Source organism: Myxococcales bacterium (assembly GCA_016706225.1).
Taxonomy (GTDB): Bacteria; Myxococcota_A; Polyangia; order Polyangiales; family Polyangiaceae; genus JADJKB01.
On the sequence record JADJKB010000010.1, the window covers coordinates 230,687 to 344,584 of the forward strand.

Genomic DNA, 113,898 nt, shown 5'->3' on the forward strand with positions numbered 1-113,898 from the left:
GGGTCGCGGGCTACAACGACCTTGGCTACGGCACGTCGGTCGAGAACGGCGCTGCTCAGTATCCCTTCGGCGATCTCGTCGTCGGCAAGTGGAACGGCACCAAGGTGGAATGGCAGAGCGTGGACGGCCTGCCGGCGGTGGATCCCGACCTCGAGCCGGGAACCGCGGGCGGACCGCCGGACCCGTCGTACAACGACGCCGACGGTTTTCGCGGCGGTCTGACCGAGCCGGGGGACGACGTCGGTCTTTGGACCAGCATCGCGCTGGTCAAAGATCAGCCGCGGGTCGCGTACTACGACGCCAAGAACCGCGCCCTGAAGTTCGCCAGCTTCGACGGCAAGCAGTGGGCGATGCACGCGGTGCAGCAGAAGCCGAACAGTGATCTTGGACGTTACGCCAAGCTGATGATGGTCGGTGGCAAGCCCGTGATCGCGTATCTGTTCATCGAACCGGGCAGCAACGGCGGCGGCAAGAGCGGCGTGCGCGTCGCTACCGCGGCCAGCGACACGCCGGCGGGCCCCACGGACTGGACCTTCAGCGACGTGTACACGGACGACAAGACCCCGTGCCGCGCGTTCTTGTGCGCAACCGGGGATTGTCGCGCGGACACACTGACCTGCGCGAAGTCGACGACGGGCTGCGACGCCAAGTGCGGAACGGACCAGAAGTGCTTCGACGACGCGGGGCAGAAGAGCTGTCAGAAGGTGTTCACGAAGAACTACCCGGACGCTTTCCCCGAGGCCGCCGGCCTCTACGTCTCACTGGCCGAGACCAAGGGCGGCCTCGGTCTGGTGTTCTACGATCGCGTGCACGGGAACCTGATGGCCGCCAGACAAGAGGGCGGCAAGTGGCAAGCGGCAACGCTGCTCGACGGACAGGGCACCGGCGCGAATGGTCCGGTCGACACCGGCGACGTCGGCATCGGCGCGAGCCTCTTCGTGGATCCAGCCGGGGACTGGCACGTGTCGTACTTGAACGGCTTCGACGAGACCGTGACCTACCTGAAGGTCACCGGCGGAACGACGGTCGGGACCCCCGAGGTCGTCGACGACGGCGTCGTACCCGGTGGGCAGGCCGTGGTCGGTGTGGACTCGTCCATCAGCGTCACGAGCGGCGGCGACGTGCTGATCGCTTATCAAGATTCGACGCGGGGCAAGGCACGCTGGGCCACGGGCAAGGCCGCAGGAGCGACCCACACCTGGACCAAGAAGGATCTGAACGTCAGCGATTTCGCCGGCGGCTTCAACCAGGTGTTGAGCGTCGACGGCAAGGTCTCGGTGTTGACCTGGTGGCGTCGCGCCAAGCCGCGCACCGAGGGCGACATCAGCATCGTCGCGCCGTGAGCCCGCTCGGGCAGGTAGTCGGCCGTCCGAGTCAGGAGTGCTCGGGGGTCGGCACGAGGCGCGCGAGCGCACCGATCAAGAACACGAGGAACGCGAACATGCCTGCTCAGGCGGCGACGGTCGCCGCACTGGTGATGTCGACCGTTGCGGGTCCGTCCACGCGCGCACGCTCTTCGGCGACCAACGCGAGCAGCTCGGACTTGTCACACGCATTCGACTCGAGCAGCGCCCGCATGTAGCCGTCGACATAACCGTGCGCCCGCGACAGCCGAGCGTAGGCAACGCCTTCATTTCGCAGGCGGAACACGTCTCGCAGCATCGTCCTCAAGGTATCGAGCATCTCGGCTTTGGCACTCATCGTCGTCTCCCGGAGTTTTCGCCGCCGGCCCTCGGCGAGGGCACGACTTTCTCGCGTGCCCAATGCCGTATCGGGAGCGGCGCACACGGGCCAAGTTCCGGCGCCGCGCCGCGGGGCGGTTGCGGACCGGCGCCGACCGTCGAGCAGCGCCCGAATTGGGGGCCGGCCGGCCGCCACCCCCTCGCGAGCGCTCGGGACCGGCCCGCCGTGGCCCGCGCCCACGAGCGGCAACCGCGGGTAAATCCGACCCGGCGCCCTGGCCTCGCGAATGGCTGGCGGTTTTCCGAGCGTTCGGATACGGAAACAGCACCGCATGCCCGCCACCCCCGCAGATCCCCGCACCGTGGCCAGCGAGCTTCGCAGCCATCCGACGCTCGACGCGCTGGTCGAAGCCGTGCGGGGAGCGCGAGCCGCCGCCGTGGCGTCGGCCGACCGGGCGTTTCCGCGGGCCGAGATCGCCCTGGAGCGCGCGCCGTCGGACACACCCTTCGGCAACCTCGCCGAGGTGTTCGAACGCGGACCGCGCACCGAAGCGGAAGCGGCTCTGGTGGCCGTGTTGCTCGTGCTCGGCGTGGTCGCCGATTTCCCGAGTGCGCCCGAGACGGAGCGGGCGCGAGCCCAGGAGCTTGCGTGGCTCGCGGCCAACACCCGCGTGAACCCGCTGCTCGCCGTCGACGCCGTGCTCGACGACGAGCGGTCACTCGTGCTCTGGCGCGCTCTCGCTAGCCTCGCTGAGCCGTCCGTGGCGGACGATCCGGGCGTCGCCCTGGCTGCGCTCGCGGCGCTCGCCGCCTCGAACAGCGACCGCGCGCGCGTAGCTCGCCTCGAGCTCTCTGAACGCAGCCGCGACCCGCTGGTGCGGGCGCTTCTGTCCAGCGGCGCCGCCGCCGACGGCGCACGACTGGAAGGGGAGCTCTCACCGGCCCCCCGCGGCATTTTCGGCACCGTGGTCCTGGCGCTCACCGGCCTGTTGCTCGTTTCTCGGGGCGCCCGTCTGCTGGGCCGACTCGCGCTGGCCTTCCGGCAACCCGCCGACGTGCGCGTGAGCGAGCGCGGCCTCGAGTTGAGCCATCGCACCGAGCTCTTGGGCAGGGTGCTGCGCAAACGCGAGATCTTGATCCCGATGGCAAATCTCGCGCGGGTCACCCGCGAAATTCGCTTCCCCCGCCTCGGCCTGTACTTGGGCCTCGGTGCCCTGGCGTTCGGCAGCTACGTCGGCATGGGGCTGTTCGTCGATGGCGCCCGCGTTCCCGGCGGTTCCGCTCCCCTGCTCGGCATGGGGCTCCTGATCATCGTGCTCGGTCTGGCGGTCGACTACGGGCTCTCCATGCTCTTCGACAACGTGCGCGGACGCTGCCGGTTGCTCGTCGAGCCGAAAAAGGGGCGACGGATCTGCATCGGAGCCCTGGATCCCGAGCGAGCCGACGCGATGTTGTCGCAGCTGGCCGCGCACCTGAAACGCTGAACCGGCGCCGTCCACTCCAGCGCGCAGGGCGAGGACACGCGCGGGCGAACTAGCGAGAGCCCGCGTCCGCGGCCGGCGGGGTCGGGATTTCCGGCCTCTGCGCGCCACCCGAGGCATCCGTCTCGGGTGAGGTCGGCGAGCGCGCATCAGGGGCACCCGCGTCGCCGCTCGGCTTCGGCGCAGTCGGCTGAGCCCCGCCCTCCGCTGCGCCTGCGTCCGCCGCGGCCCGCGCGGCCCGCTTGCGCTCCGCTTCCTCGGCGACCTGCTGAGCGTAGGCCGCGACCGCCTCGAGCAGGCGCCCGAGCTGTTTGGGTGTCGCGACCACCGTGCCGTGGATCTCCTTGCCCACGGCCTTGAACGTCACGGGCTCGACCAGGCTGACGCCGCCGCCGAGCGACAGCCCGCCGATGCTGAAGCTCGGTAGCTTCAGCTGCGTGACCTTGTTCAAGGACTCAGTCAGCTCTTGGGCGTGAGTCACCGCACTTTCAGGAGATTCATCCTCTGCCACCAGCTCTGCCGTCGCTCCGCCATCCGAGGTGGTGACGACCTTCATCCGTGCCCACTTCAGGCTCTTCGGCAGCTCGAACGGCAGCCCGACGAAGGCCCGCCAAGGAGTCACCACGAAGGTCGTCAGGGCTTCGTTCCCCTTCGGGTTCGGAAACTTCAAGCCGGCTCCCAACGACAGCGCGTGTTTCTCGGCGCTCGGCGGCGCCACGACCACGATCTGCGGTGCGGGCAGCACGATCAGGCGCTCGGCGCGGTCGGCACGGGCGCGGGCGGCCGGCACACCGCCATCGAGCCATCCGCCCTGCGCGTCCCGCTGCACCAAGGCGTCGATGGCCTGACGCACTCGGTCCGCCGGAACGTTGACCTTCAAGACCGCCACCACGTCTGCCGAGTTCTTGAGCTGCGGGCCTGCGATCAGGATTCGATCGACGTCCTTCACCGGATCCAGGCCCGTGGGGCCGAAGAAGTCCTGCCACTGCGCCGCGGCCCCGAGCAGCTTGCCGACCCGGATGCCGAGCGGGTGACCGCGCATGCGATCGGCGAAGATCAGGATGCGAACGTTGGCGTTGGCGTCGACTACTTTGCCCGCGGCGCCGGACATGGTCACGGGATCCCCGATGCTCGGCGCCGCATCGCGCTCACCCGCGTCCCGGGCCGGTGCGCCTGCGTCCCGCTCTCGTGGCGCGCGGGGCTCGGCCTCGTCCTTGTCGAGGTCCTTGAACGGATCGTCGATGGGTTTTTGGGCCCCGGGCTCCGGCGGTTTGTCGGGCTCCGTTGCGGCCGTCGCTGCGGGGCGCTCGTCCGACACCAGGTCGACTGGGATCGCAGTGATGGGATCGACCGGAGGCCCCTCGGGCTCCGGATTGTGCGTGAGCAGACTGACCAGACCCGCCAGCGCCATCAACGGGGTGAAGGGCGCGTGGAGCAGCACCGAGACCGCCAGCAGGCGCCACAAACGGCTGCGGGTTGTGTCCCGCTGCCCACGCCATTCAGTCTGACTCACCACCAAGCGCAAGATAGCCTTCAGGGGTTCGACGAGCGAATGTCGGATTTCACGCCTGGCACGGGTCTCGCATTCCAGGTACGCCCGAGCGGACCACCCCCGCCGCCCAGAAAGTGGCTCGGGTTGCCCGAAGCAGCTACTAAGCCCGAAGGCCCGAAGACTCCATGCGCCTCGAACGTCCACTCTCCACGGCACTGGTCGCCAGCGCGACGGCGGTGATTGCCCTCGCCGGCTGTCAGCGCGAGGCGCCCCCCGGGGCCTCGTCGACCGCCCCGGGCGAACCCGCGGCCCCCGGACTCGTCGGCTCGCCGAAGCTCCCTGACGAGCTCACGCCGAAGCCGGTTGCTTCGACCCGAGCGAGCGCAGGGTCCCCTGTGGGGGACGGCGGCGCGGCATCCGCCGCCGCGCCAGCGGAGCACACCGGACCCTGGTTGGTCGTCACCGCCCCCGCGGCGGCCGTCTACCCGACGCGCGAGTTCGATCAGAAAGCGAAGCTCGGTTACGTGCGCAACGGCGGGCGGGTCGGCGTGAAGGACAAACCCGTAGCGGGCAAGAACTGCAGCGCCGGCTGGTACGAGGTCGTGAGCGGCGGTTTCGTGTGCGCGAACCTGGGCACCACCGAGCTCAGCCATCCCCAGGTGAAGTTTGCGATCAAACAGCCAGACTGGTCGGAGGTATTGCCCTACCCCTACGCCCGCAACGCCAAGAACGGCACACCGCTCTACCGCTCGGTGCCGTCGCGCGACCAGATGCTGAAGTACGAGCCCTACCTCGCCGCAGCCAAGGCCAAGGCCAAGAAAGAGAAAGAGGCCAAAGAGCGCGACGCCAACGATGCGGCGGTGGCGGACGACGAGAAGGACGCGAAGGACGCGAAGGACGCGAAGGACGCGAAGGACGCGAAGGACGACGCGACCGATACCCGAGCCGCGTCCCTCGACGCAGATCCCTCACTCTCCGACCAGGACGGCGGCGCCCCCGCGAGCGCCGACGCCGGCGAAGAGCCACCGCCCTGGTGGCAGCGGGACGACGCCAAAGACAAACTGCACGAGCTCACCCTCGACAAACTGAAGGAGGGCTCCGACGAAATCATGGCCCAGCGCATGGTCGCGGGCTTCTACATCGCAGTGGACAAGACCTTCAGCTGGAACGGGCGCACCTGGTACAAGTCGACCAAGGGTCTGATTGCACCGGCGGACCGCTTCTGGCTCACCTCCGCCTCGAAGTTCAAAGGGGTCGAGCTCGACGGAAACACCTGGAAGCTCCCGATTGCCTGGGTCTACGGCGGGCGCAAGACGGCGCCCAGCTACGAGATCGATCTCGACACCAAGAAGACAAAACCGGCCAAGGCCATCGAGGTCTTCACCGCGATTCAGCTCACGGGGCGCGAGGAAGAGGTCGGCGGCACGCGCTACAGTGAGACCCGCGACGGAGCGTGGGTGAAAAACGTTCACGTGCGCGTCACGCGCCCCGGACCGCCGCCAAAGGAGCTCGGGCCATCTGAGCGCTGGGTGGACGTGAATCTCACTGAGCAGACGCTGGTCGTGTACCAGGGCGATCGACCGGTCTACGCGACGCTGATCTCGAGCGGCAAGAAGAACACCGTGAAGGAGAAGGACCACTCGACCCCGACGGGTCAGTGGCGCATGCGAGAGAAACACGTCACGACGACGATGGACGGCGACGGCTCTGCGGCGGGCGATTTGCCCTACAGCATTGAAGACGTTCCGTACGTGCTCTACTTCCACAACTCGTACGCGCTGCATGGCCCCTTCTGGCACCGGAACTTCGGCATCCAGATGAGCCACGGCTGCGTGAACCTCGCGCCGCTCGACGCCAAGTGGGTGTTTCAGCACACCGACCCCCCGCTTCCGACCGGCTGGCACGGGGCCTGGTCCTCCGCGGACCGCCCTGGTAGCTGGGTCAGCATCCACGGCTGACAAAAGCCCCGAAGCTGCGTGCTCGACGGCAAGTCGAGGCTTGACTTGGACCACTCCCGGGGCCATCAAGGCCCTCGGTGATGGATCAGTTTTCGGCACACCTCGACCGCGGCTGGGACCTCGTCCAGCGCGGTGACGCCCGGGGCGCGGAGCAGAGTGCGCGCAGGGCCCTCGAGATCGACGCTCAGTCGCCCGAGGCCTTCAATCTGCTCGGCTACGTCGCGGCGCTCCAGGGTGAGTTCGACGATGCGATCGAACACTACCGGACCGCACTCTCGCTCGACGACACCTACCTGGAAGCCATGCTGAACGCGGCGGAGGTGTACATCCACCCGCTCGGTGATCTCGACAGCGCCATCGACATGTGTGAGCAGGCGCTCGAGCTGGCTGAGACCGACGACGAGCTGGTGGACGCGCTCTTGCTCTGGTTCGACGCGCTGCTCGGAAGGGGCGATTTCGAGGCCGCCAAGGCCGTATCCCAGCGTTTCCCCGAGGGGCCGTTCGAGAATCCGAACCACACCTTCCTGGTGGGTCGCGCGCTGTACGAAGTGGGCGAGGTCGACCGCGCGACACCGCTGATTGAGTCGGTGTTGAAGGAACAACCGAAGAACCCGGAGGCCTGGTACTACCTCGGGCTGATCCGTGACGAGGGTGGCGACACGGCCGCCGCCACCGCCGCCTTCCTCCGCTCACGGGACATCGACCTCGAGCTGCCGGCGCCGCCATGGTCCGTGTCGCGCGAGACGTTCGAGGTCGCCGCCCAGGCAGCGGTCGCGGGTCTGGATGAAAAACTCAAGGCATTCTTGCGCGACGGCGAGCTGTTCATCGCCGACGTCCCGGGTGTGGAGGTCGTGGTGGACGGCGTCGACCCCCGCGCACTGCTGCTGCTGGACGGAGTGCTCGGCGACGGGCCGACGCCACTGGCCCGTGTGTTCGTTTATCAGCGCAACGTCGAGCGCCTGGCGGGCACCATCGAGCTGGTCCAGTTCGAGATTGCGTCGGCGCTGGAGCGCGAGATCAGCGCCTCGTTCGTCGAGCCCACTCCGAGCGAAGCGCCTGCCCCGGACGCCGAAACCCCCGCCCCGACCAGTGAAGACGACAAGGGTTTGAATTGAGCGACACGAAACCACGCGAGCCGCGCGCGGAGCGCCTGGGGCGCCGCATCGCACTCGTGATCTTCGGCGTCATCGTGTGCGGCATCACGCTCAACTTGACCTCTCAGATCATCTACCAGACGTTCTTTCCCGTCGGCACCGCTCAGAGCGGCAGCTGTCATGCCGGCGTGCTCGGCCTGATCGCCGGCATCCGCCGGGCACGTACGGCGGCCGACGAAGAGACCGGCGGCGAGCGCGCCGCGGTCAATCGCTTCCGCGCCGCGCTGCGCCCCGAGTGGGACACACGCGAGGCCCTGGGCAACGCCTGCCGCGGGGACGCCCGGGGCGAGCGAGCGCTGCGCGAAGTGGACCGGCTTCGCTACGCCGAGGAGCACGCCACCCGCTACGAGGCGGTGGATCTGGCCCACCGTCGCCGAACGGTCGTTGCACTGGCCCGCGAGCTCGGCGGGCCCTGAAATTTGGCCGGAATTGTCCTCCCTCACCGACGAAGGCCGGGGTAAGCTCGCGCCCGACCGGGAAAGCCCTACCATCAACATGTCCCCCGAAGCGACCAGCGAACCCGAAGCCACCGAGCCCCCGCCCACATTCGATGTTCTGCCGCTCTCGAGCGAGCTGCGGCGGGCCGTGGACGACCTTGGATACACCCATCCGACCCCTGTGCAGCGGGAGGTGTTCGACCTGGCGTCGCGGGGCCGTGACCTCGTCGTTCAGGCCCGCACCGGCACCGGCAAGACGGCTGCCTTTGGCATGCCAATCGTGGACGCGCTGGTCAGGCGCGGAACCCCCGCCGCGCAGGTGCTGGTGCTGTGTCCGACCCGCGAGCTCGCGCTCCAGGTCACCCGCGAGCTCGAGGCGCTGGCGAAGTATCGCGGCGTCGCCATCGTGGCCGTGTACGGCGGTGCGCCGATGCCGCGACAGGTCGAGCAGATCCGCGCAGGCGCTCAGGTCGTGGTGGGAACCCCAGGCCGCGTGCTCGACCACCTGCGGCGCGGGACGTTCTCCGCCGCATCCATCCGCGCCCTCGTGCTCGACGAGTCCGACGAGATGCTCAGCATGGGGTTCTTGCCTCAGATCAACGAGATCCTGTCGTACCTCCCGGACACCCGCCAGACACTGCTGTTCAGCGCGACCCTGCCGCCGGACATCCAGCGCATGGCGACCGACCGGCTGAAGAACCCGGAGTTCTTGACCCTCAGCGGCGATCACATCGGCGCGCTCGAGATCGACCACTACGTGTACCTGAGCTTCGGTGACAAACTCGCGGAGCTGGTCCAGATCATCGAGATCGAAAACCCCGAGAGCGCGATCGTCTTCTGCAACACCAAAGACGAGACCAAACGCGTCGCCGGGGCTCTCGAACAGCAGGGGTACTCGGCAGACTGGCTGAACGCCGATCTGGCGCAAAACGACCGCGAAAAGGTGATGGCGGCCACCCGGGGCGGAACGCTCCGTTTCCTGGTCGCAACGGACGTGGCGGCGCGCGGCATCGACATTTCGCACCTGACCCACGTCATCAACTACGACTTTCCCGAGTCCGCCGAGCAGTACGTGCACCGCACGGGGCGCACGGGCCGCGCCGGAAAGATCGGCACGGCCATCGCGCTGGTCGAGCCGAGTGACGTTGGGCACCTGTACCTGCTGCGGCTGACCTACAAGCTACGCCCGATCGAGAAGTCGCTGCCCAGCGCGCGGGAGCTCAAGACCCGCGCGGAGGCCGACCTGGTCACCGTGTTCGTCAGTGCCTTCGCGGGCAAGACACCACACCCCGAAGATCTCGCCCTCGCCCGCAGGCTGCTGACTCATGAGAGTGCGGAGGTGGTGGTCGCTGGCCTCCTGCGTGACCACCTGGGCGCTCGACCCGATGCTCAGGAAGACGCCGCTGCCGCGCGTCGGGCTCGCCCGCCGCGACCGGCACGCCGCGAGCCGGAGACCCGCCCGCGAGCACCCGATGCAGCGCAGGCGAAGGCCCCAGAAAAAAGCCGCGCTGCGGAGCCGCCGCGTCCGCCGCCTCCCGAGGTGCCGATCCCCGCGCAGACTCGGGCGGCGGTCGTTTCGCCGCTGCCGTCGGCCGACAACCCGCGACCCGCCCTCGCAGCGCCCCAGCGGCCCGACGCGAAGCCCGATGGCGACCGCGCGCCACGCCGCAATGGCGACCGCCCGCCGAGCCGCGACAACGCCGGCGCGCCCCGCCGCGATCGCGAGCGACCGCGGCAACAGCACGACGAGCACGAAGAGTTCCGATACACCGTCGAGAGCGATGAGCCAGCGGCCGTCACTCCGGCGACAGGGCGGAGCGACGACAACAAGGGTGACACCGATCCCGGTGACACGAGCGACACCCGCGCCCGAGACGACGGTTCGCCTCGCGAGGACTCGCTGTCGGAGATCTTCGTCAATGTTGGACGGCGCGACGGCGCGACGCCAGCAGATTTTCACGCGGTACTCGACGCCGGTGGCCTGCCACCCGAGGCGACGGACTACGTGCGTGTGCGGCACCGCCACGCATTCGTGGGCACCCGCAAAGATTTGCTGGAACGAGTCCTGCAGGCGCTGAATGGCGCGACCATTGCAGGTCGCACAGCCGCTGCCGAAATCGCGCGACCGCGCACGTGACGCCAAGCGGCGTGTGCTAGCCTGCAGCGTTGAACCGCGCATGCAGCGAGACCGTCGAGCCAGCGCAGATCGCCTCCTCCACGACGTGGGATGGGCGCTTCACCACGGATATCCTGCGCGTGAGTTGATCCCGATGCTCGAGAAGCTGGTACTGCACGCCGAGCCCGGCTCGGACGCCGCGCTGATCGGCATGCGCGAGCTCGCCAAGCTGCTGGTTGCCGTCGAGCCCTGGCGGGCGGCGCAGCTGGCGCGCGCGGTGCTCGCGGAGGTCGATGACGCGGAGGCGCGGCGCACGCTGGGCGTCGCCCTCAGCATGCTCGGGCACCACCGCGCAGCCGTCCGCGCTTATCGACAGGCGCTCGCCCTGAGCCCCCGCTGCCCCATCTCCGCACACAACCTCGGGCACCTGCTCGACGTCGCGCTCGGCCGCCCCGAGCAGGGCCTGCCGTACCTGGAAATCGCTCTCAGCACGGCTCCGGACGACCCGGAGCTCGTGGCCTCCTACGCCCACGCGCTGTGCCGTCTGGGGCGCACGGCGGAGGCGCTCTCGCGGTTGACCGCGGCGCTGCCCGGGGGTCAGGCCGAGGCCGAAGAGCTCATGGCCTCGTGGCCCTGCACGCCCTAGAACACCGATCAGCTTGCGCTGCTCGTGTTCTAGGACCTTTACGTTGGGGCTGCGCCCCAAACCCCCGGCCTTCGGCCGTGCGCGCTCCGCGCGCGAGCGCCGAACACCTTGCAAGTCCCGGAAAACAAAGACGTTCAACCTGTTCGGCCCTAGAACACCGATCAGCTTGCGCGGCTCGTGTTCTAGGACCTTTACGTTGGGGCTGCGCCCCAAACCCCCGGCCTTCGGCCGTGCGCGCTCCGCGCGCGAGCGCCGAACACCTTGCAAGTCCCGGAAAACAAAGACGTTCAACCTGTTCGGCGCCCTGGCATCACGCCGGGACGCAGAGACATGCGAGAGAGCGACGACGTCGCGCCGAAGTGCGCGGTTTCGGTGCCGCCTTCGGACAAGGGCCTTTGCGCCAAGCCAAATGGTCATTATTCGGTGGCCATGGCTTTTCGCCCAGCGCTCGTGCCCTTCGTCCTCCCGCTCCTGATCGCCGCTGCCGCTTCGGCCCAGCCCGCGGCGGATGTGCCCCCCAAGCCCGCTGACGCCCCGGCCGCCGAAGCGCCCGCGGAGGCACCCCTCGAGCCGAAGCTGCCAGACATCGATGATCCGATGCTGGCTCCGCTGCCGCGCGCCAAGAGTGTGCTCAAGAGCTGGCAGGAGGCGCTGCGCCTGTCGCGTAGCCAGAGCTCACAGCTCGCGATCTCCGGCAGCCAGATCGATCTGGCCGAAGGCCAGCAGCGCCTGGCCCTCGCGCGTTCGCTCCCGACGTTGACCGGAACCGGGAGTGTGACCCGACACCTGCTGTTCGGCGAGGGCACGACCGGCTTCGGTTTTGGCCCGACCGGACTCGTGACCCAGACCGGGAGCATCCCCGATCCCGCCACGACCTGGAACGCATCGCTGGGCCTGCGCGTGCCGGTGTTCGCACCGCAAGCTTGGTACGATCACGGCACCGCCAAACGCAACCGAAACGCGGCCAAGCTCAGCCACAGCGACACCCAACGCCTGGTGCTCGCCAACACCGCCAACGCCATCGTCGGCGTCGTGACCGCGGAGCGCGTCGCGGAGATCAGCCGGGTCGCGCTCAAGGGTTCGCTGTCCACTCTGGACCTGAATCAGCGCCGCGCGAGACTGGGTGCCGCCAGCTCGTTCGACGTGTTGCGGGCAGAACAAGAGGTGACCCAGACCCGCTCGCAGGTGGTGCAGGCCGACGAGGGCGTGCGCCGCGCGCGCGAGTCGCTCGGACTCGCACTGGGCTCGAGTGATCCCTACGGTGTGTTGCCGGGGATCCGTGTCGACAATCTGGCCGCGGATGCCGCGTCAGTCTGCCGCCCGGTCACCGATCCCGACACCCGCGCGGATGTGCGAGCGGCCCGAGCCCGGCTCGAGGTGGCCGAGCGAAACGTACAAAGCACCGACTACGCCTTCGCGCCGACCGTCGATTTCGTGTCGACCCTCGCCTGGACCTCCAATGAACGCTTTTCGGCCAATCAGGAGCACGTGACCTGGACCATCGGCGGCGTGCTCACCTGGCAGCTCTACGACGGCGGGGTCCGTTACGGCACGCGGACCGCGAATCACGCACAACGCCGCATCGCCGAAGAGCAGGTGACCCAGGCCAAACGCGCGGCGCGCGTCGAGGGGCAGCAGGCCCAGCGTGCGGTCGACGTGGCCAAGGCCAACCTGGCCGTGTCCGGCAAGTCCCGGCAGCTCGCGACGGAGGGTGCCCGCCTGGCGCGCATTGCGTTCGTCTCGGGCCATGGCAACAGCTTCGATCTGATCGACGCCGACCGGCGCCTGCGCAGCGCCGACCTGGATTTGGCGGTCAAGGAGTTCGAGCTCGTCCGCGCCCAGATCGCCGCGCTCCTGGCGCTCTCGACCTGCGAGGTTTGAGCCCCCTGGGCCCCGTGGCAAGCCATGAAAAGACCGGACCCTCCGCCTGCCCGGGCCCCGAGCGATCGACACCGGCGCGTCGAGATCCGTCTCGCTCGCACTTTGCGCGCCCCCGAGTATAGACTGCCGCGCAATGCCTGATCCCGCCAAGAAACCCAGCCTCGGCGTGTTCCCCGTGCTGGTCGCCGCCACCGCGGTGGTGTTCTTCTGGTTGATCAGCTTCGTGTTCTTCAAGACACCGATTGCCCAGCCGGAAGCCGGCGGGCTCGCGCAGAAGATCTTCTACTTCCACGTGCCCAGCGCGTACGCGATGTACCTATCCGGCGTGGTGTGTCTGGTCGCCAGCGGCGGTTACCTGCTCAAGCTCAGCGACCGTTGGAACGCCTGGGCACAGGCCGGCGCCGAGTGCGCGGTCGTGTTCGGAGTGATCGTGCTGACCAGCGGACCGCTGTGGGCCAAGAAGGCCTGGGGTGTGTACTGGGTCTGGGATCCGCGGCTGACGACCTCGCTCTTGAGCGTGCTGATCTACGTCGCGGTCGTCGTCTTGCGCGCCTTCGCCGGCGATGGCGAGGCGGAGCGCAAGTTCGCCGCCGCGCTCGGCGTGCTCGGCACCGTCAATCTGCCGATCATCCACTACTCGGTGCGCAAGTGGGGCGGCAATCACCCGACCGTGATCACCAAGGGCGGCGGCGGTCTGCGTCATCCAGACATGCAGCTGGCGCTCGGCGTCGGTTTTCTGGCCATGACCTTGCTGGCTGTCTTGCTGCTCGCCCAGCGCGCGCGCCAGCTCACGCTGGCCGCGCGCCTCGCCCGCGCCGAAGAGCGCGCCGTCTCTCTGGGACTCACCGAAGGATCCTGACATGCAGCAAAATGCCCCCGCCCTCCCCTTCACCCCGAGCCGCCTGCCGGGCCACTTCACGCTGGCTGCGGCGACCCAGGCGGCACCGCTGTCGACCTCGACCAACCCCGACGATCGCTCGACCGAGTTCGTCGCAGTGCAAGGCGGCAGGGAGTCCACCAGCGCCGGCACCCTGCTGGTCGCGGCCTACCTGGTGATCTGGGCGCTGCTGTTCGGCTTCTTGTACATGGGCTGGCGGCGCAGCCAGGTCATCCAGGCGCGGCTCGAAGGGCTCGAAAAGGCCCTCGAAGCGCATGAGGCAGAGCAACCCTGAACCGATCCGCCGCGGCCTCAGCGACCATGCCTCTCGAACACATGCTCTACATCCCTGCCGTGCTCCTGGTCGGGACCGTCTTCGGTTACATGCTGGGGGCACGCGCCGTTCGCAGCGAGTACGAAAAGCAAAAAAAACGCGCCAAACAGTGACGCGAGACCGCCGTTCTTTCACCCACCGATGGAGAGGAGTGACCCATGCTGGACTTCAGCCCGTCCGATGAGCACAAGGCGTTGATCGATACCGCCAAGCGATTCGCGAAAGAGCGCATCGCGCCCGTCGCGGCCGCCTGCGACCACGAGAGTCGCTTTCCTACGGAGGTGATGGAGGCCGCGCACGAGCTCGGCCTGGTGAACATGACCGTGCCACCCGAGTACGGCGGCGCCGGCATGGGTGAGCTGGAGAACGCCATGGTCACGGAGCAGCTGGCCTGGGGCTGCACGGGCATCACCACCAGCATGCTGGCCAACACACTGGCGCTGACGCCCGTGAAGCTGGCCGGCAACGAGGAGCAAAAAAAGAAGTACCTCGGCATGCTCACGCGAGAGCCGGTGTTCGCGGCCTACGCCACCACTGAACCCGGCGCTGGCAGCGACGTCGCGGGCCTGACCACCCGCTTCACCGTGCACGGCGACGACATGGTCCTGAATGGCCAGAAGGCCTGGATCACCAACGCCGGGTTCGCCAGCTTCTTCGTGATCTTCGCCACCAGCGATCCGGCCAAGCGCCACAAGGGCATCGCTGCCTTCATCGTCGACCGCGACACTCCCGGGCTCAAGGTCGACAAACACGAGGACAAACTCGGGCAGCGCGCCAGCAACACCTGCGTAGTGCACCTCGAGGACGTCAAGGTTCCTCGCCGCAACCTGCTCGCTCCCGAAGGCGAAGGGTTCAAGCTCGCGATGGAGACCTTCAACCAGACCCGGCCCGACATCGGCGCCCTGGCCACCGGCTTGATGCAGCGTTGCCTTGACGAGTCCGTCGCCTACGCCAAGGACCGGAAGACCTTCGGGGTTCCGATCTGCGAGCACCAGATGGTGCAGGCGATGCTGGCCGACATGGCCGTCGGCATCGAGGCAACTCGCCTGCTCTACCAGAAGGCCGCCTGGAACCTGGACAACGGAGTGCGAGACCCGATCGTTTCGAGCTACGCCAAGGTCTTCGGGGCCGATCGCGCGATGCAGACGGCCATCGACGCCGTGCAGGTGTTCGGCGGCAACGGCTACGTGCGCGACTACCCGGTAGAGAAGCTGATGCGCGACGCCAAGCTCTTGCAGATCTACGAGGGCACGAGCCAGGTTCAACGGCTGGTCATTGCCCGACAAATCTGCCGCTGACTGGGGCGGCCCCTGGAACACCGAGGCGCTCGCGCGGCGCTCTGGTTGCGCGAGCTGGTGGGCGGGCGGGCGCGGCGTCTCGCCCGCCGGCTCAGCGTTTGCCGATGAAGACGCCTTGGTTGTTGGCGGCCTGAATCGTACTGCGCAGGTCGCTCTCGCGCCGATCCAGCGAAGGTCCACCTTCACCGCGGCGTCGGCGATGTTTCAAGAAAGCTAGCTCCGACAGCGCGAGCTGCTTCTTGCGCGCGGCCATGTATCCCTGCGGGCTGCCCATCAGCGTGGACAGGTTCCAGAGCGGGACCAGCTGCGCGAAGCTGGTCGATGTCTTGAACTCCTTCGGGTGCAGCATGACCCCGACCTCGTCCACCAGGTTGCGGATCACGATCGCTCGGTCCCGCATGGCCAGGATGTAGAGCAGCACGAAGAACAGGATGTCGAAGACGAAAAAGACGGCGAGCTTCATCAGCACGCCCGCGCCGCCGAAGAAGCTGACCAGGAAGTTGTGCAAGAAGTGCAGCCCCATCGCCGCCATCCAGCCGCCGATGGGGGCCACGACCTTGACCAATACGTTGCGCGACTCCGCGGCCAGGCCGACCCCCACCCCTGTCATCGCGGTGAACGTGGCGTGCCCGAGTCCGCCCAAGATCGTGCGCAGGAAGAAGATCACGGTGAACGCGGCCAGCCCGCCCTGAGCCGTGCCGCGCATGATGTAGAGCACGTCCTCCGTCAGCGTGAAGCCGAGCCCGATCACGCCGCCGTAGATGGCGCCGTCGAGGGCACCGTCCAGCTCCTTGAGCCAGAGCGCCGACGCACCCCACACGACCAGCAAGAACACGCCCTTGAACGACTCTTCCACCGGCGGGGCGATGAACGACGCCATCAGGCCCTGGGCGGCTTGTCCGGAGCCGACCGCCGAGTAGACCACCGAGCCACCGATGGTGTTGAAGATGATCGAGCCGAAGGTCGCCCCGAGCGCACCCCAGAAGAAACACACCATCAACAGCCACCACGGCTCCGGCTCGTAGCGATCGACTCCTTTTATGGCGAGGCCATAAACGAACACCGCTACCGAGACCAAGAGCAGGGCGAAGAAGAACGCGAAGACCACGGGCGGCAGCTTATCTTGGATTCGCGAGACCTGAACGCGAATCTTGTCGGACCAAGGCCGCCGACAAAGTCCCGGGATATCGTGCAAGTCTCGGCGGACCGAGCGCGCCGGCCGGGAGCGCTACTCTACCGGGATCCGGAGCGTGGCGGGGGCGATGCCTGCGGCGATTGCTGGCCACTCGTCCGTCACGCCGGAGCGCTCGGTGACGAACAACAAACTCAGATCCGCGTACGACACGACGGCAGGCGCCCGCGGTAGTCGAGTGCTCGCGAAGGCTGGGGCCGCGGCGCGAGTGAGCGGTCCGTCGTCTCCAAAGCGCGCCGCAAGACCGATGGCGCTCGTCCCATCGGCGCCGAGGCCCGTGTAGTAGACGCGCGTCGTCACGCGACCCTCGGCGCTCTTCGCCCGAACGACCTCGGGATCCCCGACCCCCGACCCATCGAACGCCGGCTCGCCCGCTGCGTCCGGCCCCTTCGCCAGCACCGGCTCCTCACCCAGGCGCTCCCAGCTCGTGCCGTCACTCGAGCGCGCCTCACCGATCTGACCGTCGACCTCGTAGAACAGCCGATAGTCTCCGGCGCCCAGGGACAGGAAGGAAGGAGCGCGCGGGACCCCACCGGCCTCCCACGCCGCGCCGCCTGGACCCAGCACCAGCCCGAGCTTCTCGAACACGATGCCGTCGCTGGAGCGCGCCGCTCCGATGCCGCCCGCCGCCGAATAAAAGAGCCACAGCTCGTCCCCGAGCTCGGCGCTCTCCGGAGTGTCCACCTGCCCGCCCTCCCAGCCGGCAGCGTCCGCGGTGAGCACGCCAGCGGCGGGCGCCGGGACCTTGTCGAAGCTGCGCCCATCCGGCGCTACGAAGCGGAAGATCGCGTCGGTGCCCGCGTCCGTCGCCACCGCGTACATCACGGCCTCTCCGAGGCGCACCGCGCTATCGCTCACGTGCACGCTCGGCTCGCGGAAGTCCCAGAACTTCTTCTTCAGCACGTAGGGTGCGTCCAAGCCATCGATCTCATCGCTGCCGAGCAGGCGAAAGGGGCCTGCCTGTGCGTTCGGGCGCGGGGCGTCGCTGTCGCCGGCCTCGGTGGCCAGAGTCCCGCAACCGAACGACGCGAGCGCCAGCATCGAGAGGATCTTTCGAGTCATTCGAACCCCACTGAGACCGTAGCTCCGACGTTCAAGATGCTGCCCCGTGCGCGGTAGTCCCCGACGTAGTCCGCCGGGTTGTCCTTGAGTGTCACGCGCGTGGGCAAGACCGACAGCTGCGCGTGGGTGTCGAAGCGCACGTTGCCTGGCAACACCGCGCCGAGATCCCGGAGCACCACCCCTGCGCCCAGGGAAAATACGTGGCGGTCCGCGTCCACGTAGTTGGTGACCCCGGTCTGGGGCGGAATCGGCGAACGCTCGTAGATGTAGCCCGCGCGGATCGGGACCACGAGATCTGGCGTGACGTCCAGTCGGTACTCGATGCCGAGCTGCGGCACGATGCGCCCGGCGAAATTCGGATCCTCGATCTTGCTCGGTTTGGGGTTGGGAGGCAGCTCGATGATGCCGGCGGGGACGTTGACGTCGAGCGTCGTGCTCGAGCGGCTGACCGGGCTCTTGAAGCTCGACCAATCGACCCATTTCAGATCCAGGTTCACCGACAGCGCGTCGATCGGGCGGTAGCTCTCGCCGAGCACGACCTGACGCGGAATGAACGCATTCACGGTGTACGAATCCAGCTGGTAGCGCGCAGGAACCTTGAGCAGCGTCGCGTCCACGGTCCCCACCAGCTCGGCATCGACGTCGAGCTCGATCGTCGCCTGGTGGCGGTACACCAGCGCCAGATCGAGGCGCGAGTGCGGCCGCACCGTCACGCCAAACTCCGGGTAACGCTCGGTCGTGAGGTCGGCGTCGACCTCGTGGCGGAGCTGGGAGTCGTATTCGGTCCTGTTGCCCGCCGGCAGCACCGCCGTTCCGGTGATGCCGAACGAGCCGCGCGTGGCCGCCAGGTAGGTCAGCCCGCCTCCGATGGCGAGCCAGGGCACCGGACGAATTGCGATGTTGGCCGAGATGAAAATCAGCTGGGTGCGATTGTCGTAGAGCACCCAGCGCGGATCTTCTTGCCGGCTCGCGCGAGCGCGGGACAGGCGATCGTCCGGCAAAAAGGTGGCGATGCCGAAGGCAAAGGGCAGAAAGCCGATGCTGCCCGGGGCCACCAGCCCGCCGACGACCCCCCGCACCGGATCGACGCGTGAGTCCTGGCCGTTCATCTCGAGGGAGTGAGCCGCGTAGAAGTAGCCGGCGGAGACGTCGAGCCCGCGGGCCAGCGCGAGCCCCGACGGGTTGTAGTAGTTCGCGGAGAAGTCCCGCACGTCGGCCGAGACCGCGCTGCCCATGGCCGTCGAGCGCGACCCGAGACCAAAGGTGTCCGAAGGGCTCGCCGCTGCCGGCGCAGCCAGCGCGAGCGCCGCCAGGCACGAGGGCAACACCCGCCGCATCAGAACTTCACCCCCACGCTGACACCCGCTGTCATCAGCTGACCGCCCGTGTCGACGCTCGGCGCGCCAGGGTTGTCGGCGGGCACGCTGGAAGATTTCGAGTGACTGCGCGGCATCAGCAGCTGGTGCTGATACACGACGTCGACCCGGATGGGCGGCAGCGGCTCCGCCAGCTCGACCCCGTAGCCGATACCGAGCAGATGGCGATGATTGTCGAAGTAGTTGGACTCCGCAGTCTGCTCGCCGAGCGGAGTCGGTTCGAAGGCGTAGCCGGCACGGAGCTCCGCCTTGGCGTCGGGACTCAGCTCGAACGCGTAGGCCGCCGCAACGCGCGGCACGATGGTGTCGTGGAACTCGACCGGCACCGGTCGCAGTGCGGCGCAGGCCGGCTGGCTCGCGGGGCACTTCACCGTCGGCCGCTGCCAGCCGTCGAAGGCACTCCAGCGTTTGTAGGTCGCGGCGAGGGCGAGGGTCCAGGGCGGCGTCTGGTAGCCGATCTCGGCCTGAAGCTGCATCGGATCGTACTGCGCTACGCCCGTGATGTTCAGATCCGGGACGGTCAGGCTGCCCAGATCGAAGACCTTCACCACCACGTCGAAGTCACCCTCGAGCACCCCGCGGTACACGAGCCCCGCGCTGAGACCCGGCGCAAAATCATAGCTCGCCCCCAGCACCGGCGCGTAGGTGGCGACCAGTTGGTCGTCGACCGCCGTCCCCACTCGGCCCGTCGAATCGGTGCGCACCACGACCGTGCCCACCAGCTCCGCCAGCGCCAGCGCGCCAGCGCCCACGCGCAGGCCATACCCGAGATCGACGCCCGCCCCAGCGTTGAAGTTGAGCGTCTGCGCGCGGTCCGTGATCAGTGGGAACTGCGCGCGCTCGGGGTAGAGCAGGCGCGCTCGTGCGATGAGAGTGCTGGGGGTGAAGACACCGAGCCCGAGGCTCACTCGATCTTCCAGGAAACCACCGAAGGGCACCGGCAACACGACCCCGATGGTCGTGCCCGAGACACTCTCCTCGCTCAGCTCGCCGGGCGCGTTGGGTCCGTCGGCGTGCAATACGAAGCGGGTGGTCTGCCAGCCGAAGCTGAACTCGCTACGGTGCACGGCGCTGAGCAGCGCGGGGTTCGTGTACGTCGTGTCGACGCCACGGCCGACCGCCGTCCCGACCCCGACCATGGCCTGACTGCGGGGTCCGAAGCCGAACTGCTCGGCCGGCGAGGCTTCGGCGCGTAGCGCGAGCGTCGTGCATCCGATCCCCAGCAGAACGACGAGAAAGTCCGCGCGTCGCAAGGCGCAACCATAGAGCGGATCACCGAGTGCGGTCACCCCCGCACTCGGCGTTGCCCGGCCGAAGGTCACGGGGTAGCGTTTGCGCGAGTGTTCGGCATCTCACTGTCCGAGGTCGCGCTGATCGCCATGGTCGCGCTGGTCGTCGTGGGGCCCAAAAAGCTCCCGGGGATGCTGCGAACCTTGGGCGAGTGGGTGCGAAAGATCCGCCTGATGACCACCCAGGTCCGGGCCCAGACCGGCATCGACGACATCCTGCGGCAGGAGGGGATCGACGGGGGCATCGCCGAGCTCCGCGGTTTGATCCGCGGCGACCTCGCGCTTTTGTCCCGAGCCCGGACCGGGTCCGGCGACGCGGCTCCCGTGGACGACCCGTACGAGAGCGCGGTGGAGCTCGACCGATACCGTGAGTATCCCCCCGAAGGCCCGGATGCGTGCGGGGCGCTGCCCGACGACCTCTGGGACGAACCGGAGCCTCCGGCGCCAACGGACGCGTCCGCCCCCAAGCCGGAGCCGGAAGAGGCTGAACGGGCCGAATGAGCGACGACCCCGACGCCCACACGATGACGTTCTGGGAGCACCTCGAGGAGCTCCGAACGCGACTGGTGCGCGCCATCATGGCGTTCCTCGTGGGCGTGGTGGTCTGCTGGATCTACCGCGAGAAGCTCCTGATCTGGCTGACCAAGCCCTTCATCGAAGCGTGGAACGCGGGCAAGCTCGGCGGGCACGCGGCGCTGCACTTCCCCGCCCCGGCGTCGCTGTTCGTGGCCTACGTCACGCTCGCGGTGGTCGGCGGGCTGGTCATCGCGCTGCCGGTGATCCTGTACCAGCTCTGGTCCTTCGTTGCGCCGGGGCTCTACTCCCGCGAGAAGAAGCTGGCGCTGCCGTTCGTCGCGAGCTCGTGTTTGCTGTTCGCCGGCGGTGGCTACTTCGGCTGGAAAGTCGCGTTTCCCATCGCGTTTCAGTACCTGCTCGGTTTCAGCGGGCCCGTGGGCGCCGAGGGCTTCGAGGTCACCCCCACGGTGATGATCGGCGACTACATCGAGTTCGTGTCACGCATGCTGCTCGCCTTCGGGGCCGTGTTCGAGCTGCCGGTCTTGATCTTCTTTCTGAGCATCGCAGGCGTGGTTACCCACCAGCAGCTGATCAAGTTCTTCCGTTACTTCATCGTCGTGGCGTTCATCGTCGCAGCCGTCATCACCCCGCCGGACGTCACGAGCCAGTTCTTGCTCGCGGTGCCGCTGGTGTTGCTGTACGTGATCAGCATCGGCATCGCCTGGGCCGTAGACCGCAGCCGCGCGCGAACCCAAGCCTCCTGACCTCATGCCAAAGCTCGCGCGAACTGCGCCGCCGAGCGAGCATTGAGGGCGCTTCCGACAAACGTATATACTGGGCGTTCTCGGAGGAGCTGCCCCATGATGTTTCGTCGTGTCTTCACTTCAGTGCTCGCGGGTCTGATCGTTGCGGCTTGTGGCGGTGACGACGAGGGGGGCGGCTCGGGAACCGGAGGCAAGGGTGGCACCGGTGGCGCGGGCGGCAGCACGAGCGGCGGCGGTGGCACGCCGGCGGGGGGAGCAGGCGGCACGACAGGCGGCGCGGGAGGCGCGGCCGGCTCGGGCGCGGCGGCCGGCTCCGGCGGCGTTGCGGGGGCCGGAGGTGCGAGCGGGGGCTCCGGTGGCGCTGCGGGAAGCGGCGGCGCGAGCGGAGGCACCGGCGGCGCGACGGGCGGCACCGGCGGCGCGACGGGCGGCACCGGCGGCGCGACGGGCGGCACCGGCGGCGCGACGGGCGGCACCGGCGGCGCGGCGCGGCGGAGGCACTGGCGGCGCGACGGGCGGCACTGGCGGCGCGACGGGCGGCACCGGCGGCACCGGCGGCACCACGTGTGGAGCAACGGCACCGGCGCTCAAGCTGACCAATGTCGGCACGAGTGTCGGCGGCACGGCCGTGTTTCTGACGTCACCCCCCGGTGACAAGGCCCGGCTCTTCGTGGTGCGGCAGTCGGGACAGATCCGGATCATCAAGAACGGCACCAACGTCACGACACCGTTCCTCGACATCACCAGCACCGTCACCAGCGGCGGCGAGCGCGGTCTCCTCGGCCTGGCGTTTCACCCGCAGTACGCCAGCAACGGGCGCTTCTTCGTCTATTACACCCAGTCCGCGAGCCCAACCGGTGACATCGTGATCGCCGAATACAAGGTCTCGGGCGGAAGCCCCGACATCGCGACGGCCACGCAGGTCGCGAAGCTCGTGCAAATTCCCCACAGCATCAACGGCAACCACAACGGCGGCATGCTGGCTTTCGGCCCGGACGGCTACCTCTATGCGGGCATCGGGGACGGCGGCGGTGGCGGTGATCCGTTCAAGGCAGGGCAAGATCTGACGACCAACCTGGGCAAGATCCTGCGCCTGAACCCGGACGCACCGTCGACCTCGGTGGCCGGCAACGTGCAGGGCCTGATCTGGGACTACGGCCTGCGCAACCCCTGGCGCTTCAGCTTCGACAAGACCCTCGGCGATCTGTACATCGGCGACGTCGGTCAGAACGCCTGGGAAGAGATCGACTTCGAGCCCAAGGGCGCGGGCAAGAAGAACTACGGCTGGAGCGTGATGGAGGGCACACACTGCTACAACGCTACGACCTGCAATCAGTCCGGGCTGACCTTGCCGATCCAGGAGTACCCCCACAGCGCGGGCTGTTCGGTGACCGGTGGTTACGTGTACCGCGGCAACGCCATCCCGTGTCTGAAGGGTTGGTACCTCTACGGCGACTACTGCACGGGCACCATCTGGGCACTCCGGGTCGTCGGGGGTGTGGCCCAGGGCAATGCCGCCCTCAACATCAAACAGACCAGCCTGACCTCGTTCGGTGAGGACGACTCCGGTGAGCTGTACGCGCTCGCGGGCAATCAGGTGCGACGCATCGACGCCAACTGACGGCGCGCGCTCACTTGGGCGTCGGGATCACGACCACGGTGTTGATCGGCCTCAGGTTTTCTCCGGCTGGATAGGCGTAGCTGACGTCACAGGTGTTGTCGGGTTTGGTGTTGTCACACGGCGCCGAGTTACCCGGCCGTGTTTCGGGAGTGCCCCAGCCCCACACGTAGAGCCCAAACGTCTCGCTCGAGGTCATCTCGCGCCGCCCGTTGTTGCAGTTGCCCTGCGCCTCGAAGTTGTGGCGCGAGAGATCGACCCGCGTGAACTCGTACTGTCCGCTCGCGCCAATCGGCTGGAAACCATCGAGTTTTCCGGCGCAATCCAGGGTCACGTCAGCGAACCCGCCGTCGCCACGCCGGCGAATCACGACCAGGTTGGTCTCGGGATAGGTCGGATCGGTGAAGAACACATAACGCTTCATGTATTGCTGGCCGGCGACCATGCGCAGAAAATCCGGATCGCCATAGCCGGCCGGCGCGCCGAGATCCGCGAGCATGCCCGAGCTCGACATGTACGTGAACACCATGAACGGGTGCGCGGCGTCCTGACTCTTGACCACGAACGGCGTGTCACTCTCGACCTCCGCCACGCTGCCGAGCTCCAGCTTGCCCGGAGCACCGGGGATCGGGGGATCGAAGCTGAGCTCCGTGCCGTCGACCGCGCCAACGAAACGGTGTTTGCGCTTCTCGCTGATCCCCGGCACACGGTCCCGATAGCTGGCCACGGCGTACTCGTGTCCCAGCGCACGCACCGGCGGGATCTGTTGCTCGGAGTGGTCGCTGTAGTCCGTCTCCGCCGGCAGCCTCAGGCCGAGGTGTCCCGCAAACAGGCCGATGGGTTTGTCGGCTTGAATGGGGCTGCCGGTGAGCTCGTCGCTCTGGATGAACTCGACGGTCTCACCGGCGTTCAGCGACAATTTGCCGAGAGTATTGGCCGGAATTTCCGCGACGTTGATGCCCGCCTTGATGGTCGTCTTGGGCAAAATGGTGACCGTCGTGCCGTCCTCCTTTGCGATCAGCGTCATGCTCGGTGGAATGCTCATGCCCTGCCAGAACGCCTGGGCGTAGGCGTTCACCGCGACGTAGTTGGTGTCCCACGCGCTCGTGGGCAAGAGCAGGGTTGCGCCCGTCGTGGCGGAGTACGCCGCGTTGAACGGCAGCATCTGGTAGGCGACGACGGGGCGATCCGTCTCGATGTGGAAGCCCTTGGCGCGCCCCGTCGAGATGTTCATGCCCCAGTGTACGTGTGCGTCGAGACCCACAGCAGCCGGGACGGGACAAGCCGCGGGCGACGCCCAGTTGCCGTGAGCGACGGGGTCGTTGGCCAGGAACAAGATCGCAACCTCCCCCGGCGGCAGACCCTGGGCAGTGTCGTAGGGCTGGTACTTGAGGTTCGTCCCGGTACCCACGGGGCGCGCCGCATGTTTCCCGAGATCGATCGGCGCGCCACCAAAGCTGGCCTGAAGGTGCACGGGGGTACTCCAGGTATTGGCAACGAATGCCACGAAACATCCGCCGAACCCCCCGCCCATCGCGTCGAGGGCGACCGCGTAGTAGTCGCAGCCCACGGTGGTCTTGTTGGCCGCGGCGGCCTGGCACGGATCCATGCACTTGCCCAGCCCACAGGCGAGCCCCGCGGCGCAGGTCTCCTTGACGCTGCCGTCGCAGTTCAACACCTGCGTGTAGTCGTCGGAGCACGGCAAACACGCCGTGCCCCCACTGTCGGCCTGACCCCCGTCGAGGTTCAAGAGCCCGCCCGCGCCGCCTGCAGCGCCGGCCCCAGCCCCGCTGCCTCCGGCGCCGCCGCCAACCCCGGCTTGACCCCCGAGCCCGGCGCCGTCGCCGCTCCCACCCGAGGCGGCCGAACAGGCAGCGCCGAGCGCAGCCACCACGATTCCGAGCCCCAGTCCCAATGCGAGTCGTGCCATTGCCGTCCTCTTCCGTCGGGGCGCAAGACGACGCCCACACCGTCATGTGTCGACGGGCAGGCGGGACGGGCGGGATTTTCTTTCGGGAGTTGGGCCGAGACGCGCGGGTTACATCGACGCGAGCCACCAGCACAGCGCGGCACCGATAGAAAAACCACCAACCAGGTAGACGACTGCGCCCAGCCACGGGCCGCGCTTCGGCACGACCACTGCCAGCTCTTCCGCCGCCTCGTCGTTCACGGCGCACGACGCCAGCTCGGAGCTCGGCGGCCCGTCGATCACGGCAACCCGCGGCGCCGGTGGAACCGGCGGCGGTTCGGGCTTCGCAGTCACCCTCGGAACCAAACCAATCCGGTCGCTCGGGCGCGGCGGCAAGCACCGCACACCGGAGCTTCGGGTCGGCTCAGCCGGCTCGCCGATGATCCGACTGAGCGCCATGGCGTTGGCCGGGCGGCGCCCGCGATACGCCGATAGCCCGCCATCGATGGCGTCGGCGAGCGCTCGGGGCAAATCCGGAATTCGCTCCCCGAGCGGAGTGAACTTCCCCCACAGAGACGCCTGCAAGATCTCCGGCGCAGTCAGGCCGCCGAACGGGGGTTGCCCGGTGAGCATCTCGTAGAAGACCGCGCACGCGGAGTAGAGATCGGCTCTTTCGTCGAGCTCGAGCCCGAGCGCCTGCTCCGGCGGCATGTACAGCGGCGTGCCTGAGGTGCCGAGGTTCCCGTGGTCCCCCTCGACCAACCCTTCGGAGATCCCGAAGTCGAGCACCTTCACCTCGGGCCGGTCCGGCGCCAGGTGAGTGACCATCACGTTCGCCGGCTTGAGATCCCGGTGAATGATGCCCTCGCGATGCGCCGCCGCGAGCGCGCCCAGCACCTGCAACATCAGCTCGCACGCATAGGGCAGCGGCAGCGGGCCGCGAGCCGCGAGGATCTCCGCCAAGGTCTCCCCTTCGAGCAGCTCCATGACGATGAACGGCACGCCGGCGGAGTCCAGGCCGATGTCGCGGATGTCGACGACGTTCGGGTGGTCGATGCGCGCGGCGATCCTCGCCTCGCTGATCACGGCGGCTCTCAGATCGGCCCGCGCTGCAAAGCTCGGCGACAGGAGCTTCACCGCGACCCGGCGCCCGATCAGCAGGTTCTCCGCCTCGTACACCGAGCCCGAGGTGCCGGATCCCAGCTTGCGCATGAGAGCGTACTTCCCGGCCAGGACCGGGGGGCGGAGGGAGCAAGCATTGGACATGAGCTACCCCCCCGAAACGGTCCGGCGCTGGACCGCTTAAGCGAATTCGAGGTCGCAGTTCCGGCGGCTCAGCGCGCGCCGTCGGGACGGGCCGCCCGCGGCGGAGCCTGAGCCCTACTCGCGGGCGTAAGGCTCGCCCCGCAAGATGCTGAAACCCCGGTAAATCTGCTCGAACAGGACGACCCGAGCCAGGCGGTGGGGCAGCGTCAAGCTCGACAGGCTGAGACGCGCGTCGGCAGCTCGGGAGACCGCCTCGGGGATGCCCTCTGCCCCGCCGATCAGAAAAGCCACGTTGCCCTTGCCCCGCCCGGTCCAGGTCTCGAGCCGCCGCGCAAAGGCCTCGCTGTTCAGGCGCTCGCCGTCGACCTCGAGCGCGACGACCCAGGTGTCGGCGGGGACCGCCCGGGCCAGGGCCGCGTCGTCCTTGACCTCGATCTCGTCGAGCCGGGTGTAACGCCGGATGCGGCCCAGGTAGTCGTCGCAAAGCTCGCGGAACGCCGGCTCCTTGAGCTTTCCGACGGCGACGACGCTGAGCCTCACTCGCGTCCGCCGCCACCTGGCATGGGGACACGCCGGGCGTCGAGCCAGAGGCCATCGAGGTCGTAGAGCGTGCGCGCGCTCTCCTCGAAGACGTGCACGACGACGTCCACGAAATCGATCAGCACCCAGCGCGCCGCGGGCAGGCCCTCGACGCTGATGGCGGGAGAGCCGCTCTTCCCCAGGGTGTAGTCGACCGCATCGGCGATCGCGGCGACGTGCCGATCACTGTGGCCGGTCATCAGCACGAGGTAGTCCGCATAGTCGACCTTGCCCGTGACATCGACGATCTCGACCGCCGCGGCCTTCTTGTCGAGGCCCGCCTGCGCGGCCAGGAGCGCCAGCTTCTGCGCCCCCGCCGAGGGAGCGGGAGGCGGCACGCTGGGCGCTCGCGGCGGTCGACTCGGCCGCGGTCCGCTCGCGCGGCGATCGGGCTTGGGCAGCGGCGGTCTTAGCGCGCTCTCCGGACGACGCGGCTTCGTGGTCTTCTTCTTGGCTGGCGTTTTCTTGGCGCTCAAATCCGAACCTGTCCTTCACCCAACACGATCCACTTTTCTGCGGTGAGACTCTCGAGGCCCATCGGTCCGTAGGCGTGGAGCTTGGAGGTCGAGATGCCCATTTCGGCACCGAGTCCGAGCTCTCCCCCGTCGTTGAAGCGGGTCGAAGCGTTCACGAGCACGCAGCTCGCGTCCACCTCGGCCAGCCAGCGATCAGCGTGATCCAGCTGGTTGGTGCAGATGGCTTCACTGTGATTGGAGCCAAAGAGCTCGACGTGTGCCAGGGCGGAGTCGAGATCGTCGACCACCCGCACCGCGATGATCTTCGCCAAGAACTCCGTCCCCCAGTCGGCGTCCGTCGCGAGCGTGACGCCCGGCGCGATGGCCCGGGTGCGCTCGCAACCGCGCACCTCGACAGCGTGGGCAACGAGCGCCTCGACCGCGCGGGGCAGCAGGCGTTGGGCCACGTCCGTGTGCACCAGCAGGCACTCCAGGGCATTGCACACCCCGGGACGTTGGGCCTTGCCGTTGACCGCCAACGCAATCGCCATATCGAGATCCGCGCTCGCATCCACGAACAGATGACACACACCCTTGTAGTGTTTGATCACCGGCACCCGCGCCACGTCCGCGACGAAACGGATCAACCCCTCGCCGCCCCGTGGGATGGCCAGATCGATCACGTCCCGCAGGGACAAGAGGTCACGGATCTCCTCGCGGTCGCCGGGCGGCAAGAAACACACGGAGTCGATCGGCAGATCGGCGTCCGTGAGCGCGCGCCGCATGAGCTCCACCAACACCGCGTTGGTGCTGGCTGCTTCCTTGCCGCCTCGCAAGATGACCGCGTTGCCGCTCTTGAGCGTGAGCGCAGCGGCCTCCACGGTGACGTTGGGGCGCGACTCGTAGATGATCGCGATCAGCCCGAGCGGCAGGCGTTGTCTGGCGACCCGGAGCCCACTTCCCGTCGACCGCATCTCGCTGCGCTGGCCGATGGGATCCGGCAGCGCAGCGACCTCGGCGACCGCGGCCGCGAGCGCGTCGATCCGTCCGGACGACAAGACCAAGCGATCGACGAGCGCGCTCGCCAGGCCCGACGCCTTGGCGCGCCGAACGTCGTCCTCGTTCGCCGCTTCGATGGCCGGCCGCTCGCTGGCGAGCAGCTCGACCATTCGGCGGAGCGCGGCGTCTTTTCGCCCTCGGCTCTGGCGCGCGAGAATGCGAGACGCCGCCTTCGCGCTCCGTGCGATTTCTCCAACGTCCAACGCGCGGCAGCCTAGATCAGGGGCGCCGCCCGTGCCAACCGCCCCGGGCCTCAGGGCTCGGCCGGCGGCGCGAGGGGAGCCGCGTCCCCGGCCTCGGATTGCCCAGCGTCCACGGGCTCGTCGTCCGTCACTTCCTCACCCTCGACCTGGTTGAAGGGGTCGATGGGCTTGCCCGCGTCCCACTCCATCACCTGGGGACGCTCGTACTCCGGCGGCGGGCCCGGAGGCCGCTCGCGGCGCGCCGAGCACGCCGAAAACCCCATGCCCACGAGCAAACACCAGAACGCGGGGTGCCTCATAACGCCACCCCCGAGTCCACCGGATCCGAGGCGGGCGGTGGCGGGAGCGGAGGCGCGGGCTCCTCGTCGTCGTCGGGGTTCACGGGAGCCGCGAGGCCCGGGACCGGTGCGCTGCCCGCGGCCATGGTGCCCCGGGCGTTCGGCGCCGCCGCGGGCACCAGCGCGCTCGATGCCGGAGGCGGAGGATCCGACTTCCTGCCGGAGCAAGCTCCGATCCCGAGCAGCATCACGACATACAACCATCGCGTCATACCCAGCGTTCCTCGTCGACTGCTTCCAGGGTCGTTTGAAGGTCGAACTTGGGAGCGTACCCGAGCACCTGCCGCGCTCGCGCGTCCTCGACCATACAGACGTAGCGGATGAAATCCAGCTCGGGCGCCGGAAAACTCGTCATGTGCAGGCGCCAGAGCCGGGTCGACCCCCGTTCGCGCCAGGGCGTGGGGCACCGGCAGGGTGGTTCGCCCGAGCAGCTTGAGCGCTCGGGAGAGCGCGACCGGAGGCGGGCCGGCAATGTTGAAGATCCCGCGGGCGCCCGGCCGGAGCGCCAGGCGGATTGCCCGCACGACGTCGTCTTGGTGCACGACCTGCATCATGGGATCGAAGCCGAGCAGCGTGGGGACCACCTTCAAGCGCAGGTAGTTGCTGGGTGCGTTCTGGACGGTGCCCAGGATGTGCGCCGGGCGCAGGATCACGATCTCGGTGTGGGGGCTCCGCCAGAAGAACGACTGAGCCAGCATGTCCAGCTCGATCAGATCTCGGATCTCGCTGAAGCGATTGGCCCCGAGCAGTGGTGCGTCTTCGGCAATGAACTGCGGATTGTCCGGGCGGGGCCCATACACGTTTGCGCTGGAGAGCAGGACCAGCTTCGGAATGTCGTAGGTCTCGACGTACTCGAGCAGCTTCTGGAAGGCGATGACGTTCCAGGTGTGATGGTCATCGGCGCCGAGCCTCGGGTCGTGCATCACACCCAGGTGCACGAGCGCACTGATCTCGGGTCTGCGGAAGATCTCCCGAGCCTTCTTTCGACGCAGGTCGATGGTGTGGTGCTCGATGTCCTTGGGACGACCGGGAAACTCCCGTCGATCGAGGCCGATCACCGGCCGCTCGCGGTGCAACTGTCGCGCGAGGCGACGACCGAGGCGCCCACAGATCCCCGTCACGATCACCGCGCCCTGCTCGATGCGGTCCGCCGATTTGCCGTCCGACTCGCGGCGCCCCTTTGCGCGTCGGTCGACCTGCCGCCGCTCGGGCGCCGGTTTCTTGCTGGGGGATCGCTTGACCATGGCCGCTCAGAAGAACAGGTTCTTGCGCTCCTTCAGGCCGCGATTGAGCATGCTCTGAATGCAGTGACGCACGACCGCGACCTTCTCCTCGATCACTGCGTCATCCTCGTCGGCGTCACCCTGAAAGCGCAGCGGCTCACCGAAGGTGACGTGGTACTTCGTCGGCAGCGGCATCTGCCCACCGGGCACGAAGACCTGGGGAATGATCGGGAAGATGGGCATGCCCAGCATGCGCGCCAGCCAGCGCACGTTGCCGATGTTGACGTATTGCTCTTCGGCCCCGACCACGGCGACCGGGACGATGGGGGTGTCGGTCTCGATCGCAAGGCGCATGAACCCGACACCGAACTCTTGAAGCTGGTAACGCTCGGTGAAGGGTTTGCTGATGCCCCGAGTGCCTTCGGGAAACACCAACAGCAGCTCGCCCATCATCAGCAGCCGGCGTGCGTTCTCGGGCACGCCCACCACCTGGCCAACCCGGCTGAAGAAGGTCGAGACGAACGGCAGCGTCTGGGACCACTTCTCGACCATCGCGCGGATCATGCGCGGCGGATCGTGGTCGAGGAACAGGGCTGAGCCGATCATCGCGCCGTCGATGGGGATTTGCCCCGAGTGATTGGCAATCAGCAGGGCCCGCCCTTCGGGCACGTTGTCGAGCCCGCGGACCTCGGTGCGAAACCAGAGCCGATGAAAGAAGGCGCAGGTCATCAGCGCGTACTTCGCCGTCTGCACGTCGAAACCAAACGGGTCACCCCCGGCATCGGCGTAACGAGCCTGGAGCGAGCGCGCACGGGCCTCGAAGTCGGGGCCCACGGTCTTGACCGCGAGGGCGTCGAACGAACGGCGCGCCCCTCCCCAGACCCTTCCAACCATGGGCAGGAAATCTTCGGCGGCGACGTCGCCGATGCGAGCGAGCGCGGTCCGCACGGGCATCGGCGCCGACTCTACTACACGGAAGAAGCCGGGGCGCGCCGCCGGTGTGCCCGGAATGGCGCGGAGCCCGGCGCCATGCGGGGTCGGGCCCCCCTCACGGTTCGCGCGGATCTCGACCGACCCGGGGCTTCGAGGGCACGATGCACACCGGTGCGCCTTCCCCCCGCTCTCCGTCCCGGTGATGCCGTCCGCATCATCGCCCCGTCCGGCCCGTTCGATCGCACGCTGGCGCTGTGTGGCGCCGGGTTCCTGCGCCACCGCTACCGGGTCGACTTCGACTGGGGAATGTTCGAGCGGCGGGGATTTCTGGCTGGGCCCGACGAGCGGCGCCGCAGAGAGCTCGACCAGGCCCTCAGCGCCAGCCACGTTCGCGCCGTGGTTGCCGCCCGCGGTGGCTACGGTCTGACCCGGATCCTGCACCGCTCAGCGCTGGCGCAGCTCGCCCGCGACCCGAAGTGGATCGTCGGTTTCTCCGACGTGACGGCGCTGCACGTCGAGTGCGCGCGGCTCGGGATCGCGTCGCTCCACGCCCACAACTGCGCCGGGCTGGGACGTGGCGACGCGCACGGGCGCCAGGCCTTCATCGATGCGCTGGAGAACCCAGCGGCGGAGCGGCATTTCTCCGGGCTCGCGTCCTGGCGCGGCGGCTCCGCCGAGGGCACGCTGTTCGGCGGCAATCTCACCGTGCTCTTCACGCTGGCTGCGGCCGGACGTCTGTTCGTTCCCGATGGCGCGGTGCTGTTCATCGAGGACGTCACCGAGAGCGCCTACCGCCTCGACCGCATGTTGACCGCGCTGATGTGCGGCGGTGCGCTGGATCGAGTCTCCGCGGTTGCGGTCGGCGAGCTCACCGACTGCCCGACGGGGCCTCACGGCGTGCCCGCTGAAGACGCGGTGCGCGAGCGGCTGGAAGAGCTCGGAGTGCCCGTGGTCGCCGGAGTGCCCGCCGGCCACGGCAAACACAACACACCGCTCGTGCTCGGCGCGCCCGCCCGTGTCGCCGACGGCTGCCTCAGCCTGTTTCCTGCTCGATGACCCGTCTCGGGACGCTCGAGTTCGACGCTCAGATCGGCTCGTCGTCGACGATCTCGTCGTCGTCGACCATCAGCTCTTCGTCGTCGACCTCTTCACCTTCGGCGCGGTCGAGCGGGCTCACGTCGTGGTGGGTGACCTCGTCGGAGTCGTCGAAGGCGAAGTCGGGCGGCGACGGCGGATTGGATCGCGAAGGGGGCGGCGGCGGCGCGGTGGGCGCGGGCGGCGGCGGTGGCGGTGCCGCATCCTCGCCCGCGGCCAGCTCGGCATCGGCTTCCGGCGCCTGGGTGCGATCCGTCGTGTCTTCCACCAGTCCCGAGATGGACCCGCTCATGGTGATCTCGTCGTCACCCGGGAAGCTGAGATCGGGCCGCGCAGGTTTGGTCGGCGTCGGCGCGAAGTGAGGCGCGACCGGTGGGATGGTCGGACTCTGATCGTCCGCTTCCTCTTCCTCGTCCCCCTCCACGTCCGGCTCCGTCGACATCGCGGCATCGAACGCCTCGGCGGCGTTGGGCTGGGTGACCAGCTGCAGCTCCGGGGAGCTCTTCAGGGGGAAGGCCGGCAGAAGATCGGCCTCCGCCTTCGGGGTCACCTTGGCGGGCGCTGGGGTGGGCATGGCGACCGGCGGGGGTCGGCTCGGCTTGTTCAGCATGCCCGCCTTGGCGCGCTCGAGCCCCTCCGTCGCCTCGGGATCACCGCTCTTCATGCGCAGGACGCGCCGCCAAGCATCGGCGGCTTCGCGGTAATCGACGAGCTTCTCTTCCCACAGCCGCGCGACCTTGCGCGCGAGCTCGGCGCGCGACGCGGGATCCTTCCCGCGCAGGATCATGTCCTCGTACAGCTGCACCATGCCCTTGAAGTCTTCGAGCTCGGTGTAGAGCGCGAGCAGCTGATCGGTCACGGCGGTGTCGGAGGGTGACAGATCGTGCAGGCGTTTGAGATCCGTGGCCGCACCCGCGCGATCGTCCAGCGCTCCACTGCGCAGCTCCGCGCGGCGCGCGAGCAGCTTGCGGACGAGCGGGCCGTCGAAGACCTCTTCGAGTGCGCGCGACAGCACGACCTCCGACCGCCGCATGTCACCCACCTCTTTGGACAGCTCGTCCAGAGCGTCGAGTCCGGGATCGTCGACGTGCGTGACGATGGCGTCGCCCACCCACTTGAACGCCTTGTCGATGTCACCCAGATCCCGATAGGCGAGCTGGGCCGCGCGCCGGAGCAGCGCGCTGCGGGTCCGCCCGCCGTCGCGCGAGCCTTGCCCGCCTGCTGCCAGCGCGTCCGCCAGGATGCCCGTGAGTTTGCTGTCCCCTCGCCGATGGTCGCTGGTGCGCGCCACATCTTCCAGCGCCTCGAGCGTGTCTTCCTGGACGCCCGCCCCGAGCGTGAGGTCGAAGAAACCCCGCGCGCGGTCGAGTGCGTCGTGATCGGCTGCCACCTCGGCGGCCCGCGCGAGGGCGTTCAAGCGATCACCGGGGGCCTTGCAGCGCACGATCTGTCGCTCGTAGAGATCGATCACGTGACCGGCCGCAAACGCCAGGCGCCCGAGCCGCTCGAGCAGTGGCTCGACGTCGCCGGGGCCCACGCTCGAGAGCGCTTGTTCCCCATGCTGGAGCGCTTCCTGGGGATCGACCCCGGCAGCGACCAACAACTCCGCCTGTCGCACCATTTCTTCGGCGCGGCTCGGGCCGGTCAGCTCTTGGACCAGGAGGTCATGGGCCGCACCCAAGGACTCGAGGTCTCGAAGCTTGACCGCGATCTCTTCCAGGTTCTTCGCGATGCTCGCATCAGCGCCACGGGTCCGGATCAACTCTTGCCCGACCTGAGCCGCGTCGGCCTCGCGCCCGACCTCGACGAAACGCTGAAACGCTCCGCGCAGCGCCTCGTGCCGCTTCGGCCCGACAGGCGCCTCCGCGTACCACTCCACTAGCTTGGTCGCGACGATGCCCTTCCAGCCCAGGCGGTCCCCCAGCTCGACGTACCCGTCGCGACAGGCTTCGTCCCCCTGATCCGCCACGCCCATCAGCGCCGCCAGAGCCTCGTCGCCGCGGCCGACCTTGTCCTCGAGCACCTCGGCCAGGCGCCGGGTCATCGTGCTGACCTCGGCTTCGTCGCCCTCGACCTCGACCAGGACTCGCATCAGCTCGGCGACCCGCGGCCAGTCCTCGACCCGCTCGCACAGTGTCGCCAGGCGCTGAACCGCGTCGTAGTCCTCTTCGTCCAGCGCACGAATGATGTCGAGCACCCGAATGGCCGACTGCGGGTCGTCGATCTCACCCTCGTAGAGGCCGGCCAGCTTCTGCGCAATCTCGAGCCGGTGCTGCGCATCCGCGACGGCGACCAGCAAACGCTCGCAGGCGTCGGCCGTGCCCTTGGGATCGCCTCGCTTTTCGTGGAGGGCCGCGACTGCCTCGAGGGCTTCGGTGTTCTTCGGATCGTGGTCTTTGAGCACGCGCTCGTAGCGTTCGATCGCGCCTTCTTTGTCGTCCAGGCCATCCGCCACGATGCGCGCCTCGCGCAACATCACGCTGGCTCGGGTCGCGTCGTCGCCGGACGTGCGGGCCAGCCGGTGGAGGTACTCTGTGGCGTCGGCCCACTCACCGCGTGCTTCGGAGTCGTCGGCGAGCCACGACAAGGCATCGGCGTCGTCGGCATCACTGAGCAAGAGCACCAGGCTTGCGCGCGCTCCATCCAGATCCGAGAGCTGTTCCTGCTGGATCTGCGAGGCGCGCTTGCGCAAGCTGACCCGCAGCTCCTTGTCCGTCAGCTTCTCGGCACGTCGCAGCAAGAACGCCGTGAGATCCAGCGAGCGCTCGGATGCGGCGTAGCGCTCCTCGAGCAAGAGCGCGAGGGCGTCGTTGGTCGGGTCGAGATCCGTGGCCTGCTCCAACCGCGTCACCGCCGTGCCTTCGTCCCCACCCTGGGTGAGGTACTCGGCCGATTTCGCGAACAGCGCCGCCTGATCTTTCGGTTTCTGGGCGTACTCGGCGCGCCGCTCCGCCGCCCCCGCCGCCTGCTCCCACGCGCTGGCCTGGGCAAAACAGCGCTCCGCCGCCTCCCACAAACCAGCGTCCCCGCCCTTCGACGCGGCCTCGGAAAACGCGTCACCCGCTGCCAGGTGCTCCCCGGCCGCTTCGCGCAGCTCGCCGAGCTTCTTGAACAGCTGTGCGCGTTCGGCCTCGTCGCTCACCGTGCCGACGTTGTCGGAGATCACCTGCGCGGCCAGATCGAGACGCTGGCTGCGCTCGAACATCTTGATCGCGGTGTGAATGGCGCTGTCGTCCTCCGGCGCCAGTCCCGCGATGCGCGCCCAGGCCTCGCCGGCCGCCACCAGATCCTTGCGCTTCTGCTCGTGCAGCTTCGCAAGGGCCTTCTCCATCGAGATCCGCGTCTCGAGATCGGAGGTCTGTTCGGCCTCTTGCTCGAGCAACGTCGCCAGGTCGTCCCAGCGGCTGGTGCGCTCGAGCAAGCGCTTCAGCTGCGCTTTCGGCCCTTCGTCGCCGCGGTCCAGGCTGACCAGCTGCTTGAGGGCGGAGATCGCCGTATCCAGATCTCGCAACTGCGTCTCGCACAGCCCGGCGATTTCTCGCAGCCAGCCCTTGCGTGAGTCGATGTCGACGCCCGGGGTCTTGGCCGCAGACAAAAGCACGTCGCGCAGGTCCGCGTATTTCCGCGACTGCCGCAGGTGCGCTTCCATGAAGGTCAGCGCGTCGGGGTTGGCCGGGTCGAGCTCCAGCACCTCGGAGTATTTGCCGGCGGCCTCGGTCTTTTTGTTCTTGCGCGTCAGGGCGTCCGCAACGTCGAGCAGGCCGCGCACTCGCTCTGGGTTCGGTGCGTCGGCCGCGGGCGCGAGCGCATCGAGCATCGAGTCGTCGGCGCCCTCGTCGGACTGCATCGCGCGCGATACCAGCGCGCGAGCATCGGCCACCATGGCGCCCTGCGGGTTCGCCTTGAGGTAGCTCGCGACCTTCGTGGCAATCGAGGCCTCACGACCGCTCTGCCCGGCGTAATACATGGCGAGCTGGACCGCGCGGTCATCCGTCGGATCGAGGTCGAGCGCGCAGCTCGAGTACGACAGGCCGTGGTCGCCGGAGTATTCCTCGGCCAGCTCGACGAACAGCCGTGCGGCCTCCCCTGCCTCGCTGGGGTGCAGCTGATCGCCGCCCTGTTTGCGCTCCAGTACCAGGGCCGCAAACTGCTGCTTGAGCCCGGCATCTTGACCGCCGTCGACGGTGCGAGCGTGGCGCAGCGCGTCCGTCGCGCCGCCGAGATCGCCGGCGAGCTTTCGCACGTCGGCCTCGTCACGATACAGCGCGACCTGGCGCTCGGGATCGTCGGTCAGCGCGATTTCCATCGAGAAGTACGGGATCGCGTCGGCGTACTGCTGCGCGGTCTTCAGGGCCTCGCGGACCGAGTAGATCGCGTACTGACTCTGGGGGTCGTAGTCGAGCGCGCGGCGAAAGTTCTCGATGGCCTTCTTGGGCTGCGAGAGCGGCGGGTCCGCCCACAGCCGACCGAGCTCTTCGTGGATGCCGGCCACGTGCGCGCGCATCTCCGGATCTTGCTGCGCCGTGGGGGCCAGAGCCTTGGCCCGCCGCTCGAGCAGCGCGGCCAGCGCCTTCTGATCGCCCTTCTCGCGGTAGAGCGTGGCGAGGCGGTCGGCTGGTGCGGGCTGGGTCGGGTCGCGGTCGATGGCGATCATCAACGCCCGCGCTGCGCGGTGCGCGTCGCCCAGCGTCTCGGACCAGACCTGTGCGGCTTCGGTCAGCCAGTGGCACGCGAAGGTTGGATCTTGGGTCGCCGTCCCGACCTTCTCCAAAAGCATCGCATACGACCGAGGGTCGCTCTGCCCCGCATGGTGCGCATATCGGACTGCCTCCTGATCGTGCGGGTTGTGGACCAGGCGCTGAACCAGCGCCTTCATCTCGCGGGGGTCCATGCCGGCGGCACCCTAACACGCGGCATCTTGCAGCCGCAACGCGGGTTTACATCGACATTTGCCCGCTACTTTCGCGGGGCCGTCACTCGAAGCGGCCGTAGCCCTCGGGCTTGGCGGGCGCGGGAGGCAGAGCGGGAGTCGTGGGCGGCGGCAGTCGAGGGAGCTTTCGTGCCCGCGGGCGACGTCCGGCGTCCGGCTGCGGGTCGACCTCCGGCTCGGCCGAGGCAATCGGGGTCGGGGCGAGCGCGGCAGCCGGCTCCGAGCCAACCGGCGGAGCCAGGCCGCCCTGATTCGGCTCCGGCGGACCCGCTTGCAGCGCGGGCGGCGCGGCCAGCTTTTTGACCAGCAGGAAACCTCCGGTGCCCAGCGCCGCCATCGCTGCGAGGCCAGCCACCAGCACGCGCGTGCGGGACCCCGCCAGCTTGCGCTCCGGCGGTGTGACCCAGCTCGTCGCGTGCAAGCCTGTCCCCTGCGCTCCGCTCTGCGCAAGCGCAACGTCGAGATCGACGATGAAGGCTTCCGCCGACTGGTGGCGCGCGTCGGGATTTTTTTGCAAGGCTCGGCGCACGACGGCCTCGAGCGCCAAGGGAACGTACGCCTCCGGCGCCACTTCGGCAAACGCCGGCGGCGGCTCCTTGATGTGGCAGGCCATGACCACCACCGCGTCGTCGTCCACGAACGGCGGACGGCCGGCGAGCATTTGGTACAAGATGACGCCAAGCGAATACAGATCGGTGCGCGCGTCGAGCGGAGCACCCTGAGCTTGCTCCGGCGACATGTAGCGCGGCGTACCGAAGACCGTTCCGGCCTGCGTTTCCAGCTGATCCATGCGCCGTTCGTCGCCATGCACCAGCTTCGCGATGCCGAAATCGAGCACCTTCACGACCTCGTCGAGGGCCCCGCCTTGTACGGGCACCTTGGCCAGGAAGAGGTTGTCGGGTTTGAGATCGCGGTGGACGATGCCCTTGGCGTGCGCCTCGCTCAAGGACACGGCGGCCTGGCGTGCAATGCGCACCGCGTCCGCTGCGCTGAAGCGCGGCACACGCCGCAGTTGCTCGCCAAGGGTGGCCCCCTCGAGCAGTTCCATTGCCAGAAACCAGGAGCCGTCCGCGGCCTCACCAAAATCGAACACGGTCACGGTGTGCGGGCTGACGAGCGCGCTCGTCGCGCGGGCCTCGCGTTCGAAGCGCACTTTCGTCTCGGCGTCGTAGGCCCGTTCGCCGTGTACGATCTTCAGGGCGACGTCACGCCCGACCGCGTCCTGGCGTGCGCGGTACACGGCCCCCATCGAGCCGGCGCCCACGCGAGCCAGAATCGTGAAGCGCCCCGCTACCGAGCTACCGAGCAGCGCGTCGCCGCCGCTCTCGACGACCTCGCGTGCGTCAACGTAAGGCAGCCCGTGTTTGGGACAGCGCGGCAGCTCTCCCGGTTCGAGGGCGTCGCCGAGGCTGAGCTTGGCGTAACAGCGCGGACAAACCGGTCCCGACCTCGGATCCAAGGGGGGCAAAGTCGGCGCTTCGTCGTCGTAGTCGTCCTCGGCCATCACCCGGCGTCAGGCCTGACTCATTGACCTACAACTTGAGGCAGAGCAAGTAGTTCGTGCTGCCGAGCGTCGCGGGGCGGCAGCCGAAGCCGGCCCCGCAGTCGAAGTCGCTGCAGCAGGTATCGGAGCAATAATAAGGGCCTCCGGTCGGCCCCAGACAGTGTCCCGACTTGCATTCCGTGCTGTCGGTGCAGGTCGCGCCGAGGAGCTTGGTCCCCCCCGAGTAGTTTCCGCAAAATCGGATGCCGCTGTTCTGAACACACGCCAAGCTCACGGACCCCGCGCAGTCTTTGGATGTGCAACAGGTCTTCGAGCACACGGCGGGGATCGTGTTGAGACAGAGTCCACTTTGACAGGCGGACGACCCGGAGCTGCAGAAGGCGAGGAAGCCGCCGTTGCCGATGTTCGTGCCACACGCCATCACCAGCCGACTGGTGCCCGGCAGCGTTCGCCGCACGCAGTACTGCGAGCCCGAACAGCCGGAATCGCCGCAGCAAGTGTCGAAGCACTGCTTGGCGTCGCACAGGCCGGAGCGACACTCCGAGTTGGCTCCGCAGGCCGCGCCAGCTGCCTTGGTTCCGAGCGGCCCGCGCCCGACGGACGCCGCCGGCACACAGGCACTGCCGCCGCCGACCGCCGGAAAACAAACGTTCGCTTCGTTGCCGCAGTCTTCGCTCTTGCAACAGCCACTCATACAAACCGTGGGGCCGGTCGCTGCGCCGAACACCGCCGGATTTTCACAAAAGAGCCCGGTGTTGCAGTTGCTCGTTGCCGCGCACGGCGAGCCGAGCTCACCGGCAACGCTCCCGCCGCTACCCCCGGTTCCGCCGGCGCCACCGGTTCCGCCGCCACCGCTCCCCGCGGCGCCTGCCACACCACCAGTGCCGGACAGCCCGCCACCACCACCCGTCGCGACACTACCCGCAACCCCGCCCGCCCCGCCGGAAGTCCCACCGCTGGCCGCGCTGCCACCCGAACCGCCGGTCGCGCCATCGCCACCCACTCCCGCATCGTCGCAGCCGTCGTCGACCAGCCCGTCACAGTCGTTGTCCTGACCGTCACCGCAGATGTCCGTGGACGCGCACGGCGCGCAGACCCCGGACCGGCACATTTGCCCCCCGGGGCAGGCGGGAGGACCAATCGCGCCCTCCCAAGAACAATTCACACGTGTGAGCTCCGCCTCGATCATGGCCGAGCAGCTGAGCGCGAGCCCGACCGATAGCGTGGCAAGCGCGAGCGCCGTCAGCCGCGCTCGCATCAAAACGCTCCCTCGAGCGCAACGAACCCAGAGCCGGGTGTGACCACCGCACCGACGCTGGTTGCCCGGGGTTTGGCGTCCCGCGTGAAGTAAAAGAGCGCCGCGGCTCCAGCCGATGCCGCGCTGACCGTGAACGCGATGTCGGCCACCAATGCCTGGTCGTGCGCAGTCTTCGCGCGATCTTGTAGCCCGTACACGCTGAGGTTCTTACCTGTCGCGTCCTCGGTGCTCTGACGAGTCGAGAGCGCCTGCACGCCGTAGTAGATGCCGACACCGAGCGCGGCGATCGCAACCCCACCCGTCGTGTACACCCAAGCGTCGAGCCGCCCCTTCTTGGGTTTGTCCGCGGGTGTTTGGGTGTCTGCTCGGGGAGCGGCGGCCAGGGGCGGCGGCTTGTCCTCGTTCGCCTCGAGGGCGCGCGCCTCCTCATCCCGTTTCTTCGCCAGCTCGTCCCGGGCACCCTCGAGCCGGCGCACGGTCTGGATCGCCTTCTCGAGCTCGTCGGTGTCCGTCTCCAGCTCCGAGTATCGCTTGAAGGCCACGATGGCCTCGTCGACCTCTCCCAGCTTCTCGTGGACGAGGCCCAGGTTGTAAAAGAGGTCCTTGCCGTTGGGATCGAGCGCGATGGCCTGGTTCAACTCCGAGATCGCCTCGCGATACGCCCCCGCTTTGTAGGACTTCTTGGCGTTCACGAAGTGTTTCTTCGCGGCCGCGGCGCCGTGCTCGGGCGCCTGCGCCTGGGCCGCGCCGGCGGAAATCACACCCGCCGACACGACGCCGAGCCAGAGCACCGTCAGCGCAACTCGCATTCCGACCGAACCATAGCGTAAGCGACGGGCCCGTTCCCGCGTTCCTTTCGGCGAACCCGCTTGGAGGACCCGATGAGGCACCTGGTAACCGCCGCGCTTGCGCTCCTTTTCACCGCCCCCGGCCTGGCCGCGGGGGAACCCTTCGCCCAACCACCGGACCAGCCGGGTCCGGTGGTCGCGGGCTCGAGGCCCTATGACGGCTACGATCACCCGTACGATCGGCCGTACGACCGCCCCTACGACCGCCCGTACGAGGACTCGTACTACCGGCCGAGCTCGACGGTGAGGATCCACACCGGGCCCGTGCTCAGGATCTCCGAGAACAGCCCCGATGGCGGCCTGTACGCAGCGGTCGACGTGGGCGAAAAGGCCGCCGGGATCCGCCTGAGCGGCGCTTGGGTTCGCGTCGGAGGTGAACGCGGCCTGTCCCAGTATGGCGGGGAGCTCTGGCTCGACTTCAACCACACCGGCCCCCTGCACCCGATCCTCGGTGCCGGGGCCGCCGCGGCCCGCATTCAGCTGGCCGCTCCCGCAGGGGGGACCGCGACTCACACCATTGGCGTGGGCACCCTGCGGGGCACGCTGCAGTATGCGTTGCCCATTCGCGACACCGACGCTCGCGCGTCCATCGACGTGATCGCCGCCGTGCCCGCGATTCGTGGCAGCGACGCACCGAACAGCAAGGCCTACGTGCTGGCGCTGGCAACCGTCGGCGTCGGCTTCTGAGCCGCGCACCGCAAGCTCCCACAGTGCCAGGCGCCTCCCGGCCGAAGCGGTTATACTGCGCTGACCTCGTGACCGACGGCGCGCCCATCCCCGACCCCTACCTGCCTGGCCGCCGGCCCGACACGCTCGACGCCGCGGCGGCCGGTCCTGCGCAGACCAGCGGGCTAGCGATCTGGGCCCTGGTGCTCGGAGTGCTCGGGTTCACCTGCGTGCCGGCCGTCGGCGGCCTGCTCGCCCTGACCCTCGGCATCGTCGCCAAGGGCGAGATCTCCCGCTCCGAAGGCGCCCGAACCGGCACTGGACTGGCCATCAGCGGCGCGATCTTGGGCGCTCTGAACCTGATCGCGTCGATTGCCGGACTCGCCGCGATCCTGGCCTGGGCCGGCGCGCCCTCGTCATCGGTGACGCCCGTCGCCCCCGTCGTAGCCCCGGCACCTGCGCCCACGCTGCTACCCACTTCACCGACCGCGCCGCCCACTGCCCCCGGACCGAAGACCTCTGCGTCGCACCAGGGCGGGGTGATCATCACACGGGTCGGCAAGGTCGATCTGGTCGACCTCGATGCGGATGTCCCGTCTTTGTCCCGCGAGCTCGAAACACAACGCAAGGCGGCGGCGGTCGACGGCAAGAAGGTCCTGCTGTGGGTGGTGCTCGACGATTGCCAACCCTGCAACGGCGTGGCGGCCTCGCTCGCTGACGCAAAAATGCAGACGGCGCTCGAGCAGATCCGTTTGGTCCGCGTCAACACGCGAGACTTCAGCCAGGACCTCAGCTTCCTCGGGATCCCGGTGGGCAAGGTGCCGGGGTTCGCCCTGCTCGGAGCGGCCAACCGTCCAACGGACTACGTCAATGGCGGCGAGTGGGACGAGGATGTTCCGCGTAATATCGCGCCGGTGCTGGGCAATTTCGTCCGGGGTCGGTACGACAAGCGGCGCGAGACCTGGCGCGGCCCGCGGCGCGAGGACGAGACCTCCCTGTGACACTCCGCCGGTTGCGCCCAGAACCCGCGTTTCACCGGCAAAATCCGACGATCATTCGCGTCGTCGTCGCGGTGAGGCGCGGCCTTTGTCGAGTCGGGCTGCCGCCGGTCCAAAGAGCGGTGTAGACTCCGGCCCGTTTCCGAAATGACCACCAGCGCGCAACGCCTTGGGACCCCGCTCCCCGTCGGCTCGAGCATCAACCCCGGAACCCTCCGAGCGCGAATGGAGGAGGCCCGCGCACGCGGAGCTCTTCACACGCTCAAGGACACGGTCGGCATCGTGGTGCCCTTGGCTGTCGAGATGGGCGCACGCCACGCGGCGGGCGAGAACCTCTACGTCCACCCATCGAGCATCATCCTCGGCGACGCCGGCGTCAGCATCTCTCCCGAGTTGGCGGTGCGACCGCCCACGTTGCCTCGCGACAAGATCTGCATGGCACCCGAGGAGCGCGAGGGCAAACCCGGCAACGCCCGCGCGAGTGTCTACGCCATCGGTGCGATCACCTACGAGCTGCTCACCGGACTGACGGTGGGACCGGGCATGCGTCGACCGACGGAGGTCGTGCCTACCTTGCCGCGGGCCCTCGAGGTCATCCTGGCGAAGTCACTGGTGGCCGATCCGGCCCACCGCCCCGACGATCTCAACGCGCTCGCCCAGGCGCTGCACAACCTGGCACCGGCCGGCAGTATCGCGCCGCCCGCGGCCGACGAGTCTCACCTCGACCACGACGACCGAGGCTTCGACGTCGACGTGTCGCTGTCGATGTTGCCGCCGGCGCCCAGCCAAATTTACAACGAGGCCCCGTCGAGCCCGCTCGATCTGGCCGTGGCGCAGGCCCCTGGCAGCGCGCCGCGCATGAGTGACTCGACGAGTGAGCTGGCCCAGCTGAAGGCCCGCCTCGAGCGGGACAAACGCCCGCGCTACGTGGTGATCAAAGAGGGCATGGACCACGGTCCGTTCAGCTCGGTGGAGTTGCTGCAACAGATCGCCAGCCACACCTTCGTCGAAGTCGACGTGCTCCGCGACGCGTTCAGCAAAGACGAGCGCGCCATCCGCGACTGGGAGGAGTTCGCGCCGTTCGCCGAACACGCGCGCCTGCATCGCGACATCAAGGCCGAGAAGGTCGCCCTCGAAAAGACGGTGGTCGCCGAGCGCAAGAGCACCACCAGCAAGGCGCTGATCGGCGTCGCCGTCATCGGCGCGCTGGTCGCTGCGGCGGCCGTGTGGTTGGTCGCGCGGCGGGGTTCCAAGAGCGACGAGATCGCCGTTCATGGCGACACGGCGACCAACATCGAAGTCGACGGTGGGCTGAAGGGCGCGGCGACGCGCAAGCTGGGCGGCGGCAGCCGCGGTGTGGTGGGTGTATCCAACGGCATCCCGATCTTGTCGGGCGGCATGTCCTGCGAAGGCGCCATCGCCGCCTACAAGGGCGACGAGGTCACGATCGGCGGCGGGCCGAAGGTCCAGGCGGATCTCACCGCGGGTGCCTACGGAGCGATCTTGAACAAGGGCACCTACTTCGCGCACTGCGGCGCGCCCGACGACATGCAGATCAACATCTGCGCGGCGGTGCAGAACGGCCGCGCCGTGGGTGTGTCGGTCTCGGTGAAACCCTCGAACCCGGGTGTCGCCTCGTGCATCGCCGGCGGCGTGCGCGGGCTCTCGTTCCCGTCGCGACCGAACCTCGACGTCACACGAACCTCGTTCTGAGACTCGCCCTTGCTGCCATCGGCTGTGTTCAGCCCAGCTTCCGCGCGCCGGACCGCCGCCACGCCGACGCCGGGTGCAGCCGGAAATGAGCAGTCGCCGACGCGTGGGCACTGAGGTAAAACGCCCGCGTGACGAGGCCGCAAGCCAGCGAGCGGGGGAGCGAAATGAAACGGTTCGCGATCGCATGTCTGCTGCTCTTCTCGGCGGGTTGCTCGGTCCCGATCGTGAATGGCGTCGAGGAGGGCGACGCCACCCGCGTGGTGGTCGCGCTCGAACAAGGCGGGATCGCCGCCGCCAAAGAGGCAGACCCACAGAGTGAAGGCCGCTACCGGGTGCTGGTCGCTCGCGACGACGCCTCCGGCGCGGCACAGGTCCTGAAGCAGGAGAGCCTGCCCCCACCGGAGACCAAGGGCGTGCTCGAAGCCCTGGGCGAGGGCGGCCTCGTACCCAGCCGCACCGCGGAGCACGCCAAGCTGATCGCGGGCATGGCGGGCGACCTCGAGCGCTCGCTGCGGGCGGTCGACGGCGTGCTCTCGGCTCGGGTCCACCTGGCCGTGCCCGCGAAGGCCGCCTTCGACGGTGAGGCGAAGGAGCCGGCGACCGCGTCCGTGCTCATTCGCCACCGCGGGGCGACCTCACCCATCACGCCGCACGACGTGCAGAGCCTGGTGGCCGGCGCGGTCAGCGGCCTGGCCACCGACAAGGTCAGCGTCGTCATGACTCCGGCTCCGGCCAGCGACCGCCCCGTCGATCGCGAGCTCAGCCGCCTCGGACCCATCACGGTGACCCGCAGCTCGCTGACACCCCTGCGGCTCTCCGTCGCCGCCGTCGCCTTGGTCAACCTTCTGCTCTTCGGTGTGTTGCTCGCGCTCTGGGCCAAGGTCCGACGCGCGCACGCGGCGCTCGACGAGCTGCGCGCAACCGCGACCAATCCCCGGTGATCGAGCTCGAAGGCATCACCAAGTCCTTCGACCGCCCGGTGCTGCGCGGCGTGAACCTGCGTGTGCCCGAGGGTTGCCTCTACGGCCTGGTGGGCCCCGGCGCCAGCGGCAAGAGTGTGCTGCTCAAGATCATCGTCGGGCTGATCCGCCCGGAAGCCGGCGTCGTCCGCATCAGTGGGCGGGACATCTTTGCGATGAGCGATCTCGAGCTGCAAGAGTTCCGCAAGCAGATCGGGATGCTGTTTCAGAACAACGCCCTGTTCGACTTCATGACCGTCGCCGACAACATCGCCTTCCCCCTCCGGCGCCTGTTCGACCTGCCCGAGACCGAGGTCGGCGAGCGTGTGCGCGAGCGGCTCGACGTGGTGTCCCTCCCCGGCTTCGAGGACCGCCTGCCCTCGGGCCTGTCCGGAGGCCAGAAGAAGCGCGTGGGTGTGGCCCGGGCGACGGTCGCCAAGGCGCCCATCGTGCTCTACGACGAACCCGCTGCCGGACTCGATCCGGTCACGAGCCAGAAGATCTTCGATCTGCTCCGAGCAGAACAGCGGGCCGCCGGCGCCACGGTGATCATGGTTTCGAGCGACCTGGACCGCCTGCTCACGGTGACCGACCGAGTGGGCATGATGTACCGCGGGCGCTTGATCTTCGACGGCACCACCCGAGAAGCCCAGGAAAGTGACGATCCGTACGTGCACCAGTTCGTGCACGGAATCCCCGAAGGGCCGCTATGATGGCCGCCTCCCCCGTGGCGACCTCCCGCGCACTTTCGCCCTTTGCCGCCCTCGGCGGCTTCTTCCTCGCGACCAGTGAAGTCGTGGGCGGCATGGGTGTGATGCTCGGACGCATCGTGTCGCGCCTCGTCCGATTTCAATTCGACCGCAGCGAGCTCCTGAAGAACCTCTACAAGATGGGCGTGAAATCCGTGCCCATCGTGGTCGTAACGGCCCTCTTCACCGGCGGCATCATGGTGATCCAGGCCGCGCCGCTGGTCCAGCGCTACGGCGCCCACGGACTGCTCGGCTGGGGTGCGGGGTTCGGCACGCTGCGAGAGATCGGCCCGCTCCTGACCGCGCTGATGATCTCGGGCCGCGTGGGTGCGAACAACACCGCCGAGCTCGGCACCATGGTGGTGACCGAACAGATCGACGCCCTGCGCGCGCTCGCCATCGATCCGATCGGATTCCTGATCGTGCCGCGCTTCATCGGGGTGGTCACCACGCTATTCCTGTCGACTATTTTCGCCGACGTGCTCGCGCTGCTCGGCGCGGCTTATGCCGGCAAGGGCATCCTCGGCGTCGATCCGCTGGTCTTCCTCAACGGTCTGACCAGCGGGCTGCTCGGTCTGGGCGACGTGTTCCACGGGCTGATCAAGAGTGTCGTTTTCGGCATCGTGATCGCGCTCGCCAGCTGCCAGTTCGGCATGGCAACGAGCGGCGGCGCGCCCGGCGTCGGACGCGCGGTCAACGCGACGGTCGTGGTCAGTGCGGCCGGCATCTTCGTGCTCGACTACATCGTGTCCTTCGCGATCGGCTGACATGACGGAGAGCCCCGCACCATCCGCAGAGAGCAGCGTCGGACACATCGACGAGGACGCCGTCACGCGCGAGCGCACGGGACTCGCGTGGGTCGGCGGCTCCGTGCTCGATCTCTTGGCCGCCGGCCAGGCGCTCTACTCGGTGTTCGTCAAGACGCTGTACTACTCGGCGCGCGGGGTGCGCCAACCCGGCGCGGTGGCGCGCCAGATGTACGAGATCGGCAACAAGAGCCTGGTCTTTCTGTGCGTCGTCATGGGTTTCATCGGCATGATCCTGGTTTTCCAGGCCGGCCTGCAGGCAAAACGCGTCGTCCCCGACCTGTCCCTGCTCGGCGCGACGTTCCTCGAGCTGTTGGTTCGCGATCTGGCCGCGACGCTCTCCGCGCTGATGCTCGCCACCCGTGTCGGGGCAGGAATCGCCGCCGAAATCGGCTCGATGGTGGTGACCGAACAGGTCGACGCCCTGCGCATGTGCGCCGCCGATCCCATCGACTACCTGATCGTACCGCGCTTCAAGGCCAGCATCGTCATGACGACCATGCTGGTGGTCCTCGCCGCCGCCGTGGCGTTCTCCACCGGCATGTGGACCGGGTATGCGTTCTTCGACATCAACCCGCGCACGTTCATCAACATGAGCCTGGTGGACAAGGGCGACCTGATCATCGGCCTCACCAAGTGCTTCGCCTACGGCACCGCCATCCCGGTGGTCAGCGGCTACTGCGGACTGTCGACCTTCGGCGGCTCCGAGGGCGTCGGCTGGGCGACCACCCGCGCCGTGGTGAACTCTTCGCTGGCGGTCATCATCCTGAACTTCTTCATCAGTGGCGCCGGCTACTTGATCTTCGGATGACCGCCGCATGATCTCGTTCCGCAACGTCAAGAAGTCGTTCGGCCCCAAGGACGTGCTCCGCGGGGTGAGCTTCGACGTCCAGGACGGCGAGGTGTTCTTCATCATCGGCGCGTCGGGCGTCGGCAAGAGTGTGTTGATCAAACACCTGATCGGCCTGCTCTACCCGGACGACGGCGAGATCTGGCTGGACGGTGAGGAGGTCAGCCGCTTCGACGAACGCAAGATGTACGGCGTGCGGATGAAGTGCGCGATGGTGTTTCAGCACTCTACCCTGTTCGACTCGATGAACTGCGCCGAGAACGTCGCGCTGCCGCTGCGCAAACACCGAGGGCTGCGCCCCAAGGAAGCGCTGGCGGAGGCGCGCCGGCTCTTGACCCAGGTCCACATGGCCGAGTTCGGGGAGCGTTACCCCGCAGAGCTCGGGGACGGCATGCGGAAACGCGTGGCCATCGCTCGGGCCCTGACCCTGGAGCCCCGCTATGTGCTGTTCGACGAACCCACGACGAGCTTGGACCCGGTCAGTGCCCGGCGAGTCGACCGACTGATTCGCGAGCTAAGCGACACCCTCGGCGTGACCAGCATCGTGGTCTCGCACGATCTGGCCAGCATCTTCACGATCGCAGACCGTATCGTGATGCTGTACAAAGGTCAGGTGAAGCTCCTCGGGGTGCCCCAGGACTTCAAGAGCTCCGAAGATGGCATCATCCAACAATTCATCAATGGTCGAGCCGAGGGGCCGATGGAGGCGTGAGACAGCATGAGCCAGCGATCGATCGAGGTGAAAGTCGGCGTATTGATCCTGCTGGCCCTGGGCCTGCTCGGCGGTTTCGTCGTGGTGATGGGCGGGCTCTCCTTCGAGCCGACCTACACGGTGTACGTCGACTTCGACAACCCCGGCGGGTTGCAGGGGGGCGCGCCGGTGCGCATCGCCGGCGTGAAGGTCGGCAAGGTGAAGGAGATGCAGTTTCGCGGCGGGCAAGTCGATCCGAAGACGAACCAGCCAGTCGCGCCGATCCGCATCGTCGCCCACATCGAGAAGCGATATCAGAAAGCCATCTACGAGAACTCACGCTGGTACGTGACGACCCAGGGTGTGCTCGGTGAGCAGTTCCTGGCCGTGGAGCCCGGCTCCCAAGATCGCCCGGTCTTGGCCGCCGAGGCCGTGGTCCCCGGCATCAGTCCGCCGCGCCTCGATCTGCTCTTGTCCGAGAGCTACGAACTTTTGCACCGCGCGTACCAAGGCATCACCAACAACGAGAAGAAGATCGGCGAGACTTTCGACGGGCTGCACGCCACGTTGAAGGGAACCGGCGACTTCATGGCAGGCAACCAGAAGAAGCTGGACAACATCGTCACCAACGTCGAGACGCTCACGGTCGAGAGCAACGAGACCGTGCGAGCCGCCCGGGACCGCTACATCGACAACCCGCAAATCCAGCGGATCATGAGCAACGTCGAGCGTACGACCAGCACGCTCGACAAGCAGGTGGGGCCCATGCTCGCCGACGGGCGTGCGGTGCTCGCGGACACCAAGAAGCTGACGGGAACGCTGACCTCGGATCCGCAGCTCAAGAAGTACGAAAAGATCACCCAGGACGTCAGCGACACCACGGGCCGCGCGAAGCTCGCCGCCGCCGATGCTCAAGCCATGGTCGCGCACGTCAAGCGTGGCAAGGGCACCGTCGGGGCGCTGGTCATGGACGAGGCGCTCTACGACGATCTGCAAGAGATGCTGCGCGACCTGAAGCACAACCCGTGGAAGTTCTTCTGGCGCGAGTGAGCTCGCGCCGGCTCGAGGGTCACCGCGGCGTGAACGAAACGCCCGAGACGTGGACCGCACCCGACCGCTCTCGTTGAGCGCCGCGCTCGAATGGGCTGGGTCCGCTCCGGGGTCTTGCTAGAGCGCCGAACCGGTTGAACGTCGTTTGTTTTCCGGGACTTGCAAGGTGTTCGGCGCTCGCGCGCGGAGCGCGCACGGCCGAAGGCCGGGGGTTTGGGGCGCAGCCCCAACGTAAAGGTCCTAGAACACGAGCCGCGCAAGCTGATCGGTGTTCTAGTCCGACCCGGAGTCCGCGGGTGCGCCGCCACCGCTGGTCGTGCCGCCGCCGCCGGTTGGCGCGCCACCGCCACCGGTCGTACCGCCGCCGCCGGTTGGCGCGCCACCGCCACCGGTCGCACCGCCACCACCCGTCGGCGCACCCCCACCGCCCGTCGGCGCGCCGCCGCCACCGGTGACGCCACCGCCGCCCGTCGGCGCACCACCGCCGCCCGTCGGCGCACCACCGCCGCCCGTCGGCGCACCACCGCCGCCCGTCGGGGCTCCACCGCCACCGGTCGGGGCTCCACCGCCACCGGTCGGCGCGCCGCCGCCGCCTGTTGGTGCTCCACCGGCGCCGGCTGCGCCGGCTGCGCCCCCGGTCCCAGCCTCGGGCAGTGGCGCATCACCCGCCGGCCCGTCGACGGTATTCACGATCCCGCTCAGATCGTTGGAGCACGTGCCTTGGATGCAGACCAGCCCCTCCAGGCAATCGTCGGCACGGTAACAGTCTGCGCCGAGATCGCCCTCTGCCTGGGGCCCACCGCAGGAGGCCGGCAGCCAGAATGCTCCAAGAAAGACCACCGTACCCAGGGCCCGCCAGGCCGTTTGCCGTCGCATGCTGGGGTTCATCATACCCCGGGCCCGGTCAATGTCATTCCAGCGTGACCAGCAGGGCACCTTCTTCGACCAAATCGCCCTCCGCCACGTGAATGGCCAGAACGCGGCCCTCGATCGGCGCCTCCACTGGGATCTCCATCTTCATCGACTCGAGGATGGCGAGGGTCTGCTCTTCGGCGACCGCGTCGCCCAGGGTGACGACCACCTTCCAGACCGTCCCCGTGATTTGGGCCCGAACTTCCGTCGCCACCGCCGGCCATCCTAACCGAGAACCCCCGACCCGACGAATCGCCGCGGAATTGCGCTAATCGCGGGCCCACCCAAGCGGCGCCGGGGCCGGGTGTCGGAACCGGGAAGCGCGTCCCTTGGGTGGGGCGGGCCAGATGGATTAAGATTGCCACCCGTTAGCGCCTGTTGACGGCCTCGCCAAGCCCGCCCATGAGCGCGGGATTCGCTGCTCGCAAACTCGCCCGCTCGCTGATACAGGAAGTCCACCGATGGCAGAACAGAAGGAAAGCTCGGTTCTCTTCTCCCTCAAGGAGCTCATGAGCCTGGAGGAGGACCGCATCAAGGCGGAGGAGGCCGACAAGGACGCCCGCGCCCGCGCCGAAGCGGAAGCCCGTGCGATGGCCGAACGCTCCGCGCGAGACGCCGAAGAAGCGCGCATGCGCTCCGAGGAAGACGCCCGGCGCATGGAAGAGCAGCGGCGTCGCGAGGAAGAGGCGCGCGTCGCCGCGATCCATCAGGGTGAGCTCGAGAAGGCCCGCACCGAGGCGGAGCATCGCGCGCGCATGGAAGCGATGGGCGCGCAGCAAGCCCACGAACAACAGCTCGCGGCGCTCACTCAAGACAAGGGCAAGAAGCGGCTGCAGGTCATCGTCGGCGTCGTGTCCGGCGTGTTCCTCCTGGCCGCCGTGCTCGGCGGTGTCCTGTGGAAGCGGTCGGCGGATGAACGAGCCCGTGAAAAGGCGGCCCTCGAGGCGCAAGCCCGAGCGGCACAGACGGAGCTCGACCAGCTGAAACGCGAGTCGGACGAGAAAGAAAAGAAGGTCGCCGAGCTCAAGCGGCAGATGGACAGCGCCAAAGACGAGGCGGAGCGCGCCAAGATCGAAGCGCAGCTCGCCAGCGCCAAGAAAGAGTCCGATGACGCGCGAAAGAAGCTGGGCGGGCGCGGCGGCGGTGGCGACAAGCCGGCCTCCGGCGGCGGAAAGCCGTGCAACTGTCCGCCCGGCGATCCTTTGTGCTCGTGTCTGTGAGCGAGGCGCGTGACCGCTGAAAAGCTCGGCGCCCACGCCGACCCCGGCGCGCGGAGTCGACTGGCTTTCGCGCTCGACTATCCGAATTTAGCGGAGGCCCGCGCCGGCGCGGAGCGTGTGCGCGACGCCGTCGGTGTGCTCAAGATCGGCCTCGAATTATTCGTGCGCGAAGGCCCACCCGCCATCCACCTCGGACGCGAGCTCGGCTGCGACGTGTTCCTCGACCTGAAGTTGCACGACATCCCCGAGACGGTCGAGCGCGCGGTGGCCTCCGCCGCGGCTCACGGCGTGCGTTACCTCACGCTGCATGCAGGCGGCGGAAGGCGCATGCTCGAACAGGCCGCGCGTCGCGCCGAAGGCACGGGACTCACCCTGCTCGCGGTCACGGTGCTCACCTCCCTCGACGATCGCGACCTCTTGGACGTCGGCGTCGAAAGCACGACCAGTGTCCACGCCGCGCGCCTCGCGGAGCTCGCGAAGAGCGTCGGAGTGCACGGCTTGGTCTGCTCCGTGCACGAGGTCGCGCGGCTGCGCGCGCTGATGGGAGCGGCGGCCGTGCTGGTGACGCCCGGCATCCGTCCCGCCGCGGGGGCCAGCGACGATCAGAAACGAACCGGTACTCCCGCCGCCGCAATCCGCGCCGGCTCGAGCTTGCTCGTGGTGGGACGCCCCATCCGCGACGCCGAGGATCCGCCGAGCGCCGCCCGGGCAATCTGCGACGAGATCGCACAGGCTGCGCGTGTCGACTGAGCCCCAGGGCAGGCTGGTTGCAGGCCTGCAGCCCGTTCGCGAGGCGATCCGCGTCCATGGCTCGCGCTTGGGCCGCGTCCTGGTCGATGCCCGCGATCTCCCGCGCCTGGACGCGGTGGCCCGTTTCGCGACGGATCAGGGGGTAAGATCCATCCAGCGGGTACCCCGGGGGGAGCTCGACCGGCTGAGCGAAGGGGCACAGCACCAGGGAGTACTGGCCTGGGCGCCACCGCTCGAGCTGTGTGACCCGGCCAGCCTGTGGGCCGATCCCGGCCTGCTCGCCGTGGCGCTCGACGGCATCCAGGACCCCCAGAACTTCGGTGCGGTGATCCGCAGCGCCGTCGGCATCGCCGGTGCCGCGGTGGTCTGGGGCGAGCACGCCTCGGCGCCGCTGACGACCGCGACCTTCCGCGCCTCGGCCGGCGCGGTGGAGCACGCCCGCCTGTGTCGGGTGAAGTCTCTCGTCGGCGCGCTCGCAGACGCCGCCGCTGCCGGAGTGCAGGTCATCGGACTCGAAGCTCGAGCCGACCGCGCTCTCCGGCAGATCGATTTGCAAGCCCCCACGCTGCTCGTCATCGGCAGCGAAGGCGAAGGAATGGGGCGCGGCGTCCGCAAGGCGTGCACGTCGTTCGCGCAGCTCCTGCCGATGAGCCGACTGGACTCGCTCAACGCGTCAGTGGCCTCGGGCATCGCGCTGTACGAAGCAGTTCGCCAGCGATCTCAGTGACCTAGCCCATCATCTCTGACGCGCCGTCGAGAACGGAGCTGGGCGCTGAACACCCGTCACGCGTGCGGCCACCTGCGTTCCATTCAATGGAATGGCCCAGGTCCCCCGAGACCCTGGGGAAAACTCGATCGATTGCGGGGACTTGCGATCCGTCGATCAACCGTCCGGTGCAAAACTCCCACCCGACTTCGAGTGATTTCTCATGCGCGTCGGACTCGAACCGAAAGTACGCGACGCATAACGGAAATCGCCGCTTCGACGGCCTCGGATGGGGTGGCGTCGCCCAGGCTCACGCGAACGGACTCCCGCGCTCTCGTCTCGTCGTACATCGCGCTGAGCACGGGGGACGCCTCGCTCGACCCCGCGGAGCACGCGCTGCCGCTCGAGACGCAGACGCCCTGAAGGTCCAGCGCGGCAACGAGCTCGTCCCCGCGCAGCCCAGGCACCCAGAGGTTCGATACGTGCGGCGCACGCCCGGAGCTGACGTTGGGCTCCGCCCAGGGGGCGAGCGCGGCCTCGAGCCGATCCCGTTCGGCCGCCAAACGGGCGTACCTCGACGGCCCGTCGGCCGAGAGCCGCAGGGCAGTCAGGAAGCCCGCGGCGGCGACCGGATCTTGCGTCCCGGGTCGCAGGCCCCGCTGCTGCGCTCCCCCGCGGAGCAGCGGCCGAAGCAAGCTCGGCGAGCCCCGGAAGACCAGCGCCCCGATCCCCTTTGGCCCGCGGAACTTGTGCGCCGCCAGCGCCAGGCTGTCGGCGACCCGGTAGAGGGTCGGCGCCAGCTTGCCCACGGCCTGCACGGCATCCACGTGCAACCGCCCGCCCGCTCGTCGCACCAGCTCCGCGATCTCCGCAATGGGCTGGATCGCCCCCGTCTCGTGGTTGACCGCCATGACCGCCACCGTCGCTCCCACCGGCAGCTCGCCGAGCGCGTCCGCCACGCTCTCGGGCTCGACGACCCCTCGCCCGTCGAGGGGCAAGAACCGCACGGGCACTCCGCGCTCGGCCAGCGCCTCCGCCACGCGAATCACCGATGGGTGCTCGAGCCGACTCGTCACGAGCGCGCTGACGCCGGCGAGCGCCAGGTTGTTCGCCTCGGTGCCTCCGGATACGAGCAGCACGTCCCGCGGGTCCGAGCCCGCGTGGTCAGCGATTGCTTCGCGTAGCTCTTCGATCACTGCTCGGGCGCGGCGGCCGAGGGTGTGCACACTCTCGGGGTTTCCCCAGTCCGTTTCGGCCTGGCGTCGCATGGCCTCGACCACGTCGGCATGAGGAGGCGTCGTTGCGTTCCAATCCAGGTAGATGAGCCGCGGCTTGCCGCTCATGGGCGAACGCCGCCGGGCGCCCGCTCCGGCACGATGAGATAAAACGCAGCCCCTCCCAGGCGCACTCCGTCGATGCGCTCGTCTGCAGGTGATACGACGCGCACGTCGCCGGCGTGTCCGCGGGCAATGCCCTTCACGATGGCGAGGCCGATCCCCGTGCCGCCGTGCGCCCGCGTCGGCGAGCCGTCGACCTGATAAAAGGGCTCGAACAACCGCTCGACCGTGTCCGGCGGCACCCCCGGCCCGGTGTCGGCAACCACGAGCTCGAAGTGGCCCGAGGCCAGGCGCCGCGCCCGCACTCCGACGCTGCCGCCAGAGGGCGTGAACTTCGCCGCGTTGTCCAGCAAGTGGTCGATGGCCTGGCCGATCCGCTCCGCGTCGCCCTGACCGTGCAGGGGTGCGCTCGGGAGCTCTGCCGTGAGCGTCAGCAGCGCCCGCTCGAAGCTGCCTTGCCTGCGCGCGAGGGCATCCCGAACAATCTGCGAAAAATCGAGCGGGCGCGTCGCCAGCTTGAGCTTGCCGGTCTCGAGCGCAGTCACGTCGAGCAGGTTGTCGATCAACCCGCGCAGTCGCTCGACACACTCGTTCATGGATTTGAGCGCCTTGTGCTGCGCCGGCTCGAGCGAGCCAAGCTCCTGATCGAGCAACAGCTTCACGTAGCCGACGATGGGCGTCATCGGCGTCGCCAGCTCGTGCGAGATGTTGCGATAGAACTCCTTGCGCGCGTGGTCGAGCTCCCGGAGCCGGGCGTTCGCGCGCTCGAGCTCAGCGATCTTCTCCTCCAGGTGCGCGGCGATCTTCTGGCTCTGCAGCCGCAGCTGTTTGCCGGTCAGGTCCGGCGAGACCTGTTCGCGTCTCCCCTCCAGATACCCGCGCAGGGTGGCCGCGAACGATCGGGCGTCGATGGGCTTCTGCAGGAACCCATCGCAGCCCACCGCCAAGCTGGTCTCCCGGCTGCCCTCGGCGGTGATGGCCACGATCGGCACGCCGTACAGCTCGGGCTGCGAGCGCAGGCGGAGCGTCACCTCGTAGCCATCGAGTCCGGGCATGGCGATGTCGACGAGCACCAGGTCCGGGCGCTCCGCGCTCGCTTTCCGGATGCCTTCGAGCCCATCCTCGGCCTCCACGACCTCGAAACCCGCGACGGTCAGGAGTTTCTTGACCAAGAGCCGGTTGGCCGGGTCGTCTTCGATGTGCAGGACCTTGGTCAAGGCGTCGACCCATCTTTGCCGGCCCACGACGTCACGGCAAGCCGCGCCCCCAAGGCGAGGCTTGAAAAGCGGGGCGGTTGGCTCTAGCAACGTGCCGATGACCCGCACAACTCTGGTGATCCTGGCGCTCGCGGCGTCCGCTTGCGCCGACCTCACGGCGCCCACTTCCGGGGGCGGCTCCGAAGAAACCACCGCGGCTGCCAACCCCGTGCCGGTGCAGCCTCCGAGCCCGGTGCCGCCACGCCCGCCGGCCCAGCCCGATCCGATGGCCGCGCTCACCAAGATCCGCGCCTCTCACGTGCTGATTGGCTACGCGGGCGCGCAACGAACTCGCGCGACGCGCAGCAAGGACGAGGCAAAGAAGCTCGCGGACCAGCTGCTCGGTCGCTTGCGGGGCGGCGCGAAGTTCGACGCCGTCGCGAACGAGCTCTCAGACGACCCGAGCGCAAAGGGGCGCGGCGGTGATCTCGGCACGTTCGATCGCTTCACGATGACGAAGAACTTCGCCGAGGCCGCCTTCGCGCTGAAGGTGGGAGAGATGTCGGCGGTGGTCGAGACCGAGTTTGGCTTCCACATCATCAAGCGCACCGAATGACGGACCCGCGCGACGAGACGCCCGACGACGCCGACCCCGAAGCGGGCCCCGAGAGCGAACCGCCCAGGGAGCCCGCCGCCGACGGCGACGCGGAGGAAGGCGTCGACGCCACGACAGAAGTTGCTGAACCCGATCAGCAAGACGACGACACGTCGGACGACGAGGACGCGCCCGAGAAAGACGCCGCGACCGACAGCACGCCGGCTCCTCCGGAGACCCCGCCTCCCGCAGAATCCGGCAAAAAACCCGGGATTTTCCCGCTCCGCAAGCGGACCGCTCACGCTCTCGCTTTTGTTTCGGGCCTGCTCTACTTCCTGGCGTTTCCCGGGATCGAGGTCTGGCCGCTGGCCTTCATCTGTCTCGTGCCCCTGGTCATCGCCCTCCGGGGTCAGCGACCGCGCGCCGCCGCCGGCATCGCGTGGACCTCCGGCTTCACGATGACGATGTGCGGCTTCTACTGGCTGCTCGAGATGCTGAGGACGTTCAGCGGTTTCCCCACCGCGCTGTGCCTCGTCTTCATGGCCATCTTGTGCGCGTACCAGGCGGGACGCCTGGCGATGAGCGGCTGGCTGTACGCCCGCGCGGAGGCTCGCGACTGGCCGCCCGGACTCGCGTTCGCCGGCGCCTTCGTCGCCAGCGAGCTGGTGTTCCCGCTGCTCTTCCCCTGGGCGTTCGGCGCGACGGTTCACCGGCTGCCGATCATGATCCAGGTCGGCGAGCTGGGCGGCCCGATCGCGGTGGGGCTCGCTGTCGTGTGCGCCAACCTGGGACTGGCGGAGCTCGTGCTGTCACGCATCGAGCGCCGCGCTCCGCGCGCCAAGCTCGCTGCGGCGTGGTTCGCGGTGCCGCTCCTGACTGCGCTCTACGGCGCAGTGCGCATCCCGATGGTGGACGCGACGACCGCCGCGGCGCCCAAAGCGCGGGTGGGCATCGTGCAGGCCAACATGAGCCTGATGGGCAAAAGGCGCGACAAAAACGAGGGTCTACGCCGCCACCTGACATTGACCCGTGAGCTCCAGCGCGAGGCGCCCCTCGATCTCGTGGTCTGGAGCGAGACCAGTGTCATGGCGCCTCAGCAGGAAGAGATCGCTCCCCTCCTCTACAAACGCCAGTTCGCCCAGGGCCTCGGCACGGCCGCCATCTTCGGCGCGGTGCTCGTGCGCCACGTCGACGACGCGCGCGAGTACGTGCTCTTCAACTCGGCCCTGCTGAGCAACAACGCCGGCGAGGTCGTGGGCCGCTACGACAAACAATTCTTGCTGGCGTTCGGCGAGTATCTGCCGTTCGGCGAGGAGTTTCCGAAGCTGTACGAGATCTCGCGCAACTCCGGGCGCTTCACCCCCGGCAAAACGCTCAAGCCGCTGCCGCTCGGCGAGCACGGCATTGCTACGTTCATCTGTTACGAGGACATCAGCGCCTCGTTCGTGCGCTCGATCGTCAAAGCAGGTGACACGGACCTCTTGGTGAACATCACCAACGACGCCTGGTTCGGTGACACCACCGAACCCTGGATCCACCTGGCGATGTCGGAGCTCCGCGCCGTGGAGCATCGCCGTTTCCTGGTGCGCTCGACCAACAGCGGCGTCAGTGCGTTCGTCGATCCGGTCGGGCGGGTGCTCAAGACCTCGGGGACGTTCCGCCAAGAGGCGCTGGCCGCCGAGATCGCCTGGCTGAGGCCGACCACCGTCTACGAGGCCATCGGGGACAGCCTGTGGTGGCTGGTGACCGCGCTCAGCATCGCGGCGGCCTTCCTGCGGCGGCCGGCCCGCCCGAACGAATAACCGACGGGGGCCCCTCGTCGAACCGGCGTGCCGAGCAGGGCATGTAGGCCCCGGTGAGTGAACTAACACCGGGGAATTTTGCGGGTTTCGCTTTCGTATGCTCACCTAAGTGAAAGGCCAGGTCCTCTGGCAAGAGCCAGATGACGGGCAACTGTGGACGTGCGAAGCTCGGGATCGCCAAAAGCGGCACCCGGCTCGTGTTGGATTGTGCGGCTTCGGACTGGGGCAAAAAGGGAGATTTCGATGATTAAGAAGGCTTGGCGTACTCTGGCGACGGTCGGTCTGGTCACTTCATTCTGCGTGATGGCAGGCTGTGTGGTCGGCTCTAGCGATGACAACACCGGCGGCTCGGGCGGCTCGGGCGGTTCGGGCGGTTCCGGCGGCTCCGGTGCTACCGGCGGCGCAACGGGCGGCTCCGGCGGCGCAACGGGCGGCGCGGCGGGCGCGGGCGCAACGGGCGGCTCCGGCGGCTCTGCCGGGTACGAGTGCGAACCGGCCACGGGCGGCGCTCCGGGTACCCCGGGCGACTGCAAGGCAAGCTCGACGGACGCTTGCGAGGTCTGCCTCGAGACCAAGTGCTGTACGGAGCTGTCGAACTGCAAGGCAACGAGTCCCGGCAATCCGTGCTGGGAAGGCGGCCCAACGGCCGGCGAAGGCGAGATCTTCTGCTTCCAGACGTGCTTCGTCGAAGAGGTTGGCAAGGGCACGGATCCGACGACCGCCAAGGGAACTTGCGCCGGCAAGTGCGCCACCCCGGCCTGTGGAACGGTGTCGGGCGCGACCAGCGATCTGGTGGCCTGCATGGACACCAACTGCCTGGCCGACTGCCTGCAGTGAGCTGAGACTTCAGCGCGACAGTGCGCCCGGGACGGCAGGACCGTCTCGGGCGCGGTCGTTTTGTGATTTCGTCTGGCGGGATCCCCCGGATCCTCGGGCCAGACGTGCAGGACGACTCGAAGGCTGGCCAAGAGATGCGACGGGCGTGGACGGGCTGGGTCCTTGTGATACCTTCAGCCGCCCATGCTGACCGTCGGCTGTGCGGGATTCGCAGTCCCAGCGACCAGGTACTTCAAAGAGTACCTGTTCGTGGAGGTGCAAGAGACGCACTTGGCCGTGCCCGGCCCGGGAACCCTGCGGCGCTGGCGGCGCGAGGCCCCCGAGGGCTTCGAGTTCGCCCTCTTGGGCCCGCGGCAGGTGGGCCAGGAGGGCTTTCGAGAGGGAAAGGTCATCGAGACCGCGCTGAAGCAGCTGGGCGAGGTCGCAGCCGAGCTGGACGCGGCCACAGCCGTGTTCCTGGCTCCCGCTGACTTCACCGCCTCGCGCAGCAACCGCGCTGCGCTCAAAGATTTTCTGCTCTCGGTTCGCGAGCAATTCAACCGGATCGTGTTCGAGGCTGGCCCCGCCTGGGTCCCCGACGACGCCGACGCGCTGGCGGAAGAGACCCGAACCTTCGCCGCCCGGGACCCACTGACACAGGGCCTGTCCAAGCGTTCAGCCGCGTATTATCGAATGCCGGGCCCGGCGGGCCACAAGTCGCGCTACGAAGATCCTGCAATCGAGCGCTTGGCAGAGATCGCCGGCCAGGAGCCCGACCAAGAGTCGACCTACGTGTTCACGAACGTCGACATGTTCGCGGACGCCAAGCGGTTCAAGAAGGCGATGCGCGGCTGAAGCGCGCTACGTGCGGGCGACGACTACTGGTCCTGCCCCGCCGTCGGAATGCCGAGCACGCTGCGGGCAGCCGCCCTTCCCGCCGCCTCGCCAGCCTGCCGCGTTGCGCTCAGGCGGCGCGAGGCCGCGTCCGCCCCACTCACGCCCTCCGGCAGGGTCACCCCCCGCTCGACGTCGCCTGTGACCCGCTGAGGCCCCTCCCCGGGCCGCTCCTCGACCCACGCGCGCACGACGACCGACACCCGCAGGCCCCGGGCAGCGGGGCGGCCCGCCCGGGCGACGATCCCCTGAGCCTCGGCGTCCACCCGAACGAGCTCCAGGACCAGACGCGGCGTGCCGCCGCCAGCCGCCAGCACACCCTCCCGGCCGAGCTCGGCCCGAGCGCCCGCCAGCGCGGCATGCAGTGCCTCCGCGTCCGGCGCCAAGGCCGGCGCTGCCACCACCCTCAGGCGACCGGCAGGCTCGCCCGAGGACCGAACCGGATGATACCCACAGGCAGACAGCCCGCCGCTCGCCAGGGCAAGCCCCAGCAAAGTCGCGCACATCGCCCGGACATGTTTCACGGGAAACATCAAGTTTTCAACACAAGTGCTTGTGTTCAGATAAGAATACGCCCGTTCAGCGGCGCCCGTTCAGCCCACGATGAGGTTGAGGATGCGCCCGGGCACGTAGACGACCTTGCGGATCGCCCGCCCTTCCAGGTGGCGTTGCACGTTTTCGTCCTGGAGCGCTGCCGACCGCGCCGTTGCCTCGTCCGCGTCGCGGGCGATCAGCGCGCGGCCGCGGACTTTCCCGTTGATCTGCACGGCCATCTCGACCTCGTCGTCGACGCACAGGGCGGGATCGAACTCCGGCCACGGCGCGTCGATGATGCTGGCGGAGTGACCCAGGCCCTCCCACAGCTCCTCGGCCAGATGCGGGGCGAATGGCGCCAGACACAAGGTCAGTTTTTCCAATGCATTTCGAGGAATTGGAGTGAGCCCGTTCAGGTGATTCGTCAGGATCATCATGGCGCTGACGGCCGTGTTGAACCGCAGCTGCTCGATGTCCTCCCCCACCTTCTTGACCGTCCGGTGGACCAGCTTCGCGGTCTCGGCGTCGACGGGCTCCGCGGACAACTCGCGGCTCGCGAGGGTGTGCACTCGATCGAGGAACCTTCGCACTCCCTGGATGCCGGCGGTCTGCCAGGGTTTCACCTGCTCGAGCGGGCCCATGAACATCTCGTAGACCCGCAGGCTGTCGGCCCCCGACTCGCGCACGACGTCGTCCGGGTTCACCACGTTGCCCCGGCTCTTGCTCATCTTGAAGGCGATGGACTGCACCTTCACCTCGGGGTTCGCCTTGATGACGAAGCTGCCGGCCCGCTTCTCCACCTCGGCATCGTCGAGCTTGACCACGTCGAGCACGGCGCCCGTCTCCCGATGGACGACCTGATCGTCGTCGGCGGTCCTCACCAGATCGGCGCTGACCCAGGCCCCGGCGGCGTCGCGGTAGGCCGTCATCTGTGGCTCACCCAGGATCATGCCCTGGTGGACCAGCTTCGAGAACGGCTCCGGGTGTTTCACGACGCCGACGTCGAACAGCACCTTGTGCCAGAAGCGCGCGTACAGAAGGTGCAGCACCGCGTGCTCCGAGCCGCCCATGTAGAGGTCCACGGGCATCCAGTCGTCGTAGGCTTTTTCGCTGAAAATCTCGCGTTCGTTGTGGGGATCGAGGTACCGCAGGTAGTACCAGCAGGAGCCCGCCCACTGCGGCATCGTGTTGGTTTCACGCGCAAACCACGCGCCGTCCTTCTGGAAGAACCGCCAGTCGAGCGCCTTCGCCAGCGGCCCCGACGGGTCACCGGGTTTGTAGTCCTCCAGCTTCGGCAGCTCGAGGGGCAGCTCGGCATCCGTGACCGCGATCGGGGTCGCGTAGTCGATGGTGTAGGCCGCCCCGCTGCGGGGGTCGCCGTCGGTCTGCACCGGGAAATAGATGGGGATCGGCTCACCCCAGTAGCGCTGCCGGGAGAAGACCCAGTCGCGCAGCTTGTAGTTGATCTTGCTGCGCCCGATGCCCTCGGCCTCGAGGAACGCGGTGATCTTCTGTTTCATCTCGGGTGTGCCGAGACCATTGAACTGTCCGGAGCGAACGGCGACTCCGTCGTCGACGAACGCCGCCTCGAGGGTCGCGTGCTCGGAACCGTCGGGGCTCACCACTTCCACGATCGGCAACTCGAACCGCTGCGCGAACTCGAAGTCGCGCTCGTCGTGCGCCGGCACCGCCATGATGGCGCCGGTTCCGTACGCACCGAGCACGTAGTCCGCGGTGAAAATCGGGATTTCCTGCCCGTTCAGCGGGTTGATGGCCTTGGCGCCGGTGGCAACGCCGGTCTTCTCTTTGTTGAGCGCGGTGCGCTCCATGTCGCTCTTGCGCGCCGCGGCCTTGGCGTAGGTCTCGACCTCCGCGCGCAGCGCCGGCGCCGCGAGCTCGAGCGTGAGCGGATGATCCGGCGCGATCACCATGTACGTCGCACCGAACAGAGTGTCCGGGCGCGTGGTGTAGACCGTCAGCTTGGTGCTGTGTCCGACGAGCGGAAAGTCGACCTCTGCGCCTTCACTCTTGCCGATCCAATCCCGCTGTTTTTGCCTGGTTTCAGGCCAATCCAGCGGCTCCAGCTCCTCCGCCAAGCGGTCCGCGTAGGCGGTGATGCGTAGCTGCCATTGCCGCAGCGGCTGGCGCACGACGGGGAACTGACCGCGTTCGCTCTTGCCGTCGATGACCTCCTCGTTGGCCAGCACCGTCCCGAGCTCGGGGCACCAATTGACCGGAATTTCCGCCTGGAATGCCAGCCCGCGCTCGAACAGCTTGAGGAAGATCCACTGCGTCCAGCGCACGTACTTCGGGTCCGTGGTGTCGACCTCACGGGACCAATCGTAGAAGAACCCCAGGCTCTTGAGCTGCCTGCGAAAGACGTTGATGTTGCTCGCGGTCGTCGCCGCCGGGTGAGTGCCCGTGTTGATGGCGTGTTGCTCCGCCGGCAGCCCGAACGCATCCCAGCCCATCGGATGCAGCACGTCGTAGCCGTTCATGCGCTTGAAGCGCGCGACGATGTCCGTTGCCGTGTAACCCTCCGGATGCCCGACGTGCAGGCCGGAGCCGGACGGGTACGGAAACATGTCGAGCACGTAAGCCTTCGGGCGTCCCGGGCGCCGTGTGACCTTGAACGTTTCGTGCTCTTCCCAGTACCTCTGCCAGCGCGATTCGACCGCGCGGTGGTCGTAAGCCATGACGCCGCCCTATAGCACTCGGCGCCCGGCGCCGTTTGCGCGATCTGCGAATTTCCAGCAAAAGCCCCCGGCTCAGCCCCCGCGTTTGCCGACCTTCGCGGCCTTCCGCTCGAGGCGCGCGCGCCGACGCAGGCTCGCTTCGTCGGTCTCCGACGTCCCCCGCTCCAGAATTGCCAGGGCCTTGTCCGGCGCCCGGACGTGATGTTCGTACAGCTTCGCGAGCTCCAGCCGCACCAGGGGGTCGTCCACGTCCGCCGCAAACGCCTCGAAGTCCGCGAGCGCCGCGGCGCGATCACCGCGGGCCTTGGCGATCTGCCCGCGCACGCGCAGCGCCTCGGGATCGAGCGCGCGGGCCACGGCGGCATCGGCTGCCACGCGCGCTCGCTCGGGCGCTTTGGCGCGATGAAACACCCGCGCCAGCCCGATCAGATCCTCACCCTGCAAGAGCGCGAGGGGTTCACCGTACAGCGCCACGAGCGCCGCCATGCTGATGACGTCGAGGGCGTTGTGTTCGACGACGGCGGAGAGCGCAGCCTCGTCCCCGGTGCGCAGGTAGTGACCGTAGCGCGCGGCGACGTCGCCGCCCTCGATGTCCCCCACGCGCTGAAACCCGAGCACGTCCGCCTCGAGGCCGATCAGTCGGCAGGCCCCGAGCCGGGCTTTGTGCAGCCGCCGCCCGACGTGCAAGAGATCCAGGTGCGGGCGCTGGGGCGGCAATGGCCGGTGATTCATCACGTATCTGCCGCGCAACAGCGGCAGATCGAAGGCCTTGCCGTTGTAGGTCACGAGCACGCCAGCCGCCTCGATGCGCTCGCGCAGGAGCTCGAGCAGCGCCACCTCCTCGCCGGGGCGCCGCAGCAACAGCTGCTCCATCACCAGCACCCCGCGCTCGTCGAAGTGCGCCAGACCCACCAGGAACGCGAGCACCCCTGCCCCGCCGCCGAGGCCCGTCGTCTCGGTGTCGAGGTAAAGCGCACGCCGCGGGTCGACCGCGGCGAGGCTTGGCTCGAGGGCGAGCAGACCCAAGAGCTCGGGATCCGCCCGCGCGGCTTCCTCCACCGCCATGCGCCCGACGTGATGCGAGCGCGGAAGATGTTCACGCCGCTGATAGAGCGGTCCGTGCTCGGTCTCGCGGCGCACGAAGGGCAAGAGGGTGAGCTCCGGATTGGGAGGTTCCCGCTCGCTAGTCTCCGGCGCACGACCGAGGATCTCCGCCATGCGCGCTCGCAGGTCGTCGAGCGTGGCCCCGGTCTCCGGCAGCGGCGCGGACGGCGCGGGCCGCCCGGGGCGGAGGAACGAAAGTCGGCGCCGCAGATCCACGGAACAGTTGTACAGGCTCCACCTTCGACCCGCAATTATCGCGGAAAATCCCCCGACTCCGCCTCTTCGCGGGCATGCTCCCCGGCGCGCATGGCCATCCACGTCTTCGGCCTGACGGGCGGAATCGGCTCCGGCAAGAGCAGCGTCGCGGCCCGCTTTCGCGAGCGGGGGCTGCCGGTGATCGACGCCGATCAGCTCGCCCGCGAGGTCGTGGCCAAAGGCACCCCCGGGCTCGCCGAGCTCGTCGAGCGCTTCGGCGTGGAGGTGGTCGACGCCAGCGGTGAGCTCGATCGCCCGAAGCTCGCGGCGCTCGTGTTCAGTGACGAAGCGGCGCGGCGCGCGCTGAACGCCATCACACATCCGCGCGTGCGCGACCTCGCGCTGACCCGCGTGCAAGAGCTCCGGAGAACGCGGGGAGCCCCTCGCGTGTTACGAGGTGCCGCTCTTGATCGAGAGTGGGCTCGCGGAGCTACTGCGACCTCTGGTCGTCGTGGTCGTGGACGAGGCAACCCAACTCGAACGCAGCATGCGGCGCGACGGCGCGACGCGCGAGCAGATCGCGGCGCGCATCCGGGCGCAGCTGCCGCTCGCAGACAAGGCGAAGCTGGCGGACCACGTGCTCGACAACTCGGGCTCGCTCGGGGCGACCCGGGCCGAAGCGGATCGGATCCTCGACCACATCGCCCGCGGGCTCGGCATCGATCCGGCGCGTTACCCCAGCGGCTGAACCCGGGGATTCTCGGGCATTTTCCGGCTTTTTCCGGCCCGCGTCAGCTGCGCCGCCGGGCCGCCTCGAGGGTGTTCTCGAGCAGCATGGCGATGGTCATGGGCCCCACCCCGCCGGGCACCGGCGTGATCGCACCCGCGGTCGGCTCCACGTCGGCGAAATCGACGTCGCCGCACAGCTTGCCGTTCTCGTCGCGGTTCATCCCGACGTCGATGACGATGGCCCCGGGTTTGACCCAGTCCGCCTTCACCATCTTCGCCCGCCCGACGGCCGCCACCAGCACGTCCGCCTCTCGACACAAAGCAGGCAGCTCCCGCGAGCGGGAGTGGGCGACCGTTACCGTCGCGTGTTCCGACAGCAAGAGCGCCGCCAGCGGTTTGCCGACGATGTTGCTGCGACCGATCACGACTGCCCGGGCGCCGACCAGCTGTGCGCCCGCCTCTTTCAGCAGTCGCATGCAGCCCCGCGGTGTACACGGCACGAGTCCCGCTTTGCCCGTCCAGAGCGCACCGACACTGACGGGGTGAAATCCGTCCACGTCCTTGGCAGGATCGATGCTGTCGAGCACCGCGTCGGAGCGAATGCCCTCCGGCATCGGCAGCTGGACCAGGATGCCGTCCACCGCAGGATCGCGGTTCAGGCGTTCGACCAACGCCAGCAACTCCGTCTCGGAGACACTCGCGGGCAGGCGGTGCACGGCGCCGGCGATGCCGACCTCCAGGGCGGCTTTTTCCTTGTTTCGCACGTACACCGCGCTGGCCGGATCCTCGCCGGCGAGCACCACGTGCAGCCCCGGCGCGCGCCCGTGTCGGGCCACGAACTCGGCCACACCCACCCGCACTTCGTCCCGGACCGCCTTGGCGATCAGCTTGCCGTCGATGAGCTTGGCCACGCCGCCGAAGTAGCAGAGCCACGCGGGGCGGTCGACGGGAAACGCGCGAAGCGCTGCGGCGCAGGCGCGCGCGCGGCTCAGTTCACCAGCACGTCGGCCAGGGTCACGCTGTCGGGCTGCAACAACACATACACGCCGCCCGAGCTGGTGCCCGCGTTGAACTGGAAATTTTGTTTGTTGGGCAGCTTGGCGCTCGTGACGTTGACCACCACGGCATAGCCCCCGACACCCGTGCCGGGCGCGGTGTCACTCCACGAACCGCCGGTGTCGTAGGTGACGATCTCACCCTTGTGTGTGACCGTCACTCCGGTGACCGGCACGCCGGTCTTGGCGTCGACGAAACGCAAGACCACGTGCGCGGCGCCCTTCACCCGCTGCTCGGGCACGCTGAGAAAACCGTAGATGGTGTCGATGGTCGTCGCCGGTACGACGGCGAGCTCGAGCGGGGGCTGGGTGGTGTCGGTCGGCTGCAACGTCGGCAGCGTGGCGAGGTTGTTCGGGGTCACCGTGGCCCACACACCCTGCCCCTCTGCGACGCCCGCGACCACGAAGCTCGCGCCGGAGTAGCTGCCCTCGACCGGCGCGCCATCGGCGCCTTCGAAGCCGACGCTGGCCTGCTCCGCGAAGGGCACTGCGGTCAGGAAGTCGTCCCCGGTGAGCAGCACCACGCTGCCGGTCACGTCCACGCCGGTCGGAGCATCGACGGTTGCGTCGTTCGAGCCTGCCTCGAGGCCGCCGTCGCCCTTGGCCCCACCCCCACCCCCGGGCCCCGGGCCGACGCATTTCCCGCCGTCGCACTGCACGGACACGGACTCCGGGTGGTCCGCGTTCTTCGAGCACGCCGTCACGAGCGGAATCAGCACGAGAAGCGCGGCGAAACGGGTCATGCCCCCGATGGTACGGCGGCGTCGCCGCCCGGGCCAACCGCGCGGCTTCAGGCCGCGGCTTTCCGCAGCAAGAACCGGTGTCCAGCGACGGCTGCGGCCACGAGCCCCAGCCCGATCAGCTGCGAGGTGCTGAGCCCGAGGAACCCACCGCGGTCGTCGTTGCGGAAGAACTCGATCACGAACCGCGCGAAGGCGTAGAGCGCGACGAACGCGAGGAAGATCTGGCCGTCGTAGCGCTTGCGCCCGTGCAGCCAGAGAATCAAGAGCGCGGCGATGGCGAACGACGCCGCCGACTCGTAGACCTGAGTGGGGTGCACGGGCAACGACGGCTCGAACGGCGAACTGATCAGCCCTGCCTTGAACTGGGTCTCACTGGCCGGGCTGTGGGACGGAAACACGAGCGCCCAGGCGGAGTGGGTCGGGGTCCCGAAACAGCAGCCCGCCAGCAGACAGCCCATGCGCCCGAAACCCAGGCCGATGGGGATGACCATGCCGGCCATGTCGGCCGCTTTCCAGAACGGGAATCTATCGCGCCGGAGCAGGTACCAGCCCGCCACCGATGCGCCGATGAAGCCGCCGTAATACGTGAGGCCGCCAGCCCAGAATTTCGCCCACGCAAAACAGTCGACCTCCGTCGGGTGGCAGACCTGTTTCGCGGCGTCCCACACACCGGCGTAACGCGGGCTCAAACACTCGTCACGAGTGATGCGCCAGTCGACCTTGCCCGGGTCGGTGCAGAGGTGCACGTAGTCCATCAAGTACCCGTCCGCGAGCACGTGTAACAAGCGCGCGCCCACGACCCCTGCGAGCAGCATCGCCAGACCGAGATCGACGATCACATCGGGATCTTGTCCGACGCGTTTGGCCCACAGCGCACCCGCGATGGTGGCGAACAAGAACCCGGTCAGGAGCAGGATGAAGTAGCTCGGGAACGGGATCTCGAACAGTGTGAAGAGGCGACCCTGCATGGCGGCGGCGGCCCTATCCGGCGCCGGGCGGCGCACCCGCAGCAGCCTCGGACGCGCCCGGCTCGGGAGCGGGGAGATCCGGTGCCGGTGGCGGCGGCGCCGGCGGTGGAGCATCGGGGGAGGCCGCCGGTTTTCGCCGGGACGTCACCATGTCGACCGCCATCAGCGCCACACCGATGCAGATGAAGATGTCCGCCACGTTGAAGGTCGGCCAGTGGTCGGTGATGGTCCAGCCCTTCAAATACTTGGCGAGAAACCCGTTCATCTTCTCGATCCACGCCGCGTGGTAGTCGATGAAATCGACCACGCTCGAGCGGGTGATGCGATCCGAGAGGTTGCCGAGAGCACCGCCCAGCACGAGCGGCAGACCCCACTTGAGCGAGCGCTGCGTGGGCGCCAGTCGGCTGTAGAGCGACACGATGAACGCGATCGCGAGCACGCTGACGAGCAGGAAGAACGGCCGGCGGACGTTCTCGTTTGCGTCGTGCAAGAGCCCCCAAGCGCCACCTCGGTTGTAGGCCAGGGTGAAGGCCAGATGATCCTTGATCAGCGGGATCGATGGATCGAACGCGGTGCGCCGGCTGAGCGCGACCTCTGCCCAGGCCTTCGAGCCGATGTCTGCGAGCAATGACAGCGCAGCAACGACCCCAAAGAACATGAAGGACGGGCGATGCATCAGCTGCTCGATCTCTTCGCGCGATGCGGGCTGCGCGGGGATCGGCGGCGCCGGAGCGAGCGGCTCCTCTGCAAGCGTGGGCTCGGTCTGGGGTTCACCCGACGCACCCGCGTCGGCAGGAACCTGCGCCGCCTCGCCCGGCGCGGGTTCGGACAGAGCGCTCTCACCCACTTCCGCTGCCCACGGCGGAGACTCGGCGCTTGCGGCGCCCGTGTTCGCCTCGGCCGCGGGTGTCGGCGGTGCATCGACTCGCGCCGGCTCCGGGGCGTCAGCGGCGTCTGCGGGGCGGGGCGGGTCCGTCTCGTCGCTCATTTCCGGCGCCTAACTACGACAGGTCCGCCGCCAGGGCCAGTCATCCGCTCGGGGCGGGTCGACTGGTTCGCGGCGGCCATTGGAGAATCGCCCCCCAACTTGCCCCGCCGGGGGCTTGTCCCGATACCGCACATCTGTTTAGTTATTCGAGATGCCCGCTGCCCCCTGGTCCAAACCCCACGGCGTCGACTCGGTCGTCGCCGGTTGGCTCGAATCCGGCACCGTTCGCCCCTGCCTCGCCGCCGAGCGCCTGCTCGGCGAGAGCGGCGGGACCAGCGCTCCAGTTCCGCCTGACCTGCCGGCGGGCCTGCGCGCCGCCCTCGCCGCCCGCGGCATCCGCGAGCTCTACTCCCATCAAGCCGAGGCCATCGCCGCGGCGCGCGGGGGGCGTCACGTCGTGGTCGCAACGCCGACCGCGAGCGGCAAGAGTTTGTGTTTTCACCTGCCGGTGCTCGAGGCGTTGACCGTCGACCCCTCCGCGAGCGCGCTGTTCGTTTATCCGACCAAGGCGCTGTCGCGCGATCAGGAGCACAACCTGCGGGCGTTGATCGGCGAGGCGGGGCTCGAGCTGCCCGCCACCGTCTACGACGGCGACACACCGGGGGACGCACGACGCGCGGCACGCGAACGCTGCCGGGTGCTGCTCACGAACCCCGACATGTTGCACGCCGGCATCTTGCCGAACCACGCGCGCTGGGCCGGCTTTCTCCAGGGGCTGCGCTACGTGGTGCTCGACGAGCTGCACACCTATCGCGGCGTGTTCGGCTCCCACATGGCGCACGTCATCGCACGCCTGCGGCGCATCGCACGCTTCCACGGCTCCGATCCGACGTTCGTGACGGCGACCGCGACCATCGGCAACCCGCTCGAACACGCCGCACGCCTGATCGGCGTGTCTCCCGACGAAATGGCGCTGATCGATCGCTCCGGAGCGCCGCGCGCCAGCCGTCATTTCTTCATGTACAACCCGCCGATCGTCAACGAAGAGCTGCAAATCCGCCGCAGCTCGCTCAAACAAGGCGTGGCGCTCACTGCCGATCTCGTGCGGGCGAAGGTGCCGAGCATCGTGTTCGGGCCATCGCGCAACAGCGTCGAGGTGATGCTCAAGTACCTGCGCGCCGAGGTCGGGGACGTCGCCGGACCGAACGCCATCATGGCCTACCGCGGCGGTTACCTGCCGCAGGCGCGACGGGCCATCGAGCAAGGCCTGCGCGACGGCGAGATCCTGTGTGTGGTGGCGACCAACGCCCTCGAGCTCGGCATCGACATCGGGGATCTCGACGCGGTGGTCTGCGTGGGTTACCCGGGTTCGGTCGCGGCAACCTGGCAGCGGTTTGGTCGCGCCGGGCGCCGAGGCACCACCAGCATCGCGCTCTTGGTCTGCTCCAGCGATGCGGTGGATCAGTACCTGGCGCGAGACCCCGAGTACCTGCTCGGCGCCGGGGCGGAGGAGGCGCGCATCGAACCCGCCAACACCGAGGTGCTGATCCAGCACCTGAAGTGCGCCACGTTCGAGGCGCCATTTCGCATCACCCGCGCGGGGCCGCCAGCCCGCAGCCCCGAGCCGGCGAGCGGCGAACGCTATCTGTCCCTGGATACCCAGGAGACCCGCGCGGCCCTCGAATACCTGGCCAGCCACGGCCTCGTGCACGAGTCCGGCGGGGCATTTCACTGGGCGGGCGAGGCCTTCCCGGCCAACAACGTGTCGCTGCGCAACATCGGCTGGGACAACTTCGTGATCATCGACGTGGCCACCGACAAGAGCATCGCGGAGCTCGACTGGCGAGCCGCGCACACCATGCTGCACGAACAGGCGATCTATCAGCACGACGCCGAGCAGTACCAGGTCGAACGTCTCGACTTCGAGAACCACAAAGCCTTCGTGCGCAAGGTCGCGCCGGACTACTTCACCACTGCCCTCACCTACCGCACGGTGGTGGTGATCGAAGAGAACCTCTCGAACCCGTACGGGCGCGCGCGCATCGGTTGGGGTGACGTGAAGGTCGAAGAGAAGGTGACGGGCTACAAGAAGATCAAGTTCTTCACCCACGAGAACGCGGGCTACGGCGACGTGCACTTGCCCGAGATGCAGCTGCACACCCAGAGTTTCTGGCTGACCTTGCCCGAGGCGCTGATCGAGGCGCTGGGCCTGCCGCGCGCCGCGCTGATCGACGGGCTGCGGGGTGTGGGACGTGCGCTCGAGACCGTCAGTGCGCTGGCGCTGATGTGTGATCCGCGTGACATCGGCCAGACCCTGGGCGACGGGGGCGCGGCCGACGACGCTCGCGCCCCGGGGCGTGACCCCTTCTCGGGACGCACCGGCGGCTTCGACCCGACGGTGTTTTTGTTCGATTCACTGCCGGGAGGCGTGGGCCTCGCGCCCCGGATCTACGAGCGGGCGGCCGAGCTGCTCGAGCGGGCCCGCGCGCTGATCGAGGCCTGCGAGTGCGACGCCGGCTGCCCCGTCTGTGTCGGTCCTACGGAGGAACATGGCTCCCGCAAGCGGAGCGCGGTGGTCATCCTGGACGGGCTGTTCGCGGCCGACCCGGAGCGGCCCGCCGACCGGCGGTTGCGCCAAGAGGGTCCCTACCCTACTTTTCCGAGACCGTGAGACCGCCGAAACGCCGCACGCTGGGCCTCGCCCTCTTGTTTGCGGCGGCTTCCCCCGCGCTCGTGCAGAGCTGCTTCGCGCGCCCCGAGGGAACGTTTCAAAAACCCACCGACGACGACGCGGGCAAACCCGGTCCGATCGTGATCGACGGCAGCTCACCGGGAGACGCCAAGGGAGAGCTGCCGGCGGCGGACGCCCACGCCGTGCTCGGTGTCGATCCACCCCACGGTCCGTGGAACGGCGGACAGACCGTCATGGTCCGCGGCAACGGCTTCACCAGCAAGGTGCGCGTATGGTTCGCGGGCAACGAGATCCCGTCGTCGGATCTGGTGCCTGTCGACGCCGAGCGTGTGCAGGTGGTGGTACCCCCGGGCAGCGCGGGGCCGGTGGACGTCACCGCCCAGAACGGCGAGGACGAGTCCACCCGTCGCACGCTGCTCGGCGGCTACGACTACGACTCCTTCTACGCCGAGCCGAAGAACGGGCCGACCTCCGGTGGCACGCTCGTCAAGCTCTACGGCCAAGGCACGACCTGGAACGACAAGGTCAGCGTGCTGGTGGACTTCCTGCCGTGCACCGACGTCGTGCTCACGAGCCCCACGGAGCTCGAGTGCAAGACACCCGCGAGCACGCCCGGGGTGAAACCCATCCGCGTGACGACGGAAGACAAGGTCAGCGTCGACGTGCTCGACGCCTTCACCTACGGCGACAGCGACAACGGTTTCAAGGGCGGGCTCAGCGGCTCGCCGTTGAAGAGTCAGCTCAAGATCCTGGCGCTGGACGGCTACACCGGTGAGGCCTTGCCGGTCGCCACGGCCATCGTGGGCGACGACCTGGCGAGCGCGCTGGTGCACAAGACCGACGCCAACGGCGTCACGGTGTTTCAGAGCACGGGGCTCGGCCCCAAACAGACCGTGACCGTCGCCAAGAAGTGTTACCAGCCCATCACCTTCGTCGATGTGCCCGTCGACACCGTCACGGTCTACCTCGATCCAGTGCTCTCACCTTCTTGCGCCGAAGACGGCGATCCACCACCGGTGGGAGGCACACCCCAGCTGGGCTCGGCCATCACCGGCCAGCTGGTGTGGAAGAGCCAGAAAGAGTTCGAGCAGCGCGCAGCCTGGACCAACATTCCCGACCCCAAGGGGCCGGACGAGAAGGCGGTTGCGTACGTGCTCTCGCTCGCGTCGGAGCCGACCTACGCGTTCAACCTGCCGAACGCCTCGGACGCCGTGACCCCGGACGTGAGCGGGACCATCGGTTATCAGTTCGTGATCAGCTCGCCGCCCGGCAACCTCGGACTCTACGCCCTGGCGGGCATCGAGAACCGCGTCGCCAACCCGCCCTACTTCAAGGCCTACGCCATGGGCATGGCCAAGGGGGTCTCCGCCACGCCTGGCAAGGTCACGAGCGACGTGTACATCAACATGGACATCCCGCTCGACCACGCGTTCAAGGTCAGCCTGACGGGCCCCAAGCTCACGCCCAAGGGGCCAGACCGCGCCAAGGTCAGCGTCGCGATCCGCGTCAACGAGCTCGGCTACGTGCTCTTGCCCGTCGGCGTTCAGCAGAAACTCCTGCCGCTCGGCGCGCCCATCTCGTTCGTGGGTGTGCCGCCGTTGATCAAGGGGCTCGCCTCGAGCCAGTACGTGACCACCGGCAGCGCCGTCACCGGAGTCGCCGGCACCGTGCCGCGTTCGGTCGTGGGTCTGTTGGCCACCACCAGCTCCGCCGAGATCATCAGCCTCGATCCCTTCGTCGAGATCCCGACCTTGCAGACCCCCGGCGCAAACGGCAACTGGACCGGCACCGAGCTCATCTTTGGCGGAGCACCCGGCGGCGCCAGCGTCGAGCTGACGGTGATCACGGTGCAGAGCGGCGGCGGGTTGATGAACTGGACGGTTGCAGCGCCGGCCGGGGTCAGCCAGACGAAGTTGCCGAACCTGGCAGCCCTCGGCAGCGAGCTCGCGCTCTTGCCCGGTTCCATCAGCATCAGCGTGAACCGAGCCCACATCGACCCGTTCGACTACGGCGCCCTTCGTTATCGGCAGCTCGACAGCCGCGGCTGGAACGCCTACGCGACGGACGTCTTCAATGCGCACCTGTGAGTCGAGCGGCAAACTCTCGCTCTTTCGCACCGCCCGCCTGACCCTCGGCGCCGCCCTCGGGTTCTTGCTCGTACAGAGCTGCGGCTTCGATCGTGCCGATCGCTTCCTGATCGGCGACACCAAGAGTCCTCCGCTGTGCACGGTCGATGACATGCGCTGCACCACCGGCATCGAGCGCTGCGAAAAAGGCGCCAATGGCCTGGTATGGGCCAGCGTCGAGGACTGCGCCGCGTCGGGGCTCGTGTGCGTGCCCGATGCCTTCGTGTGCAAGAAGTGCCTGCCCGGCTCACGCCGGTGCGACGGGCAGACCACGGTTTTGTGCGACTCGAGCGGCGACACTGAGGCCAGCGGTGAGACCTGCGACACCACCCAAGGCGTCGCCTGCCGCGCTGGTCAATGCGTGAACCTGTGCTCCAAGGCCAAGCAAGAGCGCAGCAACGTCGGCTGCGAATACTGGGCCGTCGATCTGGACAACGCCAACGTCGGGGCCAGCCTCAACGCAGCGGCGCAGCAGTACTCCGTCGTGGTCAGCAACCCGCAGCCCGACGTGTACGTGGACGTCGACATCGAGCGCGACGACAGCCTGCCCGGCGACCCGAACGCGCCGGCGAGCGTGGCAAAGGCCAAGATCCCGCCGCTCAGCCTGCGAGTATTCCAGCTCGGGCCGCGAGAGGTCGACGGCTCCCCGGACGGTGAGTTCAACACCGGTACACACACCGCCCTCACCCGTCACGCCTATCGCGTCAAGAGCACCTACCCGGTCGTCGCGTATCAGTTCAATCCGCTCTACAACGCGGCGGTTTTCTCCAACGACGCCTCGCTGCTCAAGCCGGTCGAGGCGCTGTACGTTGCGCCGGGCACCTTGACCCGTTCGTACGTCGCCCTCGGCTGGCCCCAGACGATTGCCAGCACCGACGATCCCAACACCAACTTCAACCCGTCCGACCCCGTCGATTTGCGGGCTTTTCTCACGATTGTCGGCACCCGCCCGAACACCAAGGTGCGCGTCGAGTCGCGCGCCAAGATCATCGGCGGCGGCCCGGTGAAGCCCACCGCCATCGGCGGAGTCGTGGAGCTCGAGCTCTCGCCCTTCGACGTCTTGAACCTCGAGACGGACGACTTCAACGCCGACTTCACCGGCTCGGTGATCTGGGCCGATCAGCCCGTCGTGGTCTTCAGCGGCAGCGAGGCCAGTGACGCTCCCTACTTCAAGACGCTCTCGGAGCGCCGCTGCTGCGCCGATCATCTGGAGGAGCAGCTCGATCCCATCGGCACCGCCGGCACGCTGTTCGTCGCCACCATTTCTGCCAATCGCTCACAGATGGTCGCTGCGGCCGGAGCGACCATCGGGGTCGTGTCCCAACCCGAGTACTTCCGGGTGATCGCGGTGACGGAGGCGGGCGCGAAGATCAAGACCTCGCTGCCGGGCGAGTTTGCCGAGCTCAGCCTGAGCGGGCGCGGCGCCTACGCCGATCTGGTCTCGACCCGGGAGTTCCTGCTCCAGAGCGACGCGCCGGTGATGTTCCAGAGTGTGTCGGCGAGCCAGGACGACGGAGGGGTACCGCGCGGTCTGCCCGGAGGCGATCCGAGCAGCATCATCATCCCGCCCGTGCAGCAGTTCCGAAAGAGCTACGTGTTCCTGACGCCGGACAAGTACAACTTCGACTTCGTGCGCATCATCGCGCCGCCCGGCGCCAACATCGTGCTCGACGGGACGCCGGTGACGAACATCGACGCCTGTGTTCCCGTCCCTGGCGACGGCCTCACGGAGGCCGAGCGCGGCGGCCCGACGCCGCCCTACGTGGTGTACCGCTGCCAGCTGAGTTTCCCGGTCATCGATCCGGCCCTGACCATCGACAAGGTGAGCGCGGGACTCCAGGACGACGGTGTGCACCGCATCGACGCGGACGTGCCCGTGGGGGTGTTGGTCGACGGCTTCGACGCCTACGTCAGCTACGCCTACGCCGCCGGCACCGAGCTCACCCAGATCGTGCCCGAGTAACCCAACCCCCGCCCCGGCCCTCGCCCTCGCCCTTACCTCTGCCCGCTCCCGCGCCCCCGCTCCCGCGCCCCCGCCCCCGCCCTCGCCCCCGCCCCCCACCCCTGATCGGTTCTCGCCGGGCCGAGCGTGAGCGTCCACCATCAGCTCGGGGTGGCGGCCCGAGCCGATGCGGCGGAAGCGCTTGCTGGCCGCACAGGGCGCACGCGCCAGCGAGCCACGGCGGGGGCGGTGGTCCGCGACCAGCCTGAGCAGCAGCGCGCTGGCCAAGAGCGCGCTCTGCTCCCACCGGCAGCCGCGCCGGTCGCGCGAGTCGGGGACCTCGTCGAGCCTCGCCTCGCCGATGCGCTACTGCAGCATGCCGGTGAGCCTCTGCCTGGTGCGTCCCTTTCGAGTCATGATGCGCTCCTCTCTCTCGCTCGCATTCGTGCCCACGACGCTGCCGCTGCCGAGACCACGAGCACCTGCCGGCACACCCTTTGTGCGGGTGTGCCCGGACTGTCTCAGGGCGTGAGCACGGCGACCGCGGCGCGAAGCAGGGGTTCGACCCGAGGCTCGACGCCTCGCAGTCGCACCTGCTCGACAGCGTGCCGTGCCTGGGCCCGCTTGAACCCCGAGAGCACCAGCGCCGAGCGCACCTTCTCGAACACTTCGAGCTCGGCCGCGACCGCAGGCGGCGGCACCGGCGGCGTTGGCGGCGCGGACGGTACCGCAGGCATGCGGATCGCTTCGCGGCGAGCTCGAGCCCCCGCGATCTCGTTCTGGATGTGCTCGTCGCCGAACACCTGTCGCGCTCGGTACGAGTTGTGAGCCGAGCAGAGCAGGCAGCAGTTTTCCACGGTGGTCGGTCCGCCCTTCGCGAAGGGAACGATGTGCTCGATGGTCAAGAAGCGGGTCTCCGAACAGCGACGCCCCTCAGCATCGCGGAAGGTGCACCGGTCAGCGTCCCGCTCCCGGACGGCGCGCTGGACGTCGACGGGCACGTGCCGCGAGCCCGGCTTCGTCTCGCGACGCTTGCGCGGCTTGCCCGCGCCCGAGCGACGTTGGATCGCGGCCGCGATCAGCAGGTCTAGGCCGAGCTCGAGGAGCGTCGCCAGGTCGCCGCTGGGGACTTCGTGGCTGAGCAGGTTCCGGGCTTGCTCGAGCTTGTCGCGGAGCTCGACGCGGGCGGTGAGCTCCAGCCGAACAGTCGTCGGCGAGAGGGGCTCGAGACGAGCACGATGCATCGAGGGCCGAGGCGCTGGCACGGAGTTACCTGCCCCGGACACTGTTGATAACTCCGTCTGCGCGGGCTCGGGCGCCATCGTGGTCAAGGTGGTCGGCACGTCCGGCTGCGGAGACCAGCGGGCGATGAGCTCTTCGAGCTGACGCTTCGACTTCCCTCGAGCCTCGGCGAGGAGCTGCTCGACGTTGTCCTCCGTGAGGTGCCTGGAGAGGAGGAACAGCCCAGTCAGGTGCACGTTGCCGGACGCGAGCTCGTCGAGGATCTGAGGAAAGCGCTGTGCCAGGCGGGCAACGCGCACGCGCTTGTTGGCGCCGTCCTCGGAGTACCCCAGGCGCTCCACGCAGTACGCGAAGAGCGACGAGCAGGCATCCTCAAGATAGAGCTTACGGCGGTCGAGCTCCGCCAGGTGAAAGACGACGTCCGTCGATGCAGCGCGCTCGGTGCTGACGGCAGCCGAGAGGCGTTCGCGGAGCTCGAGATCGGAGACCGAAGAGAGGAGAGGCATGCTTTCTGGCATACCACGCGATTTTTCGCCCTCACCGCTGCCACCAGGCGCGACGCTCACGACGTGGAACGCTTCGAACGTCACCGCGACGCGCAAAGCGCGCACAGCGCGCATCCTCGTGGCAGCGCGTGAGGATCTCCGCGTGACTCGTCGCAAGCGCGCGCTGCGCGCCCGGAAACCGGTCAAGAAAAATCGTGCTCGCGTCGCGCTCGACATGCTCTTTTCAAGCACGCGCTTCGGCAGAGCGCAGAGCTCGGAACCACGCCTCTCACACCCCTCGAACAAAGAGGGGTGCACGGATTGCCCTCGGGGGTCTTGGCAGCGGCAGCGTCCTCGAGCTCGCCCTCGCCCCCGCCCCCGCCCCCGCCCTCGCCCCCTAGCGCTTCTTCACCGCCGGCCGCCCCCGCTCCGACTTCGACGCGAGCGGCCACACGCTGAGCATCGGCACCGGCGCGCCAGGACCACTCTGCCGAAACGCCCGCTCACAGTCGGCGAGCGTGAGCCGCCGCGGCCCGAACACGGTCGGATCGGTGGCGTCGGCGTCCATCAACAACGACGGCCGATCCACGCCGTAGTCGTCGGGGTGACCGGGCAGATCGAGCAACACGTGACCGAGCTCGTGCGAGAGCGCGAACGAGCGCGCGCCAGCTCGGATCGCCGCGCGATCGATCAGCACCACGTTTCGGAGGCTCGCGCCCTGCCCGAAGATGAACGACTCTCCGATGCGACCGACGCTGCCAAACGCGGGGATCACCACGACCTCGACGGTAGTGGGGTCGCCGTCATCGAAGGCCTTGAGCAACGTGCGCTCTTCGAGGGTGCCGGCCGGCGCGTCGAAGTCGCTGAAATGCGCGAGCCCGTCCGACAGATCGACCTCACCCAGGCACACACCGAGAGTGGCGTCCGTCGAGCTCGGAACCGCGCCCTCGCTCAGCTCGGCAAACTGCCCGTTCGAGCGTCGGACCAGCACATCCACACTGCGGCGAGCGCCGGGGGAAATCTCCGCGTTCGGGCTCACGACGGCACGAAACCCGGCGGCGCGCAGCGCGCGGGCGAGGCGGTTCGCGACCTGAGTTGGAGTCTGTCCCGCGACGCTCTCGGAGCGAACCCGTCGCCCATCGACCATCAACTCGATCTCGCCGCCACTGGCCGGCGTGCCGAGATCACAGCCCACTGCCACCAGGTACGATGGCGGTGGATCCACGATCTGAAAGTCGAGCTCCGCCTCCGAACCAAACACGACGCCGCACTGCCCCCAGAGGGCGTTGGCCGTGGCGAGCTCGTTATCGATGACCGCACGGGCCAGGCGATCTTCGCCGCCGACGGGCGGCAACCCGCCGCGTGTCATGCGCACCAGACGGACCCGGAGTTTGCCGCGCAGGCGCGCGAGCGGGCCGACGGCAGAGCTGCGTGGCCCCCCCACCCGCAGGGTCGCCATCGCGTCGCCGACACCGACGACCCAGCGCCCGCCGACCTCGGACACGAGCGAGTGCTCGCGCGATTCCGGATGGCTGCGATCGACCACGTCGCCGGCGGCTCGAAGCGGCGGGGTCGTGCGACAGCTGAGCGCCGCGTCGACCCCCGGCGGGCACGGGCGGGTCGAGAGTGGCACGTCCCCGAGGCTGTCCAGCTGCCTCAGATCAGGACGAAAGCTGGCAAAACCGAGGGAGCTCGGCAGTCTCTCCGGGGCGCCCGTCACCACGAACGAGAGCGCCTCGAGATCGGGTGCGACGCCGTCGGAAGCGAGCGGCAACGAGCGGCTGAGCGAAACATGCGACTTCACGAGATCGATCGGCGCGCCGGTTCCGTCGAGCGCCAGCAGATCGAGCACCTCGACGGAGAGCTCGAGAGTGCCCCAGCGAATTTGGGTCGCGCCCGCCCGGATCCCCTGCACACCCAGCCGGGCGATGCGCCGGTTCCGGAGCGCTCCGGGTCGTACGACCTTGCCATCGACGATCAGGCGCACACTCACGCCGTCGACCGCGTCGAGTGTCCGCGGCCCTCCCTTCGGTTCGATCCACACCACATCGCCGAGCGCACTCGCCACGGGTCGGTCACTCTCGAAATCCGGAACGCCATCCCCATCGTCATCGTCGCGATCGACGAGCAGCGAGAGGCTCAGCTTGCCCTCGACGTTCTTCACGCTGCGTTCGGCTGGCTCGGCGCGCGCGACGCCGCTGGCTGCGAGGAGCACGCCCATCGCGATCGGGGCCAGCGAGCTCGGGCGGATCTTCAGCAGCTCTTCCTCGGCTCTCTTCATTCAGGCGACGCCATGGCAGAGAGCCATGGCCCGTCAGTCAATCCAGCCGAGCTGCACGCGTCGGTAAGCAGCCTCGGTCAGCACGCTGTCGACCTTGCCGGCCCCGGCGGCGGAGAGCAACACGGCCCACGCCGCGGTCGGAAGCTGCCGGCTGTCGGCGAGCGTCGGCTGCATGCGCCGCGCTTGGTCCCGCTCACCCAGATCCCACAGCGCCGCCGACGCCAACCCCCGAAGCGCCTCCCGGCGGGGATTCTGGGCCACACTCTCGAGCGCCTCTTTCAGATCTTCACGTCCGTGATCCCGCGCCAGGTACAGCGCCGCGCGCACCGCGCGTTCGTTGCTGAGCACACTGCTCTTCGCCACGCTCTCCAGCATGGGGCGCGCGCTCAGGGCTCGGGCGTCGGCCAGACGATACAGAAAGGTCGTGTCGCGATCCGAGCTGGGGCGATCCGAGAGTCGCGCCACGAGCTCGACCGTCGGGCGCACGTCCGGTGGCTCGCTCGCGCCGTCGGACAGCGCCCACGCGACCATGGCCCACGCGGCCCGCGCGCTCGATGGCCCAGTCAACGCGCGAGACGCGGCCTCCTCGCGGGGCCCGGGATCTCCGGCGCGAGTGGCGATCTGCCCGAGCACCAACCAGCGGCCGAGGTGTCGCTCGGCGTCGCGCAGCACGGCCAACGCCGGTGCGATGCCAATCGGCAAAGACGGATGGTGCAACAGAGGCACGAACAACTCCGAGCACAGCTCGATGCGATGACTCTCCTTGATCTTGGGCGCGAGCGACGCGACGTGAGCCCCATCGGATTCACGCCGCGCGACGCGAGCCACCTCCGCCGCGAGGGCCAGCTGGGGGTGACGACTGGTCGCGATGCGCGCGAGCGGCTCCGCCAGCGTCGGGTCGTCGCAAAAACAAGCGGCCGAGAGCGTGGCCAAGCCGCCACCGTCCTCCGCGCTGAGCGCGCGCTTGAGCTGCGCGCCGATGCGTCGCTCACCGGCCTCGGCCAGGGCGCGCGCGGCTCCGGAATACAGCGGCCGGGTGTAAGACCCCCGCACCACCAACGTTTCCAGCACGTCACTCAGCGTCGCCCGCAGGCTGGGGCAGAACGGGCACAGGGCACGCACCACCCCGGCCAAGCGGACCTCGTGGGCAGGTTTTCGTTTCAGGGCCGAGCGCAGATCGGCACCCAGCCGCTCTTCGGCACCACCCGCCACTGGCTCCGCCTGCCCCGCCCTGTTCCCCATCACCGTCCGACACACGAAGCTAGCACCGAATAGCGGGGGGTTCCCCCGAAACCCACGATTATCGAAGTTCTCCGGTCTGTTTGATGAGTTGACCGGGCTCGGTCGTCCAAGTACTAAATCCCGAGGAGATCCCGATGCGGAAAGCCCTGCTTGGTCTAGTTGTCACGAGTGTCGTTGCGGCGCTCGTCATCGTTGGTTGCAAAAAGAAGGAAGAAGAGCCGCCGCCCGCCTATGGCCAGCAGCCCGGATACGGGCAGCAGCCCGGCTACGGCCAGCAGCCAGGGTACGGGCAACAGCCTCAGCCCTATCCGACGGCGCAACCGACCGCCGCTGGCGGCATGTCGACGCCGGGAGCCATGGCGTTCCCCTGCCAGACGGACGCAACCTGCTTGACCCACCGCTGCAACACCGCGGTTGGAAAGTGCGCCTGGCCTTGCCAGACGAACAACGACTGCGCACCGGGCAACCAGTGTGTGTCTCCGGCGTGTGTGCCCTCGATGGGCGGCATGACTCCGGCGCCGGCACCGACGCAGTGACCCAGCTCTCGGAGCTCGAATACGAAGAGCGCGCAGTTCCTGAGCTGCGCGCTCTCATCGATGCCTTCGATCGGCTCGAGCTCGACGGAGTCGAGGCCGAGCTCTCGAGCGACATCCTGACGCTCGACTACGGCGCGGGCGGAAAACACGTGTTGAACTCCCACCGCGCGGCGCGCCAGATCTGGATGGCCGCCGAGCGGCACGCCTGGCATTTCGACTGGGACGCCGAGCGAAGCGCCTGGATCGCCCACAAGACCGGCGACGAGCTGTGGGCGACGATCGCGCGAGTGGTCGGCGAAAAACTCGGGCGCCCGGTCAAGCTCCGCTGAAGCGCGCGCGGCGCCGCCGCTGGGCGAGCAGCACCGCCGCCAAACCGACGAGCCAGAGCCCCGGCCTCGACCCGCGCCCGGTCCGGCAGCCACATCCGCCATCGTCGCTCGAGGCCTTGGCGGCGCCGCCGGTGCCCGAGGCGCCGGAACCGCCCGTGCCGGCCGCCGCGCTGCCGCCAGCGCCCCCGTTCGGGCCGCCGGCTCCTGCCCCCGTGCCGGTTGCGCCAGCGCCCGCAGCACCGCCGCCTGCGGCCGCCCCGACGCCCCCAGCACCCCCGGGCCCCGCGCCCCCGGTGCCCGCGCCGCCGAGGGGCTTCAGCTTGGCGTCGAGCACAAAGCCCGGATTCACGCCTTCGCCCTGATACGCCCCGCGATAGGTGAAGTCTCGCTGCACCGAGTTGAAGTCGCGGTCGTAGTCCGTGTCCGCCTTCACACTCCCGAGAGCCACCGGCGCCCCGTGCAGAGCGCTGCCGGCCTTTGGATAGAAGTCCATCTGGCCCAGCGTCTTGCCGGGTTTGACGACGTAGTTGCCAGCCTCGGCAACCGGGCCCGTGACGTTGTCGACGCCCCCGGTCACGCCGACCAGCGGCTGCGCGGAGAAGATGGCGTTCCCGGCCACGAGCGCCTGCCCGGTCGGAGCGTTGCCGAACGAGATCCCCGACGCGGTGTCGTAGAGCGTGTTGTCGTACACGAACGCGTCGATGAGCGTCTTGCCCGAGTGATTGACGAAGCGCGCGGCCGCGTTCTTCGAGTCCACCAGCACGTTGTCGTGAAAGTGCAGCCGGCCGTTGCCCTGGAACAGCGCGTCGCCGTCGTTGTGAAAGAAGAAGTTGCCGTAGATCTCGTAGTGATCGCTGCTACCCGGACCCGAGTCGGGAAAACCGTCGACCAGCAGATTCGGCCGAGCGCCGTCCGGGCTCGGCAGATCTTGTTTGATGAACACGTTGTGACGAATCACCGTCACTCGCGCGTCCGTCGGCACACTCGGCACGTCCGCTTGTTGGCGGTGCAGCTGGTGTTTGATCTGCATGTTGTAGCCGAGGGTCTTCTTGAACAGGTTGCCCTCGATCAGACCGCCGATGAACGCCCGCGTGCCGTCGGAGTTGCCGAGATAGGCCCCGGTCCCTGCCCCATCGATCACGTTGCCGCGGATCACCCAGTCCCAGGCCACGATCTTGGTGCTGATGCCGACGGTCTGCTGGTTCGTGAGCCCGCCGTCGTGACCGGTGATCGTGCAGCCTTCGATGCTGATGTGATGCGCAAAGTTGGTGGCCTGCCCGCCGGCCTTGATCGCGTCCACGCCGTCGATGTCCTGGCCGTCGAGCACGAGATTTCGAATCGTGACGTAGCTCGCGTCGCGGATGTCGATGGTGTTCTTGCCGTTCACACCCAAGAACCGCGCAGGGGTGCCGGTCGCGGGCCCCGCGATCACGATGGGCTGGCCCGCCGCGCCGTTCAGGTCGAACAGGTTCATCCCGGACTTGTAGTCGCCCGCTGCGAGGCTGAGTGTGTCCCCGGGTTTGAGCCCGGCCAGCTTCGACGTGTAGTCCGCCGGGGTCGCGGGGACGTCGGCGGCTTCCGCCCCAAGGGCCGCCAGCAAGACCGTGGCGAACGCGCGGACCGATGCGCTTCGCATGGCTCAGATCCCGACGGCGATCGCGATCCAGCAGATGCTCACGGTCCCGTTCTCGGCCGGGCACTTGAACTGTTGTTCGACCCCGTTGAGCTTCACACTCACACTCCAGCTCTGCCCGGGGAACGGCTTCGAGGTTGCGTTGAGCATCAAGGCCACCCCGGAGGCGTCGGTCTGCCCGCCCAGCTGCCAGCCGCTCAGACCCGGAAAGGCCGGCGAAGCCGCGGTGCCCATGTGCACCTCACCGCCGGCGACCGGGCCGCCCGTACCCGGGTCGAGCAGCTGCACGATGACCGTGCCCTTCTCGGGATCCCGCGTGGTGCCGGTCTGGCTGTAGGCCGCGTCGACGCCCTCCGCGCGGATCATCCCGAAGCCGTCTATGATCTCCTGATCCTTGGTGGCGTTGACCGCAACCAGCGTCGGGTAGACCGCCTCGTTGCTCTCCGGCAGCTGGTAGATGTGGGTGTAGCTCGTCTCCTGCGGCTCCACACTCTCCAGCTGGAACAGCGGCGGGCCGCCGTCCTCCGACGGTGACGTGGCCGCGTCCCAGGTCGTCGAGACCCACGGACAGTTCGCTCCGGCGATGCGCAGCTCCGCCGCGCCCGCGAACGGCTGAATGTCGGAGAGGTACGCGTCGTAGGTGATCAGGTTGCCGCGGATCTTCGAACCCTTGGCGGGATCCGGCGTACACGGCACACCGCCGCTGCCTCCACCCCCGCTGAAGCCACCGGAGCCGCCGGAGCCGCCGGAGCTCACGAAGTGATGGTTGCCGGGGCGACTGTCGCCCCCACAGCCGGTGGTCAGCACGGACCAGAGCAGGATGCCCCCAGCTTGCGCGAGTTTGCCCATGAAGCGGAATCTTACGCGACCCCGCAGGAAGGGGCCAATCACCGCCGCGCTACGCTCAGCCACAGGGTTTCTTCGCCGATCGAGAGCTCCTTGGCGGACGCGGGCCGGGCCTCGGGCGCGCCAACCGCGAGCTCTTCGGCCAGGCACTCGGACTCCAGATGCGCACAGCTCGCCTGGGCGATCCGCACCACTCGCTCGCTGCCGTAGACGCCCAGACCGACGCGGTCGGTGAACTCGAGCCCGAGCTCCTTGCGGGCCGCCTGCACGCGACTCACCAGCTCGCGCAAGAGCCCCTCGTCGAGCAGCTCCGGGGTCAGCGTCGTGTGCAGGACGACGACCCCGACCTTGCCGGTCTCCGCGGCAAAACCCTCGGCGGCGGACACACTCACCTCGATCTCTTCCGGCGAGAAGTCGAGCCTCTCCCCGTCCAGCTCGAGGCTGATCTTGCCGGCGCTGCTGAGCTCGGCGAACAACGTCGAGCCATCCAGACCGTCGAGCGCCTTCTTCACCTCTTGCACGCGTTTGCCGAGCCGCGGACCCAGCGTGCGGAAGTTGGGCTTGAGCTTGAAGCTGACCGCACCCTGCTCGTGCCCCGGGAACATGAAGCGCACGTCGTGCACGTTTAGCTCCTCGGCCACCAGCGAGCGATGGCTCTCGAGGCGCCCGAGCGCGTCCTTGTCGTTGAACACCACGTCGGCGCGCGACAGCGGCTGACGCACCTTGAGTTTGTTGGCGGTGCGCGCCGTGTGGCCCAGGCTCACGACCTGCCGCACCAGCGCCATCTCGCGCGCCAACGCCGCGTCGATGGTCGAGGGCTCCGGCACCGGGTAATCGGCGAAGTGCACGCTCTCCTTGGCGCCGACGACGCCCGCCCGCACCACCAGGTTCTGGTAGATTTCTTCGCTGAAAAACGGCACGAACGGCGCCGACAGCTCGGCCAGGGTGGTGAGCGCCTGATACAGCGTCGCGTAGGCATCACACTTGTCGGCCTCGAGCCCCTTGGCCCAGAAGCGCGGCCGGCTGCGGCGCACGTACCAGTTGGACAGCGCCTCGACCAGCTCGACCAGGCGCATCGCGGCGTCGTACGACAGGTACTCGTCGAGCGCGGCGCGCACGTCCCGCACCGTCAGCGCGACCTCGGACAGCATCCAGCGATCGAGCAGACAGCGCTCGGCCGGCGGCCGCCCCGCGTGAGCTGGGTTCGTCGCACGCCAGCCGTCGATGTTCGCGTAGATGGTGAAGAACGAATAGACGTTCCTGAGCTTGACGTGGAAGTCCTTCTGCAGAAGACGCACGTTCGACAGGCTGTGGCGCGTGTTCGACCAGGGTGGGCTGGCGGCGTAGAAGAACCAGCGGAACGCATCGGCGCCGGGCGCGGGCGTGCTCTCGTCTTCGATCATCACGCGCTCGGCACTGACCGCGCGCGGGACCTCGACCGGCATCGTCTGCAAGCCGGTCCGGATCGGCTCGGCACCCAGCGCCGCGCGGTCGCCTTGTGACAAGAGCACCACCCGGCGCGGCAATTTTTTCTGCGCCTTGAGCGTGACGCTGCGTTTGTCGTTCGGGGCGTCCGCGCGGTAGACGACGACCTTGGCCCCGTCCGCCAGATCCATGCCTTCGAGATCTTCTCGAGCGATCAGCGCCTCACCGTCCGCCGCCACTGCGCCGTGGGCCTCGGCGAGCACGCCGAACTCCATGCGCACCCGGTCCAGGATGATCTCCGGCGGGGTGTAGTTGCCGCGGCTCTTGCTCTCTTTCTTGCCCTCTTTGTCACAGACGTGGCCGAGCACGATGCAGTGTTTGTAGGGGTGCGGGAAGCCGCGCACGGCGGAGAGCCCGAGCTTCTTCTGAGTGGGCTCATCGAACACCAGCGCCGAGATCATCAGCAACGAGTAGAACCAGCCGCGGGTCTGATCGATGGCCTCGGAGATGAAGTCCGCCGGGAAGGCGTCGTCGAACTTGGCGACCGAGCCTTCGGCGTGGGGGAAGCCCCACTGCGCAAACGGCATGCACCCCGAGTCGAACCAGCAGTCGATGACCTCGGTCACCCGGCGCATCTCGGCGCCGCAAGTCGGGCACGGAAATACGACCTGGTCGATCCAGGGTTTGTGCACGATCAGGTGCGGGCTCAGGGTCGGGTCGAGCTTCTTCGCTTCGTAGAAGTGCTTGAAGGCGACGGGATTGAGCTGCTCGATCTGCGCCACGCTGCTCGGCGCGTGTTTGTGCTCCGCGTCGGCGCTGCACACCCAGATGTTGAGCGGCGTGCCCCAGAAGCGCTCGCGGGACAGCGCCCAGTCCACGTTGTTGCGGAGAAAGTCGCCGAAGCGCCCCTCTTTCAGGTGCTCCGGCAGCCAGCTCACGGCCTGGTTGTCGGCCATGGCGTCGGCGAGGCGCTCGGTGGTGCGGATGAACCACGCCGGGCGCGCCATCTGGATCAGCGGGTCTTCGTCCGAGCGCCAGCAGAATGGGTAGTCGTGGCGGTAGAGCTCCTCGTGCAGCAAGAGCTTGCGCTCGCCGAGCTCCGCCAAGATATCCTTGTCGCAGTCCTTCACCCAGCGGCCGGCGTATTTGCCCGCCTCGACCTTGAAGCTGCCGTCGGGGTTCACCGCGCTGATGAGCTCGACCTCGTCGGGTCGCGCGTAACGCCGCAGCTGTTTGGCGTGGGCTTTGTTGTCGTCCTCACCAAACGCCGGCGCCACGTGCACGATGCCCGCTCCGGTGTCGAGGGTGACGAAGTCTTCGGCGATCACCCGCCACCACATGGAGTCGTCGCCGCCGGCCCTGAGCTCGACCCGGAGCTCAGCGCGTTCGCGGTGATAGGTGTCGAAGGGCGGAGTGTAGCGTTTGCCCACCAGCTCTTCCCCGCTGAGCGTCTCGAGCACCTCGAGGTCGTGCCCGAGCTTCGCCGCGACGGCCTCGCGCAGCTCGCTCGCGACGATCAGGTTGGGGGTGGCAAGCGACAGCGCGCGGGCGGGTTTGCCCTTTTGCTCGCGGGGCGCGCCGACCTTCACGACGTCGTAGCGAGCGCCCGGGCGCACCGCCGCGTAGCCGTTCGAGGGCAGGGTCCAGGGGGTGGTCGTCCAGACCACGAGGGAGGTGTCCGGCTGGTCGACGAGGGGGAACAGCAGGAACACGCTGGGGTCGTCGACGCTCTTGTAACCGAGGCCGACCTCGGCGCTCGACAGCGCGGTGCCACCCTGTGCCCACCACCACACGACCTTGTGTCCTTGGTAGAGCAGGCCCTTGTCGAACAGGTTCGACAGCGCCCACCAGACGCTCTCGACGTAGGTCTTGTGATAGGTGACGTAGGCGTCGGGCAAGCTCAGCCAGAAGCCGATGCGCTCGGTGAGGCGCTCCCACTCGGTGGTGTAGCGGAAGACACTCTCGATGCAGCGGGCGACGAAGGGCTCGACGCCGTACTGTTCGATGGCGGCCTTGCCGTGGATGCGCAGTTCTTTCTCGACCTCGACCTCGACGGGCAGGCCGTGGGTGTCCCAGCCGCCCTTGCGCAGCACGCGTTTGCCGAGCATGGATTGGTAGCGCGGGAAGAGGTCTTTCATCACGCGGGTGAGCACGTGGCCGTTGTGCGGCACGCCGTTGGCGGTAGGGGGCCCTTCGTAGAAGACGAAGTGGGGCGCGTCGGGCCCGCGCAACTCGAGGGACTTTTCGAAGATGCGCCGGGACCTCCACAGATCGAGGATCTGCCGCTCGTAGCGCGGAAAATCGAGCTCGGTGGGGACGGGTTCGAAGGGGGTCTCGGCCATGATGTCGGTCGGGGCTATAGCGCGCTTTGTGGGGGGTTCCTAGCGTGCGGTGCACGCGAGAACCGACGCCGGCGCGAGACCAGCGGGCGCGGCGCGGCCATCGATCAGTTGCTGGACGCCGAGACACGCCGACGCTCCGGAGCAAACACCGCTCGCAAGCGTCGCGCCCAGAAGGCCGGCTCGCGCCACGTGCCGGTCTGCGAGGGCGAGGTGCGAAGTGCGAGGTGCGAGGGCGAGGGCGAGTGCGAGGGCGAGCGCGAGGGCGGGTGCGAGGGCGGGTGCGAGGGCGGGTGCGAGGGCGAGGGCGAGCGCGAGCGCGAGCGCACCGTCGAACCCTGCGCGCGGCGCTGCTCGAGCCGACCCCCACGTGGGCGCAGCCATCACCCGCAACGCCAACCCCCACGTGGGCGCATCCATCACCGGCAAGGCCAACCCCCACGTGGGCGCATCCATCACCCGCAAGGCCAACCCCCACGTGGGCGCATCCATCACCTGCAACGCCGACCCCCACGTGGGCGCATCCATCACCTGCAACGCCGGCTCCCACGTGGGCGCAGCCGACTCCGCCCCTACCTGCGGCCGATCCCCAGCGCATCGAGCAGCGCGCCCGGGTCGTCGTGATCCAACACCGCCCCAATCACCGCAACGCCATGCGCACCCGCATCGAGCGCCGACGCCGCGTTGTCAGCGTTCACGCCACCCAGCGCATAACAAAGCGCCCCCCCCCCCCCGCCCCGCACCCGCACCCGCACCCGCACCCGCACCCGCACCCGCACCCGCACCCGCACCCGCACCCGCACCCGCACCCGCACCCGCACCCGTCCCGCCCCCGCACCCGCACCGGCTCCCAGCACCCCAACCCCCCGCGCCGACCTCCCATGCCGCCCCTCGAAGATCGGCGACACGAGCACCGCGTCCACCCCACCCGGCGCCGGCGCCCCCGCATGCCACGACCGCGAAACAAAAACCTCCGGCAACAGCCGCCGCGCATCGGCCACCTCCACGCTGGCATCCCCCAGGTGCAACCCGTCGGCGTCCAGCAGTCGCGCAACGTCCATCCGATCGTTCACGCCGAACCACTGGCCCTGCTCACGCGCGAGCGCAGCCAGCGTGCGCCCGAACGCCAGGAGCTCGCGAGCCCCGAGCGCCGGCTCCCGCAACTGCACGAGCACACTGCCCGCGCGCGCCATCCGGAGCACCCCGCCAATCCGACGCACGTGCGCTTCTCGGGAGACCCGCGCCAAATCCGTCACCACGATCAGCCGCGGCGCCAGCCCGCGATCCACTCGCGTCACTTCTCGCCGGAGGCCTTGGCGCCCGCAGGTTTCTCCGGCACGGCAGCCAGATCTTCCTTGGCCATCACGGCGTGGCGACTGTTCGGGTAGCGCGCGACCAGATACTCGAGCGTCGACCGCCAGGCCGCCGCGTCTCCCTTGGCCTTGAACTGCTGCGCCAGACCGTACAGGGCTTCACCCGGCGTCTCCTGGCGCCGCAGCGCCGGATCCGGATCCGACGCACACTGCATGGGCGCCCAACCCAGGGCAGCGCACAGACCGAGGAACGCAAACCGCACGCCGATCATCTTTCCGGTTCCGGCGGGACCGCGCAAGCTTCCTGTCGCCGAAACCGCCACTCGACCAGCGCCGCCACGATCCCGGCGCCGATGGCGTCGGCGACGAAGTCGAGCAGCTCCGCCGAACGATAGGTCGTGGTCATCTGCACCAGCTCCAGGATCCCCCCGACCGCGCACACGAGCACAAAAGCCAGCCGGTTCTGCCCCGAAAAACTCAGCTTCGAGCCCTCGTACCGCACCGCGCGCAGCACCACGAGCTGCATGAACCCGAACGCGCAGGCATGCAGCACCTTGTCCATGCCAACGACGTTCGCACCGTCCAGCGAGGGAGGGTGCGACATGCCTCCATAGAAGATCGCGAACGTGTAGAGCAGCGCCGGCACGACGTGCATGAAGAATCCGCCACCACGCGCGGTCGACGCATCGACGGGGGTCACAGCTTCGCCGTCTCCTCGAGCTCGCGATTGCGCGTCTCGGGCAACAGCCAGAGGATGAGTGCCAGGGCCAACAGCGGGAACAACGCCGTGACCCGCACCGCGCTTCCCCAGCCCACCCGGTGCGCAAACCAACCGACCAGCGCCGGCGAGGCCACGTAGCCGATGCGACCGATCAGGTTGTTGCTCCAGGCAAAGGCGTCCGCCCGGAGATCGGTCGGAAAGAGCTCGGTGGTGTAGGCGTTCATCACCGGCAAGAACGCGCTCGCGCCGTAGATGCCGAGCATCAGCGCGCCGGTCAGCGCCCAGCGATTGTCCAGCGTGTAGGCCAGAAACACCCCGAGCGCCGTCAGGCCATAGATGCCAAAGGCGCCACCCCGCCGGCCCACGACGTCCAGCATCTTGCCCGACAAGAACACCAGCGGCATGGCCACCAGCGCGGCGATCGTGATGGCAAGACCGACCTGCCCGTCCGTCATGCCGCGCTCGCCGACCGCGAACTCCTTCCAGAAGGTCACGCTGGTCTGCGTGCACACGTAGGTCAGAAGCCAGATCAGCCCCAGCTCGACCACGCGCTTCTTGTACGGCGTCCGCCAGATGTACACGAGCGGCCGGGCGTTCTCGCTGTGCACCTGCTCCTCGAAGCGTTTGGTCTCGCGCAGGCTGCGGCGCGCAAAGGCCAGGACCAGGAGCGGCACGATGCCCACGAAGTATACGGTGCGCCAACCCCACGGAGCCTTCAAAAGCAGCGGCACGAGCCCGGCGCACATCACGGAGCCGAGGCTGCCCGAGGCGCTGATCACCCCGATCACCATGCCGCGGCGCTTGGCCGGGAATTCCTCGGCGGCGATCACGCTGCTGATGGCCCACTCGGCGAGCAAGAAGATGCGCGCGACCATCTGGAACGCGGCGAACGCCCAGATGTTCGGCGCGAGCCCGCTGGCAAACGTGAAGGCGGTGTAACCCGCGATGGTCACGGTCAGGACGCGACGCCGCCCCCAGCGGTCCGCCTTCCGCACCAGGAAATAGGCGAGCACCGTGCCGAGGTTGATGAAACCCACCATGAACCCGGCCTGGGTCTCGTCGAGGCCGAGGGACGCCCGCAGGTTCGGCAGGATCTGCGTCAGCGCCATGAAGTCGTAGCCCTCGAAGAAGGTCGCCACGCTCAGGAACGCAAACAGCCGTTTCTGATACGGGCTCAGGGGCTCGACGGACATGGGAGTCCGAGCACTCTACTCGATCAGTCCGGCGCTCGGGCTCGACGCGTTCGCGTGCAGGCGCTTCGGCATGCGGCCCGCCAGAAACGCCTTGCGACCGGCGCTCACCGCCTCCCGCATGGCAGTTGCCATCAGGACGGGATCCTTGGCCTCCGCGATGGCGGTGTTCATCAGCACCCCGTGGCAGCCGAGCTCGAGGGCGACCGCCGCGTCACTCGCCGTGCCGACCCCCGCGTCGACGATCACCGGCACCTTGGCCTGCTCCAGGATGATCTGGAGGTTGTAGGGGTTGCGGATCCCGAGCCCGGAGCCAATCGGCGCGGCCAGTGGCATCACCGCAGCGCAGCCGGCGTCCTCGAGCTTGCGACACACGATGGGATCGTCGATGCAATACGGCAGCACCGTGAAGCCCTCCTTCACCAGCTGTTTCGCCGCGGCGACGGTCTCTTCGTTGTCGGGGTAGAGCGTGCGCGGATCGCCGATCACCTCGAGCTTCACCAGATCGGCGATGCCGAGCTCGCGCGCCAGGCGCAGCGTGCGCACGGCGTCGTCGGCGGTGAAGCAGCCGGCGGTGTTCGGCAGAATCGTCCAGCGTTTGCTCATCAAGAGCTGCATCAGCGAGCCCTCACCGCGCTCGTTCAGGTCCACGCGCCGCAGCGCCACGGTGACCACCTCGGCGCCGGAGGCCTCGAGGGCCGCGCGGGTCTCGTCGACACTCTTGTACTTACCGGTGCCCACGAACAAACGCGAGCCGAAGCTGTGCGGGCCGATCTGCAAACGATCTTCGCTGGACATGCGCCCGGACATAACGCCGCGCCGACAGCCGTGCAAGCGACTCAGGCGCGGAACACCACGACGCCGGGAGCAAGCTCCGAGGCCGCGTGACCCAGCGCCTTGACGCGCGGCACGTCGCTCTTGGCCACCATCAAGAAGCCCCCGTCCGCCAGGCTCCTCAGCATCAGCGACACCGCGCGCTCCGCCGCTTCGTTGCCGAAATAAATGAGCAGGTTCTTGCAGACAATCAGCTCGTATTGCCCGGGAGGCGGACCCACCATCGCATCCCGCGCGACGAAGCTGACGTTCGCGCGCAGCGGTTCGGTGATCCGCCACGCGTCGTCCGCAGCCTCCAGGTAACGCGCCGCCAGCTCACTCGGCAGGTGGCTCGCTTGTTCTTTCGAATAGCAAGCCGCGCGCGCCGTTTCGAGGGCCGGCTCGCTGCGATCCATGCCAACCACCCGAAACGTCCGCCCGCGCTCGAGTCCCGCATCGAGCACCATGGCCAGACTCCAGGCCTCTTGCCCGCTGGAACAACCCACCGACAGCGCGCGCACCCGCTCCAGCTCCGCCAGACGCGGCACCCCGAATTTTCCGAGCGCATCCCACTGGGGTGGATCGCGAAAGAAGCGCGTCTCTCCGACCCGCAACCGCTCTGCGATCTCTTCGAGTCGCACGGCGTCGGTCCGGAGCAGCGCAACGGCGCCTTCGAGCGTGCCGTCGGCGTCCTCTCTCAGCGCATCGAGCGCGCGATCGAGGCGCGCCTCCATCCAGGCGCTCACCCCCGTGCCCTTCGAGCCGACGCCGTGGCGTCTCTCCAGCAGCTCCAGCACCGCGGCGTGGGCGTGTCGCCGTTCGGCGCTCGCCGCCATCAGTCGACCACCTCCAGGCGCCCGGCGATCTCCGATAGCAGCGGCGAATCGAGCAGGCCCGGCACCTCGAGCACGGCGCAGGGGGGTGATTCGGTGATCACTCCGCGGATCACCGCGCGCGCCCGCTCGCTCGCCGTCGACGGAGCCGGCGCCAGCTCCGACGGCAGCTCCCGCAGCCCCGACAGCTGATCCACCCGCAGCCCGGCGCGGCGCTTCTGCCCGCTCGCCTCGCGCACGACGACGATGCGAGCGTCGGCGGTCGAGGCCTCGATGTCGGCACCGAGCAACACCCCGAGCTCGAGCACCGGCAGCACCTCGCCGCGCAGATTGGTGACGCCCGCCAGCGCCGCCGGCGCGTGGAACACCCGCGTCACCGGCCGCATCGAGATCACCTCCTGCACGTGCTCCACCGGCAAGCCGTAGAGCGCGCCGCCGACCCGCACCGCGATACAACGCGCGCGGGTGCGCGTGCGCAGCTCCCGCTCCTCGGTCGGCTGTCGCTCGCTCATTCCGTCGCTACCTCTCGCGGTTCACTCTCGGCCCCGAGCGAGCTCTGCCCCGCCTCGAGGACCGCAACCACCGCTCGCCCCGACGCAGCGTCACTCTGCACCGGGGTGCCGTCCAGCACACTGCGCACGAAGTGCTCCGCCTCGAGCTCGAGGGGCGGGCGCCGATCGAGCGGCACGACGAGGCCGGGACCGGTCGGCAAGAACCGCCCGGGTCGCACGCCGTCGAGCACGTCGAAGCGAGACTGGCGCGCGGGGTCGAACTCACTCGCCTTGCCCACCAGCTCGTCGATGCGCCCGCGCCCCAGCTCCGCCGCGGAGTAGAAACGCAACATGCGCTCCGGCGACAGATCGTCGAACACGGCAACGCCCTCGCTGCCCACGACGACCAGCTGCCGGACCTTGTCGCGATCCACCAGCGAAAGATGCAACACCGCGCAGGGTTTTGCCCCGACACTCACCCGCGCCGCGACCACGTCTGCGCCCGCGTCTCCGGCGTTGTTCCAGCCGGCCACTCGAACCTCGGTCGGTGCTGCGGATGCCAGCAGGCGGACGACCGAGAGATCGTGCGGCGCCAGCGACCACCACGCGTTCTCGTGACGCCGGGGGCTCGAGCCGAGGCGCTCCGACACGATCAACCGGAGCTCACCCAGCTGCCCGAGCGCGATGCGCCGCCGCAGCTCGACGATGGCCGGGTGATACTCGAGGATGTGCCCGACCATGAGCAGCGAGCCGGTCTCCCGCGCGGCGCGCTCCAGCGTGCGTGCCTCTTCGAGGGAGAGCGCCATGGGTTTTTCGACCAGCACGTCGCGACCCGACTCGAGGGCACGCAGCGCGAGGCCGGCGTGGGTTGCGGGCGGAGTGGCGATGATGACCGCGCGGGCCTCTTGCCGGCCGAGCACGTCATCGAGGTCACACACGACCCTGGCGCTTGGCGCGAGCACCGCCGCGCGCGCCCGCGCCGCCGCCGACACGTCGCAGATCTCCGCCAGCTGAACCCGCTCGACGCGGGACAGGCTGTGCGCGATCTTCTCGCCCCAGTTCCCCACGCCAATCAGCGCGACGCCGACGGACGCGCTCTTGGCCAAGGTGGGCGGCGGGACCAGATCGACGGCGAGCATCACGGGTTCGGGGTCAGTGGGCTTCTAGCGTGATTTCGCGGCTCGGTCGACGATCGCTCGCGGGGGGCGCGTCCTTCCAGCGGCGGTGCATCCACAGCCACTGATCGGGGTGGCGCAGCACGAACGCTTCCAGCCAAGCGCTGGCCTGCCGCATGGCGGTCTCGGCCCAAGCAGGGCCCGCGTGCGCCGGGGGTTCGAGCACCCCCGCGAGCTCCGCGACGTGGCGACCCGAGGACGTGCGCCGGGCGAACACCACACACAACGGCACGCGCGCTCGGGCGGCGATCAGCGCGGGAGCGAGATCGACCCGCGCCGGCTGACCCAGGAACGTGACCACGGTGGTCGCACGCTCGCGCTCCGGGGCTTGATCGATCAGCATGGCCACCGCCTCACCGCGCCGGAGCAGCGCGCCCGCGCTGACCGCCGCGCTGCCCGCGGCCACGGTCTTCAAACCGTGTCGGCGTCGGAGCGTCTGCCAGACTCGGTCGAGCACGCCGATCGACAGGTGTTTCGTCACCACCGTGAGCGGCACCCGCTCGGCCGCCGCGCAGGCGACCAGATCGAACGCGCCGGTGTGGGCGGTGGCGATCACGGCGCCGCGCGCCGCCAGCACGTCGAGCACACGCTGGTCCAGGCTGACGTTCTTCACGGCGCGCCGCGACAGGAACAGCTCCATCAGCGAGGTGCCGAGGCCGCGATACATTTCTCGCGCCGTGGCTCGCGGCAGCGCGACACCGGCGCGACGCATGCACGCCTCCACGTGGCTTCGGCGGATGCGCAGCAGATCGCCGACGAACCACCCGAGGAAGACCCCCACCCAGCGGGCGAGCGCCATCATGCTCGGCTCAGACGAACCCGGCCTTGCGCGCCTGACCTGCCGCGGCCTCGATGGCGCCGGCGAACAGATCCGAGAGTGAGAGCACGTAGGTCTCTCCCTTCACGGTGCGCGCGTGCACCAGATCTCCGTCGCGCTTGAGCTGTGCGACGCGCGCGACGTTCAGCGCGGCGCCGTTGAAGGCGGCGTAGAGCGTGAGGTGGTGGCCCTCCGGCAGGTGGAACCAGCCCTCTTTGTCCTTCTTTCCGGCTTCGCAGGCGGCAAGCAGCGCGCTCAGGTGGTCTTCGGTCATGGCCCATCGCCAAAACCCCCGAAGCGCAGCCGCGTCAAGCGACATCGGAGCCGAGGCGGGGGTCCGCCGCGGAAATTGCCCCCCGGGTGGCCTCAGGTATGGTTGCCGCAGTGAACGACGAGCGAGCCGACCACATCGTCGTCCGGGGCCTGACCAAGCGCTTCGGGGACTTCGAGGCGCTGTCCAAGATCGACATGTCGGTGGCTCGCGGGCACATCGCGGTCATCATCGGCGGCTCCGGCGCGGGCAAGACGACCCTGCTGAAGATCCTGATCGGTCTCGACAAACCGACCAGCGGCAAGGTGCTGATCTCCGGCACGGACATCGTGCCCTTGTCGGAGCGGCAGATGAACACCGTGCGCAGGAAGATCGCCATGGTGTTTCAGTACTCGGCGCTCCTGGACAGCATGAACGTGCTCGAGAACGTGGCGTTCCCGCTCAGAGAGCACACGCGGCACTCGGACAAGGAGATCCGCAAGCGGGTCAGCGAGAAACTGAGGATCCTGGGGCTCGAGGGCACCGAGAGTCGATTTCCCAGCGAGCTGTCCGGCGGCATGCGCAAGCGGGTCGGGCTGGCCCGGGCGTTGATGCTCGAGCCGGAGATCATCATGTACGACGAGCCGACCAGCGGGCTCGATCCGATCACGGCGCGCATGGTCGACGAGCTGATCGTCACGACGCGCAATCGCTTCGACGTGACCAGCATCGTGATCTCGCACGACATGGCCGGCGCGCTGCGGATTGCCGACTACATCTACCTGATGGACAAGGGTCGGATCATCACCTCGGGGACGCCGTCGGAGCTGGTGCGGGGGCAGAGTGAGCTGGCGCAGCAGTTCTTCGATTCGAGCGGGATCGAGGCCGAGAAGCTGATCCCGCGCGAGGAGTGAGGGCGGGCACCGGCGAAGCGCCCACGTGGGCGCTCGGCGCGGGCGAGCCGCCCCCGTCAGCCCTCGAGCACGACCACGTTACCGTCGAGCATGCGCCGGTAGCGCTCGCCGGTCGCCGAGCAGGTGGCCATGTCGTCGGCGTCGAACACCAGACGTTTGCCGAAGCGGCTCATCCAGCCGGTCTGCTTGGCCGGCACCCCCTGCACCAGCGCAAACGCGGGGACGTTGGTCGTGACGACGGCGCCGGCCGCGACAAAACAATGCGAGCCGAGCGTGCGTCCGGGCGTGATGGTCGCATTCGCGCCGATCGTGGCGCCGCGACCGACGACGGTGCGCTGATACTCCGCGCGGCGCGAGACCGCCGCCCGCGGGTTCATGACGTTGGTGAACACCGCGCTCGGGCCGACGAACACGTCGTCCTCGAGCACGACGCCGTCGAACAGGCTCACGTTGTTCTGCACCCGCACGCCGTTGCCAACCCGCACGCCGGCGGCCACGAAACACCCTTGACCGAGGGAGGATTCGTCGCCGATCTGCGCGCCGGCCATCACGTGACAGAAGTGCCAGACCTTGGTGTTTTCGCCGAGCGTTGCGCCATCGTCGACGATGGCGGATGGGTGCACGAACGCGCGGGGGTGGATGGCCATGTTCACTCGGTCAGGCAATGGCGCGGGCCGCCTCGTCGAGGCGCACGAAGGAATAACCGGCCCGTTTCAGGCTCTCGACCACCGCGCCCAGGGCATCGAGCTTGTTGCGCAGCGGCACACGCACGTCGGGTTGATGTCGAGTGAGCGCCGCGAGCCCGTCGCTCGAGTCGAGCACGTCGATGCCGTGCAGCTCCAGGTTCACCAATGGCTCGCCGATGACCATGCGGGTCAAGAGGCGCGCGCGGCTCGCGCCCGCCAAGGTCAACGTGGTGCCGATGAACGGCAGGCGCAGGCCGCGGGTCACCTGGATCGGAAGCTCGACGAGTCCGCTGCCGCGGCGAAAATACGGGCGACCGATCCGATAAGGTCGGGTCGGCGCGCTCAAGACGCCGGGGGCGTCGAGGATGGAGCGCGAGCGACGCCCGCGCAGGCGAATGGCGCCCATCGCCGCGGCCTTTGCCAGGTAGTAGGGCGGGCACGGGAACACACTCGAGTCGTAGGCGACCCCGAGCTCGGCGAGCACGTCGAAGAGCTCGTCGGTGGTGGTGTAACCGGGTGCGCGGAAGCCAGTGGGGCGATGGCCGGTTGCGCCGGCGAGCACGGTGATGCCGGAGTCGACCTGTCTCAGCATTTCGCTCCGAGGTTGTCGGGTCAGATCGTACAGGTGATCGAGAGAGTGGTTGGCGATCTCGTGACCGCGCTCTCGGAGCTCGCACAGGCGCAGCGCGTTGGAATCGCGGACCATGTCGGCGCCGATGGCGAACAAGGTCAGCGGCAGCCCATGCGCGCGGGCGAAGTCGTCGAGTCGGGCGAGGGCGAGATCGTAGACCGCGTGGGCGGCGGCGCCGGTGGGCGCGGGCAGGCCGTGGATCCCGAAGTAGTTCGGGACTTCGTCGAGATCGACGGACAGGGCGGCGAGTCGCACGGGGGCCGGAGCGTAGAGGATTTTCGGGCGCGCGGGTCGGCGGGAGTGCAGCCGAACGGCCGATGAAAATGGCGAACGTACGGGCGGCCCGCGACGGGGACCGGTTTGTGCTGCAGGGACGCCGCGACCCACGTGGGGGCTCGCCGCGCGCGCCACCGTTCCGGCCCCAGCGCGTCGATGCCGCGACCCACGTGGAGTGCTCGCCGATCCCGCCACCGTTCCGGCCCCACCGCAACGACGCCGCGACCCACGTGGGCGCTCGCCGATCGCGCCACCGTTCCGGCCCCAGCGCGTCGACGCCGCGACCCACGTGAGTCTCGCCGATCGCGCCACCGTTCCGGCCCCGGCGCAACGACGCCGTGACCCACGTGAGTCTCGCCGATCGCGCCACCGTTCCGGCCCCAGCGCGTCGGCGCCGCGACCCACGTGGGCGCTCGCCGCGCGCAACCCTCCACCGCCGATGCCCGGCCGCACGCCGAGCGCGCCGACGTCCCCGCTGCCGCGTCGACGCCGCGACCCACGTGGGGGCTCGCCGATCGCGCCACCGTTCCGGCCCCGCGGCGTCGACGCCGCGACCCACGTGGGTGCTCGCCGCGCGCAGCTCTTCGCCGCCGCGCCGCCAGCCCGCAGCGTGTGCCGAGCCGACGCATGCCGTGCGCAAAATCTCCGCGCCGTACGATTTCTCTGGACAGGTTTCTGCGACACCGCGCGCGCCAATCACTCGCTCGCGCCCCGAAGCCTGCGCCGCGCACGCTCACTGGCTCGCTGAGGCGTGTTCACGCACGAAACGATTTGCGCGCCGGCAAGCCCACCGAAAGCCGCTCCTAGCGCCAATGGGAGAGCCAAAAAACCTCGTGTTATGCCGGAGGAATGCAGGAATTCAGCTCAACCCCAGCGTCCAACTCAGGCCCTCCGCCCGCAGCGTCCGCGCCCGACGCATCAGCGTCCGCGCCCGACGCATCAGCGTCCGCGCCCGACGCCTTCAGCGTCCGCGCCCGACGCATCAGCGTCCGCGCCCGACGCATCAGCGTCCGCGCCCGACTCCCCTTCACCCGCAGCGTCCGCGCCCGACGCGTCCGCGCCCGACTCCCCTCCCCCCGCAGCGTCAGCGTCCGCGCCCCTCCCCGACTGGCGCGCCGCGCACGAAGAGCTCCGCGCGCTCGCCCATGCCCGCGCCGCACTCGACTGGCAGGAAGGCCGCGCGATGCTGCGCGCACGTCGCGCCCAAGCGCATCGCGCGCTCGGCTTCAGCTCCTTCGCCGAGTACATCGCACGACTCTTCGGCTACACGCCGCGCTGGACCGCCGAACGCTTGCGCGTGGCCGAGGCCCTCGAACACCTGCCGGAGACCGAGCAACACCTGCGCGACGGAGTCGTCAGCTGGTCCGCGGTCCGGGAGCTCACGCGGGTTGCGATCCCGCGCACGGAATCGGCGTGGCTCGCGCGGGCGCGCGACCGCTCCCTGCGCGAAATCGAGCGCGCCGTGGCGGGCCGAAAACCCGGCGACACCCCGGATTCGCCGCCCGATCGGAGTCTGATCCGCCACGTCTTGCGCTTCGACGTGAGCGCCGAGACCTTGGCCTCGTTCCGCGAGGCGCAGTCCGCGCTGGTCCGCGATGCCGGCGGCGCCCTCGACGACGACGCCATGCTGCTCGAGCTCGCGCGACGCGCCCTCGGCGGACCCTCCGAGCCCGGACGCGCCAGCTACCAGATCGCGTTGACGCTGTGCGAGAGCTGCGGCCGCGGCGCGCAGAAAGCACGCGATCAGGCCATCGAGGTCGACGCCGCCATCGTTGCGATGGCGTCCTGCGACGCGCAGCTCATCGGCAACACGAACCACCACGCGCACGGCAACAGCCCACCCGCCGAGCCCCGCACCCACGTGGGCGCACCCCCTCGACCGCCGGCCGCCAGCAAGCGCACAACGCAGACCCTTCCCCCACGTCTGCGCCGACACGTCCTCGCGCGCGACGGCGGTCGTTGCACGGTGCCCGGCTGCTCGAACGCACTCTTCCTCGACGTACACCACATCGAGCTGCGCTCCGAAGGCGGACGCCACGAAGCCGACGCGCTCACCACACTCTGCGGCGCGCATCACCGCGCCCTGCACGAGGGGACCCTGCTGCTCAGCGGTCGCGTCTCGTCCGGTCTCCAGTTTCGACACGCCGATGGCACAGCGTACGGGCGCAAGATTTCCCCCGAGCGCGTCGACGCGTGCATCAAGACCCACCAGGCTCTGCGCGCCCTCGGCTTTCGTGAAGGCGAAACCGCGCGCGCGCTCGAGGCTGCGCGCCAACACGCCCCCGGAAACGCGGACACGGAGCAACTCCTGCGCGAGGCGCTGCTCGTCCTCACCGACGCGCGCGCAGCCTGATCTCGCAACCCGCCCCCCGCCGCGCCGGCGCCCCCGCGAGCCCCGCCGATGCGCCTGCCCCAACGCGCGCGATCCCCCGGCCGCGCCCCCCGCCGCCCCGCGAGCGCCCCCCCACAACCCCGCCCGCCCCCACGAATGCCCGCGAACCGACGTGCACCCGCTCACGCACCCGTGCAAAGCTCCCGTCCCGTGCGAGGCAAGAGCTGGGATCTCGGCGTGTACCGCTACGGCGGTCGCGCGATCCGCCTGGTCTGGGCCACGAGCCCCCGCCTGGCTCTGGCCCTCTCCCTGCTCAGCCTCGCCGCCGGCGTCCTCCCCGCCGGCGTCGCCTACGTCGGCAAGCTCATCGTCGACGCCGTCGTGAACGCAATCCAGCACACCACCGCCGCTGATCCTTCCCTCGCCCTGCGCTGGGTCGCCCTCGAGATGGCGCTGGTCGCAGCGCTGTCCGCGATCCAGCGCGCCCTCGAGGCGGTGCGTTCGCTGCTGCGCGCGCAGCTCGGCAACCGCGTCAACGTGATGATCCTCGAGAAGGCCCTCACCCTCTCCCTCGAACATTTCGAGGACTCCGAGCTCTACGACAAGATGACGCGCGCACGCCGCGAAGCGTCCAGCCGACCGCTCAGCCTGGTGATCCGCACCTTCGGCCTGCTGCAAAACGGCGTCTCCCTCGTCACCTACGGCGCTCTCCTCTGGACGTTCTCCGGCTGGGCCGTGCTCGGCCTGATCGCCGCCGCGCTGCCGGCGGTCTTCGCCGAGGCGCGCTTCTCCGGCCAGGCCTTCCGCCTCTTCAGCTGGCGCACCCCCGAGACTCGCCAGCAGGGTTATCTCGAGACGGTGCTCTCCCGCGAGGACTACGCGAAAGAGGTGCAGCTCTTCGGCCTCGGCCCGAAGCTCCTGCACCGCTACCGCGACATCTTCGATCGCCTGTACGTCGAAGACCGCAACCTCACGCTGCGCCGCGCGTTCTGGGGTTTTGTGATGGGCATGCTCAGCACGGCGGCGTTCTACGGCGCCTACGCCTGGATCGCCGTGTCGGCCGTGGCCTCCACCATCACGCTCGGTCAGATGACCCTCTACCTGTTGGTCTTCAAACAAGGTCAGAGCGCGCTCACCAGCTCCCTCACCGCGGTCGGCGGCATGTACGAAGACAACCTGTACCTGTCGAACCTGTACGCCTTCCTCGAACAAGAGGTCCCCCCGCCAACCGGCAAAGCCACCAGCGGCACGTCGCCCGGCGACGGCATCCGCTTCGAGAACGTCTCGTTCGTGTACCCCGGCAGTGAACAGCCCGCGCTGGACGCCATCGACCTCCACATCCGTCCCGGTGAGAAGCTCGCGCTCGTCGGCGAGAACGGCTCCGGCAAGACGACGATGATCAAGCTCTTGACGCGTCTCTACCTGCCGACCGAAGGCCGGGTGTTGCTCGACGGCCGGCCCCTCGCCGAGTGGGACACGGCCACGCTCTACCGGCGCATCGGCGTCATCTTCCAGGACTTCGCGCGGTATCAGATGCTGGTCGGCGAGAACATCGGCGCCGGCGACGTCGAGGCGTTCGAAGACGAAGCGCGCTGGGCCGACGCCGCGAACAAGGGCCTCGCCGCGCCGTTCATCGACGAGCTGCCGAACAAGTACGAGACGCAGCTTGGCAAGTGGTTCATGAACGGCCGCGAGCTCTCGGTCGGCCAGTGGCAGAAGATCGCGCTCTCCCGCGCGTTCATGCGCAAACGCGCCGACATCCTCGTGCTCGACGAGCCGACCGCGTCCATGGACGCCGAGGCCGAGGTGCAGATCTTCGATCGCTTCCGGGAGATGACGAAGGACCAGATCGCGGTGTTGATCTCACATCGCTTCTCGACGGTGCGCATGGCACATCAGATCGTCGTGCTGGCCGGCGGCCGCATCATCGAGCGCGGCAGCCACGAGGAGCTCGTCGAACAAGACGGCCACTACGCGCGTCTGTTCTCGTTGCAGGCGGCCGGCTACCGGTAGGCGGGAAGATCCGGGCGGGGGTGCCCCCGCCTCGTCCGTCCTCGGCCGCTGGCGCGGCCTGCGGGCGGCCGTTCCCCCCCTTGCGTCCGTCCTCGGCCGCTCGCGCGGCCTGCGGGTGGCCGCGGGGGGGAAGAGGCGCGCGGGCGCAGGGAGCGGGAGCCAGGGCGGGGGCGGGAGCGCGAGCGGGGGCGGGGGCGAGGGCGGGAGCGGGAGCGGGAGCGGGGGCGAGGGCGAGGGCGCAGGGCGAGAGCGGGGGCGAGCGTGAGAGTCGGGAGGGGTGGGCTCGCTCGGCAGTCCCATTCTCTCACCGTGCTCGGCGGCGTCCAGGCCGCGGCCGCGACTGCGTCGCGCTGCGCGGACGCTTCGCGCCCGCGCAGCCTGGACCCCGCCTCCGCGCGGTGAGCCGCCCTTGCCGGTCGGGCGAGAGGCCGACGAGGAGAAAAAACATGCTGCAAATCTATCCCATCATTCTCGAGACCCTGCACGACCTGCGGCCCGTCATCGCTCTGCTCGAACGCCGCGACTCCGATCTGACCCGGCAGCTCCGTCGCTGCGCTTCCAGCATTGCCCTCAATGTCGGAGAGGGAATGTATTCCCGTGGCAAGCTGCGGACCGCGCGCTATCACACCGCGCTCGGCTCGGCGCGCGAGACGCTCTCGTGCCTCGAGGTCGCCTGCGCCCTCGGTTACGTCACCGCGCCGGATCCGAAGCTCGTTGCCAAGCTCAATCGGGTCATCGGCACGCTCGTGCGCTTGGTCGGCAGCTGAGGCGCGGCGGCAAGCGGCTCAATTGACGACCCAAACCCCACGCTCGACGACCGCGTCGTACATGGCGTCCGGCGCCAGATCGGCCCCATTGGGCCAGGTCACAACTCCATGTTCGACCCGCAACTGCGCGAAGAATCCCGCACTGCGAAGTGCCTCGAAGACGGTGCCGGAGACCTGCTGGCTTTGCAGGAAGACCCGCATGTCGACGCTTCCCTGGGTTCCGTCCGCAAACACCACGCGAAACTGGAAGTCCGACCCTGGGGCTGCCGTAACGACGCGCCAAGGAGCAGACGGCGAGGCTACTCCAGCGGCGGGATCGGGAGCGGGGGCTTGAGTGCGCTGCATAGGTTCCAATCCTCCATCAGGGCTTCGCGGTTGAACGCGGCCCATTCGAGCACCAGCGCGAGCGCGCGGCGCGGAAGCGTGCCGCGCGTGACCCGCAGTTCATGAATGTCGATGATCGCTTCGTGCTCGCCGTACGTTGCGTGGAAATGCGGTGGCCCGTGCTCGCGCCAAAACATCTGGATCGTGATCCCGAAGAAGGCGCTGATGGTCGGCATTCGTGCTCAGTCAAGGGTTAGCACTCTATGCGCGAGAAATCTCGGCTGGGTTGGCGTGAGGGAGTGGCGCGGGGACGGGTTTGAGCCCTCGGAAGCACACGCAAATTCGCGAGCGTGTTTGCCTTTGGTGCCCTCGCCTCGTCCGCTCTCGTCCGTCCTCGTCCGTTCGGGCGGCCTGCGGGGGCGAAGGGCGAGCGCGATGAGCGAGCGCGATGAGCGAGCGCAATGAGCGACAGGTGTCTGCGGGCGCGGGGCGGGAAGAAGAAACCGTGAGAGCCGGGATGGGGTGGGTGGCTCGCTCGGCAGTCTCATTTTCTCACCGTGCTCGGCGGCGTCCAGGCCGCGGCCGCGGCTGCGCCGCGGTGCGCGGACGCTTCGCGCCCGCGCAGCCTGGACCCCGCCTCTGCGCGGTGAGCCGCCCTTGCCGTCGGGCGAGCCGACAAAGGAGAAAGAACATGCTGCGGATCTATCCCGTCATTCTCGAGACCCTGCACGAACTGCGGCCCGTCATCGCTCGGCTCGAACGCCGCGACTCCGATCTGACGCGGCAGCTCCGCCGCTGCGCTTCCAGCATTGCCCTCAATGTCGGAGAGGGAATGTATTCCCGCGGCAAGCTGCGGACCGCGCGGTATCACACCGCGCTCGGCTCGGCGCGCGAGACTCTCTCGTGCCTCGAAGTAGCCTGCGCCCTCGGTTACGTCACCGCGCCGGATCCGAAGCTCGTTGCCAAGCTCAATCGTGTCATCGGCACACTCGTGCGCTTGGTCGGCAGCTGAGGGGCGGCAGGCGCAGGTTCCCGCTCAGCAGAGCCCAGCGAGCAACGCGTCGACAGCAACCTCGACCTCGGGGAACGCCAGAGGTCGCGCGATCTCCCCTCGCACGAGCGCCTGCACGGACTCGTACCGACCGTCCACTGGCACCCGGTGCACCTCGATGGCGCGCTCTGCCAGGTTGACGATCCAGTACTCCGGCACGCCGCACTCCGCATAAAGCCGCGCCTTGAGGCCCCGATCCTTCCGGAGCGACGTCTCCGCGACCTCGATCACCAATAGCGGGTGGGCCGGGTGATCGAGGACGTCACTACTGAGCGGCGCGACGACGACGTCCGGCTCGGGCTCCGAGTCGTCCGAGGCAGCGACGGGCATCTGGATGCGGACCCGCGCGCGCCCGATCAACTTCGACACAAACAGCTCGTTGAGCCGCTCGACGGCCACGCAGTGCGGCGGCCCGACGGGGCTCATCGGAACGAGCACTCCGTACAGGAGCTCGATCTTCTCGTCCTCGAACGCGCCGAGCTCGGCGAGCTGGTGGTACTCCTTCCGACTGAGCGGTCGGATCCCCTCTGGAATGATGGCCTGCAAGTCCGGCACCTCCTGCAAGGTAGCATGTGCGGAGGACGCGGAGGACGCAGAGGACGCGGAGGACGCAGAGACGCAGTGAGCGGAGGAGCGCGGGGCGCGGAGATTTTCTCGGTAGGCAACTGAGCGGGGTGGTGATCGATGGGGTCGGGCGGACGCCGCCTGGAGCATGGCAAACCGAATCACGGAAGAGCCCCCTCCCAGGCTCAATGAACTCTCGGGCGCCGTGCTCGACGCTGCTCTCGAGGTCCACCGCGCGCTGGGTCCCGGGTTTCCCGAGTCAGTCTACGAACGCGCGCTTGCGAGCGAACTGGGCCTGAGGGGCTTGCCTTTCGAACGGCAGCAGCGAGTCCAGGTTGTGTACAAGGGACAGGTCGTTGGCGTAGGGCGAGTCGACCTGCTGGTGGGCGAATGTCTGATCGTCGAGCTCAAAGCCGTCGAGGAACTAGCCGCCGTCCACGTCGCACAGGTTCTGTCGTATTTGCGCGCTTCCGGGTGCCAGCTTGGTCTGCTCATCAACTTCAACGTGAGCTTGTTGCGCCACGGCGTTCGCCGCATCGTGCTGAGTGGGGTTTCTGCTGGCGAGCGGTGACGCAGAGAACGCAGAGAACGCAGGGAAGAGAAAAAGGCTGAGTTTTTATGAATTTCCTGCAGCGTCGGCTTAGAGGCCCGCGAAGCGCAAAAAAACTCTGCGTCCTCTGCGCTCTCTGCGTCCTCTGCGCTCTCTGCATCCTCCGGGTCTCTGCTAAGCTCGCATTCGTGACTGCTGGTCAAGCCCTTCCCGTCGAAACCGAGCGCAGACTCGCCGCGCTGGCGGAGGCTTGGCCTGAAGTTGACCTGCTGATGCTGTTTGGTTCGGCTGCGTCTGGCCGCCTGGGTTCGGAGTCCGACGTCGATCTGTACGTGCGCCTCGCGCACGACACTCCGCGTGACCAAGCACACGAGGAACGCTTCCTCGCCGCCGCAGTGCACGCCTGCCACCGAGAGGTAGATCTAGTCGTCGAGACGCCGGCGATTTCGGTCATTCTGCGGCGCGAAGTGGCGGCACATGGGCGCCCGCTGTTCGAGCGTACCGCGAGGTCCGCCCATCAATTCAAGGTCGACGCCATCCGTGCCTACGTCGATCTCGAACCCCAGCTTCGATTGATCGGTGCGGCCATTCGCGCGCGAGCAGTGAAGGAAGGAGCGGCGGCCACCGAGCGGTTGGTCGGTCGCTGAGTCCAACATGGTCGATGCCCACCTCGTCGAGCAGCGCCTGGCCGCCATCCGCGACCGGCTCGCCCGCATCGAACAGAATCTGTCGGGCGATCGCGCCCAATTTCTCGCCGACCGCACGCGGCAAGAAGTCGTTGCCTTCAATCTGTTTCTCGCGTTTCAGGAAGCGCTGGATCTGGCGGCGCACCTCATCGCCGACCGCGCGCTGGCCTTGCCGGCGACAGCGCGAGAGCACTTCGATATCCTTGCGGGCGCAGGGCTCCTGTCGCCCGAAGTCGCCTCGGCCATGGGCAGTTGTGCCGGGCTCCGAAACCTGATCGCTCACGCCTACGGCAGTCTGGATCTCGGTCGTTTGTTCGACGAACTCCCCCGGGGACGCGACACGCTTCTGGCGTTCACGGCCGAGATCGCCGCGCGAAGCTGACGCCGCCGGTCTCGCTCGCGGGGGCCAGAGGGCGCGGATCTCGCTCGGCGTGAAGCCCGCGCTCACCCCCCGAAGAACCCCCGCACGCCCTCGATCACCCTCCCCCGCTCCGCCTCCGTCAACCCCGCGAACATCGGAATGGCAAGCACCTCATCAGCGGCCCGCTCCGCATTCGGAAAATCGCCGCGCGCATACCCGAGCCCCGCGAACACCGGCTGCAAATGCAGAGGCCGCGGGTAATACACCGCCGTCGAGACGCCCAACGCATCCAGGTGTCGCCCGAGCTCATCGCGCCGCCCACCCTGCACGCGCAAAACGTAGTGCGCCCAAGCCGGCTCGGTCCCTTCCCGCGTCGCAGGCAACACGAGCGCGTCGATCCCCGCGAGCCCCTCCGCATACGCCGCGGCGATCGCACGCCGCTCACCCAACCACGCTTCCAGATACGGCAACTTCACCCGCAAGAACGCCGCCTGCAGCGCATCCAGCCGGTGGTTCCCCCGAGCTCGCGATACAGGTGTTTCTCCGCCGCGCCGTGCTGTCGCAGCCGTCGCATGCGTTCCGCCAGCTCGCCATCGCGAGTCACGACCATGCCCCCATCCCCCAACCCACCGAGGGGCTTCGATGGAAAGAAGCTGAAGCACCCCAGCCTGCCGATAGTCCCCGCCGCGCGTCCCCGCTCCCGCGCGCCGATGGCCTGCGCGGCGTCCTCGACGATCGGAACACCCGGCGCCGCCGCACCGAGCGCGTCAACGTCCGCGGGATGCCCAAACAGATGCACGGGCAACACCGCCCGCGTCCGCGGCGTGACCGCCCGCGCCACCGCGACAGGATCGAGGTTCAACGTCACCGCATCGATATCCGCAAACACCGGCCGCGCCCCAACGCGCGCGATGGCCTCGGCGGTCGCGATGAAGCTGAACGGCGTCGTGATGACCTCTGCGCCCGGCCCGATGTCGAGGGCGAGCAGCGCACACACCAGCGCGTCCGTGCCCGAAGAGAGGCCGACCGCGTGGGCGCTGGAGAGGTACCGCGCGAGCTCAGCCTCGAGCTCGGCGACCTCCTCGCCCAGAACGAACTGGTTCGACGCGAGCACGCGCGCGAAGGCTGCGCGGAGCTCCCCGGCGCATGTTTCGTGGGCGTCCGCTGGCATCGAAAGGCGGATCCGCGTCGGCATCGTCGCGGCAATACACGCTCAGGCTGCGCGCGGCCACGCCCGATCGCCGAGCGCGCGCCCAAACACGCGCAGGCCACCCAGGTTCCAGCTGAGATCTCCCACCTGTCCCGTCACCTCGATGCGCCCGCCATGCACTCCCTCGAGGTGGCACCACGTGCAGAGCGCGGTCACGTTCTCGTCTTCATCACTGCCACCCATCGATCTGAATCTCACGTGATGCGGCGTCACGTCGTGGCGCGAGCACACCGGGCTCGAGCAGGTGTAACGATCGCGAGCGTAGATGTGGGCGTAAGCTTCGCGGCGCTGGCCAACGTGCCTCCACGCATCCCAGAACAGCTCACACAGCAGGCGGATGAAGCTCACGGTCCGCGGCAAGTACCGTCTCACGACTGCCTCGAGCCCTCGATAGAAGCGCGCGGTGTCGCGGGTCACGCGCAGACGCAGCTGGACCGTCCGCACCTTCGGCGCCAGGCGCGCGGACAACTGTCCGGCGTCCGTCAGCACCGCGTCACGGTCTCCCCGCAGCAACCGCGCCTCCAGCTCGTGGAGCTCGCGCAGCGTCTCTCCCGTGGGCGGGGACGCTGGCCCTCCGAGCCCGCGCACGAGCTCCGCCGCGCGCACCTCTTCTTCGAGGTGCTTGACCGTGCGCTCGCGTGCGCGTGCGACCCAAGCTTCCGCGGTCTCCGGGCGAGCGACGCGCGAAATGAGGAGCGCGGCCTCGTGGCCAATCTCACCCTGTTCGAGCGCGACCCGCACCCGCGCGACCCAGCGCCGGGCGAGGGCCACCTTGGCCTTGAAGCTCGCGTGCGACACGCCCAGTCGTTCCCGGGCGTACTGAGCCTCGGACGAGTAACCCAAGCGTCGCGCGCCCTCCGCCTCGTGAAACGCCAGCGCCGTGCGGGCGAATTCAACCTCGTGGGCCGCGAATTCGGCCGAAAGCCTGGCGATCCGCGCATCGAGGTCGCAGCTGGCCCCCGCGCCCGGCGGCGCCAGCAAAGCGTCACCGGCTCCCCCCGGTCCGCGCTCCGCGAAGTTCGCCTCACAGCGGCGCTCGGACTCGGTGCGCCACTCGGCGAGCTGTGCCCGCCACGCGCCCTCGCTGGCGCGCGGCTCGACCCCCAGCCAGCCTTCCACGTCATTCGAGGGCAACGCCCCGCACAGCGTGTTGAAGCTTTCGGCCAGGAGCGCGCCCAGGGTCCCCTCCGCGTCGGGCTTGGCGCCCAGGTGCTCGGCAAAGCGGCGCGTCCACTCGAAGAGCCAGGCGTCTTGCTGGCTCAGGGTCAGCGTGAGGGTGCAGCGCGCGTCCGCTTCGTCGGCCGTGGACGCGGACATCTGGCTGACGGCCCCGTTGAGCGCGTTGCGCATCTCCCGCACGGTCGAGCGCAAGGCCAGGTCTAGCAGCTCGGCTTCCGTGTGCGGTGTGGCGTGGCGCGCGACCAGCTCGGTCATGCACCAACCCAGGGCCCCCGACCCGAGGGCGGCGCGCAACAGCGGAAGGTTGGCGAGCCGGCGCGCGAGGGTTCGGGACTCGAGGGCCCAGCGCCCGCTGCGCCCGCAGCGCTCGCGAGCGTACGCATCCAGAGAGGAGAACCCGAGCTCGTGATGACCCGCCCGACTTGCCAGCTGCTCGAGCAACTCTCCGAGGCCGAGGCGCGCGCGGCCGTCCCCACGAGCGAGCTCCGCGAGCCGCACGTCGAGCCCCTCGGCCGCCGCCCGGGACACGCCGACACGCGGCGCTCGCGCAGCGCTGCGGTTGCGCCTCACCACCCGGCCGCTGAGGGCGAATCCAGCAGAAATCACCGGCGCAATCTAGGCAAAGCTGAACGCACGTCAACCCGAAGCACGACACTTTTTTGTCCTAGCACCGGCCCCTGGGATCAGCGCGCAGGGCGGCCGCTCCCCACCTCGGATCCCCCGCCGTCTCTCGCTCGCTCTGGGTCCGACGTCGACGCCGCGCGACGCGCCGCGCTCAGCATTGACTCCCGCCCGTCGCGGTGAAATCCGCCAGTCATGGCACGCTTCAATCCAAAGAAGGCGCGACGCCGCACGGATCTCGAATGGGTCGGAGGCCGCTTCACCTCGCCCAGCTTCGTCACCGATGAGGGCGAGCCCTACCGACCCGAGATCTTGGTCTGGCTGGAGCCCGAGAGCGCGAGCATGGTGTACGCCGAGATCACCGATCCCCGGGAGGGTGGAGCGTCGCTCGCGGACGCTCTGGAACTAGCCATGGCGCAGCCCATGGAGGGACCCAAGCGCCGCCCGTCCAAAGTGCGCGTGGCCAGAAGCGAGGACGCCGCCGAGCTACGTGCTCGCTTCGAGCCTCGCTCGAGGTCGTGCGCGCGCCGACGCCCGAAGTGCTCGATGCCTCCGCCTCGTACGCGGAGTTTGCATCCCGCGACCTGCCGCCGGACGTCTGGCTCGAGCACCTCCCAGCCGACGCCCCGGAGGTCGCGCGCTTCTTCGAGGCCACGCGGCGCCTCTACGCAGCGTCACCCTGGTCCGATGCGGACGACATCGACGAGCTGCGGGTGGACGTACCGGACCTGGGGCTCCACGGAGCGTGCGCGTCTCTCCTCGGCTCCACGGGCGAGGCGTTCGGGTTCCTGCTCTTTCCGTCGTTCGCAGGCCTCGAAGCCTTCCTCGACGCAGCGGAGCTGGTCGCGGAAGGCGAGCCGCCCGCCGACTACGGCACGACCTGGCTGGCCCTCGAATTCGAGCCGAGCCCGGCCGTTCCACGGGAGCTTCGCAAGCTGATTGCCTCGCGCGGATTGCCGCTCGCCTCCCCGAGCGCGGTGCCGTGGCCGAAGCGGGTCGAGCGCGACGGCTTGTGTGCGCCGCTCACGCTTCAGGATCTCGGCGTGCTCGCCGCGGTCGCGAACGCCATCGCACACCTCTGGACCCAACACGCCGACGCCATCGCCCAAGGCGATCCACTCAGCGTGACGCTCGAGAGCCAGGACCATCCCCCCGTGCGCCTCTCGATTCCCTACGAAGCGGGCGCTCGGGACGAGGTCGTCGCGCCCCTCGCGGCGCCGGAACCCGGACGGCGCTCGCCGGCCCACGATGTCGACGAGCGGCTGATCGGGCCGATGCTGCGCTTCGGGACCGAGCGCTTCGGCCAGAGCTGGTCACGCTTCATCGACGACCTGGAGAACAAATCCGAGTCGCTGGCCGTGCCCTGGGCGCAATACGTGTTCGAGGTCGACGGGCGCCCGTTGTTCGAGCACTTTCTCGACGAGCATGCCGAGCTCCTGTCGCCACACGAGCGCGCGTGGCTCGAGGCGCAGCGTCCGGCGTGGGCGTCGTTCTGGGAGGTCACGCGCGTCGACCCCGGCCGCGCGCTCGCGCTCCGGGACCTGCTCAGCGGCGAGACCCGCGAGGTGATCGAGCTCGCCGCCTCGCGCGACCTTCCCGTGCGCAGCGTGCTCTTCGGTCGCGTCGTCGAGTACGGCGATCACTCCGTGCTCGCGGGGATTCACCCGCGGTCGCTCGGGCCTATCGAGGCCGAGCTCGCGGTTCAGGAGGCACGCCGCCGCTTGCGCACGAAGCGCGCTCCGCGCGTCGCGCCGGACAAGCTGCGCCCGCACCCGGCCGCGCGCGTGCTGCTAGAGGAGTGGGAGCGAGCCGTCGCGGTGGACGACGTGCGCCGCGCCGCGCCGCCCGAGCTCCAGAACACCGACGGCGACGCAGTGTTGATGACGGTGGACCACTACCGCTTTGCGCCCGCAGATCGGCGCGAGGTCGTGCGCAAGCTGGCGCTGGTGCCCGGCGCGGAGCCCGAAGATGAAGCGAGCGAGGCGGTCGTGTTCATGAAACCAGGCAACACCGTCCACGCGAGCTGGCACAACACGGTGATCGGCCGCGCGGAGCCCCGAGCGTCGAGCCTGCGCATCGAGACGAGCTCGGTGCAGCGCGCCGACGACCTGCGGCGTCGTATCGAGGACGCGCTGGGCGGTCTGATTCAGCACCGGGCGCGTGAGCATGCTGACCCGCCGGCCTGCGTCCCTGCGTCCTCTCATGACCCCGGCATCGGCTAGCGCACGCCTCGACGTGACGGGCGGACTCGACGAAGTCGTCGAGGCGATGGTTCAGCACGCCGTGCAATAGCGCGAAGTCCACCGCGAGGTAGCCGTGCACGAGGATGTTCCGGAATCCCGCGATGGCGCGGAACCGAGCGGCGAACTCCCCGGGCAGGGCTCAACGCCCGAGCTCCCCCGCATCGGTGCGGCGCGCAAACGCACTTCGAATCTTCGCGAGCTGGGGCACGTAGTCGCAGTAGCGGGAGAGCGCGTAGCCCTCTCGCGTCGTAGTCTCCCGGAGATCTCGCGAAACCACACGAACGCCGTCCCGAAGCACGCGGTGGTACAGAAGCGGCGGGGCGGTGTTGAGGACGACCAGATCCACGCGGCTCTCTCCGAGCGCTGCCATCAAGTGCGAGGCGAGCTCCGCGGCATATCCGTAGCCTTCGGGCGGGATCGCGCCGGGCCGGACGAAGACCGCAACGTCCACGTCGCTGTGGGCCGACGCTCGACCCATGGCGCAGGATCCGAAGAGGTACGCCTCGAGAACCTCCGCTCGCGGCTCGAACGCGGCCCGGAGCCGCTGGATCAGCTGCCCTCTCCGCTCGTCGTCCACCTCTCGAGGATGAGCGCGCGACCCCAGGTTGGCAAGTCCCAAGCCCACTTCGAGCCCGACAGGCGGCCGAGCGCGGACATCTGGCTAACGCCGCGGGCGCGGGTACTTCCAATCCGGCTTCGTCCAGGCCCTGCCACGCTCCCGCTCGTGACTGATGGTCAGGCGCGTTCCCCCGAGACCGAGCGCGCGCTCGCGACCGCGGTGCACGCCTGGCCCGCGGCCGAACTCGGCCACGCGCGTCACCAGGTTGACGACCCAATAGTTGGGGATGCCGCACTGATGGCGCGGCGCGAGCCACCGGCGGCGAGCCCCGACTCATACGCCGTCGAGTGACGTGGGCGTGCCCCCCCGGCGCTACTGCCCGGAACTCGAGTCTTCAAGTTTCATCGCGACGTACCGGTCGAATTAGCGGGTGATCCAAGGCGCGCGCCGGCACCCCCGCGACCACCTCATTCGCAGCGACGTCCCGGGTGACCACGGCGCCGGCCGCCACAACCGCACCTTTGCCGATAGCCCGCCCTGGAAGGACATTCGCCCCCGCAGCGATGAGCGCACCGTCTCCTATCTTTGGACCAATCGACTGCGATCCCGTCGGACCCCGTGCTCCCAACGCGTTCTCGTTGGTGGTTGCCACTAGCACGCTGATAAAGACGTCGTCTCCGATCTGGGTGTCTCCGGTAATGTGCGTGAGATCCATGATTCCGGAACGAGACCCGACATGAACGTCGTGGTTGAGCGTGACATAGCGACTTATCACGCACCGCTCCCCCACGCGGCACCCCTCTCGAATCGAAGCGCCGTCTCCGATCAGGGTTCCGTCACCGATTTCAACGTCGTAGTAGACGACCGCACCCGGCCCAATCGTGCAGCCGTTCCCGATGCGGACTTTGCGCCCAAGGGCGGTATCCGGCGATCAGAGAACGGCGCTGGATCCAGCCCGATGACGGCTCCGGGCATGATCTGGACATCATCACCGATAATGACGTCACCCCCGATCACGCAGTGCGGGTGGACCACTACTCGTTTTCCCAGTGTCCGCCGACGACCCCGGCGGCACGGCGGGGCCAAGCCTCGGCGGCTCGAGTGGCGACGCGAGCGTCGGCGGTGGCTCGGGCGGCACGAGCGCGAGCGGCGGAACCTAGACGAGCGGCGGCAGTGGCGGCGGCCTCGTGATCCCCGATGCCGATGGGGCTCACGACCGCCGAGGCGGAGCGCATGGGGATCCCCTCGCGCTGAGCCTCCCCAGTCCGCAGCGCAGGCTGGCTCAGGGGGTGGACGCGGACATCTGGCTCTCTGCCCCGTTCAACTCAGCAACGCTTGGCCCAGACCGAGTCCTGTTCCCGACGACGACTGAAGCGCACCGGGACCGAAGGCGGAGCTGGTCAACGCATCGAGCGCTGCGTGTACCGGCGGGGAAACCGAGCGCACATGCCGTTTAGCCTCGATAGATGCACTGTTTACTGCCCTTGTGGATGCCAACGGCAAGCACCCGCGCTTGATACTTGTCGTTGATGCCCACAGGTGTCATAAATTATATGCCTTGTGGATACGAACGGCATAGTACATGAAACCCGTCGACTACTTCGCCACCCACCCCATGTTCCGGTTCGAGGACTTCGCGTCCGCGCACCGAGAGGGTGACGCGCGCAAGCCGACGGCGAGCAAGGCGGTCCTCCAGCAACACGTCCGCGCTGGGCATCTGCTGCACGTCCGGCGCGGCCTCTACGCGGTCGTGCCCCGCGGCGCCTCCGCAGAGA

General features: G+C 68.6%; 102 protein-coding genes and 4 pseudogenes (2 of these 106 only partly in view). 47 read left to right on the forward strand and 59 right to left on the reverse strand.

Annotated features, from left to right (window positions below; translation table 11 throughout):
• A protein-coding gene (locus IPI67_18930; GenBank protein MBK7582267.1) for a hypothetical protein crosses the window boundary here: on the forward strand, window positions 1-1,343 show its 3' portion. 2,158 nt of this gene lie to the left of the window's left edge; the window shows 1,343 of its 3,501 coding nt (coding positions 2,159-3,501); the start codon falls outside the window, past its left edge; it ends in the stop codon at window positions 1,341-1,343.
• Between the two features lie 106 nt (window positions 1,344-1,449).
• Here IPI67_18930 and IPI67_18935 read toward each other — a convergent pair whose 3' ends face one another.
• Complete coding sequence (locus IPI67_18935) at window positions 1,450-1,701, reverse strand: hypothetical protein (GenBank protein ID MBK7582268.1); 252 nt, start codon at window positions 1,699-1,701, stop codon at window positions 1,450-1,452.
• A gap of 313 nt (window positions 1,702-2,014) precedes the next feature.
• Between IPI67_18935 and IPI67_18940 the strand changes: the two genes are divergently transcribed.
• Window positions 2,015-3,166: a hypothetical protein gene (locus tag IPI67_18940; protein ID MBK7582269.1), complete on the forward strand. Its 1,152-nt coding sequence runs from the start codon at window positions 2,015-2,017 to the stop codon at window positions 3,164-3,166.
• 49 nt (window positions 3,167-3,215) lie between these two features.
• Here the strand turns inward: IPI67_18940 and IPI67_18945 are convergent, their stop codons facing one another.
• Window positions 3,216-4,676: a hypothetical protein gene (locus IPI67_18945; GenBank protein ID MBK7582270.1), complete on the reverse strand. Its 1,461-nt coding sequence runs from the start codon at window positions 4,674-4,676 to the stop codon at window positions 3,216-3,218.
• Window positions 4,677-4,840: 164 nt separating this feature from the next.
• On the opposite strand from IPI67_18945, the gene IPI67_18950 reads away from it, so the two are divergent.
• From IPI67_18950 to IPI67_18990, 9 genes are all read left to right on the forward strand, one after another.
• Window positions 4,841-6,613, forward strand: coding sequence for a L,D-transpeptidase (locus IPI67_18950; GenBank protein MBK7582271.1), 1,773 nt, complete (start codon window positions 4,841-4,843; stop codon window positions 6,611-6,613).
• Between the two features lie 80 nt (window positions 6,614-6,693).
• A complete protein-coding gene (locus tag IPI67_18955) occupies window positions 6,694-7,728 on the forward strand; it encodes a tetratricopeptide repeat protein (protein ID MBK7582272.1) in 1,035 nt (344 codons plus the stop codon).
• Window positions 7,725-8,183 (forward strand): hypothetical protein, encoded by a 459-nt coding sequence (locus tag IPI67_18960; protein MBK7582273.1) that lies wholly within the window; start codon window positions 7,725-7,727, stop codon window positions 8,181-8,183. Before IPI67_18955 ends, IPI67_18960 begins: the two co-directional genes overlap by 4 nt.
• A 79-nt stretch (window positions 8,184-8,262) precedes the next feature.
• Window positions 8,263-10,341: a DEAD/DEAH box helicase gene (locus IPI67_18965; protein ID MBK7582274.1), complete on the forward strand. Its 2,079-nt coding sequence runs from the start codon at window positions 8,263-8,265 to the stop codon at window positions 10,339-10,341.
• 40 nt (window positions 10,342-10,381) lie between these two features.
• Complete coding sequence (locus IPI67_18970) at window positions 10,382-10,966, forward strand: hypothetical protein (GenBank protein ID MBK7582275.1); 585 nt, start codon at window positions 10,382-10,384, stop codon at window positions 10,964-10,966.
• A 429-nt stretch (window positions 10,967-11,395) separates the two neighbouring features.
• Entirely contained in the window at window positions 11,396-12,847 is a 1,452-nt protein-coding gene (locus IPI67_18975; GenBank protein ID MBK7582276.1) for a TolC family protein, read from the forward strand.
• 133 nt (window positions 12,848-12,980) lie between these two features.
• Window positions 12,981-13,706, forward strand: a complete 726-nt coding sequence (ccsA, locus tag IPI67_18980) for a cytochrome c biogenesis protein CcsA (protein ID MBK7582277.1) — start codon at window positions 12,981-12,983, stop codon at window positions 13,704-13,706.
• 1 nt (window position 13,707) lies between these two features.
• The gene (locus tag IPI67_18985) at window positions 13,708-14,019 is read left to right on the forward strand and encodes a hypothetical protein (protein ID MBK7582278.1); all 312 of its coding nucleotides are present in this window, start codon (window positions 13,708-13,710) and stop codon (window positions 14,017-14,019) included.
• A gap of 197 nt (window positions 14,020-14,216) precedes the next feature.
• Window positions 14,217-15,356 (forward strand): acyl-CoA dehydrogenase family protein, encoded by a 1,140-nt coding sequence (locus IPI67_18990; GenBank protein MBK7582279.1) that lies wholly within the window; start codon window positions 14,217-14,219, stop codon window positions 15,354-15,356.
• Window positions 15,357-15,447: 91 nt separating this feature from the next.
• On the opposite strand, the gene IPI67_18995 is transcribed toward IPI67_18990, so the two are convergent.
• From IPI67_18995 to IPI67_19010, 4 genes are all read right to left on the reverse strand, one after another.
• A complete protein-coding gene (locus IPI67_18995) occupies window positions 15,448-16,464 on the reverse strand; it encodes a PrsW family intramembrane metalloprotease (GenBank protein ID MBK7582280.1) in 1,017 nt (338 codons plus the stop codon).
• A gap of 120 nt (window positions 16,465-16,584) precedes the next feature.
• Entirely contained in the window at window positions 16,585-17,610 is a 1,026-nt protein-coding gene (locus tag IPI67_19000; GenBank protein MBK7582281.1) for a hypothetical protein, read from the reverse strand.
• Window positions 17,607-18,947: an outer membrane protein transport protein gene (locus IPI67_19005; GenBank protein MBK7582282.1), complete on the reverse strand. Its 1,341-nt coding sequence runs from the start codon at window positions 18,945-18,947 to the stop codon at window positions 17,607-17,609. The genes IPI67_19000 and IPI67_19005 overlap by 4 nt, the downstream gene beginning before the upstream one ends.
• Window positions 18,947-20,239 carry an outer membrane protein transport protein gene (locus tag IPI67_19010; GenBank protein ID MBK7582283.1) on the reverse strand — a complete coding sequence of 431 codons (1,293 nt, stop codon included), beginning with the start codon at window positions 20,237-20,239 and terminating at the stop codon, window positions 18,947-18,949. Before IPI67_19010 ends, IPI67_19005 begins: the two co-directional genes overlap by 1 nt.
• An 87-nt stretch (window positions 20,240-20,326) precedes the next feature.
• On the opposite strand from IPI67_19010, the gene IPI67_19015 reads away from it, so the two are divergent.
• The 4 genes from IPI67_19015 (at window position 20,327) to IPI67_19030 (ending at window position 23,176) form a co-directional block, all read left to right on the forward strand.
• A complete protein-coding gene (locus tag IPI67_19015) occupies window positions 20,327-20,776 on the forward strand; it encodes a twin-arginine translocase TatA/TatE family subunit (GenBank protein MBK7582284.1) in 450 nt (149 codons plus the stop codon).
• Window positions 20,773-21,555, forward strand: coding sequence for a twin-arginine translocase subunit TatC (gene tatC / locus IPI67_19020; GenBank protein MBK7582285.1), 783 nt, complete (start codon window positions 20,773-20,775; stop codon window positions 21,553-21,555). The genes IPI67_19015 and tatC overlap by 4 nt, the downstream gene beginning before the upstream one ends.
• 96 nt (window positions 21,556-21,651) lie before the next feature.
• Window positions 21,652-22,209, forward strand: a complete 558-nt coding sequence (locus IPI67_19025) for a hypothetical protein (protein ID MBK7582286.1) — start codon at window positions 21,652-21,654, stop codon at window positions 22,207-22,209.
• Entirely contained in the window at window positions 22,184-23,176 is a 993-nt protein-coding gene (locus tag IPI67_19030; protein MBK7582287.1) for a PQQ-dependent sugar dehydrogenase, read from the forward strand. Before IPI67_19025 ends, IPI67_19030 begins: the two co-directional genes overlap by 26 nt.
• 10 nt (window positions 23,177-23,186) lie before the next feature.
• On the opposite strand, the gene IPI67_19035 is transcribed toward IPI67_19030, so the two are convergent.
• From IPI67_19035 to IPI67_19075, 9 genes and pseudogenes are all read right to left on the reverse strand, one after another.
• Window positions 23,187-25,103 (reverse strand): IgGFc-binding protein, encoded by a 1,917-nt coding sequence (locus IPI67_19035; protein ID MBK7582288.1) that lies wholly within the window; start codon window positions 25,101-25,103, stop codon window positions 23,187-23,189.
• 108 nt (window positions 25,104-25,211) lie between these two features.
• Window positions 25,212-26,294 carry a serine/threonine protein kinase gene (locus tag IPI67_19040; GenBank protein ID MBK7582289.1) on the reverse strand — a complete coding sequence of 361 codons (1,083 nt, stop codon included), beginning with the start codon at window positions 26,292-26,294 and terminating at the stop codon, window positions 25,212-25,214.
• Window positions 26,295-26,462: 168 nt separating this feature from the next.
• Window positions 26,463-26,888, reverse strand: coding sequence for a 23S rRNA (pseudouridine(1915)-N(3))-methyltransferase RlmH (locus tag IPI67_19045; protein MBK7582290.1), 426 nt, complete (start codon window positions 26,886-26,888; stop codon window positions 26,463-26,465).
• Entirely contained in the window at window positions 26,885-27,265 is a 381-nt protein-coding gene (gene rsfS / locus IPI67_19050) for a ribosome silencing factor (GenBank protein MBK7582291.1), read from the reverse strand. The genes IPI67_19045 and rsfS overlap by 4 nt, the downstream gene beginning before the upstream one ends.
• Window positions 27,266-27,399: 134 nt before the next feature.
• A complete protein-coding gene (locus IPI67_19055; GenBank protein ID MBK7582292.1) occupies window positions 27,400-28,644 on the reverse strand; it encodes a glutamate-5-semialdehyde dehydrogenase in 1,245 nt (414 codons plus the stop codon).
• 50 nt (window positions 28,645-28,694) lie between these two features.
• Window positions 28,695-28,943, reverse strand: coding sequence for a hypothetical protein (locus tag IPI67_19060; GenBank protein ID MBK7582293.1), 249 nt, complete (start codon window positions 28,941-28,943; stop codon window positions 28,695-28,697).
• A complete protein-coding gene (locus tag IPI67_19065; protein ID MBK7582294.1) occupies window positions 28,940-29,194 on the reverse strand; it encodes a hypothetical protein in 255 nt (84 codons plus the stop codon). The genes IPI67_19060 and IPI67_19065 overlap by 4 nt, the downstream gene beginning before the upstream one ends.
• Window positions 29,191-30,226 (reverse strand): annotated as a pseudogene (locus IPI67_19070) (NAD-dependent epimerase/dehydratase family protein). The gene IPI67_19065 and the pseudogene IPI67_19070 overlap by 4 nt, the downstream one beginning before the upstream one ends.
• A 6-nt stretch (window positions 30,227-30,232) precedes the next feature.
• Window positions 30,233-31,159: an acyltransferase family protein gene (locus IPI67_19075; GenBank protein ID MBK7582295.1), complete on the reverse strand. Its 927-nt coding sequence runs from the start codon at window positions 31,157-31,159 to the stop codon at window positions 30,233-30,235.
• Window positions 31,160-31,234: 75 nt separating this feature from the next.
• Here IPI67_19075 and IPI67_19080 point away from each other — a divergent pair, with 75 nt between their 5' ends.
• Window positions 31,235-32,194 carry an LD-carboxypeptidase gene (locus tag IPI67_19080; GenBank protein ID MBK7582296.1) on the forward strand — a complete coding sequence of 320 codons (960 nt, stop codon included), beginning with the start codon at window positions 31,235-31,237 and terminating at the stop codon, window positions 32,192-32,194.
• A gap of 28 nt (window positions 32,195-32,222) precedes the next feature.
• Here the strand turns inward: IPI67_19080 and IPI67_19085 are convergent, their stop codons facing one another.
• The 4 genes from IPI67_19085 to IPI67_19100 all read right to left on the reverse strand — a co-directional run bounded on the left by IPI67_19085 (window position 32,223) and on the right by IPI67_19100 (window position 40,734).
• On the reverse strand, window positions 32,223-37,124 hold the full coding sequence (locus IPI67_19085) for a hypothetical protein (GenBank protein MBK7582297.1): 4,902 nt from the start codon (window positions 37,122-37,124) through the stop codon (window positions 32,223-32,225).
• A gap of 82 nt (window positions 37,125-37,206) precedes the next feature.
• A complete protein-coding gene (locus tag IPI67_19090) occupies window positions 37,207-38,667 on the reverse strand; it encodes a serine/threonine protein kinase (protein ID MBK7582298.1) in 1,461 nt (486 codons plus the stop codon).
• A gap of 28 nt (window positions 38,668-38,695) precedes the next feature.
• Window positions 38,696-39,925 (reverse strand): hypothetical protein, encoded by a 1,230-nt coding sequence (locus IPI67_19095; GenBank protein ID MBK7582299.1) that lies wholly within the window; start codon window positions 39,923-39,925, stop codon window positions 38,696-38,698.
• A complete protein-coding gene (locus IPI67_19100) occupies window positions 39,925-40,734 on the reverse strand; it encodes a tetratricopeptide repeat protein (protein ID MBK7582300.1) in 810 nt (269 codons plus the stop codon). The genes IPI67_19095 and IPI67_19100 overlap by 1 nt, the downstream gene beginning before the upstream one ends.
• A 72-nt stretch (window positions 40,735-40,806) precedes the next feature.
• Here IPI67_19100 and IPI67_19105 point away from each other — a divergent pair, with 72 nt between their 5' ends.
• The 9 genes from IPI67_19105 (at window position 40,807) to IPI67_19145 (ending at window position 49,255) form a co-directional block, all read left to right on the forward strand.
• The gene (locus IPI67_19105) at window positions 40,807-41,460 is read left to right on the forward strand and encodes a hypothetical protein (protein MBK7582301.1); all 654 of its coding nucleotides are present in this window, start codon (window positions 40,807-40,809) and stop codon (window positions 41,458-41,460) included.
• Window positions 41,461-41,528: 68 nt separating this feature from the next.
• Entirely contained in the window at window positions 41,529-42,440 is a 912-nt protein-coding gene (locus IPI67_19110; GenBank protein ID MBK7582302.1) for a DUF4190 domain-containing protein, read from the forward strand.
• 144 nt (window positions 42,441-42,584) lie between these two features.
• The gene (locus tag IPI67_19115; protein MBK7582303.1) at window positions 42,585-44,150 is read left to right on the forward strand and encodes a hypothetical protein; all 1,566 of its coding nucleotides are present in this window, start codon (window positions 42,585-42,587) and stop codon (window positions 44,148-44,150) included.
• A 164-nt stretch (window positions 44,151-44,314) separates the two neighbouring features.
• Window positions 44,315-45,091, forward strand: coding sequence for a hypothetical protein (locus IPI67_19120; protein ID MBK7582304.1), 777 nt, complete (start codon window positions 44,315-44,317; stop codon window positions 45,089-45,091).
• Window positions 45,088-45,822, forward strand: a complete 735-nt coding sequence (locus IPI67_19125) for an ATP-binding cassette domain-containing protein (GenBank protein MBK7582305.1) — start codon at window positions 45,088-45,090, stop codon at window positions 45,820-45,822. Before IPI67_19120 ends, IPI67_19125 begins: the two co-directional genes overlap by 4 nt.
• The gene (locus tag IPI67_19130; protein MBK7582306.1) at window positions 45,822-46,625 is read left to right on the forward strand and encodes an ABC transporter permease; all 804 of its coding nucleotides are present in this window, start codon (window positions 45,822-45,824) and stop codon (window positions 46,623-46,625) included. The genes IPI67_19125 and IPI67_19130 overlap by 1 nt, the downstream gene beginning before the upstream one ends.
• Window position 46,626: 1 nt before the next feature.
• Complete coding sequence (locus IPI67_19135; protein MBK7582307.1) at window positions 46,627-47,475, forward strand: ABC transporter permease; 849 nt, start codon at window positions 46,627-46,629, stop codon at window positions 47,473-47,475.
• 7 nt (window positions 47,476-47,482) lie between these two features.
• A complete protein-coding gene (locus IPI67_19140) occupies window positions 47,483-48,226 on the forward strand; it encodes an ATP-binding cassette domain-containing protein (GenBank protein MBK7582308.1) in 744 nt (247 codons plus the stop codon).
• 6 nt (window positions 48,227-48,232) lie between these two features.
• The gene (locus tag IPI67_19145; GenBank protein ID MBK7582309.1) at window positions 48,233-49,255 is read left to right on the forward strand and encodes an MCE family protein; all 1,023 of its coding nucleotides are present in this window, start codon (window positions 48,233-48,235) and stop codon (window positions 49,253-49,255) included.
• 273 nt (window positions 49,256-49,528) lie between these two features.
• On the opposite strand, the gene IPI67_19150 is transcribed toward IPI67_19145, so the two are convergent.
• Together IPI67_19150 and IPI67_19155 are read right to left on the reverse strand one after the other, a co-directional pair.
• Window positions 49,529-50,131 (reverse strand): hypothetical protein, encoded by a 603-nt coding sequence (locus IPI67_19150; GenBank protein ID MBK7582310.1) that lies wholly within the window; start codon window positions 50,129-50,131, stop codon window positions 49,529-49,531.
• A gap of 34 nt (window positions 50,132-50,165) precedes the next feature.
• Window positions 50,166-50,381 (reverse strand): biotin/lipoyl-binding carrier protein, encoded by a 216-nt coding sequence (locus IPI67_19155; protein ID MBK7582311.1) that lies wholly within the window; start codon window positions 50,379-50,381, stop codon window positions 50,166-50,168.
• Between the two features lie 247 nt (window positions 50,382-50,628).
• On the opposite strand from IPI67_19155, the gene IPI67_19160 reads away from it, so the two are divergent.
• The 3 genes from IPI67_19160 to IPI67_19170 are packed head-to-tail and all read left to right on the forward strand — an operon-like array spanning window position 50,629 to window position 52,864.
• The gene (locus tag IPI67_19160) at window positions 50,629-51,387 is read left to right on the forward strand and encodes a hypothetical protein (protein ID MBK7582312.1); all 759 of its coding nucleotides are present in this window, start codon (window positions 50,629-50,631) and stop codon (window positions 51,385-51,387) included.
• A gap of 9 nt (window positions 51,388-51,396) precedes the next feature.
• Entirely contained in the window at window positions 51,397-52,137 is a 741-nt protein-coding gene (gene pyrF, locus IPI67_19165; protein MBK7582313.1) for an orotidine-5'-phosphate decarboxylase, read from the forward strand.
• Window positions 52,127-52,864, forward strand: a complete 738-nt coding sequence (locus IPI67_19170; protein ID MBK7582314.1) for an RNA methyltransferase — start codon at window positions 52,127-52,129, stop codon at window positions 52,862-52,864. Before pyrF ends, IPI67_19170 begins: the two co-directional genes overlap by 11 nt.
• A gap of 200 nt (window positions 52,865-53,064) precedes the next feature.
• On the opposite strand, the gene IPI67_19175 is transcribed toward IPI67_19170, so the two are convergent.
• Both IPI67_19175 and IPI67_19180 read right to left on the reverse strand, forming a co-directional pair.
• Window positions 53,065-54,186, reverse strand: coding sequence for a cysteine desulfurase (locus IPI67_19175; protein MBK7582315.1), 1,122 nt, complete (start codon window positions 54,184-54,186; stop codon window positions 53,065-53,067).
• Window positions 54,183-55,397: a hybrid sensor histidine kinase/response regulator gene (locus IPI67_19180; protein MBK7582316.1), complete on the reverse strand. Its 1,215-nt coding sequence runs from the start codon at window positions 55,395-55,397 to the stop codon at window positions 54,183-54,185. Before IPI67_19180 ends, IPI67_19175 begins: the two co-directional genes overlap by 4 nt.
• Before the next feature lie 265 nt (window positions 55,398-55,662).
• On the opposite strand from IPI67_19180, the gene IPI67_19185 reads away from it, so the two are divergent.
• From IPI67_19185 to IPI67_19200, 4 genes are all read left to right on the forward strand, one after another.
• The gene (locus IPI67_19185; GenBank protein ID MBK7582317.1) at window positions 55,663-55,992 is read left to right on the forward strand and encodes a peptidyl-prolyl cis-trans isomerase; all 330 of its coding nucleotides are present in this window, start codon (window positions 55,663-55,665) and stop codon (window positions 55,990-55,992) included.
• A complete protein-coding gene (lnt, locus tag IPI67_19190) occupies window positions 55,989-57,773 on the forward strand; it encodes an apolipoprotein N-acyltransferase (GenBank protein ID MBK7582318.1) in 1,785 nt (594 codons plus the stop codon). Before IPI67_19185 ends, lnt begins: the two co-directional genes overlap by 4 nt.
• A gap of 243 nt (window positions 57,774-58,016) precedes the next feature.
• Window positions 58,017-58,610, forward strand: a complete 594-nt coding sequence (locus IPI67_19195) for a hypothetical protein (protein ID MBK7582319.1) — start codon at window positions 58,017-58,019, stop codon at window positions 58,608-58,610.
• A 183-nt stretch (window positions 58,611-58,793) separates the two neighbouring features.
• Window positions 58,794-59,444: a DUF72 domain-containing protein gene (locus IPI67_19200; protein ID MBK7582320.1), complete on the forward strand. Its 651-nt coding sequence runs from the start codon at window positions 58,794-58,796 to the stop codon at window positions 59,442-59,444.
• A 23-nt stretch (window positions 59,445-59,467) separates the two neighbouring features.
• On the opposite strand, the gene IPI67_19205 is transcribed toward IPI67_19200, so the two are convergent.
• The 3 genes from IPI67_19205 to IPI67_19215 form a co-directional block, all read right to left on the reverse strand.
• Window positions 59,468-59,989 (reverse strand): hypothetical protein, encoded by a 522-nt coding sequence (locus tag IPI67_19205; protein MBK7582321.1) that lies wholly within the window; start codon window positions 59,987-59,989, stop codon window positions 59,468-59,470.
• 87 nt (window positions 59,990-60,076) lie between these two features.
• Entirely contained in the window at window positions 60,077-62,713 is a 2,637-nt protein-coding gene (locus IPI67_19210; protein ID MBK7582322.1) for a leucine--tRNA ligase, read from the reverse strand.
• Between the two features lie 72 nt (window positions 62,714-62,785).
• On the reverse strand, window positions 62,786-64,033 hold the full coding sequence (locus tag IPI67_19215; protein MBK7582323.1) for a ribonuclease H-like domain-containing protein: 1,248 nt from the start codon (window positions 64,031-64,033) through the stop codon (window positions 62,786-62,788).
• A gap of 90 nt (window positions 64,034-64,123) precedes the next feature.
• Here IPI67_19215 and IPI67_19220 point away from each other — a divergent pair.
• Window positions 64,124-64,760 (forward strand): annotated as a pseudogene (locus tag IPI67_19220) (dephospho-CoA kinase).
• A 43-nt stretch (window positions 64,761-64,803) separates the two neighbouring features.
• Here the strand turns inward: IPI67_19220 and folD are convergent.
• The 4 genes from folD to lspA form a co-directional block, all read right to left on the reverse strand.
• Window positions 64,804-65,652 carry a bifunctional methylenetetrahydrofolate dehydrogenase/methenyltetrahydrofolate cyclohydrolase FolD gene (gene folD, locus IPI67_19225; GenBank protein ID MBK7582324.1) on the reverse strand — a complete coding sequence of 283 codons (849 nt, stop codon included), beginning with the start codon at window positions 65,650-65,652 and terminating at the stop codon, window positions 64,804-64,806.
• A gap of 77 nt (window positions 65,653-65,729) precedes the next feature.
• On the reverse strand, window positions 65,730-66,539 hold the full coding sequence (locus tag IPI67_19230) for a hypothetical protein (GenBank protein ID MBK7582325.1): 810 nt from the start codon (window positions 66,537-66,539) through the stop codon (window positions 65,730-65,732).
• A gap of 47 nt (window positions 66,540-66,586) precedes the next feature.
• Window positions 66,587-67,507 carry a prolipoprotein diacylglyceryl transferase gene (locus IPI67_19235; protein ID MBK7582326.1) on the reverse strand — a complete coding sequence of 307 codons (921 nt, stop codon included), beginning with the start codon at window positions 67,505-67,507 and terminating at the stop codon, window positions 66,587-66,589.
• A 13-nt stretch (window positions 67,508-67,520) separates the two neighbouring features.
• The gene (gene lspA, locus IPI67_19240; protein MBK7582327.1) at window positions 67,521-68,183 is read right to left on the reverse strand and encodes a signal peptidase II; all 663 of its coding nucleotides are present in this window, start codon (window positions 68,181-68,183) and stop codon (window positions 67,521-67,523) included.
• Between the two features lie 463 nt (window positions 68,184-68,646).
• Between lspA and IPI67_19245 the strand changes: the two genes are divergently transcribed.
• The 3 genes from IPI67_19245 to IPI67_19255 are packed head-to-tail and all read left to right on the forward strand — an operon-like array spanning window position 68,647 to window position 75,216.
• Window positions 68,647-71,106, forward strand: coding sequence for a DEAD/DEAH box helicase (locus tag IPI67_19245; protein ID MBK7582328.1), 2,460 nt, complete (start codon window positions 68,647-68,649; stop codon window positions 71,104-71,106).
• On the forward strand, window positions 71,103-73,214 hold the full coding sequence (locus tag IPI67_19250; GenBank protein ID MBK7582329.1) for an IPT/TIG domain-containing protein: 2,112 nt from the start codon (window positions 71,103-71,105) through the stop codon (window positions 73,212-73,214). Before IPI67_19245 ends, IPI67_19250 begins: the two co-directional genes overlap by 4 nt.
• Window positions 73,201-75,216, forward strand: coding sequence for an IgGFc-binding protein (locus IPI67_19255; protein ID MBK7582330.1), 2,016 nt, complete (start codon window positions 73,201-73,203; stop codon window positions 75,214-75,216). Before IPI67_19250 ends, IPI67_19255 begins: the two co-directional genes overlap by 14 nt.
• A gap of 500 nt (window positions 75,217-75,716) precedes the next feature.
• Here IPI67_19255 and IPI67_19260 read toward each other — a convergent pair whose 3' ends face one another.
• The 3 genes from IPI67_19260 to IPI67_19270 form a co-directional block, all read right to left on the reverse strand.
• The gene (locus IPI67_19260) at window positions 75,717-76,943 is read right to left on the reverse strand and encodes an HNH endonuclease (protein ID MBK7582331.1); all 1,227 of its coding nucleotides are present in this window, start codon (window positions 76,941-76,943) and stop codon (window positions 75,717-75,719) included.
• Window positions 76,944-77,319: 376 nt separating this feature from the next.
• Complete coding sequence (locus IPI67_19265) at window positions 77,320-79,203, reverse strand: hypothetical protein (GenBank protein ID MBK7582332.1); 1,884 nt, start codon at window positions 79,201-79,203, stop codon at window positions 77,320-77,322.
• Window positions 79,204-79,236: 33 nt separating this feature from the next.
• Window positions 79,237-80,445 (reverse strand): hypothetical protein, encoded by a 1,209-nt coding sequence (locus IPI67_19270; protein MBK7582333.1) that lies wholly within the window; start codon window positions 80,443-80,445, stop codon window positions 79,237-79,239.
• 134 nt (window positions 80,446-80,579) lie between these two features.
• On the opposite strand from IPI67_19270, the gene IPI67_19275 reads away from it, so the two are divergent.
• Both IPI67_19275 and cyaY read left to right on the forward strand, forming a co-directional pair.
• Complete coding sequence (locus tag IPI67_19275; protein ID MBK7582334.1) at window positions 80,580-80,981, forward strand: hypothetical protein; 402 nt, start codon at window positions 80,580-80,582, stop codon at window positions 80,979-80,981.
• Window positions 80,978-81,310, forward strand: coding sequence for an iron donor protein CyaY (gene cyaY, locus IPI67_19280; GenBank protein MBK7582335.1), 333 nt, complete (start codon window positions 80,978-80,980; stop codon window positions 81,308-81,310). Before IPI67_19275 ends, cyaY begins: the two co-directional genes overlap by 4 nt.
• Here the strand turns inward: cyaY and IPI67_19285 are convergent.
• The 14 genes from IPI67_19285 to IPI67_19350 form a co-directional block, all read right to left on the reverse strand.
• Window positions 81,297-82,946: a hypothetical protein gene (locus tag IPI67_19285; protein MBK7582336.1), complete on the reverse strand. Its 1,650-nt coding sequence runs from the start codon at window positions 82,944-82,946 to the stop codon at window positions 81,297-81,299. The genes cyaY and IPI67_19285 overlap by 14 nt on opposite strands.
• Before the next feature lie 3 nt (window positions 82,947-82,949).
• Complete coding sequence (locus tag IPI67_19290) at window positions 82,950-83,792, reverse strand: hypothetical protein (protein MBK7582337.1); 843 nt, start codon at window positions 83,790-83,792, stop codon at window positions 82,950-82,952.
• A 38-nt stretch (window positions 83,793-83,830) separates the two neighbouring features.
• Window positions 83,831-87,556: a class I tRNA ligase family protein gene (locus IPI67_19295; protein MBK7582338.1), complete on the reverse strand. Its 3,726-nt coding sequence runs from the start codon at window positions 87,554-87,556 to the stop codon at window positions 83,831-83,833.
• 39 nt (window positions 87,557-87,595) lie between these two features.
• Window positions 87,596-88,090 (reverse strand): hypothetical protein, encoded by a 495-nt coding sequence (locus IPI67_19300; protein ID MBK7582339.1) that lies wholly within the window; start codon window positions 88,088-88,090, stop codon window positions 87,596-87,598.
• A gap of 35 nt (window positions 88,091-88,125) precedes the next feature.
• Window positions 88,126-88,746 carry a thiamine phosphate synthase gene (locus tag IPI67_19305; protein ID MBK7582340.1) on the reverse strand — a complete coding sequence of 207 codons (621 nt, stop codon included), beginning with the start codon at window positions 88,744-88,746 and terminating at the stop codon, window positions 88,126-88,128.
• Window positions 88,747-88,847: 101 nt separating this feature from the next.
• Window positions 88,848-89,138 (reverse strand): hypothetical protein, encoded by a 291-nt coding sequence (locus tag IPI67_19310; protein MBK7582341.1) that lies wholly within the window; start codon window positions 89,136-89,138, stop codon window positions 88,848-88,850.
• Complete coding sequence (vanZ, locus tag IPI67_19315; GenBank protein MBK7582342.1) at window positions 89,135-89,566, reverse strand: VanZ family protein; 432 nt, start codon at window positions 89,564-89,566, stop codon at window positions 89,135-89,137. The genes IPI67_19310 and vanZ overlap by 4 nt, the downstream gene beginning before the upstream one ends.
• Window positions 89,563-90,780 carry an MFS transporter gene (locus IPI67_19320; protein MBK7582343.1) on the reverse strand — a complete coding sequence of 406 codons (1,218 nt, stop codon included), beginning with the start codon at window positions 90,778-90,780 and terminating at the stop codon, window positions 89,563-89,565. The genes vanZ and IPI67_19320 overlap by 4 nt, the downstream gene beginning before the upstream one ends.
• A gap of 15 nt (window positions 90,781-90,795) precedes the next feature.
• Window positions 90,796-91,575 (reverse strand): thiazole synthase, encoded by a 780-nt coding sequence (locus tag IPI67_19325; protein ID MBK7582344.1) that lies wholly within the window; start codon window positions 91,573-91,575, stop codon window positions 90,796-90,798.
• 41 nt (window positions 91,576-91,616) lie between these two features.
• Entirely contained in the window at window positions 91,617-92,426 is an 810-nt protein-coding gene (locus tag IPI67_19330; GenBank protein ID MBK7582345.1) for a methyltransferase domain-containing protein, read from the reverse strand.
• Window positions 92,426-92,935, reverse strand: a complete 510-nt coding sequence (locus tag IPI67_19335; GenBank protein ID MBK7582346.1) for a chemotaxis protein CheW — start codon at window positions 92,933-92,935, stop codon at window positions 92,426-92,428. Before IPI67_19335 ends, IPI67_19330 begins: the two co-directional genes overlap by 1 nt.
• Entirely contained in the window at window positions 92,932-94,056 is a 1,125-nt protein-coding gene (locus IPI67_19340; protein MBK7582347.1) for a Gfo/Idh/MocA family oxidoreductase, read from the reverse strand. The genes IPI67_19335 and IPI67_19340 overlap by 4 nt, the downstream gene beginning before the upstream one ends.
• Before the next feature lie 10 nt (window positions 94,057-94,066).
• Complete coding sequence (locus tag IPI67_19345; protein ID MBK7582348.1) at window positions 94,067-94,891, reverse strand: lysophospholipid acyltransferase family protein; 825 nt, start codon at window positions 94,889-94,891, stop codon at window positions 94,067-94,069.
• Window positions 94,892-94,898: 7 nt separating this feature from the next.
• Window positions 94,899-95,180, reverse strand: coding sequence for a hypothetical protein (locus tag IPI67_19350; GenBank protein MBK7582349.1), 282 nt, complete (start codon window positions 95,178-95,180; stop codon window positions 94,899-94,901).
• A 98-nt stretch (window positions 95,181-95,278) separates the two neighbouring features.
• Between IPI67_19350 and IPI67_19355 the strand changes: the two genes are divergently transcribed.
• A complete protein-coding gene (locus IPI67_19355) occupies window positions 95,279-96,070 on the forward strand; it encodes an ABC transporter ATP-binding protein (GenBank protein ID MBK7582350.1) in 792 nt (263 codons plus the stop codon).
• A 56-nt stretch (window positions 96,071-96,126) separates the two neighbouring features.
• Here IPI67_19355 and IPI67_19360 read toward each other — a convergent pair whose 3' ends face one another.
• The gene (locus tag IPI67_19360) at window positions 96,127-96,717 is read right to left on the reverse strand and encodes an N-acetyltransferase (GenBank protein MBK7582351.1); all 591 of its coding nucleotides are present in this window, start codon (window positions 96,715-96,717) and stop codon (window positions 96,127-96,129) included.
• A 10-nt stretch (window positions 96,718-96,727) separates the two neighbouring features.
• On the reverse strand, window positions 96,728-97,642 hold the full coding sequence (locus IPI67_19365) for a polysaccharide deacetylase family protein (protein ID MBK7582352.1): 915 nt from the start codon (window positions 97,640-97,642) through the stop codon (window positions 96,728-96,730).
• 1,204 nt (window positions 97,643-98,846) lie between these two features.
• On the opposite strand from IPI67_19365, the gene IPI67_19370 reads away from it, so the two are divergent.
• From IPI67_19370 to IPI67_19380, 3 genes are all read left to right on the forward strand, one after another.
• On the forward strand, window positions 98,847-100,016 hold the full coding sequence (locus IPI67_19370) for a hypothetical protein (protein MBK7582353.1): 1,170 nt from the start codon (window positions 98,847-98,849) through the stop codon (window positions 100,014-100,016).
• A gap of 135 nt (window positions 100,017-100,151) precedes the next feature.
• Complete coding sequence (locus IPI67_19375) at window positions 100,152-102,008, forward strand: ABC transporter ATP-binding protein (protein ID MBK7582354.1); 1,857 nt, start codon at window positions 100,152-100,154, stop codon at window positions 102,006-102,008.
• Between the two features lie 446 nt (window positions 102,009-102,454).
• Window positions 102,455-102,775, forward strand: coding sequence for a four helix bundle protein (locus tag IPI67_19380; GenBank protein ID MBK7582355.1), 321 nt, complete (start codon window positions 102,455-102,457; stop codon window positions 102,773-102,775).
• Between the two features lie 18 nt (window positions 102,776-102,793).
• Here the strand turns inward: IPI67_19380 and IPI67_19385 are convergent, their stop codons facing one another.
• Window positions 102,794-103,120 (reverse strand): DUF2442 domain-containing protein, encoded by a 327-nt coding sequence (locus tag IPI67_19385; GenBank protein ID MBK7582356.1) that lies wholly within the window; start codon window positions 103,118-103,120, stop codon window positions 102,794-102,796.
• Window positions 103,075-103,335 carry a DUF4160 domain-containing protein gene (locus tag IPI67_19390; GenBank protein MBK7582357.1) on the reverse strand — a complete coding sequence of 87 codons (261 nt, stop codon included), beginning with the start codon at window positions 103,333-103,335 and terminating at the stop codon, window positions 103,075-103,077. Before IPI67_19390 ends, IPI67_19385 begins: the two co-directional genes overlap by 46 nt.
• A gap of 455 nt (window positions 103,336-103,790) precedes the next feature.
• Here IPI67_19390 and IPI67_19395 point away from each other — a divergent pair, with 455 nt between their 5' ends.
• The gene (locus tag IPI67_19395) at window positions 103,791-104,111 is read left to right on the forward strand and encodes a four helix bundle protein (GenBank protein ID MBK7582358.1); all 321 of its coding nucleotides are present in this window, start codon (window positions 103,791-103,793) and stop codon (window positions 104,109-104,111) included.
• A gap of 24 nt (window positions 104,112-104,135) precedes the next feature.
• Here IPI67_19395 and IPI67_19400 read toward each other — a convergent pair whose 3' ends face one another.
• On the reverse strand, window positions 104,136-104,705 hold the full coding sequence (locus IPI67_19400; GenBank protein MBK7582359.1) for a Uma2 family endonuclease: 570 nt from the start codon (window positions 104,703-104,705) through the stop codon (window positions 104,136-104,138).
• A 157-nt stretch (window positions 104,706-104,862) separates the two neighbouring features.
• Here IPI67_19400 and IPI67_19405 point away from each other — a divergent pair, with 157 nt between their 5' ends.
• From IPI67_19405 to IPI67_19415, 3 genes are all read left to right on the forward strand, one after another.
• Window positions 104,863-105,285, forward strand: a complete 423-nt coding sequence (locus tag IPI67_19405) for a GxxExxY protein (protein MBK7582360.1) — start codon at window positions 104,863-104,865, stop codon at window positions 105,283-105,285.
• A 167-nt stretch (window positions 105,286-105,452) separates the two neighbouring features.
• Window positions 105,453-105,911: a nucleotidyltransferase domain-containing protein gene (locus IPI67_19410; protein MBK7582361.1), complete on the forward strand. Its 459-nt coding sequence runs from the start codon at window positions 105,453-105,455 to the stop codon at window positions 105,909-105,911.
• A gap of 7 nt (window positions 105,912-105,918) precedes the next feature.
• Entirely contained in the window at window positions 105,919-106,332 is a 414-nt protein-coding gene (locus tag IPI67_19415; GenBank protein MBK7582362.1) for a DUF86 domain-containing protein, read from the forward strand.
• A gap of 62 nt (window positions 106,333-106,394) precedes the next feature.
• Here the strand turns inward: IPI67_19415 and IPI67_19420 are convergent.
• From IPI67_19420 to IPI67_19450, 7 genes and pseudogenes are all read right to left on the reverse strand, one after another.
• Window positions 106,395-107,482, reverse strand: a pseudogene (locus IPI67_19420) (DegT/DnrJ/EryC1/StrS family aminotransferase).
• Window positions 107,483-107,524: 42 nt separating this feature from the next.
• A complete protein-coding gene (locus IPI67_19425; GenBank protein ID MBK7582363.1) occupies window positions 107,525-109,306 on the reverse strand; it encodes an HNH endonuclease in 1,782 nt (593 codons plus the stop codon).
• Between the two features lie 2,007 nt (window positions 109,307-111,313).
• The gene (locus IPI67_19430; protein MBK7582364.1) at window positions 111,314-111,700 is read right to left on the reverse strand and encodes a DUF86 domain-containing protein; all 387 of its coding nucleotides are present in this window, start codon (window positions 111,698-111,700) and stop codon (window positions 111,314-111,316) included.
• Between the two features lie 3 nt (window positions 111,701-111,703).
• The gene (locus IPI67_19435) at window positions 111,704-112,141 is read right to left on the reverse strand and encodes a nucleotidyltransferase domain-containing protein (GenBank protein ID MBK7582365.1); all 438 of its coding nucleotides are present in this window, start codon (window positions 112,139-112,141) and stop codon (window positions 111,704-111,706) included.
• 376 nt (window positions 112,142-112,517) lie between these two features.
• Window positions 112,518-112,838: a hypothetical protein gene (locus IPI67_19440; protein MBK7582366.1), complete on the reverse strand. Its 321-nt coding sequence runs from the start codon at window positions 112,836-112,838 to the stop codon at window positions 112,518-112,520.
• A 30-nt stretch (window positions 112,839-112,868) separates the two neighbouring features.
• Window positions 112,869-113,021: pseudogene (locus IPI67_19445) on the reverse strand (transferase).
• On the reverse strand, window positions 112,949-113,158 hold the full coding sequence (locus IPI67_19450; protein ID MBK7582367.1) for a hypothetical protein: 210 nt from the start codon (window positions 113,156-113,158) through the stop codon (window positions 112,949-112,951). Before IPI67_19450 ends, IPI67_19445 begins: the two are co-directional and overlap by 73 nt.
• Before the next feature lie 547 nt (window positions 113,159-113,705).
• Here IPI67_19450 and IPI67_19455 point away from each other — a divergent pair.
• Window positions 113,706-113,898 carry the 5' portion of a transcriptional regulator gene (locus IPI67_19455; GenBank protein MBK7582368.1) on the forward strand. 614 nt of this gene lie beyond the right edge of the window, so 193 of the gene's 807 nt are visible here — the first part of the coding sequence; it begins with the start codon at window positions 113,706-113,708; its stop codon lies beyond the right edge, outside the window.

What these genes read in the sequence shown, in the direction of transcription:
- IPI67_19235 (MBK7582326.1), bottom strand. Translation starts at nt 67,507, where the DNA reads ATGCAGGGTCGCCTCTTCACACTGTTCGAGATCCCGTTCCCGAGCTAC.
- IPI67_19360 (MBK7582351.1), bottom strand. Translation starts at nt 96,717, where the DNA reads ATGGCCATCCACCCCCGCGCGTTCGTGCACCCATCCGCCATCGTCGAC.
- IPI67_18975 (MBK7582276.1), top strand. Translation starts at nt 11,396, where the DNA reads ATGGCTTTTCGCCCAGCGCTCGTGCCCTTCGTCCTCCCGCTCCTGATC.
- lnt (MBK7582318.1), top strand. Translation starts at nt 55,989, where the DNA reads ATGACGGACCCGCGCGACGAGACGCCCGACGACGCCGACCCCGAAGCG.
- IPI67_19160 (MBK7582312.1), top strand. Translation starts at nt 50,629, where the DNA reads ATGGCAGAACAGAAGGAAAGCTCGGTTCTCTTCTCCCTCAAGGAGCTC.
- tatC (MBK7582285.1), top strand. Translation starts at nt 20,773, where the DNA reads ATGAGCGACGACCCCGACGCCCACACGATGACGTTCTGGGAGCACCTC.
- IPI67_19075 (MBK7582295.1), bottom strand. Translation starts at nt 31,159, where the DNA reads ATGCCCGTGCGGACCGCGCTCGCTCGCATCGGCGACGTCGCCGCCGAA.
- IPI67_19245 (MBK7582328.1), top strand. Translation starts at nt 68,647, where the DNA reads ATGCCCGCTGCCCCCTGGTCCAAACCCCACGGCGTCGACTCGGTCGTC.
- ccsA (MBK7582277.1), top strand. Translation starts at nt 12,981, where the DNA reads ATGCCTGATCCCGCCAAGAAACCCAGCCTCGGCGTGTTCCCCGTGCTG.
- IPI67_19355 (MBK7582350.1), top strand. Translation starts at nt 95,279, where the DNA reads ATGGTTGCCGCAGTGAACGACGAGCGAGCCGACCACATCGTCGTCCGG.
- IPI67_19140 (MBK7582308.1), top strand. Translation starts at nt 47,483, where the DNA reads ATGATCTCGTTCCGCAACGTCAAGAAGTCGTTCGGCCCCAAGGACGTG.
- IPI67_19370 (MBK7582353.1), top strand. Translation starts at nt 98,847, where the DNA reads ATGCTGCGCGCACGTCGCGCCCAAGCGCATCGCGCGCTCGGCTTCAGC.
- IPI67_19385 (MBK7582356.1), bottom strand. Translation starts at nt 103,120, where the DNA reads ATGCAGCGCACTCAAGCCCCCGCTCCCGATCCCGCCGCTGGAGTAGCC.
- IPI67_19060 (MBK7582293.1), bottom strand. Translation starts at nt 28,943, where the DNA reads ATGAGGCACCCCGCGTTCTGGTGTTTGCTCGTGGGCATGGGGTTTTCG.
- IPI67_19205 (MBK7582321.1), bottom strand. Translation starts at nt 59,989, where the DNA reads ATGTGCGCGACTTTGCTGGGGCTTGCCCTGGCGAGCGGCGGGCTGTCT.
- IPI67_19260 (MBK7582331.1), bottom strand. Translation starts at nt 76,943, where the DNA reads ATGCCTCTCCTCTCTTCGGTCTCCGATCTCGAGCTCCGCGAACGCCTC.
- IPI67_19080 (MBK7582296.1), top strand. Translation starts at nt 31,235, where the DNA reads ATGCGGGGTCGGGCCCCCCTCACGGTTCGCGCGGATCTCGACCGACCC.
- lspA (MBK7582327.1), bottom strand. Translation starts at nt 68,183, where the DNA reads ATGCATCGCCCGTCCTTCATGTTCTTTGGGGTCGTTGCTGCGCTGTCA.
- IPI67_18985 (MBK7582278.1), top strand. Translation starts at nt 13,708, where the DNA reads ATGCAGCAAAATGCCCCCGCCCTCCCCTTCACCCCGAGCCGCCTGCCG.
- IPI67_19395 (MBK7582358.1), top strand. Translation starts at nt 103,791, where the DNA reads ATGCTGCGGATCTATCCCGTCATTCTCGAGACCCTGCACGAACTGCGG.
- IPI67_19350 (MBK7582349.1), bottom strand. Translation starts at nt 95,180, where the DNA reads ATGACCGAAGACCACCTGAGCGCGCTGCTTGCCGCCTGCGAAGCCGGA.
- IPI67_18955 (MBK7582272.1), top strand. Translation starts at nt 6,694, where the DNA reads ATGGATCAGTTTTCGGCACACCTCGACCGCGGCTGGGACCTCGTCCAG.
- IPI67_19320 (MBK7582343.1), bottom strand. Translation starts at nt 90,780, where the DNA reads ATGTCCGTCGAGCCCCTGAGCCCGTATCAGAAACGGCTGTTTGCGTTC.
- IPI67_19040 (MBK7582289.1), bottom strand. Translation starts at nt 26,294, where the DNA reads ATGCGCAAGCTGGGATCCGGCACCTCGGGCTCGGTGTACGAGGCGGAG.
- IPI67_19275 (MBK7582334.1), top strand. Translation starts at nt 80,580, where the DNA reads ATGCGGAAAGCCCTGCTTGGTCTAGTTGTCACGAGTGTCGTTGCGGCG.
- IPI67_19375 (MBK7582354.1), top strand. Translation starts at nt 100,152, where the DNA reads ATGCCCGCGAACCGACGTGCACCCGCTCACGCACCCGTGCAAAGCTCC.
- IPI67_19120 (MBK7582304.1), top strand. Translation starts at nt 44,315, where the DNA reads ATGAAACGGTTCGCGATCGCATGTCTGCTGCTCTTCTCGGCGGGTTGC.
- IPI67_19285 (MBK7582336.1), bottom strand. Translation starts at nt 82,946, where the DNA reads ATGCGAAGCGCATCGGTCCGCGCGTTCGCCACGGTCTTGCTGGCGGCC.
- IPI67_19335 (MBK7582346.1), bottom strand. Translation starts at nt 92,935, where the DNA reads ATGAGCGAGCGACAGCCGACCGAGGAGCGGGAGCTGCGCACGCGCACC.
- IPI67_18970 (MBK7582275.1), top strand. Translation starts at nt 10,382, where the DNA reads ATGCAGCGAGACCGTCGAGCCAGCGCAGATCGCCTCCTCCACGACGTG.
- IPI67_19025 (MBK7582286.1), top strand. Translation starts at nt 21,652, where the DNA reads ATGATGTTTCGTCGTGTCTTCACTTCAGTGCTCGCGGGTCTGATCGTT.
- IPI67_19330 (MBK7582345.1), bottom strand. Translation starts at nt 92,426, where the DNA reads ATGGCGGCGAGCGCCGAACGGCGACACGCCCACGCCGCGGTGCTGGAG.
- IPI67_19135 (MBK7582307.1), top strand. Translation starts at nt 46,627, where the DNA reads ATGACGGAGAGCCCCGCACCATCCGCAGAGAGCAGCGTCGGACACATC.
- IPI67_18935 (MBK7582268.1), bottom strand. Translation starts at nt 1,701, where the DNA reads ATGAGTGCCAAAGCCGAGATGCTCGATACCTTGAGGACGATGCTGCGA.
- IPI67_19305 (MBK7582340.1), bottom strand. Translation starts at nt 88,746, where the DNA reads ATGGCGCGCGCGGGCAGTGTGCTCGTGCAGTTGCGGGAGCCGGCGCTC.
- IPI67_18965 (MBK7582274.1), top strand. Translation starts at nt 8,263, where the DNA reads ATGTCCCCCGAAGCGACCAGCGAACCCGAAGCCACCGAGCCCCCGCCC.
- IPI67_19185 (MBK7582317.1), top strand. Translation starts at nt 55,663, where the DNA reads ATGGCCGCGCTCACCAAGATCCGCGCCTCTCACGTGCTGATTGGCTAC.
- IPI67_19325 (MBK7582344.1), bottom strand. Translation starts at nt 91,575, where the DNA reads ATGTCCAGCGAAGATCGTTTGCAGATCGGCCCGCACAGCTTCGGCTCG.
- IPI67_19200 (MBK7582320.1), top strand. Translation starts at nt 58,794, where the DNA reads ATGCTGACCGTCGGCTGTGCGGGATTCGCAGTCCCAGCGACCAGGTAC.
- IPI67_19100 (MBK7582300.1), bottom strand. Translation starts at nt 40,734, where the DNA reads ATGCGAGTTGCGCTGACGGTGCTCTGGCTCGGCGTCGTGTCGGCGGGT.
- IPI67_19345 (MBK7582348.1), bottom strand. Translation starts at nt 94,891, where the DNA reads ATGATGGCGCTCGCCCGCTGGGTGGGGGTCTTCCTCGGGTGGTTCGTC.
- IPI67_19105 (MBK7582301.1), top strand. Translation starts at nt 40,807, where the DNA reads ATGAGGCACCTGGTAACCGCCGCGCTTGCGCTCCTTTTCACCGCCCCC.
- IPI67_19415 (MBK7582362.1), top strand. Translation starts at nt 105,919, where the DNA reads ATGGTCGATGCCCACCTCGTCGAGCAGCGCCTGGCCGCCATCCGCGAC.
- IPI67_19265 (MBK7582332.1), bottom strand. Translation starts at nt 79,203, where the DNA reads ATGAAGAGAGCCGAGGAAGAGCTGCTGAAGATCCGCCCGAGCTCGCTG.
- IPI67_19150 (MBK7582310.1), bottom strand. Translation starts at nt 50,131, where the DNA reads ATGCGACGGCAAACGGCCTGGCGGGCCCTGGGTACGGTGGTCTTTCTT.
- IPI67_19035 (MBK7582288.1), bottom strand. Translation starts at nt 25,103, where the DNA reads ATGGCACGACTCGCATTGGGACTGGGGCTCGGAATCGTGGTGGCTGCG.
- IPI67_19380 (MBK7582355.1), top strand. Translation starts at nt 102,455, where the DNA reads ATGCTGCAAATCTATCCCATCATTCTCGAGACCCTGCACGACCTGCGG.
- IPI67_18990 (MBK7582279.1), top strand. Translation starts at nt 14,217, where the DNA reads ATGCTGGACTTCAGCCCGTCCGATGAGCACAAGGCGTTGATCGATACC.
- IPI67_19115 (MBK7582303.1), top strand. Translation starts at nt 42,585, where the DNA reads ATGACCACCAGCGCGCAACGCCTTGGGACCCCGCTCCCCGTCGGCTCG.
- IPI67_19000 (MBK7582281.1), bottom strand. Translation starts at nt 17,610, where the DNA reads ATGACTCGAAAGATCCTCTCGATGCTGGCGCTCGCGTCGTTCGGTTGC.
- IPI67_19195 (MBK7582319.1), top strand. Translation starts at nt 58,017, where the DNA reads ATGATTAAGAAGGCTTGGCGTACTCTGGCGACGGTCGGTCTGGTCACT.
- IPI67_19440 (MBK7582366.1), bottom strand. Translation starts at nt 112,838, where the DNA reads ATGGATCTCACGCACATTACCGGAGACACCCAGATCGGAGACGACGTC.
- IPI67_19405 (MBK7582360.1), top strand. Translation starts at nt 104,863, where the DNA reads ATGGCAAACCGAATCACGGAAGAGCCCCCTCCCAGGCTCAATGAACTC.
- IPI67_18940 (MBK7582269.1), top strand. Translation starts at nt 2,015, where the DNA reads ATGCCCGCCACCCCCGCAGATCCCCGCACCGTGGCCAGCGAGCTTCGC.
- IPI67_19065 (MBK7582294.1), bottom strand. Translation starts at nt 29,194, where the DNA reads ATGACGCGATGGTTGTATGTCGTGATGCTGCTCGGGATCGGAGCTTGC.
- IPI67_19090 (MBK7582298.1), bottom strand. Translation starts at nt 38,667, where the DNA reads ATGGCCGAGGACGACTACGACGACGAAGCGCCGACTTTGCCCCCCTTG.
- IPI67_19230 (MBK7582325.1), bottom strand. Translation starts at nt 66,539, where the DNA reads ATGACCCGTTTCGCCGCGCTTCTCGTGCTGATTCCGCTCGTGACGGCG.
- IPI67_19175 (MBK7582315.1), bottom strand. Translation starts at nt 54,186, where the DNA reads ATGAGCGGCAAGCCGCGGCTCATCTACCTGGATTGGAACGCAACGACG.
- IPI67_19255 (MBK7582330.1), top strand. Translation starts at nt 73,201, where the DNA reads ATGCGCACCTGTGAGTCGAGCGGCAAACTCTCGCTCTTTCGCACCGCC.
- IPI67_19390 (MBK7582357.1), bottom strand. Translation starts at nt 103,335, where the DNA reads ATGCCGACCATCAGCGCCTTCTTCGGGATCACGATCCAGATGTTTTGG.
- IPI67_19095 (MBK7582299.1), bottom strand. Translation starts at nt 39,925, where the DNA reads ATGCGAGCGCGGCTGACGGCGCTCGCGCTTGCCACGCTATCGGTCGGG.
- IPI67_18950 (MBK7582271.1), top strand. Translation starts at nt 4,841, where the DNA reads ATGCGCCTCGAACGTCCACTCTCCACGGCACTGGTCGCCAGCGCGACG.
- IPI67_19290 (MBK7582337.1), bottom strand. Translation starts at nt 83,792, where the DNA reads ATGGGCAAACTCGCGCAAGCTGGGGGCATCCTGCTCTGGTCCGTGCTG.
- IPI67_19085 (MBK7582297.1), bottom strand. Translation starts at nt 37,124, where the DNA reads ATGGACCCCCGCGAGATGAAGGCGCTGGTTCAGCGCCTGGTCCACAAC.
- IPI67_19295 (MBK7582338.1), bottom strand. Translation starts at nt 87,556, where the DNA reads ATGGCCGAGACCCCCTTCGAACCCGTCCCCACCGAGCTCGATTTTCCG.
- IPI67_19210 (MBK7582322.1), bottom strand. Translation starts at nt 62,713, where the DNA reads ATGGCTTACGACCACCGCGCGGTCGAATCGCGCTGGCAGAGGTACTGG.
- IPI67_19130 (MBK7582306.1), top strand. Translation starts at nt 45,822, where the DNA reads ATGGCCGCCTCCCCCGTGGCGACCTCCCGCGCACTTTCGCCCTTTGCC.
- IPI67_19145 (MBK7582309.1), top strand. Translation starts at nt 48,233, where the DNA reads ATGAGCCAGCGATCGATCGAGGTGAAAGTCGGCGTATTGATCCTGCTG.
- IPI67_19310 (MBK7582341.1), bottom strand. Translation starts at nt 89,138, where the DNA reads ATGATCGGCGTGCGGTTTGCGTTCCTCGGTCTGTGCGCTGCCCTGGGT.
- IPI67_19005 (MBK7582282.1), bottom strand. Translation starts at nt 18,947, where the DNA reads ATGCGGCGGGTGTTGCCCTCGTGCCTGGCGGCGCTCGCGCTGGCTGCG.
- IPI67_19270 (MBK7582333.1), bottom strand. Translation starts at nt 80,445, where the DNA reads ATGGGGAACAGGGCGGGGCAGGCGGAGCCAGTGGCGGGTGGTGCCGAA.